Source organism: Nostoc sp. PCC 7524, from assembly GCF_000316645.1.
Classification (GTDB): domain Bacteria; phylum Cyanobacteriota; class Cyanobacteriia; order Cyanobacteriales; family Nostocaceae; genus Trichormus.
Window position 1 is genome coordinate 692,059 of the sequence record NC_019684.1, and the last position, 115,343, is coordinate 807,401.

Genomic DNA, 115,343 nt, shown 5'->3' on the forward strand with positions numbered 1-115,343 from the left:
GAAATCGCTCTGACGGTTTTATTGGCAGTCCTGACCCAAGTATTTTTAGTAGTTATGGCAACTCTACCTACAGTGTCAGTTTACGTAAACTCACCTGTAAGCATTGCTGTATTAATCGCCCTCCTAGTGGCATTGATTCCAACCACCATCGGCGGATTATTAAGTGCGATTGGGATTGCTGGCATGGATAGAGTTGCTCAGTTTAACGTCATTGCCACCTCCGGGCGTGCAGTGGAAGCCTGTGGTGATGTAAACACCTTAGTATTAGATAAAACAGGGACGATTACTTTTGGCAACCGTATGGCAGAGGAATTTATTCCCGTCAATGGTTATTCTGTGGAAGAGGTGGCAAAGGTGGCTTTAGCATCGAGTGTGTTTGATGAAACACCAGAAGGAAAATCCATCGTCAAGCTAGCAACAAAATTAGGGGCAGAATTAGATTTTGATCCCAAGCAAGCAGAAGGTATTGAATTTTCAGCCAAAACGCGCATGAGTGGTACTGATTTAGCCAACGGCGTGGAAATTCGTAAAGGCGCGGTGGATGCAATTAAAGGATTTGTGCGTTCGCGTAATGGACAATTAACACCTGAACTTGATGCTGCTTTTGAACGAGTTTCTAGATTGGGTGGTACTCCCCTAGCACTCTGTCAAAACGAAGTGATTTACGGTGTTATTTATCTCAAAGACATTATTAAACCGGGCATGAAAGAAAGGTTTGACCAAATGCGGCGCATGGGAATTAAAACCATCATGCTGACGGGAGATAACCACATCACTGCATCTGTAATTGCTGGGGAAGCAGGAGTTGATGATTTCATTGCCGAAGCCACACCAGAAGACAAAATGGAGGTGATTCAAAAAGAACAAGCTCAAGGCAAGTTGGTAGCAATGACTGGAGATGGTACTAACGATGCTCCAGCCTTGGCACAGGCCAATGTGGGGGTAGCGATGAATTCTGGTACGCAAGCGGCGAAGGAAGCGGCTAATATGGTAGACCTAGATTCTGACCCTACCAAGTTAATTGATATTGTCACTATTGGTAAACAACTGTTAATTACCCGTGGCGCGCTAACTACCTTTTCTATCGCCAATGATGTGGCCAAGTATTTTGCTATTATTCCTGCCATCTTCGCTGGTATTGGTGTTGGCAGTCTCAACATTATGGGTTTAGCCAGCGCCCAATCTGCTGTTTTATCAGCTTTAATCTATAACGCCTTGATTATTCCGGCATTGATTCCCTTAGCTTTGACTGGTGTTAAGTTTCGACCACTCACAGCAGATCAACTTTTGCAGCGCAACATCTTGATATATGGATTGGGTGGTGTGGTTGCACCTTTTATTGCTATTAAATTCATCGATGTTTTGATTGTGGCTGTCGGTTTGGCATAGTTTCATTGGACTTTAAATTATGGAATTTTTACCACAAGCTTTTTCGGAAGTGTTTGACTTTATAGCTAGCAAACACAATCGTATTCCTCTATCTCTGTTTGTGCTGCTGTGTTTTAATGTCATACTCGCGCCAGCAGTACAAGCAGCAACACCTGGAGAAATATCACGTACGGCATCTTACGCTCTTGCTCTTTTGGGATTGGTGACTGTGAGTGTGTGCATTTATTTGTTCGTTGTCATTTTTCAACCGGAGAAATTCTAATGAGTCACATACGTCAACTCAATAAAGCTGTGCGTTCTACCTTGGCACTGTGGTTATTAACAGCATTAATTTATCCTTTATTTATGTTGATTTGTGGACAGATAGCATTGCCTTTCCAGGCTAACGGCAGCTTAATTACTAATACTCAAGGGCAAGTTATAGGTTCAGTATTGATTGGTCAGCCTTTTAATAGCGATCGCTATTTCTGGAGTCGTCCCAGTACAGTTGAGTATAGTACAAGTCCAGAAGTCCCCATTACAGGAGTATCGGGAGCCAGCAACCTTGCACCCGCCAATCCCGAACTCCTTAAACGGATTCAACTAGAAATAGCACAGTTGCGACAAGCCAATATTCAACCGACTGGCGATTTAGTTTATACTTCTGGCTCCGGTTTAGATCCACACATTAGTATTGCCGCAGCCCAAGCACAAGTGCAACGTGTCGCCACTGCCCGCAAGATTAACCCGTCCCAAATTCAAAGCTTGATAGACGAAAACATTGATGGTAGATTCCTGAGTATTTTTGGCGAACCTGGAGTTAATGTTTTAAAACTAAATCTGGCATTAGAGACTTTGCAACCCAATCTTTAGCTTGTTAAGGCTGACGAATCTGATCTAAGTAAGTCGGTGCAATAAAACCAAACTATGTGAAGAAAAGTAAATAAGGCTCAAACTCTTTCTCCCCCTGCTCCCTGCCCCCTGCCCCCTGCCTTATTCCAACAATAATTATTTACGCCGACCTACTTAATTCATTTTAGGGCGATCGCAACGGTAAGGATACAGCCATTCACAGCGAAACAGTCCGCCTGTATGTTTCTCAAAAAACGTCCCAGCGTGACGACTCTTTGATATGTTGATGCCAGCTTTTGTTTTAATTTCGTATAACCAAGGAAAAGCTACTACAAAAGTAGCCATTGTGACAAAAAGATAGATAAATTTAGTTTTGAATTTCAAGAACTTTCGGGAATTGCTATAACGATTTTGCGGCATAAATTCTCAAGCTGAGAGTTAATCTCAAATATTAGACTAGCTTAAGTTTCAAAATGTTGCCGAAATCGGTAATCAGGTTTGTCAGTTTTACGTCGGTTACAGGTGAAGCAAAGAGTATGCAAGTTGCTGATATCATTTTGTCCCCCACGAGCCAAAGGGATAATATGGTCAATAGTTAGTTCAGTTTCTAAGCCTGTTTTACCACAACTTTGACATTGGTATTTGTCACGGTGAAATACATATTTTCTTACTTCTGACGGAATGCGAATCCGTGGGGTTTTGTTCATAATTTAATTAATTATTACTCGTTCATCATACGACGGAGGTCATCAAGAGGTGATTCTGGTTCAGGAATATTAGGTTGATCAGGTATAAACTCTAAGGTGACTTTAATTTTTAGTTTTCCTGTTTGCCAACCTTGACTACCAGGCTTTAGTATTTCACAATCTATTCCTTGATTAAACCATTGATTGTTACATCTATAAAACTTATTACCTACTAAATATCCCCCAGGATCTATAGATACTCCACAATTATTTAAGGCTTTGTAAAGTTCATTAGACAATTCTCCAGAAAATGATTTTTTAATTGCTTCCTTAATTTGAAGTATTTTAAATACTTTATCTTTCACAGATAAAGCATCATCATTACTACAATTACTTAAACTAAAGTTCTCTTCCATAACGACATAATTAGGTAATTTGATTAATATTTCAGTTACTTAAAGACTGAAGTTGCGTCTATACAAACAAAGTCCGCCTGCGCGGACTTTTATAAACTCAATAATCCTAAATCTGTGCTAACCCACCCAACAAACCATCTGAGATAATCACACCATTAGTAGCAGCAATACCGTCAGCCAAATCGAATTCACCTATATTAATCATAGGTAAAAGATGGTCATATAACTGCATTGCTTGTAAACAACCATTAATATGACTTACCGCCAAATTGTAAACTTCAATTTTTTGTTCTACAGCACCGAGTAAACGCCGATTATTAGCAATTTTCTCCTCAGCCTCTTGTTGCAGAGTTTTTTCTAAATAAACTCGCGCTTGGGGATACTGTTGTAAAATCTCGTCGGATTGTGTCTCAGTCATTGGCAATAATTGAGTTTTGAGAATTTGGTTAATCGTCTGACGAAAAGTTTTGCGGATGGTTTGCGAAACCTTCGGCTCAAAATCTAACTTCAACAATTGCCTAATTGCTGGTTCCGCTTCTACCATACTTTCACAGTCATAACTTTGGGAAGTTTGCAGCAAAGTTTGCCGGAATTGATATATAGAAAAAGTCCCCTCATCATAGAATAAATGACTTTCTCGAACAAAGCGATCGCACTCTACACTCGCTGCATCTACTAACGACTGAGATACCTGTTTTTCTAAAGCTTTTAACTCTTGTTCAATTCCCGCATCACTACCTAACAAACGATACAACTGACGATAATAATCTGATTTACGCACCCTTTCTATTAACCTTTGGAAAAGATTAGCAATCAGTTCACAGGAAGCTTCTACTAAAATATCTTCCAATTGATTCGCTAAATAATAAAACGCCTCGACTAAAATTGCCAGTAACGGCGCGGTAGCATTGCGTGGATGACTCATGGTTGCACGGCGATAGGCATCAGCTACAGAAAAGGTGTCTAACAACTCATCTAAACGGCGAATCATCCGCGATTGTAATTGTTTGAAATCTGCTTCAAAACCATCACAAGCATTGTTAATTACTTGGTTAACTTCGTCTGTAATATGCTGACTAAAATCTCTACCCACTTGTTGGAGTTGTTGATTAAGACGTTGCAATTCATAGGCTTTCATCGTCTCGATTTCACGGGGCTGACTATCTAAATTGCGGTGGCATAATTGATAGTGTTTTTTCAGCTTAATACAAATATCTTCTAAGTCATCTGCCAGATTTTTAAATAGTTGGGGACGCTTTTCTGCTGTCAGATAATGCGTGATAGCTGTGCGAAATTCCTCAATACCACTGTCTTGAATTAGCTGATTAATTAGTGGTGTTCCCTGTTCATGTAAAATCCGCACATAGTTAGCATTTGGTGATTCAAAACCATTAAGGGATATGCGGAAATTAGTAGAATTCAGTTTGCCAGAGTTGACACAATAGTTATTAAAAGCGTAAACAAACTGTGGTGTTTCTTCCTGACCATTGAAACCTTTCACACTATCTGCAAAGATAGAGTCTAGGCCAAATCTATCTTTTGCAGTTGTCTGTTTAATCTGACTTCCGTAAAACCCAAGTAAGCCACTGGTTTTATAAACTCGACTGTGATCGCGGAACTGTCCGTTAATTAAATTATCCAGTCGTTGCCTTAACTGGGCATTATACCAAGTTTCGTCTATGCGGTTGAACACATAAAACACGCGATCGCGTATCCCGCCATTCTGCCGCATTTTTTCTAAAAGTTCCGTTTCTTCCTTCGTCATATCCCCAGCCGACGCAGGTTTTAGCACACACACCACCGCCGATGTATCGGGATGTTGAATTTTGGCGTAAGTTAACTGTGCATCCTTCTCGACTGGCGCATCAATCCCAGGGGTGTCAATAATTACGTTACCATCTTGTAACAGGGGATGATTGCAATAATATTCAATCTGTTTTAAAACTGCGCTATTGCTGCCACGCCGTGCATATCCCGCCGCTTCTTTCAGGTTAGAAAAATTAAATTGCTCCATTGAATAGGTAGCATTATTGATGGTATGAAGATGTTGACGGTTAGCCTCAAATCCTTGCAACAATAATATTAATGCTTTAGCTTGTTTAGCGCGTTCTGATTTACTTTCTCCACCTTCTTGCTGAATGATGGCTTCACATCCTTGATATAACAAGCCCACAACTTCAGTTTGATTCAGATTAGCTGCTGTTTTAAATCCTAATTGTTGAGACAAAGCAGCTGCTTGTTCTTGAATTTCTGCCTCACTTAAAAAGGTTAAAACTACCCGTTCTTGATTTAGTTGTGCATATTCAATTTTGCATTCTGTACCTGTGGCGTGTCCTTCTGCACTGTAGAGTAACTCCCGTTCTAATAGGGCATTAATCAACATGGATTTACCTGCACTAAATGCACCTGCAAAGACAATTTCAAACCTGGGAGAAATGGCTTTACCTAAAGCAGTTTGTACAGGGGTAATATCTTGCGATCGCAATGATGGTTCTTGTTGTAAAAGTTGTAATATAGACTCAACTTGCTCTTTTAAATTATGACACTGAAAAGGTAAGTCTGGCATACAATAACCTATAACATTTTCAGCATATTTTAATAAAAACATTTATACTCTTGCTTCAGTATTATTACATAGGGGATAAATTGCCACTTTAGAAAGAGGAGAAATAATTTTTCTCGGATTACGATGATTGCAGACAATCATCATTTTTAATATCACACTTTAAGAACCATGAGACTGCTAAGTAATAGTTTTTCTGCTGATGGCATGATTCCACTCAAATTTTCTTGCGAAGGTGAAGGAATTTCCCCTTCATTAAAGTGGGAAGATGCACCCATAGAAACACAAAGTTTTGCCCTGATTGTCGATGATCCAGATGCACCAAATAGAACCTTTGTACATTGGGTTCTTTATGATTTACCTCGTCAAACCAACAACTTACCAGAGGCAATTCCTAATACACCTACGGTAGATGGAAGTGGTATTCAGGGTAAAAATGACGGCGAACAATTTGGTTATTTTCCTCCCTGTCCCCCGAAAGGAATTCATCGTTACTTTTTCAAGCTTTATGCTCTCGATGGGACTTTAGGGCTAGATTTTGGGGCTACCAAAGAAGAAGTAGAAGCTGCTATGTCAGGTCATATTTTGGCAAAAGCAGAGTTAATTGGACGTTATCAAAAACATCATTCTTAAGTAGGGCTTACTGAAAAAGTCTTATAGTTGAGGTAGGCAATAGGCAATAGGCAATAGGTAATAGGTAACAGTTTCATCCTGATTTTTTGTGTTTTTTTGTAACTCAATCAATGATAGATGCAAGATTTTGGAGCCTGATGGTTCTGATTTCAGTGAATTAGTGTGAGAGGGTCTGACTTTTCACGTTATGTGGAAAAGTCAGAGGGTGTGGGGTGTAGGGTGTAGTAAGGCTTTCAAGTTTTCCCTACACCCTACACCCTATCCCCTACCCCCTGTCTTGACGTTCGTGTAGCGTGCCGTAGGTAAGGTTTTGGGACTTACCGTGAAAAGTCAGGAAAGGGTGGGGTAGTTGATTATTCAATTTGCAAGGTAGAACTGGCTGAACGTCCAAATTCTTCGGGTGCGTATTGCAAATGAACTTCTGCACCAGGCCAGAGGAATGTACCAGGAGTTACAGAACGGACTAAGTAGTGCAGGCTATAAACTCCTGGTTCGAGGTGGTTAGCATAGGCGATAATGCGATCGCGGTAGATATTTCTATAGCCAATTTGCCAACTATCGGCCTGTGCTTGTAATGCGGCTGTCGCAGTTTGAAAACTTTGATCTACTGCTTCTAATCCTGCTGGTAATGGGTCTTTAATTACGATATGATCCACAGGATGGTCAGCAATAATTTCTAAACCGATATCAAATACCTGTCCACTTTCTACATTTAATGGTTTATCAAAAGCGTAAATACCTGTTTTTTGCAAAGGCTTACTTTCTCCAACTTTGCTAATGGCTTTTGTCACTCGTAAACCGTTAAATCTTCCTGGTTGGTTTCCTGGTAAGCGGTAACTATAAGCTACTAAATAATGTAACTTACCATTTCCAGATTTTTGCAAGGTTAAATCATGCCGACCACGAGGTAATTTATCCATCGGCACATTTAGCTGTAAACTTGGATTTTGATAGCCATTAAAGCGATTTTCTCCGAGTTTCTTGCCTGCTAATTGCACTGTGGCTAAAAAGTTTGGTGGGGTGGGTTGAAGTTGGCTATATGCTACTAATGCTGTTAATGCTTGGGCATTATTATAGTTAGTTTGCCATGTACCATTTCTGCGTTGTGCTAAGAGGCTTTGAAATAATTTATCGATAACTTCGGGTTGACTTTGGTTAGCGATAAATAATTTTAAAGCCTGTGCTTGTATTGCGGTATTTGAACTCATCCACCCCCAACTCTTGGGTAGGCTAATCACGGCTGTACGTCCAGTTTCGTAGATATTTTCTTGCAACTGGCTCAACATTTGCTGTGATTCATCTTGCCATTCAGAGAATTGAGATAAATACCTTGCTAGTTTGATTTGAGTGACAATATCAAAGTTATTACGTTGTTGATAAATTTCTCCTAAGAAACTATTGCGTTTATCTCCAAGTTCTGATAGTGCAATTAAAGCATTAAGTTGGAGTTGAGTTCTACATAATTGCTGTTTACAAAACTCATATTGTCCAGGGTTCGCCAAGACTTTCTGCAAGTAATTCTTTAAGCGCGATAGCATGGCAGTATCTACCCCATTGGGGAAGGCTTGCTGGGCTTGAATTAAAGATTCAGCAGCGTAAGCTGACACCCAAGGGTCTGATTTTTGTTGTCCTGGGAAGGCTGCAAAACCACCATCGGCTATTTGCAGTTTTTGTAGTTGAGTAATGGCTTGATTCGCCTGTTGCGGAGGATTGAATTCTGCAAAAGTTTGACTATATTTTTGTGCCAAAGTTTGTAAATTAGCCGCAATCATTAACTGACTCGCCGCCGGTTCAGCAAAGGGTAAATCATCATTTGCTAATACTTGTTTGGCTGGTGCTTTGATTTCTGGGATTAAGGTACTCGCCAGTTGAATATCTAAACCGCCAGCATTGGGGTAGACATTTTTATCAACATTGAGAGGAATTTTGACTTGCTTTTCAGTTACGCCAGTTTCTACAACTTGTTCTGTAACTTCCAAGGGCTTGACTTCTAACGGCACAGCAAAGGCATCGGCGGCTGTATTATTTAGCTGGGTAGTAAAGCGGACTTGCGCCACGCCAACATTTTCTGCCATCATCGGGAAGCGATAGGCTTGAGTTGCGGATGTGGTTTTGGTTTGTAAGTTGGTAGTGTTGGGGTTCTTCTGGGCAAACTTGACAGTTCCGTTAAGTTCACCGTTAATTGTTAAGTGTCCGGAAGTGCTTGTGTTATTGGTGACAGATAAACCGGCGAGGATGCGATCGCCTGGACGGACAAACTGTGGCAAGATGGCATTAGTTAGTAGTGGCTTGGTAGTGATAAATGTCGCCTCACCATTGCCAAAGCGGAGATTGCCATCGGTAGCGACAACCATCACCCGCCATGTCGTTAAGTCATCTGGTAATTTAAAGGTGATTTGCGCCTTACCCTCAGCATCGGTAAGGACGGAAGCATTATAGTAAGCTAAAGCTTGAAAATCTGTGCGAACACGGGTATTAGCTGCACCGGCGGAAAAACCGCCACCATAACCCCAACCTTTGGGTTTAGCTACATCTTGGGGTTGTATCACCACATCAGGACGATTATCACTAAAGCGGGTAGATATGGGTTGTTGTGCGTAAACTGTTTCTACCAAATCCGGTGGACGATAACCAGACAGTTGTAACACGGCTTCATTTACCACCATGACTGTTAATTGTCCTTGCGTGGGGTTGTTTTGGTTATCTTTTAGTTCCAGTTGTATCGTTGATTCTGCACCGGGTTCTAGTGATGCTTGCAATGGCGTAACTTGCACTTTTAAATATTTCTCTTGCAAGTTGACTTTAAAAGGTGTAAACCCAATTTTGACTAACTTATCTAAACTTCCTGGTTCTACTTGGTTAATAGGTGCGCCTTGTCTGACTAACACAGCTTCTACTGCTGCATTAGGTAACATTTCTGGCGTAACTTGAAATTGAATTTGGGGTGCGCCACCGGAAACTTTAGTTAGTTGTTCATACAGGGGTTTATCTTTAATGACAGCAAAGTATAACTCTGCGTCTGGGTAGGGAGATTGAATTAAAGCGGTGGCGATTTCACCGGGTTGATATTCTTGTTTATCTAGTTTCACTTCTAGGCGATTCTGTTCTTCTGAACCCCAATAAACTGGGTTATTTCCTGTCACCCAAATTTGGCTATCTGTGGCTGTCAATTCTTCTTGAGTATTGCTGAAATTAGCTCGAATGCGGTATGAACCAGATTCAGTTGGTTTTAAATTGACAATTTGGGGACTATCAGATGATGTAATTTCTGCTTTGGCGACTGTCTTGTATTCAACTTGATTTTTCGCTGTGCGACTCCCTTCTACTACCTGAGTCACACTACTATATTTCATCTGTTGTAACTCAACGCGCACCCGTTGATTAGTAATTGGTTTACCTGTAGGTTCAGTGACAATTACTTCTACAGGAAAATCTTTACCAGCATTGGCGATAAAATTAGTTTTTAAACCAATCAGACGGTTACTTGGTAAAGCTGTAAAAGATTGAGAACTAGCCACAGATAAATTAGAAACATCTGCAACTTGTACATCCACACGGTAATTCATGGGATAAGGTAAATCTTTCGCTACCGTTACCGTTTGACTGGTTTTACCGTTAGCATCTAACTTGGCATTAGTTTGCAAGACATCACTAGGTACTGAAGGACTTTCCTCCGGCCAAAACCATTGTCTACCAAAACTAAATGCTTCCCAACCTTTCGGGATAAAATTTTCCTGGCGACGCGTTACGAAATATTTGGCTTCTCCTCCCCCTACAGGCGCACCAAATAAATAGTTACTCGCTGCTTTCACCTCTATTTGTTCACCTAACAAAGCAAATTCTTTGTCTAAATCGAGTTCGACTTTAAAATTCGGTGGTTTAAACTCAGCAACTCGCAACTCACCGGAAATTTCTCTACCATCTTTACCCTTGGCTTGGACTGTATAGTAACCTAATTTTTGAGTTTTGTTAATTGGTAATTCTAGAGAAAACGTCCCAAATTCATTTGTAGTTTGAGTCCCTAAATCTGTTTTCTGTCCGTCTGGATTTACTAGAATTATTTGATAACTAGCATTTTTATCTTGCTGAATAGTGCCATTTTCTAAAAAGTCAGCGAACCCAGTCAACCAAGCTTTTTCTCCTGGTTGATATAACTGCCTATCTGAAAATATCACACCGCGAGAGACAGGTTTATCTTCTCTCCAACCTGCATCAATACCATAACCATAAACACCGCTATATTCTTCAGTTCTCGCAAATGCCCAATCTTGATTTTCACGGGCAATTACTAATAATTCTGGTGATTTAACAAATTTATTATTATTCCTATAACACAACTGTAAATCTTGACGCTGAAGCCTTAAATTACCATCATTATCTGTTTTACCCGTAGCACAAGGTTGCACTGGATCACGATATTTAGTATCTAATCTTAATTGATAAATTTCAACAGGCGCAGCTTTTACAGGTGAACCATCACTGAGATGATTGACGCGAATTAAACCAGAATCAGGAAACCATTGACTAAATACACCCAAATTTGTTAATTGTACTAAACCATAAGTTGTAGGTTCTCGCCACAGTTCTTTACCGTTTTCCTGATATTTATTGGTGCGTGCCTGCACCCCATAGGCTAACATTCCGGTATTAGCACCAAGCTTTTCTCGTAGTGGTACTGTGACATCTAATTGCTGATTATTTTTACCTGAAACTTTAAAGCTTTGCCATGTATTTGGTTTGGGTAATAAATCATTTTCATTACCTTGGGGATAAGCACCTCTGGCGGAAACTAAATCTGTCGGTTGAACTACCCGATAGGCGGCTTTATATTGAGATTCTGGTAAGTTAACGGTGCTAATATTGAGTTGTAAATTCTGCCCCGATGGGAAAATATGTAAATCTGAAGGTACCCAAATATCACCAGCTAAATCGCCAGTATTATATTTGAGAGTAACAGGTTTAGCTAAGGTTTGACCAAATTTATCTTTGAGATTTTTACCAATAGTAATTGTATAGTTAGTAGCTGGATTTAAAGCATAGGGGTTGATAGCTACAAATCTATCTTCATCACCGATTTGTAGCAGACGAGAAATATCTCGCGGTGCAGGCTCAATTTTAATATTCTCTCTAGCAGAATCGGCTACTAATATATTATTAAATTCTAGCTGGGGACTTCCTTGGACAAATCTGCCAAACGTGCCGCCTGCATCTGGTTGTCCGTAAAAGTTAATTTGTTTAAATGCTAGGGGTGAATAAGTTGCTAATTTACTGACAAATTCTTTCTCGGTGGGTAAGTTACCAGTTGCAGGTAAGATACCAGGAGAAAAAATCAGGCGATAATTAGTACCTTTGTCTAAACGTTGCTGGGGAAATAAATCATAAACCCAATTGTGTGCTGAAGGATCGAAGTTTTCTAAAGGATCTTCACTTTCTTTTGGTTGTTCTGATTTTGCCAATGCTACTTTAAAATTAACACCTTTATTTTTACCTTGAGGAATTAATTTGAGATGTTCCTGTACAGAAGCTAAGTTAAGTTCTGTATTGGAGGTAAATTGCAGTTTTGGCTGTAAATCAACTGGCTGAATTTCTGCTGGTTCTACAGGATTTACACCGGGTAAGTTAGTTAGTTGAATTGGTTCTGTGTTAAAAGTCCAAGCTAAATCTTTGTCTAGGCGATGGTTTTTTAAGTCTGCTAATCCGGCTTTGAGGGTAACTTGTAATCTGGTGGCTTGGGGTAAGGCTTGCTCTGGTTGAAAGCCTACCATGCGCGGTGTCAAAAAGCGAAATTGACCGGGTAAGGGTGGCCAAAGTGCAAATTTCTGTAATAGGTTTTGTTGTTCGGGACTATCTAGTTGTTCGACAGGAATTAATGCTTCTTTAAAGCGGATGCGAATTTGGTTGAGAGGTTTGGCGTTACCTATGGGGCTAATTTGTTCAATCCAATCTGGTAAGTTGGGGGGTGTTAGTGGTGTAACAGTTGGGAGTTGTTGTTTTGTCGATATGCTGATAAAGTTGCACCCTGCGATTCCTAATGTGAGTGTACAAATGAGTAGGAAGCGCATCAATATTTTAATAATCATGCTTGGTTTATTATGTGATTTTAAATAGGGATTTACCTCACGCAGAGACGCAGAGGAGGACACTTGCATGGGCGGGTTTTCCGACTTGTTCGCAAAGCGTCTGTCACACAGAGAGTGAGAGTTGGAGAGTTTATACTTTGATTATGGAACAGCTACATTATATGGATAACCAATTTTGTATGATTGTTTCCTGAAATCATTACATTTTTTAACTATTTAGTTTTGATAAATTTTTGTAAATTAAGGCAGTGAAAAAACGTTAACTTGAAAAGGGGATGTGTATTTATTTAGTTGAGATGAAATTAAAGCTAATGATGTGATGAATAGGGTAAAGGTTTGGCGGCGGAAAATTACACAACAACTTAGACACCGTAAAAGTATTAAGGTGGTTTTAGCTGTGTTGTTGATGTGCCTATGTGTGCGATTATTGCCTTATTTTGCACCGATTCGTGCTGTCGATATTGCCCAAAATCAGTTGGCGTTGGAATTTAGCGATCGCAATGGGCTACCATTAGGAACAATCCTCACCCGTGACCAAGAACATACCGCAGTCGTCCCACTCAAGCAAGTTTCACCCCAATTTACCCAGGCAATTTTAGCTGCGGAAGATGGTAGTTTCTATCATCATGGTGCGTTGGATATGAAAGCGATTATCCGCGCTATCCAACAAGCGATTCATGCCCAAAAGGTTGTTTCTGGTGCTTCGACAATTACAATGCAATTGGCGCGAATGTTAGAACCATCACCTCGTAACCTCTCAGGTAAATTGCATGAGGTTTGGTTGGCTTGGCGGTTAGCAGCAGGGATGAATAAAGATGAAATTCTCTCTGCATATATTAACCGTCTACCAATGGGAGGTAATATATATGGTGTAGAAGCCGCCGCCAGAACTTATTTTTCCATCCCCGCCAGTGATTTAAATATCGCCCAAGCTAGTCTCCTCGCTGCTATTCCTAATAATCCCACCTACTTTGACCCTTTGCAACATTGGAACAGACTTAAGCAGCGACAAAAATATGTCCTCAACCGCATGGTGCAGGATGGGTATATTACTAACCAAATAGCTGAGAAAACCCTTACTGAAAAAGTCGTCTTCCAGTCACGTCACAGAGGAATCCTCGCCGCACCTCATTTTTTATTTTGGTTAGCCAATCAGTTATCTCAGACAGAAATCACTTCCCCCATCCGCACGACTATAGATAAACCTTTACAGCAATTTGTCGAAGCGCAAGTACAGCAAGTCATTTCTACCCTCGCCGCTAATAACGTTCACGACGCGGCGGCTTTGGTAATTGATAACCACACTGGAGGAGTTTTAGCCTACGTCGGTTCACCTGATTATTTTGACGACAGCAAACTTGGACGCAATGATGGTGTACAGGCTTTGCGTCAACCAGGTTCTACTCTCAAGCCGTTTGTGTATGAGTTGGCTTTAGAAAAAGGTGTAATTCGCCCGAATACCATCTTGGCAGATGTCCCCACTCATTACGCCATTCCCGGTGCCAGACTTTATAGTCCCACAGATTACACGGAAAAGTTTCTCGGTCCTGTCAGAGTACGCATAGCTTTAGCCAATTCCCTCAATATACCAGCCGTACGCGTGTTAGAAAAAATCGGCGTACCATCTTTCTTAGCACATTTACATCAACTCGGTTTTACTCACCTCAAGCAAACCCCAGAATATTACGGTTTAGGTTTAAGTCTGGGTAGTGGCGAAGTCACCCTCTGGGAACTCGCCCAAGCCTACCGCACAATAGCCCAACAAGGAAAAGCCACACCCTTAGTTACTACCAATCCCCAATCCCCAGTCCCCAGTTCCCAGTCCCCAGTCCCCAATCCCCACTCCCCAAATCCCACCACATGGCAACTCATCACTGATATGCTCAGTGATAACCATGCCCGTGCTACAGCCTTTGGGGTAGACTCGGTGTTAAACTTGCCTTTCCCCGCAGCTGTCAAGACTGGTACTTCCTCCAATTTCCGCGATACTTGGACAGTCGGCTTTACTACTGACTACACCGTGGCGACTTGGGTAGGAAATTTCAACGGCGAACCGATGCGCCAAGTGTCGGGAGTTATGGGTGCAGCACCTTTATGGAATCGCATCATGTTACACCTGCATGAACGCCAGGAACCAGCTGCTTTTCCCTCTCCATCTGGGTTAATTCAACTTCCTATATGTGCTGTCTCTGGGTTGAAACCGACACCAGACTGTAATTCTGTGGTGCAGGAGTATTTTTATCCAGCAGATAAAATTGCTTATGAAACTCAGCAAGAGTTTAATTTACCTTCAGAGTATGATGAATGGTTGGCGAAACAGCCGTCATCAAGTTTAGTGGCTGATAGTTTGCGGATTGTCTCTCCTCAAAATGGGGATTTGTTCTTGCTTTATCCAGGTGGGGAAGGGCAACAAAAACTAGAATTTAAGCTGGCGGGAAATTCATCTACATCTGTGAAATGGTGGTTGAATGGGGAAAAGTTGGATAGCGAAGTGAATTCTCTGTTTTGGTATCTTCGTCCTGGTAATTGGACTTTGGAGGCTAGAAGCGGGGAAATGGAGGATACAGTCAGCTTTCAGGTGGAGTTGGCTAATATTCGTCCTACGCGTCGGGGATTTTCTGTGGTGAAGGGTGGTTTGTAATATTTTTTGGAACGCAAAGGGAGCGCGGAGAGGGGTTTTTGAGCGGTGAAGGGTGGGAGTGTATGAATTTATATCCACTCTGCTGAAGATTTGGGTATGTTTGGGGTTTTTTTTGTGAATATTTTTAGTACAATTGTACTAAAGAGAATTTTTCATTGGGGCGAAGCTGGTTGTCGCCTCTCACAACTACCTTAGTAAAAGATTATTACTATGATGACATCAATGCCAGGTGTAGCTCCCAACCCAGTTAAGTCACATAAGTTTGAACAATCTGATGCGAGTGAAAATTTTTCGTTTCAAACCCTTGCTGATGTAACTAAAACTATTTTGCACCATGCTTTCTGGTTGGCTGAACAAAAACAAAGGTTGTCTCTTAAGGAGTATAAAAAATTACTTATTAATCAAGGCTGGCAAGGTGAGGAAAAGAAGTACCTTAAAATTGCTGCGGCTTTTGGGAAGTTTACACCACAAGATTTTTCTCAGGTTGAGCCTAGAACTATATATCAGTTAGCAGAACGGAGTAACAAGTATCAACCTGTGATAGATAGGCTGCTGGATTTAAGTAATATCAACCAAGAAACTGTACGTTCTCTGATTAAGAAACAGCGTACTCCTAGAGGTAAAAGAGGGGAAAAACCGAGTATTTGGCGGCGGTTAAAGAATGGTGGTAGATACTGTCAAATTCCGCCAATTCATGAGGAGGCTGAGAAAACTGGTACTACTTTGCAAAAAATGATGGATGAGGAGGGATTATCTGCACAGCAAATCGTAGCAGAGGCGATCGCTCTCAGGCAAGCATATAAGTCAGGGCAATTGGTATTAGTCACAGATTAATGGTATTTGTCTCACCCAGAGAGTAAGAGTTGGAGGTATGAACCTCAAAAATTTCATACCTCTGTTGAGGAACGCTTTGCTTTTTTACCAGATGCTTAGTCTATCCTGGAAGAGTGCAGTGACATCAATTACTGTCAACCATGACTGGTATTAAGCAAACTCCGAAAAAAGGTAAGTCTCTTCCTCCCAAACTCATCATTGGGATGGGTAAGTTTGTGTGGACAAGTCTTTGGCAGATAATGATGTCAAAACTCGCTCCTCGTAATCAATCTGGCGCATATATTCGTCCTAGCAGCCAGTTTAGAAGTTTTATCAAAGCTAGGGAAGATAGCCTTTACCCACCAGCAGCCGGGCGTTATACTCTGTATGTTGGTATGGGTTGCCCTTGGGCGCATCGCACACTGATTGCCAGAGCTATCAAAGGATTAGAATCAGTTATATCAGTATCTGTAGTTTCTCCCTCTGCGGAGACGGGAGGTTGGGTATTTGACACGCCAGAGGAAGGTTGTCATACTCTGGCGCAATTGTACGAACTGTCTCAACCCGACTACAATGGACGCGCTACAGTGCCAGTTTTATGGGATAAACAAACTCAGACGATTGTAAATAATGAGAGTGCGGATATTATCGTTATGTTGAACTCGGAATTTAATGAGTTCGCCGCACATCCCACGCTGAATCTCTACCCAGAGGAATTAAAGCCTCAGATTGATGGCTGGAATGACAAGATTTACACTAATGTAAACAACGGTGTGTATCGCTGTGGTTTTGCCCAGACACAAGAAGCGTATAATCAAGCCTGCGAGGAACTGTTTACAACTTTAGATGAAATTGACGCTGTACTGGCTAAGAGTCGATACCTTTGTGGCGATAGTCTGACTTTAGCTGATGTGCGTCTGTTCACTACTTTGTTCCGCTTTGATATTGTGTACTACGGACTATTCAAGTGTAACCGCCGCCGCATCAAAGATTACGAGAATTTAGGAGCTTATTTGCGGGACTTATATCAAATCCCAGGCGTTGCTGACACTTGTGATTTAGAAACCATCAAACGAGACTACTACGGTAATCTGTTTCCTCTCAATCCTGGTGGCATTATACCATCTGGCCCTGATATGTCTTATTTATTAGCATCGAGCGATACCTTCTCTGCGAGACGCTATGCGTAGCTTGCTTTCCCGGAGGGGTACAGTAAGCTACGCTAAAGCACCACTACCAGATATTAAGTGATGAAAAACAGAACAATTTTCTATTCTTGAACCCAGACTGAGACTGAACCGCCTTGACAACGGAATTCGCCCCAACCCCATTCGTTGGTGTACACAGGTTCTTTAATATGTTCAGTTAAGTCAATAAACTTAGCATTGGGTTTACCAACTTCCATCCACTTAGAACCTTCTGCCCCATCACTCATAATTACAGCCATTGCTTGAGGATGATTGGCATCCCCTAAACGTGTCCAACCAATAGTATTCCAGTGGTCAAAATAGTCGTATTGTGGCCCATAAGCATAGTTTTGGCGTGCATAGAGGAACTTATCAATGAGCCAACGATGAGACGGCATATAAATTTTATATCCTCGATCCTCGTATTCTGCGCCGTAGTAATCAGCGTGAAAGACACAGGGATAGCCTTCGCGCCGCAATAAAATAATGGCATAAGCTAAAGGCTTAAACCAAGGTTCAACTACGGATTCCAATGCTTGCAAAGGTTGAGAATCATGATTTTCTACAAACGTCACAGCATGGGTAGGACGTTGCTGCATCATTGTGCCATCTAAAATCCGGCGCATATCATAGTTACCCCCGGCTTTGCTGGCGTAATGGAAGTTGTAATGCAGTGGTACATCAAATACTGACATTTTGCCAGCCACAGCATCAACATACCAATGCAGAGTATTAACATTGTTATACCAATACTCTCCAACGAAAAATAAATCTTTACCAGTGTAGCGTTTTAACTCATCTATCCACTGGGGAAAGAACCAAGAGGAAATATGTTTAATAGCATCCAAACGGAAACCATCTACATTTGTGGTGTCAAGATACCATTTACCCCAGTAAGTAATTTCACCACGCACCCACTCCTGTTGGAAATCCAAATCGCAACCCATCAAATAAGCAAAGTTGCCCCTTTCTAAGGCTACGTAGTCATCAAATACTTTCCCTTCTAATAAATAGACTGTATCGCGATCGCCACTGTTGTATTCGTTATAATCAACAGCATCAAAATGCCACCAATGCCACTCAAAGTTAGAATACTTGCCTTGTCTACCAGGGAAATAGAAATGGGAGTATGTCTTAATTTCTTGTAACCAGCCTTTAGGATTGAGGCGATCATTTTGTGGGAAAGGAGTTGCTTTTGGTGTTTCTACTCCATCACCACCCATCTTATGATTTAGCACCCCATCAGCATAAACTTGAATTCCTTGTGCTTTGAGAGATTTAACCGCATCTAAATACTGCTGACGTGTACCGTACTTAGTGCGAATTGAGCCTTTTTGATCAAACTCACCTAAATCAAATAGATCGTAAACACCATATCCGACATCATACGATCCGGCAAATCCTTTATAGGCTGGTGGTAGCCATAGGGCTGTGAAACCTGCATCTGCCAATTCTTTAGCTGCACTCTCTACTTTACTCCACAAGTTGCCATCATTGGGGATGTACCAGTGGAAGTATTGCATCATTGTGCCATTTAGCTCTGCCATGTCTCATCCTGCTTGTACACATTGAGAAATATTCTACATAAGTACAGTAAGTATTGAGACACTGGCTTTTGGAAAAAATACTTAAGAATTTTCGTAAATACGTGTATCTATGTGGATAGCAATCCTAGGTGATAGGTGACAGGTGACAGGTGATAGGTGATAGGGAAGAAACTCTCTATTCTGCCAATGGGCAGTAGAATTATAAACCGTGAGAAAAACTAGCATCTCTTACCAAAGATCATTAAAAATAAATCATGTCAAACGAAACCATTCAAAAGGCTGTTGCTGCTTACTTTGCCAACATTACAGCTATGAATCCAGAAGGTTGGGTAGATAATTTTGCCAAAGATGCTGTTAGTCATGATCCAGTTGGGGAACCACCTGCAAAAGTTCATGAAGGATATCGTGAATTCATCGGACAGTTGCAAGCAGTATTTGAGAAATTAGAAGCAACCATCGAGCATATATTTATTGCTAGTAATGAAGCAGCAGTCAAATGGACAATGGCAGGAGTCAGCAAGAGTGGTAAGTCAATCAAATTTGAGGGAATTACAATTTTTGAGATTAACGTTGAAGGTAAAATTCAAACAACTCGCGCCTATTGGAGTCCCGCGCAGATGATAGCGCAATTGCGTTCTTAACACTTTTTATTTTTGCTGGTAAAAAGCCTTTGATAACTTGAAACCACATCAAAGGCTTTTTGATGATTATAATTGTTGTTCTTCTTCATAGAACCAAATTTCTGCTAACAGGCTCAAACCCACTAGCCAAATAAAACCAATAATTGCCAACCAAAACATCGTCATCATTGTTATCACCTCCAAAGTTATTTTGTTAGACAAAGAAGTTTGAACAACGGAATGAAACCTAAGCTTGATAGGATTGATGGTCTAATTTAATTGTTCCTTAGCAACTTGCTAATGAATCACATTTTTAATAAAAATAAATTTTAATTAAATATCAGCAAAAATAAGAATCAGATTTGCTCTTTAAAATATACGTAGGGTGACATTGCCCATCAAAACCTCTAGAATGGGTCAAGCTACGCTACATTACTTATGTCTTCCGACCTGCACCCCAGAAAATCTGCGCTAAACTAAAAGTATTGACGATAATTACATCTGTAGCCATTATTTTGACCATTGGGATAAGAATCTCTGGCAGTAAGTTCAACAGACAAACATCTTTCACCACTAAGCGTAAAAATGTCTCAAGAGCATGACGAATCGCTTCAGATTCAACAGCTAGCTATTCTTAAACCAACGCACTTTGCTGATTTAGTCAGAGCTGCACAATTAATTTTTGATCCGGCTGGCGGTGTTTCAGGGAGATACATAGAAGTTGATTGGGAAGAATTCGGTATTCCCGATCATGTAGTGGAAAACCTGAGAACACTTGGTTACAAGTATCGCTATGCTTCACCAAGTATTCCCGGTAATATTATTTGGGAACAATTGACCCCAGAAACTCGAATCTGGTTTATCAACAATCGAGATGAATTATGGAAGTTTGAGGAAATTTTTCCAGCTTTAGACGAAGACTAATTCCTCCAGTAGTATTTTTACACAAATTACTGTGTATCTCTCAAAAAGGATGCAATCTGAAAGTGGGAGCATCAGCATCTGTTCCCACTTTTGATTTTGCCAGTAAATTAATCTCTGGTTATGGATGCACCACTCTTATCAATGAGTCTATACTATGCAGCATATAGAGGTATGTTATTCAAAAAACTATCAACCACTATTAATTGATGTTATGGTTGAATTTTCTGGAACATTTATGTGTTTTATTTAATACATAATTATACTAGAAACTGAGAATCGATGAGACTTAGGCGATCGCTTCCCCATTGCCCAAGACGGGGCGGAGCATCGTCGCCTATATTTAAGTGCATAGTTAAATTAATTTTAAGAAACGCGTATCGATGAATCAAAGTGTAAGTGTTGCTCCTGCCATAGAAGAAGCCACGAATGAAGATTTTGGAGTTGCCCAACCCCAGCTAATTATGAAGCGACTGGGAATTCTCTGTTTAGAAATGTTGCTGGCATTGCCTTTAGGTTTAGCTTTAACTCAATTAAAGATTGGCGGAATTGTCTGGATATTTGGCGGTATTGCTTCTGGTATAGCAGTTTTGCAATGCTGTCGAATTTTTTATCAGTTTTCTGTGCCACCAAACCGCATTGCGAGAAAAGTAGGCATGGTAATGGTGGGAATGGCTGTTGGTGTTGCTAATAGCAATAATGATTTAACTAGCCTTGCGGCTGGAATTCCTATATTTATGTTGCTGACATTATTCTTACTTGTATGTGGTAGTTGTATTGGTTACATTTACTCTCGTGTGAGTAAAACCAACCTCTTAACGGCGATGCTAGCTACAGTTCCCGGTGGTGTAGGAGTAATGTCATCAATTGCCGCCGATTACGATCGCAACGTTACCTTAGTAGCGTTAGTACAAGCGATTCGTGTTACTTCTGTAGTTTTACTGATTCCCTTGATTGCCAGAACAGCAGTTGGTAACTACTGGAATCTACAAACCTTGCCAGTGAGATCAGCTTGGATAAATTTTGAGCCTGCACAACTACAATTACTTGGGGTAGCGTTGCTCATCACCGGCATCATAGTTTATTTATCTCTACTCTTGAAAATTCCAGCTGGTGATTTTTTTGGTGCATTGTTGATAGGATTAGTGTTTAATTCAGTTCTAGATTGGTTGCCTTTTGTGAGTGGTGTTCACTTCAATCCGCCACCATTGATGAACATAGTCGGGCAAATGCTGCTGGGAATTACCATTGGTGAATATTGGGGAGAAAAACCCAATTTTGGCAAAAAAACCGTAGTTTACGCTTTAATGTCTGTAGCCTTGACCTTGATTGCTGGTGCGATCGCTACTATTTTAGCCATGCAATTAACCTCATGGGATTGGTTAACTTGTTTGTTAGTTACAGCCCCAGGAGGAGCAGCAGAAATGATTTTGGTATCTCTAGCATTAGATCATAATGTAGAGATTGTCACCACAGGGCATTTAGTGCGACTCATCGCCATCAACAGTTCTTTACCCCTATGGTTATTTTTATTTCGCCGTTTAGATGAACAAATCTCAAAACCTGCGTAGGTAGGTGACAGGTGACAGGTTACAGGTTACAGAAAAGAATGTAGGTGGTTTTTCTCCTCTGCTCCTCTACTCCCCTGCTTTTTATGCGCCAGCACATAAAAACTCAGTATACCCCTATCCCCCTTCTTTCCTATTGCAAGAGTGCCTATTGCCTATTGCCTACCCATGCAAATCAGTTCATTAATCAAACCGGATTCCTATAGGAGTCTTATATTTGATTTATTCCCTAATTCCCCAATCCCTTAAAATTTGAAGGATACTGTAGATGGTTGCTCAAATCCAAGAATTAGAAGCCCAACATTGGGTAAAAACGCGTTCTTCCCTTGATCCTACCCAATCGACATTCCTCACCTGGACAGGTAAAATTTACGCCTTTACTCCCGGTGAAAAACGAAAACTACTGTTTAAGATGTTAGGGGTAAGTATCAGTAGATGTATCCCTACAGAAGCAGATAGTTGGGACTTTACTTCTAGGGAACTCACCTACTACTTAAATCCAGAGAACAACGAGATTTTAAGAAAATGGGAAAATCCTTGGACTGGTGAGATAGTGCCAGTCATGCACGTAGCGAATAATCCGGTGCAAGGCCAATTTAAAGGCAAATTCCCCGCACAATTAGAGGGAGCCACCACAACCTTTGTCTTTGATATTTTCCCCACTTACCCTAATCCTTTAGCCGAAGATCCCCAACTTGCCGAATATAGCCCCTATCAAACGTATCAAGCCGCAGAATTATTTAAACTCACAGTACCAACCGCAGATTTATTTAACTTAGAACTAAATTCGGTGTCGCAACTGAGGCTCAGTTGGGATAGGATTGGTCAATGGTTGCCCTGGATGAAAATGAGCGATCGCCCTGGTCATCTAATATATAGTGCATCTGGTAGTAAAGTGAATGGTTTAACAGAATTACCCCAGTTACTCCAAGATGAAATTAATACCCGCGTACCTTTGTACAAGCAAGCCCCAAAAGCTTTTATTGATGGTGAAGATATGACATCTTGGTTGTACTTCCAAAAGCACTTTCAAGCCTACTTAGACGGCGCAACCTTCCCCCTACCCGCCGCAGAAGAAGCTTAATGAGCTTTCTTCTCTCTCCTACCTGTAACCTGTCACCTATCACCTGTCACCTGTCACCTGTAACCTGTCACCTGTCACCTGTCACCTGTCACCTAAAACTTCCGCATATTTCTACTAATAGGGTCGAACCCTCTAGAAAAGCTGGTAGTTTCATCGTAACAAGCTCCAGTTAAATCTGCTCCATACAACTTAGTAAAGTTAAGTTTGGCACCCCGCAGATTTGCTTCATTGAGCTTGACTCCACATAAATTTGCCCTAGTCAAATTGGCATTGGCTAGATTCGCTCTACTCAAGTCAGCTCCCCATAATTTAGCTTGAGCTAAGTTAGCATCACTTAAGTCTGCGCCCCAGAGATTAATACCAGGAAGATAGGCTCTAATCAGCCTGGCTTTACTTAAGTTCGCAGCTGGAAAATATCTCTCACCAGCAGCATAACGCCGTTTTATATCCTCAGCATCCATTAGTTGCATTTGCCTTGATCAGCAATAAAGAAGTTATTTGTTCCCATTCCTGGTTTAGCTCCCCGGTAAACTCTGGCTGATTACTGCGTCTGTACCAGTAATGAGCATTATTGATATCACCTTCTTTGCGGTGCAAATAGGCGTGAACCCAAGCACTATCAGCATCGCTGGCATCTTGTACAATGTCATGGGCTTGGTTCCAATCACCTCTTTTGTCATACCACAGAGCTTGTAGGGCTTTCGGTAGCGTTTGAGGACATGGGCGTTGTTTTTCCATCAATCGCAGGAATTCCTCTGTATTCATAATCGCCACTCAACAACTATCAAACCTCTATTTCCAAGATACTCCGTTGCTGGGCTGGTGTGGTGATACTTTTAAAATCTTTTTTTAACGTAGAGGGACGCAAAGAGAGGTTTAATGAGAGTGAATGGTTTGGGATATGTTTAAGTGCAACGAGAAATGAATCAGGCGATCGCTTAATTTGAACCCTTTATTCAAGATAAAGCCCAGTGATTCAGATTCAGCATCTTTGCTAAACTAGGACTAGCAAAGAGAGCCGTAAATTTAATAGTGTGATGACACCTAATAGTTTATCCCTTCCTCAACACTATACAGTTGATATTGAACCAGAAGGTCGTTTAACTTTACCCAAAGAAATACAAGAAAGGTTGAATTTAGAACCAGGCGATCGCTTAATTTTAACACTTCAAGATAATGGCAAACTTCAGTTAGTCAGCCTCAAACAACAAGTGAAAAAAATACGAGGTTTGTTAAAAGATAAATCACCTGATATAAATCTAGTTAATGAATTTATTCAGGAACGCAGGGTTGAAGCTGCCCATGAGTAAGTTTGTTGTAGATGCTTCTGCTTTTTTAGCTTATCTGAGAGATGAACAAGGTGCAGATATTGTTGAAAATGCTTTGATTAATGGGTGCTATATCAGTATTATCAATTGGGTAGAGGTACTATCAAAAATTGTTGATTTAGGAGAAAATCCTGAAGAAATTATTCAAAAATTAAAAAATGAAGGAATATTAGGAAATATCCTAATAATTATTGATTGTAATGAAGAAGATGCTATAACCATAGCTCTATTAAGAGCTTTAACGAAAAGTGTGGGCTTGTCATTAGGCGATCGCGCTTGTCTGGCTTTAGGTAAACGCTTAAACATACCTGTATTAACAGCAGATAAAATATGGAGCAGTTTATCTGTTGGAGTTGCTATTACTGTGATTCGTTGAAGAGATTAAAAGGTTATTATTCCCACAGATACGCAATTTTTTACAGCTAATTTCAGCGTGCAGCCAAGGTAACATCCGATGTCAATCTTTGCAAAACTTGCTTTAATACCATCGCTGTCCAATCGATATCGGCTTGGGTAGTATCTCGTCCTAGGGTGAGGCGGATTCCTCCGAAGGCTGCTGTTTCGGGATAGCCCATCGCTAACAGTATGGGGCTGGGACTGAGTTTACCACTGTGACAAGCTGAACCTGCGCTGATACCAATGCCAGCTAAGTTGAGTTGGCGGACTAAGGTTTTACCACTGAGTTTTTTCCCGTCGGCGTATTCTAGAGAAAAACTAACGTGGTGGGGTAAGCGATGTTCTAAATCCCCTGTGGGAATTAAACCGGGGACATCTGCTAACAAAGAAAATATGCGATCGCGTAACTTGATTAATCGTGGTGTTTCTTGTGGTAGTTCTTGGGCTGCTAGTTCGGCAGCTACACCAAAACCAGCGATCGCAGGTAATGCTTGTGTACCAGAACGCAAACCCCTCTCTTGTCCACCGCCACCTAATAAGGGTATTAACTCGACATCAGGACGGATATACAAAGCCCCTGCACCTTGAGGTCCATATAATTTATGACTAGATAAACTCAGTAAATCTACAGGTAGCTGCTGTACATCAATGGGTAAGCGTCCCACTGCTTGCACTGCATCGGTATGAAATAAAGCTCCATGTTGTTGGGCTATCTTTCCTAATTCTGTGATTGGTTGGACTGTGCCAATTTCACTTTGTCCGTAAATTATCGACACTAAAACAGTGTTATGTCGCAGTGCAGCCTTTAAAGTTTGAGGATTGACTCTACCTTTACTATCTACCGCTAAACGGGTAACTTCCCATCCCCACTTTTCTAGTAGCTTGGCTGGTTCAGCAATGGCGGAGTGTTCCACCGTAGAAATAATGATGTGTTGCGGTACGGCGTACAATCGCGCAATACCCATCATGACTAGGTTATTGGACTCTGTACCACCAGAAGTAAAAATAATTGATTCTGGAGTAGCCGCGTTAATCAAACCAGCTACTTGCAGTCTCGCTTGTTCTACAATAGTTGCTGCCCGTTGTCCCCACTCATGCAAGCTAGAAGGATTCCCCCATTGTTGGGTGAGTGCTGCTTGCATAGCTGCGATCGCCTCTGGGCGAGTGGGAGTAGTCGCGCTGTAATCTAGATATATTTGCATATCAATAAATAATTAGGTAAACACACACTAACAACGGGCTATCTATATTCTCAGCATAGATTAGGCCAATGGATGAATCAGGGAAAAAACTAAATTAATGCTGTTAATCAAGCTATTCATCTCATTAGTTTGGTATAGATGATTTTGGGAATTATAAATATATTGACTCCCAATCCACTTTTAGCAGATTACCGTGCAGATTTTTCACACACTCAAGAACTTTTGGGTATGTTCTCTAGTATTGACAATCGCCGCTTGTCAACAAGTCCAGTCCCAAACTCAGCGCCCAGAAGCTTTACCACAAGATCCATTTGTCCAGGTTTATTTTAATCATTCCGAGTCTGCCGAATATCAAGAACCGTATCGTCAGCAAACTCGACTGGGTGATAACTTAGAACAGCAAATTATTGATGCGATCGCCCAAGCTAAATCTACAGTAGATGTGGCAGTCCAAGAGTTGCGTCTACCTAAAATTGCCCAAGCCTTACAAGATAAACAAAAACAGGGTATCAAAGTTAGGGTGATTTTAGAAAATAACTATACCCGTCCTTGGAGTAGCTTTACTTCTGATGAAGTCCAGAAATTAACTCCCAGAGAAAAAGAACGGTATCAAGAATTTTTTAAGTTTATTGATCAGAACCAAGATAATCAACTCAGCCCAGAGGAAATTAATCAAAGGGATGCTTTGATAATTTTACAAAATGCCAACATTCCCTGGATAGATGATCAAGCGGATGGTTCAGCAGGTAGTAACTTGATGCACCACAAATTTGTCATTGTTGATAGTCGAATTGTTATTATTACTTCCGCTAACTTTACATTGAGTGATGTACACGGCGATTTTACTAATCCCAAAAGTTTAGGAAATGCCAATAATTTCTTAAAAATTGATAGTCCAGAACTAGCCAAATTATTCATCGACGAATTTAATCTCATGTGGGGAGATGGCCCAGGCGGTAAACCAGATAGTAGATTTGGCTTGAAAAAACCTATGCGTTCTCCCCAAACCATGACATTAGGTGACAACAAAATTACTATCCATTTCTCACCTATTTCTCCGATTCAACCTTGGAATAATACCAGTAATGGCTTAATTGGTGAAGTCTTAAATTCATCTACTAAATCAGTTGATATGGCCTTATTTGTATTTTCAGAACAACGCCTTGCCGATATTCTAGAAAAACGTCATCAAACAGACATATCAATTCGGGCTTTGATTGACACACAATTTGCTTATCGTCCCTACAGTGAAGCCTTAGATATGATGGGTGTGGCTTTGAGTGAAAAGTGTAAATATGAATTAGATAATAATCCTTGGAAAAATCCTATTACTACAGTTGGTGTGGCAACATTACCCAAAGGCGATTTATTACACCATAAATTTGCTGTTGTGGATGAGCAAACTGTGATTACAGGCTCTCATAACTGGTCAGATGCAGCTAATCATGCTAATGATGAAACACTAATTATTATTGAAAATACTACTATTGCCAAACATTATAGCCGTGAATTTGCACGTCTTTACACTCAGGCTAAAGTTGGTGTACCAGAAAATATCCAAGCAAAAATTCAACTAGAAAAAAAACAATGTCCTCAAATTATTACTCCTAGTTCTAACGTAGATAAAGTCATACAAGTAGTCAATGTCAACACCGCTAGTTTAGAAGAATTAACAACCTTACCAGGGGTTGGTAAAAAGTTAGCCGAGAAAATGATTATCGTTCGTCAGCAACAAAAATTTTCTTCATTACAAGATTTAGAACAAGTCCCAGGAGTAAGTAATAAGATGATAGCTAATTGGCAAGGTCGTATTGAGTTGTAAAAATTTTAGATTTACTTTACCAAATAAGGAAAAACTGTAGGGTGTGCTAGGCACAATAATTTAATATGATTAATGAAAAAATATGCAATAATCGCCTAACACACCGCCATATCAAATGGTGCGTCAGGCTAAAGCAGTGACACACTCTACTTCAGATTGACTTATTGAGATGTAAGATTTTTATTAATGACAAAATCATCAAAAGAATGAGATAAAAATTATTTAACTCCTCCCAAAGTATGGTTATTTTGCAACTCTACTTACAGAAAGAGGAAATTTAAACTTGAATTTTTTAGCATGATCTCACATATGAAATCATGAGAATCAGTTTATGCCTTATAACAAAGTAGATGATCTACCCCAAGATATCAGAGAACAATTACCAGAACACGCCCAACAAATGTTTATGGCGGCATTCAACTCTGCTCAAAGGGATGGTATGAGTGAAACAGGTGCTTCTGATGTGGCTTGGAACAGCGTCAGAAATGAATATGAACAAGGTGGCGATCGCCAATGGCACAGGAAACCAGATGATCCAGCAATACACAATAAAGCCATCATGTCTGGTGGTAATTAGTTTAGTCAAGTAGATCTGAAATTCAAGGCGGTTTGTAAATTCTACAAACCGCCTTATTTATTCCCCATCAATAACTTCAATTTTGTTAATCAAGACGGCTTGTTTGCTTTTACCGCAAGGTTCGGCACTTTCGCAATCACTAACAGTTTCTACTCCGTAGGATAAGTTCACTTTCTGATTCAAAAATTTATCTGGCTCAGTACAAACATCAAAAATAGCATTTAAATATTGCTCTTTGCCATTTTCATCCTTTAAAGTAATATTGCAATCAATATCACCAATAACTATACCTGTAATTGTGCCAATTTTTGGTTGATCATTTATATCTCTTTCATTAGCATTATTTGGCTCAGGAATCTGTGTTGCGTCTGGCTGAGGAGATTCAGTTTGATTGCCTGAACTCACATTATTTTGGTGATAATTACAACTCACAATTGAGAAAGAAAAAATTAACAATGCAATGGTAGTAGTCATTTTATTCATGAATAACTTATAGTTAATTATCCGTAAAATTCATAGAAATTTATGGAAATAGTTAACTATACCTCCACAAAATTAGTTTTTCGGTTTAAGTTACATCCAAAGTAACAATTTCTACAATCAACGTCAATCATTAATTAAAAATCTTAAATTAGGTGTTAATTTTTGCATATGCTGTTGCAAACCGATAAAATTAAAATTCGTCTCATGAAAGATGATCTGAATGATTATCAGCTAATGGCAAAATGGTTGTCTGATGAAAAAGTATTGGCATTTTATGAAGGCAGAGATAATCCGTTTTCATTAGACAGAATTATAGAAACATACCAACCTATGGTAATAAAAGATGAGCCTGGAAATCCTTGTCTTATCTATTATGACGATATTCCTATTGGTTATTTACAATATTATGCTCTTGATGATTTACCAAAAATCGATAGGCAAATGTACTGTCTAGAAATAACAAATAATGTTTATGGCATAGACTTGTTTATTGGCGAAACCAACTATTGGAATCAGGGACTGGGGACAAAAATACTCACACTGGTTGTAGACTATTTGTTCACACCATTATCCGCCGAAAAAATTGTCATCGACCCCCACGTTGATAACACCCGTGCTATACGTTGTTATGAAAAATGTGGTTTTGTGAAAGTCAAGTTGTTACCTGCCCATGAATTCCATGAAGGGAAACAGATAGATTGCTGGTTAATGGCCATAGAGAGAAATAAATCATTACACTGAGAGTTAGTTGCCTTACTGGGATGAAACGTCCTATAAAACCATGACTGAAACAACTATGAGAATCGTGATCCTTGGTGGAGGGTTTGGTGGACTCTACACAGCTTTGCGTTTAAGTCAATTACCTTGGGAATCTGGGCAGAAACCGGAAATTGTCCTAGTAGATCAAAGCGATCGCTTCCTATTTTCCCCCCTACTCTACGAATTACTCACCGGAGAATTACAGACTTGGGAAATTGCTCCTCCTTTTGCAGAATTGTTACAAGGTACTGGTGTCCGTTTTTATCAAGCAATTGTATCTGGTATTGACATCGATCAACAACGGGTACACCTGCAAGATGGCCCAGAACTTCCCTGCGATCGCCTAGTATTAGCCCTAGGTGGAGAAACCCCCCTAGACTTAGTTTCCGGTGCAACATCCTATGCTTATCCATTCCGCAGTATCACTGATGCCTACCGTTTGGAAGAACGTCTACGAGTGTTAGAAGAATCAGATGCAGAGAAAATCCGAGTAGCAATTGTAGGCGCTGGTTACAGTGGTGTTGAGTTAGCCTGTAAATTAGCCGACCGACTAGGAGACAGAGGACGCTTCCGCCTGATTGAAATTAGTGACCAAATCTTGCGGACTTCCCCAGAGTTTAACCGCGAAGCCGCCAAGAAAGCCTTAGAAGCGCGGGGTGTATTCCTAGATTTAGAAACGAAAGTTGAATCAATCGGGCAAGATACCATCTCTCTCGAATACAAACATCAAATAGATACTATTCCTGTAGATGTGGTCATTTGGACTGTAGGAACACGGGTGGCACCTGTAGTCAGAAGCCTTCCTTTAAAACAAAATCAGCGTGGTCAAATCACTACTACACCAACTCTACAAGTCCTTGACCATCCAGAAATCTTTGCTTTAGGAGACTTAGCCGACTGTCTTGACGCTGAAGGTCAACAAATCCCCGCCACTGCACAAGCAGCATTTCAACAAGCTGACTATGCAGCTTGGAATATATGGGCTTCTCTGACTCATCGTCCTCTGTTACCTTTCCGCTATCAGCAACTAGGGGAAATGATGGCATTAGGCAAAGACAACGCTACCTTAACAAGTTTAGGAATTAAACTAGATGGTACTTTAGCTTATCTTGCCCGTCGTCTGGCTTATCTCTATAGAATGCCTACTCTAGATCATCAACTCAAAGTTGGCTTTAATTGGTTAGTCCGTCCTATTATAGAGACAATTTCTTCTGTAGCAGATGGCAAATAGTCACTACAATGTTTACCAGCCCAAATTCTACATTTAACATTCGTGATCGTTAGTAAGTTTAATGGAAAGACCCAAAGTGATTTTTTTAGATGCTGTGGGTACACTTTTTGGTGTCAAAGGCAGCGTCGGTAAAGTTTATAGTCAGCTAGCCCTAGAGTTTGGTGTAGAAGTTTCCGCCGAAACTTTAGATCAAGCATTTATCAAAAGCTTTAAAGCAGCACCCCCACCAATATTTCCTGATGCTGACTTACAAGATATTCCCCAGAGAGAATTTGATTGGTGGCGCATCATTGCTGTAAATACCTTTGAAAATGCTGGTGTGATGCCGCAATTTTCTGACTTTCCTAGCTTTTTTGGGGAACTTTACATTCATTTCGGCACTGCTGAACCGTGGTTTATCTATCCCGATGTTGTGCAATCTCTGAGCAACTGGAAACATTTAGGTATTGAATTAGGTGTAGTATCTAACTTCGATTCCCGGATTTTCTCAGTTTTGCAAGCTTTAGGATTGAGTGAGTTTTTCAAGTCTGTAACAATTTCCACCCAAGTAGGTGCAGCTAAACCCGATCCCAAAATTTTTGCTGTGGCCTTAGAACAGCATGATTGTTCCCCTGAGTCAGCTTGGCATATTGGTGACAGCATAGTAGAGGACTATCAGGGGGCTAAAGCGGCTGGACTCAGAGGCATTTGGATTAATAGGCAATAACTAACTGTCTCCCCTATACCTTGGCTGAACTAATAATTTTTCATTGCCCGTTGAATATCGCGTTGATCTTGGCGGCGTTTGAGGTCTTCTCGCTTATCGTGGAGCTTTTTCCCTTTACCAAGGGCGATGCTGATTTTTACCCAGCCCCGCTTTAGATACATTTTTAAAGGTACTAATGTTAACCCTTGCTGTTCTACTTTACCAATTAGTTTCCGAATTTCCTGACGATGTAGCAGCAGCTTACGGGTACGGCGTGGTTCATGATTAAAATACTGTCCACTGGCATTGTATGGTGAAATATGCACGTTAATTAGCCATGCTTCACCATCACGAATCAAAGCATAACCATCTTTGAGATTGACTTTACCGGCGCGAATTGACTTAACTTCAGTCCCTGTCAACTGAATCCCGGCTTCATAGGTTTCTAGGATTTCATACAAAAAACGGGCTTGGCGGTTATCACTAATAACTTTGTAACTTTCGCTCTTATCACTCATTGAAAATTAGGTTTAGTTGGACTGACTGCAAAAATAGTTGGGATTAGCTAATAAATTAAAAATTGCATATTAAACCATGAGCAAGGCTTTAACTCAGGTACTAGGGTGATTCTAATAATTTAGCTTTTTCCAGTTATATATCAAAATTTTCCAGTACACCTGCCACTGAAATATTATTGATTAACTAAATATTAATTTATATTAGGGTAGTTAATGGTCGGGAATATTGGATGGTCTGTTAAGAATTACAAAATTATTGGTGATTTTACATGATAGGGCTTTAAAGAGATGTTGAGATTTGTTAATCTTTTTATGGATTTAAGATTTTCTTTATAAATAACTCCTAGGGCGGTCACTGACTGCTGATCCTGTCATAGTATGAAACATGAGAACACTATTGTAACTTGTGTTTGTAGATGGAGCTTGTAAAAGGAAATTTTTGAGTATAGACAATGCTAGGGGTGTACTTTCCATGCCCTTGACGATCCTTGTGGCAGATGACGATCTGGGTACTCGTCTATCTATTAGTGATTATCTTGAACTGTCTGGCTACTCCGTGATTACGGCTAATGACGGTCAGGAAGCTTTAGCAATGGTAGAAGAATACCAGCCTGATTTAATTGTGACTGATATTGTGATGCCACGGATGAATGGCTATGAACTGGTACGTCGGGTACGTCAAAAACCAGAGTTCCGTTTATTGCCTGTCATTTTATTAACAGCCCGTACTAAGACCCAAGAAAGAATTTTGGGCTATCAATCGGGGTGTGATTTATACTTACCTAAGCCTTTTGAACTAGAAGAGTTAGCCGCAGCCATTCGTAATCTGCTAGAGCGATCGCATATTATTCAATCTGAGTACCGCTTTTCGCAAAAAGAAGGTGCTGCTAGTCCTGTCTCAACCAAAGCGATAGAGACTAATAACACTGTATTTACTCATCTCGACAAATCACAGTTAATCTCGTCTTTGACTCTCAGAGAGCAGGAAGTCCTAGAACTATTAACTCACGGTATGTCTAATGCTGATATGGGACAACAGCTCCACTTGAGTCCCAGAACCGTAGAAAAGTATGTTAGTAGTTTATTGAGAAAAACCGACACCAGCAATCGGGCGGAACTGGTGCGGTTTGCAATTAAGCATGGTTTAGTAGATTGACATTCTCACCACTAAGGCGAAGCCTTTAGCGGGAGCTATAGGCTTGATGACAGATAGCTGGAGTATTTAATTTTTGAGGTTCTGGCTGGTAATGTATTGCAGCAGACCTTCACAAGCATCAACCAGTAAATCAATGACTTGATTAAATCCTTCTTGACCACCATAGTAGGGGTCTGGAACTTCTTTGAGGTTGTGCCGAGAGCAAAATTCACACATCAAATACACTTGCTTGTGATACTGCCCAGTAGGATCAAGTGCGATGATATTGTCATAGTTTTCTCGATCCATTGCCAAAATTAAATCAAATTCCTGAAAATCTGATGTTTGTAACTGTCTAGCTCGCCCCAGTAACTTAATTCCTAATTTGGCTTGTGCAGCCGCACTCATGCGCCGATCAGGAGGGCTACCGATGTGATAGCTAGATGTGCCAGCAGAGTCACAAATAATACTCTCGCTTAAGCCAGCTTGGTCGATTAAATAATTCATGATGTTTTCTGCCGAAGGCGATCGGCATATATTACCCAGGCAGACAAACAACAGCTTGTAAGGCATAATGCTCAGATTATAATTGACAACATCAAATTTTAGTCATTAGTCATTAGTTATTGGTCATTATTTCCCCCTCATCTCTCTCCAATCCCCAATCCCCAGTCCCCAGTCCCCAATCCCCTGCTTTACAATTATTAAAAGCTACTTCACATTTCTTTGTAATATGCAGGCAATACAAGCCCCATCTACAACTCCCATTCCTGGACAATATTGGCAGTGGCGAGGGCATAAAATTTACTACGTCCGTGCAGGAGAACAACAACCGCAACGTCCACCGTTGCTATTGGTGCATGGCTTTGGTGCTTCCACAGATCACTGGCGCAAGAATATCACAGGTCTGTGTGCTGATTTTGAAGTATTTGCGATCGACCTGTTGGGATTTGGACGTTCTGCCAAACCTAAATTACAGTATGGCGGCGACTTATGGCGCGATCAACTTCGTGATTTTATCAGTGAAGTAATTGGTCAAAAAGCCGTGTTAGCAGGTAACTCGCTTGGTGGTTATGCTTGCTTGTGCGTTGCAGCCCAGTGTCCTGATAGTGCGGCTGGTGTAGTCTTACTTAATAGCGCCGGGCCATTTAGCGAAACTCAGTCTACATCTGAACCAGAAGCCTTACAATCACAAATTCAGCCACCTAAACAACCCTCAGTTTTACAAAAACTTCTGGGTGATGGTGTGAAATGGATGTTTCAACAACCTTTAGCCCAGTTTTTATTATTTCAATATGTGCGGCAACGTTGGGTAATTCGCCGAACTTTAGAAAAGGTTTATCTTGATAAAACTGCTATCACAGACCAATTAGTAGAAGAAATTTATCGTCCTGCTTACGATACTGGAGCTTTAGATGTGTTTGTGTCAGTTTTTAGTTCTCCGCAAGGGGAAAAAGTTGATGTTTTATTAAAACAATTAACTTGTCCTTTGTTACTACTTTGGGGAGAGGCTGATCCTTGGATGAATGCTAGAGAACGTTCACAAAAGTTTCGCCTATATTATCCTGAATTAACAGAACATTTCCTGATGGCTGGTCATTGTCCTCATGATGAAGTTCCAAATCAGGTGAATCCGCTTTTACGAGATTGGGTACTATCGATTTCTTAGTAAGGAGTAGAAGGCAGGAGAAAACACAAGAAAAGCCTGTTTCTTGTCGATTCGGATAAATTGGTTAGGGGCGCAAGGTTGTTCGCCCCTTAAGGTTTTAGATGTGTTGCTGAATTGTTTATTTAAGAATGTGAGATTTGATTTTTTGCTCGATTTGCTCACTAATAATCTCTGTACCCATACTTGGTTGATCAAGATTGACTCTGACAAAATTTGTTTGATCTAATTCTGTAAATTTATTATCGTTATTCGAGTCTTTGTGAATTTTTATAAAAATTGCATTTTGACTAGGAACAAGAACCCAATTAATGATTTTGGTATTATTGGGAGTGACTTGTTGGAGGTTCTTGCCTGACAAATCAGACATATAACCAATCACCGCATCTTGTTGATTGAGTTTTTTATCTTTGTTGGTATCTTGGTCAATAATTTGATAAAGCCAAACTCTTGTCGGCGGTTTACCTGTTGATTTGGTTTCGATTAAATCAAAGGAACTTATGAGGGCTTTTTTATCTAGGAGAAGGTGAGTGTCACCATCTTGTTTACGATAGAATATTAAGTTATACAATAATCTATAATCTCGTTTATAAGACGCAGAAGTTTCTAAAAAACTTTCTTTCTTTGAATTCTGTTCTATAACGTTAACTGGAATCATCAGATAATCTGACTGCTCTTTAATAATTAAGTCTTCATAGCTAATTTTTGGCTCTGGTTGTTGCTGTGCTACAGCCTGTGATTGCTCGGCTTTTCTAGCTGTATTGAAGTCACACGATAAAGACAGGCTAGCTGCAAACATTGCTAATGTAATATTCTTCAAACAGCTCTTGATTTTTTTCATGTATGTTTCTAGCAGGATATGTTGCTGTCCTATTTTATTCGCTGCTAGAAAATCAGGCAGACTTAGCAATTTTTAGTAATGGTAGCAATACACCATATCCAACTGAAAAACCCGGTACAGGTTGACCGGGTTTTTCAAAGTTCACAGGTTTCAAATTTTTAAATTTAATAAAGAAAGTTTTGAGAAAGTTTACAACTAGGGTGGACATTAGAACTCACAAATCCAGCAATTTCTGTTTTTCCGCTTTGGGATTTGGCTTCGCCCTTTTTAGGGTTTTTGCCACATCACATAAAATATGCTGTAATTTGCGTGGGCTGATGATGGGAGACACCGAATCATTTGCCCTTTAGTTTTTGTTTGCCTTGTTTGGTGTCTTGATATTTAAGTTAGCACCGAGTTCAGAGATGATCAATCGGTAGTTTACTAAAGTTGATATTTTGTAGATTTTCGCAATAACATCTGAAAATTTTGATCCCCAACTATCTTTTGTCGATAGTTAGGGTCTTATTCAAGGGGTTGTTACCAATTCCACATGACGGAACTATCATCAAGATGGTCGGTGACAATGCGACCGATCGCATCAATTTCGGCAATTTCGTCCGTAGAAAGTTTCACATCAGCAGCAAGGGCGTTATCTTTGGCTTGTTCGGGATAACGCGCACCTGCGATCGCATGGGTTTGGGGTTGGGCAATTAACCATGCTAGAGCCAACTGAGCCAACGTACAATCATGCTGTGCTGCGATGGGACGCAGTTTATCTAGTGCTTGTTGGGCGCGTTCATAGTTTTCGCCTTGAAATAGTTTATTTTTGGCGCGGTTGTCTTCTGGATCAAATTTATCTCCCAGCCCAAATTTTCCGGTTAATAATCCTTGGGCTAAGGGTGAGTACGCCAAGATGGAAATATTATTTTCTATGCAATCAGGCATAGCATCTTTTTCTACTTGCCGCCAAAACAATGAGTATGGAGGTTGTAAACTATCAATGCGTCCATACTGGGCGGCTTGGGCTAATTGGGCGCGGGAAAAATTAGAAACTCCAATGGCGCGAATCTTACCTTGTGCTTTCAGATGGTTGAGGGCTTGCATGGTTTCCTCAATTGGTACAATCTCGGTATTGAAAGAACCAGTCGGCCAGTGAATTTGGTAAAGGTCGATGTAGTCAGTTTTGAGGTTTTTTAAAGAGCGATCGCAAGCCTCAATTACTTGGTCATACTTGAGATGGTTAGCAAACACTTTCGTGGCATACTCTACTTGATCACGCACATCAGAGACAGCCTCGGCGACAATCCGCTCAGAATGTCCATCACCGTAAACTTCAGCCGTGTCAATTGTGGTTATCCCTGCTTCAAAGGCGGCGCGGATGGCTTTAATTGAATCAGCATCCTCAATGCCCACCCACCATTTCTTACCTGCTTGCCAAGTTCCCATGAGGATGGGTGTAATGTGTACGTCAGATGTACCCAGTCTTCGCTTCTCCATAACCTTTCCTTAATTCATATCCCTGGATAGTTTTATACTTTAACGGTCTGAGCTACAAATTAAATCAGAGTTAAAGTAGATCCTCATGTTGATGGAATTGGATAAAACAGTGCATACGCTCAAAGAATGGGCGATTGCAATTAATGCTTTGGAAGCTGGCAAAACTATTATGTTGCTGCGTAAAGGCGGGATTCATGAAAAACAAGGCCGTTTCCAAGTCGCTCATCAGCAGGTTTTGCTTTATCCCACCTTTGAACATCAGCAAGCTTTCTTACTCAAGACTGAATACGCTCATCTGGTTCAGCCAGTCACATCAGGATGGCATCCAGAAACGTTAAGGATTGGAAGTTGGGCTGAGATCACTGATATTTTGCCAGTACGTGATGAGTCAATTGTCAGCAGATTATTACCTTTTCATATCTGGAATGAGCATTTCATACGCGATCGCCTGAAGTGGAAAGCCCAGCAGCCATTATTTATTCTCCTTCTGCGGACTTACACACTTCCCCAAGTACAAGAAATTCCCTATCGTGCGGAATATGGTGGGTGTAAGTCATGGATTGACATAGCACAGCCCATTCAGCTACAAAGTTCGGAACCTGTGTTGTCTGACTCTTATTACATAGAAATAGTCAAAGAGATTCGGGCGATTATTGGCGACAAATCCTATGTTCCATCTGTTTAATCGATATCCGATGAAAAATCTTGTAGAGACGTAGCTACATCTCTACAAAGATTTCGGGTAACGCATCATTAATTTTTGGATCTGATTAGCCAATTCCCAATCCCTCAGTCATTGCAGCCATCAAAACTCTATTTTTGCAACAAAACTTAAAATGTAAGCAAAATAGTAACTCTTGATACATACAGTAGCGATAACCGCAGATAACATTAAAAAAATCTTATTCTGATAGTTGCCTCAGAAAAAACCTTTATCACTAATTTTGAACCGTGGAGCTTATTATAAGCAATCTAAATGAATGACATTTATTTAAGTAATTGTACGATTTTAGATTGTAGATAAGTTCACATACTCTAGGAGGATTCAAAAGTATCCCACAAGGCTGACGAAGTATTGACAAAAATCTGCGAATATGCAATATAAGCTAAATGCAAAGGAGTGTGCCATGCAACGACAAATGTGCTGGATATCCAAGACTAGCGGTGATGGGGACAAAATCTTATATCTGCAAGTGTCACCTGGCCAACCTTGGCGACCTTACACGGCTTTTCCACAATTTTCAGTACCAGACTATCAAATTCCTGGTGGTTCCAAAGGCTGGGCAACTTATCAAAAACTACTCAAAGCAGGCTGGACATTAGTACCGAGCGCACGAGCTAACGAATTTGGCAGCAGTGTTTATGCAGAGTCAACGGTTAATAGTTAGTAACAATTAAAAACCTCTAGGAGAGCCTTCGCCGCGAGGATCGGCTGCACTCTCTAATGTACCATCAGTAGTAACAGCGATCGCGTTAATATTTCCCCAAGGCTGACTTTCTTTGATATTGTGTCCGCGACGGCGTAAATCTTGCAGAGTCAAAGCATCTAAACCCCAAGGTTCTATTCGCAACTCATCGGGAAGCCACTGGTGATGTATGCGTGGCACAGATACGGCTGCACCAATATCCATATTATATTCCAGCACATTGAGCATCACTTGCAATACCTGAGTGATGATAGTGCTACCGCCAGGCGCACCTACTACCATGCGGAGGCGACCATTTTCAGTAATGATTGTTGGTGTCATGCTAGAAAGGGGAGTTTTGCGAGGTGCGATCGCATTGGCTTCGTTACCTACAAGTCCAAAAACGTTGGGTACTCCTGGTGCAGCTGCAAAATCATCCATTTCATTATTGAGTAAAATACCGGTTCCCGATGCCACTACTCCAGAACCATAGCCGTAGTTAACGGTAAATGTCAGACTAACGGCGTTGCGTTCTGCATCGATAACGTTTAAATGGCTAGTTTCGGGAGATTCGTAACGATTTGCTAGTTGCAGTTTTCGAGTGAGGGGAATCTTAACTTGGGGAAAGCCTTGGAGGATTTCCGGTGCAATTGGCTTAATTTGTGTTGCAGGTGTAGCTTTGTTTAGATCAATCTCAGCACGGCGTTTTTGGGCATAGCTGAGACTAAGTAATGCTTGCAGAGGAATTTTGACAAAATCGGGATCACCTAAATATTGCGAGCGATCGCTATAAGTAATTTTCATCGCTTCCGTCATCAGATGTAAAGCTTGGGGATGATGCCAACCCCAGGATTTTAAATCTGCATCACCAATGATGTTTAACATCTGCAATAACAATACACCACCGGACGACGGTGGTGGCATAGAACAAACTTGAGCTTGGCGGAAACTTCCACACACAGGAGTCCGCCATATTGGTTTATAGGCTTTGAGGTCTGCTAGAGTGATTAAACCGCCGTTTTTCGCCATATCATTGGCAATGGCACGGGCAATATTACCATTGTAAAAACTTTGGGGATTTTGGGCGATCGCTTTTAAGGTAAGTGCTAAATCTCGCTGTACTAATCTTTCCCCTGGTTGATAAAATTCCCCGTTGCGGGTGAATATATCCCGTGCGGTTGGGTTTTTCAAGACTACTTGCAGACGATTATTATAAACTGCAAGTGAACGCCAAGTGGGTTGATGACTGATAATAAAACCATCTTGAGCTAGTGCGATCGCAGGTTTGACTACTTCTTGCCACGGCAGCTTACCATAACGGCGGTGAACTTCATACATTCCGGCGACTGTTCCCGGTGTCGCCACTGCTAAATAACCATTCACACTTGCATAGGGACGCACCTTTCCTTCTGCATCTAAATACATATTTTTTGTGGCTTTCAGGGGTGCGCGTTCCCGAAAGTCTAAAGCTTTGATTTCGCCTGTTTTCTCGTTACGCAATAACAAGAAACCACCGCCACCAATTCCGGCGGAAAATGGTTCAACCACAGAAATAGCAAAGGTTGTGGCGACGGCTGCATCAACTGCGTTACCACCTTGGCGTAAAATTGTCAGTCCCGCCTCACTCGCCAAGGGATGGGCAGATACTACCATTGCTTTTTTGCTGCGTAAAGGTAGGGTGATGGTGGCTGATGCTATTTGGCTGTAAGAGAGAATTCCGAGGGAAAAGATGGTAAATGCAATCTGTTTGGTTTGAGTGAGAATAGGCATTTTTATGCTTGGTTTTTTGGTGTTTTTTAACGCAGAGGGACGCAAACGGTTACGCAAAGGTATATGAAGGTTTAGTGAGAGTTATTGGCGGGTTATTTCTAAACATTTGGAAGTTTAATTGTATAATTTGTTTAAATTACTTGAAAATGCGTAATAATTATACAGTAAAACAATAAATAATTATTATGAATTTATTTGAAAATATACATATTAAGGGCTATCGTCGTTTGTATGACGTACCTATCAAGATGCGGCCATTGACGGTGATGATTGGTGCTAATGGTGTTGGGAAAACTTCGCTCCTAGAGATTTTTTTACTATTAGCGGCTTCTGCTAAAAGTCAGTTAGAACCTAAAATTTCCGACTTGGGCGGATTGAGTGAGATCATTACCCGCGATCGCTCCCACAGTTTAGCTATTTCCTTATCGATGAGTGTACCAGGATATGCACCTCTAAATTATTATCTCGAAGTAATTCCTAAAGGTTTAGCTTATGAAATTGCTTTAGAAACTCTGACTCAAAAAAATGATATTCATGCTTCTGAACCATTTAAGCATATAGAATCTCGCGGTTTAGATGTAAAATATTTCAGTCTAGATGAACGGGGGTTATTACGTCCCAATTGGGAACACAATCCTTTAGAAACTTCTCTGTCTCAAGTTCCTAAAATGTACCAAGAACCTGAGAATTTTCGTAAAAGATTAGCTTCTTGTACTTTTTATGGTGCATTGAATGTTGCGCCTAAAAGTCCAGTTAGGCTTCCGCAATCAATGCGTCCAGCGACTTTACCAGGTTCTAATGGCGAGGATTTAATATCTTGTCTTTATTACTTGCGAGAAACCGATTCCGAGAGATTTGAAATTATAGAAGATACCCTAGCTGCTGCTTTTCCAGATTTTGAAAGATTAGGATTTCCACCAGTAGCCGCAGGAACTTTAACAATGACTTGGAAAGATAAAAACTTTTCTAAGCCTCTTTATATGCACCAGTTATCTGAGGGAACTTTACGGTTTTTGTGGTTAGTAACGCTGCTACAAAGCCCAGATTTATCGGCGGTAACTCTGATAGATGAACCAGAAGTTAGTTTACACCCGGAATTATTACGACTATTGGCAGAATTAATGAGAGAGGCGGCTCAAAGAACTCAGTTAATTGTCGCCACTCATTCAGATAGATTAATCAGGTTTTTACACCCTCAAGAAGTTCTAGTTTGTGATGCTGAAGACGGACTGACTACCATGAATTGGGCTGATTCTTTTGATATAGAAAAGTGGTTACAAGAGTATAGTTTAGATCAGGTTTGGGCAATGAATTTAATTGGTGGTCGTCCATGAAAATAGTTATTTTGGTTGAGGGTGCAACAGAAACAGCTTTCAAACCGATTTTACTAGATTTTCTCAAATCACGCTTGCAACAGAGAATGCCCAAACTGCAATTTATTCCCTATGATGGACGTATTCCGAAAGCAGAAAAACTCAGGCGGATTGTTGAAAATTTACTGAGTGGTAGTGATCCTGCTAATGCAGTGATTGCACTAACTGACGTTTACACAGGAACAAATGATTTCCAAAACGCCGCAGATGCTAAGGATAAAATGACAGCATGGGTGGGTAATAATCCTAATTTTTATCCTCATGTAGCTCAGTATGATTTTGAAGCGTGGTTGTTACCTTATTGGGCAACAATTCAAAAGTTAGCCAAGCATAACAAATCAGCACCAGGGAGTTTACCTGAGCAAGTCAATCATAATAAGCCTCCTTCGTATCACATTAAAGAAATATTTGAAATTGGTCAATGTAAACGCAGTTATAGTAAAACTCGTGATGCGGCAAGTATTTTAAGGAAAAATAATCTGATGGATGCAGTTAACCAGTGTCCAGAGTTAAAATCTTTTTTAAATACTATTTTGTCTCTTTGTAAAGCGGATTTGATTCCGTGAACGATATTTTTCACCCATCTTGTAAACGTCCGTCTTCCATGTGAACGATACGATCGCCAATATCTAAAATCCGAGCATCGTGGGTGACAATTAACACAGAACAATGTTCTTCTTTGGCGAGACGCTGAATAATATCCACTACATCCCGCCCGGTTTTACTATCTAGTGATGAGGTGGGTTCATCGGCTAAGACTAACTTGGGTTGCGCTACTAATGCACGCGCGATCGCCACTCTTTGTTTTTGTCCTCCTGATAATTTCTCTGGGTAATAATCCACGCGATCGCCTAATCCCACCGCATTTAAAATATTGATAGCCCGTTGTCGATATTCATTTTTAGGAATTTCTGAATGTAGTTTTAAAGACATCCGCACGTTACCATAAGCAGTCAAGCATTTGAGTAAGTTGTGATGTTGAAAGATAAAGCCAATTTGATTTCTTACTCGCGTTAACTGCTTTTTATTACAACCTTTGAGTTCTTGATTAAATATTTTCAAACTTCCCTCTTGTACTGAACGCAAACCACCAATCAGTGAGAGTAAAGTTGTCTTACCGCTACCGGAAGGGCCTGTGAGAATGACAATTTCACCTGGATAAATTGCTAAATCTATATTTGTTAAAACAGGTTTTTGTAATGTTCCCTGTCCAAAACTGTGGTTGAGATTGGTGACAGTAACAGTGGGAGAAGTATTCATACAATTTTGAATTGTTAAAACACGTCGGCGGGATCGGCGGAACGAAGTTTTGTGGTAGCGATCGCACCGGAAACGCTACACATAATAATAGTTAACAGAAAAACTTGAATGGCGACACTCGTTTTCATCACTAGGGGAATGCGTGTGAGTGTGACTAATAAATCATACAGAGCGACAGAGGCGAAAAAGCCGGGGATAAATCCCAATACGCCAAGAATGACAGCTTCTTGTAAAATGACCATGAGTAGGGAGCGATCGCTATAACCCATTGCTTTTAAGGTTGCATATTCTGGTAAATGATCGCTGACATCAGAGTAGAGAACTTGATAGAGAATAATCACACCTACTACAAAACCGACAATCGTACCAAATTTGAGGATGATTCCCTCTGGTTGGGAAGCGTGAAACTGTTGTTCTCGTTCAATTAATTCCTCGTGGGTGAACACACTCATCTCTGGGGGGAGACGTTGACGTAACTGTGCTTGGACTGTTTTGATATCTGCGCCTGGTTTCAGTTTCACAACTCCTAGTCTCACTGAGTTGAGACTGTTCTGCCCATTTCGCAAAGCATAGTTCCAATCACTAATAATCACATTCCCTTTATCGTTCATCGTGCTACCCATGCTAAATAGTCCGACTACATAAGTGCGCTGATTTTCCATGAGAGTGACTACATCTTTTTGCTGAGTTAATAATTGCGGAATGTCTCCTAAAGAAGCTTGGGAAAGACGATCAAATAAAACTGCATCTGGTGTAGTTAATTTCGGAAGTTGTTGCTGAATTTCTGGTGATTTCAACACAAAAGATTGGGTAGGGTTGAACGCAATCACTCGGACTTCGTTACCAAAAAACCCGCGTCTGCGTTGTGTTCTCTGTCTGGAACTGCTGGTTTGAGATAATTGGTTGGGATTCGCCCAATTTGCTCTATTAATATAAACTGGTGCAACAACTTCCACGCCATCAACTGAGGCGGCTTGATAAAGATAAGCACGGGGGAAGGAAATTCTAAACTGTAAACTGGGGCTAAATGTGGAAACTAAGATTAAGTCGCCTCCCAAGCTTTCATGTAGTTTAGTTGTTCCCTCTGTCAGCATTGATAATAATCCCATTTGGGAAAACATCAGGATATTGGCAAAGCATACACCTGTAGTAGCGACGGCTAGACGTACCTTTTGATGGGACAATTGCGCCCAGGCGAGGGGAGTTTCTAGGTGGAGGTGTTTGAACATAGTAGGTGATAGGTGACAGGTGACAGGTGACAGAGGAAGGTAGATGAGAAATTTGAAGTTCTAAGATTTAAGGATGAGTTCGGAAGACGGAATTTGGGGGTTGGAACATGAAACTTGGAGTTCTGAGGTTGAGGTTTGGAGTTCTGAACATGAAACTTGGAGTTCTGAGGTTGAAGTTTGGAGTTCGGAACACGAAACTTGGAGTTCTGAGGTTGAAGTTTGGAGTTCGGAACATGAAACTTGGAGTTCTGAGGTTGAGGCTTGGAGTTCAGAACATGAAACTTGAGGCTTTGAACATCAACTTTGTTTCTTCTAGTTCCTTTTACCTCCTGAAAAGTGTAGGTTTTTAATTAAGGAATGCGTGATGACTGTAAAATCAACCTCAAAATCATCATTTCTTCAACCCCTACACCCCTACACCCTCAAACCTCAATCCTCACCCTCACCTGCATCCCAGTCAAAGCCGCGACTTTGGGGCTATCTTCGGGATCAATGCGGATTTTTACTTCTACTACTCGCGCATTTATATCATTAGTGGGGTTATTTTGGTCTTGATTGAGGCGTGTTTTACCGACTTGCAAGCCAATTTGAGCGACTTTTCCCTGCAATTCGCCACTAAAGCCGCCATACTCGCTAGTAATGATGGCTGGTTGTCCTAGCTTCACTTTGACGATATCAGTTTCGTAGATTTCCGCGATCGCATACATTTGTTTTGTTTGTCCTAATTCTGCGATTCCTTCTTGGGTGTTCACCTGTTCACCTACGCGGGTATTGATGCGTAAAATTTGCCCCGCTACGGGAACTCTCACTTGGGTATCTTCTAATTGGGCTATACTTTGTTCTACTTGGATTTGCGCTTGTTGCAGTTCGGCTTTGGCTATCTCGACATCAACCGGGCGCACTTCCTGTAGTCGCTTGAGGTTAGCGGTTTCTTTAGCTAATTGGGCTGTTAATGTAGATGTCGTATTTTCTAATTCCGCTTGATTTTGGGCGAGAATAGCTTTCGCTCTAGCAAATTGCTCCTCTGCATCATCTAATTCTGCACGCTGAATTGCTCCTTGGGCGGCTAAGGTGACATAACGTTGGTATTTTAACTCGGCATTCCGCACTGTGGCTTCCGCTTGGGCGATAGTTGCTTGTCTTTGTTTGGTTTCGGTGCGTAACCTGGCTGTTAGTTCTGCGATCGCAGCTTTTTGAGCTGTAATTTCACCCTGTTTAGCATCCCCTTGTTGGATTTTCTGCAATTGGGCGCGTTTAATGGCGACATTCGCCTGTGCTTCTCGTAGTTGCTGCTTGACTCTATTCTGTCCTTGCAGAATCGCAATTACTTGATTGGCTTGTACAAAGTCGCCTTCTTTCACCAGTATTTGGTTGACACGGCTATCTTGAGCATTCACCACCGAAATTTTAATTACATCCCCTTGAGGAACTAACTTACCTAAAGCCACCACTTGCGAAGATGCAGTAACTTGCGTTGGTGTGGGGGAATCACGGGGGCCATTTTGTGCTTGCATTGCACCGCAAGCAGTACAAGTAATTAAACTGAGAATTGCTGTACTAGCAACACAACGCCGCCAAACAGCAGATACACCTTGCTGGAACTGAACCATAGTGTTGGATGGAGAGTCTGAGTTTTTTTGTAAACAACAAATATGTCAGAGAACAGCACCAATTAAACCAATTCGCAATTCGCAATTCGCAATTCGCAATGTTAAATCCAGGCGATCGCGTTAATTCTCAATTGAATGTATCACATAGTTTATTCTTTTGCCCCCTGGTTTCATGATTTAGATTTACTCACAAATACAAAGCCTCGTGTTTTAGCTGAAACTGAATCAACTGTGTTCATAGCTTTCCATAACTCGGCTGTCTTTACCCAAACAGGTGGATATTTATAACGGGAAACATCCATAATTAAAAATCTATCTGTCTGCTCGTTATATGCAGCTAAAGGTGATATGTGTCCGCCTCTTTCTTGGTTGATTTCTCTGCGTAAATAATTAACAATGATAAAATTTCCTGGTTGTTTTAAATTCTTTGCAGCTAAGGTACGAAATTCTTCTAAGCTAGTATCGCCAGCATGATAAACTTTCACATCCACATCATAACTAGCAATTAATCCACCTAACTCCTCTAAAGTCATACCTTGACGAGAGACTTTTTCGGGCGTGATCACTGCTTGAGTTTTTTCATTACTAAAAAAGTTTTCTTGGGTGAATATGCGATAGGGAGAATATTCTGGTGCATCTGGTGCAGGAATTCCTAAACCATTTAATACCATGACAATACTTGCAACACCGCAGTAGGCTTGATTATTCTGAGTAACAAATTGCATACTCAAAGGAAAAAAGTCTTCTCTGGCGCGACTTGTAAGTAATAAGCTTTTCCCTGGATCAGAATTAAAGTTAATTAAGTTATTTGATAGTGGTAGAGTTTGAGATATAGCGTTACCGCTAGAAATAGACAAGCCAATAATTGTGGCTGGGAGCAAGGTTTTAATTTTGTTTTTAAAAGTAAAATTCATAGTTACGAAAACTGTATTTCATGCAGAGATGCAGAGAGAAATTTTATGAGAGATTGAGCATTGCTTTGGATTTACGGAAGTCGCGTACTACTGTTTTGATGTCTTGGAGTTCTCCTTCTACTAAATAGTTAAGTTGTCGCATTTCATCGGCGGAAATTTTCCCGGTGATTTGATTAATGGCGTTTCTGATTTGTGGATATTTTTTTAAAGTTTCTTGTCTGACAATTGGTGTGGCTTCGTAAGGGGGAAAGTATTGTCTATCATCTTTGAGAACAAATAAACCCAAGCGTGCAATTTGCCCGTCTGTAGAATTCCCTGCTACCATATCCACTTGTTTTTGAATTAAGGCTCGATATATTAAACCCAAGTCCATAATTTGGGGTGGCTTGTTAAATTCCAAATTATAGGTTTTCGCTAAACCCGGAAAACCATCTTCTCGTTCTAAAAATTCGTAACCAAAACCGCCACGCCATTGGGGTGTATATTGGGCTGCTTCTGATAAGGTTTGAATGTTGTAACGTTGAGCGTCTTCTCCTCTAATAATTATGGCAAAGGTATTTTCAAACCCCAAGCTAGGCATTACTTCCAGTTGAAATTGTTGAGCATAGGCTTGTTTAAGTTTCTCATAAACTACTTTGGGGTCATTAATCACTGCTTGCTTTAAAATTCCTGTAAATGCTGTACCTGTATATTCAATATAAGCATCAATTTTGCCCGCAGTAATTGCTTGATGACAGACAAAAGAACCACCCAAGCGAGGACGGCGAACTACTTTTAAATTAGTCGTGTCTTCAATTTGTTGGGCTAAAAGCTCACCTAAAATATCTTGTTCAGTAAAGTCTTTGGATGCTATAATAATATCGCCGCTATTGCTAATTGGGTTGGTTTTGCAACTAGCGATCGCCATCACTAACGTCAAGCTTAATAAAAAAACTATCAAAAATTTTTTCATAACCTATAGTTATTTAAAACTATTAACTTTTAACCTTTAATTTCTTCTCCAACCATCCAATTAATAAATCAGCTAGTAGTGCTATAACCGCCGCCGGTACTGCCCCAGCTAAAATTAACTGATTATTAACTACTGCAATTCCCCGAAAGATAAACACTCCCAACCCCCCAGCACCAATTGCGGCTGCAATCGTTGCAATGCCAATAGCGATGACTGTCGCCACCCTTACCCCTGCTAAAATCACACCCACTGCTAAGGGAATTTCTACTTGTAATAACAATTGTCTATCTGTCATCCCCATCCCTCGCCCAGCTTCCCGAATCGCAGGATCTACCCCTGTAATACCTGTATAAGTATTACGAATTATCGGCAACAGGGAATATAAAGTTAAAGCAACAATGGCAGGAACAACACCAATTCCACCAATGACAGGCACAGGAATTAATAAACCGAATAATGCCAAACTGGGAATTGTTTGGAGAATATTAGCAATACCCAAAATAGGCTGACGTAGTTGAGTTTTACGGGTGATTAAAATTCCTAACGGAATCCCGATAATAATGGCAACGCTAATAGCAACACCCACCAAAAATAAATGTTCTAGGGTGTGTTGTAAAATTTCTGGTGCGTACTTAATCAGGAAGAAATCTTTCATAAGTTGTCTTGCAGGGAACGCAGACATTGTAAGAAGGCTAGACTTTCAGGATGTTGCGATCGCATAAATTCATCCTTTGTCCCTAATACTATCAATTCTCCCCCATACATTAACCCAATTCTAGAAGCCAAAACAAAGGCTTCTTGAATATCATGGGTGACAAAAACGACTGTCTTGCCTAATTCTTGCTGTAATCGGTGAAATTCTTGTTGTAATTCTAAGCGGGTAATAGGATCAAGTGCGCCAAAGGGTTCATCCATTAATAATACAGGCGGATCTGCGGCTAAAGCCCTGGCTACACCTACCCTTTGTCTTTGTCCCCCCGATAATTCATGGGGATAACGCCTAGCGAACTGTGCCGGATCTAAACCTACCAAATGTAATAATTCGTATACTCGCGTTTTAATTTGTTTTGGTTGCCACCCTTCCAAACTAGGAACTAAACCCACATTACGTTCTACCGTAAAATGGGGAAACAAACCAGTTTCTTGAATCACATAACCAATCTTGCGCCGCAGTTTAATTTCATCCCACTGAGTTGTCGGTACACCATCAAATAAAACCTCGCCCTGAGTAGGTATCAACAGCCGATTAATTAACTTCATAGTCGTAGTTTTGCCGCTACCACTACGCCCCAGCAAGACTAAAGCTTCCCCCCGATGAATAGCAAAATTGAGCCGCGACACCAAAGGACGATGATTGCGGCTCAAAGTAACATCACGAAATTCAATAGCAACAGAGTTATTTGGCGGCATTAATCTTACGACAAATTATCTTGCCTCTTAACCTCAAACTTTACCACTCTGCGTTCCTCTGCGTAAACCTCCGCGCACCTCCGCGTTTAAAAATACCACTAACTACCCGCTAATAAAACTCTTGTCGCCGACTCACCCACCTGCTTTAATTGGCGCGTCATTCGGAACAACATCAAACCTAAAATACCCATGTGTCCCATTATTGCCAAAAAAGTTGTGATTGCTGATAATTCCCCTGACGGATACAAAGCAATCAGAGGCGCAGCTACAGACAATAGCCACCAGAAAGTGTAGTTTGTGGGATTGGAAAACAATATGGCTAAAGCAACTACTGGCAAAATAATTACAGCACCCAAAATCCCATTAGTCCAAAATAGCCGTTGTCCATTTTTCATCAATAAAAGTAGCTGAGTTAAGGCTGCATAGATAACAGCAAGACTACCAGCAAAAATTAAAGCTATGAACGAGTGGAATTTGTGATCTAAGCCGCTAGAAGAGATGAGAACGAATAAACTTAAACCGCTAATAGCGATTATGGCATTAAGAGCGATCGCAACTACACCTGGACTTTTTTCACCCCAAATTAAATCTTGAATTAAATTTCGCTGCTCACCCTGCTGATTACCGAAATGACGATAACGCGCCCAATCTTGTAAGGTGTGACGATGGGGAGTTAATGCAGCGATTAAATACAAGAACAAAAACAAATTCAGAAACATCAGGTAAGCCATGTTTTCTGTCAGGGCAGAATTAGAATTGTAATCACTAAAGACTAATTTTGGCCAATCTGCACAACCGATGGTGATAATTGTGAAAGCAATAGTGAGTAAATAACTCTGCTGTTTACTCAGCATGGTAGCATTGCGATCGCCAAAGCAACGTTGCAAAGATTGCCAGATAAAATAAGCCCCTAACAAATGAGTCAATACAGCAAAGCCAATGATTGTTACCCAACTATTTCCTAACGGTAGAGCAAACCAATGGAAATTCTCCAACTGCAACTCAGTAGATGAATTATACAAAGAGTTAGGAATAAAATAGTATGGGTCAATCAGTTTTAACACAGCAAATGGGTAATTATATGATATTTCATCTCTAAGTCCTTGCTGCGTTAACAGTAACAATCCTAAAACCGCACCACTGCCCAACCAAGATTGAAAGCCGCCTAACCAAGAACCAACTAAACCAAATAACAGTGCGCCACTGAAATAAAACAGGCTAGTAGTAATCACAATTATATAAAAGCTAAAAATCGAGCGCCAAGTAATTTGGGCATTTAAACCTAACCACAAATGCACAGGAATTGCTAGCAACACCCCCAAATATATCAGTATAGGAACTCCTAACATCTTACCTAAGAGAATACTTTGGGGTGATTGAGGACTCAAGCGAATAAAATTCAGAGTATCGCGCCGCTCTTCTGTAGATAAGTCGTGGATAATTAAATAACTACCTGCTACTAGAATTGCCAAGAATCCGATAATACTCAGCGAACTAAATATATCTTGAAACCATAGCTGCCAGTTAATTACTACATTACCAAAACCATCTAAAAAACATTCCTGTGCGATATCTAAATACTTACCTGTACAGTATCTATTTGAGTTGACATATACGATACTGTGACTATTGGGTAAGAGACTTTGGAAATATAGGAATACTCCCAACTGAGTTAAAAACGAGGTGGTAATTACTAACAGGACATTACGTTTCTGTAAGCGCCCTTTAATCTCCCGTAATAGTTGAGGATTTAAATCTCCAATTTGGCTAATCCAGTTGGTATACATAGTTAAAACTCGCTTGCTAATTGGTGATTGTTAGTGACTCATCACAGACTGACGCAACTAAATATATAGTTTTAAGTTCGTAGTAAGGACTTTAGTCCTATTTTTCGCGTAGCGTCTCCTAAGTAGGAAATAAATAAAGTCCTCACTACAAACAAAAATTAACGTCCGGCGAGTAATGCTTTAGTAGCAGATTCTCCTGCTAATTTTATTTGCTGATTGAGTTTAAAATTCAACAATCCTAAGACAGTTAACTCAAATAATAGTGACATAAAAACGGTCATAGTTGCAGCATCTTGTATCGCCACCCACGGAAAAGTAGACAGCAACCAAATTAGGGAGTTGCCAGAGGGGGAGACGCGTAAAAACCCTAAGATAGCAGGTGGTAGAAACATGATTATGCCTACAGTTCCAATTGCCCAAATACCGCGTTTAGGGGTTTTCATCATGAGCATCATTTGAACTATGGTGCCATAAATCATCATCATACTGATAAACAAGGCGACACCTAAAATTGCTTTCATTCTGCCAATATCATTCACCCAATCAATGGCACTATTATGTTTGATATTCAAAACAGGTGCCAGAATAATCCAAACTACTAAGGGAATAATAATGATTAAAAGATTGATAGCCATTGCTATCAAAGCTGGACTTTTTTCACCCCAAATAGAATCTTTCAACCTGGAACTATGCCAAAAATTTTTGCTGCTAGCAATTTGCTGATAGCTATATCTTGACCAATCTTGGATTTGTTGCCGATGGGGTGACAGAATTACCAATAGACTAAACAACAACACCAAGTTAAATATTACCAAGATAGGAAAATTTTGTCCTATTTGATAATTTAAATCATAATAGCAATTTCCCGATGAACCACTATGATAAGGTGGGCAGTAATTGTTGGTATTTTGTAGAGTGAATCCCCAAAATACTAATTGACAGCAAGCGACAAACCAATAACTTTGAGCTTTACTAATAATTGCTGTATTGGGATTACGAAAACGACGTTCTAATGCTTGCCAAGCCCAATAAATACCAACACCATAGTTAAATAAATGCAAACCAACTAAACCCACCAGACTTTTTCCAACTGGTAAGTATAAAAACTGCAATTGGTCAAGAGATGATTGATCATAGCGGCGGAATAAGTTACCAAATAGATAGCCCATCATATCAAAGGGGCTTAAGAGTCTCAACCATGTAGCTGCATTGTAAATGTTGGGGCTATATGATGCTAAATTCATCATTGTGAACAGAAACATGAGAACTACACCACTAGCCAACCAAGGTTGAAATCCACTAAACCAACGACTAGCTAAACCAAATAGCAGTGCATAACTGTAGAAGAAAACACAACTAGCCACAAGAACTATATCAAAACTCAGAATGTGACTAAAAGCGATTTTAGCAGATAATCCAGCCCACAAATGTAAAGGCAATGCAGTTAAAACTATCAGATAAATGACAATTGGTACACCTAACATTTTGCCAGTTAAAATACTGACTTCTGATTGGGGAGTCAGACGCAAAAAATTGAGAGTACCACGACGTTCTTCTTGAGCTAAATTATTGATGAGTAAATATGTGCCAGCAACTAACAGCGTAAAGACAAACATCACACTGAGACTTAAAAATATATACTCCCAGTGATCTCGCCACCACATCTGCATATTTATTTGCTCCGTGGGGCAGAATTTATCATATAGTAACTTATTCAGATTAACCTGCTCACTTTTGAAGTCAGCTAGTTGTGTTTTTAGTGCCTGAAGTCTGACTGGATCAAAATTGGCTTTACCACTATAGGTATTGATTTTTTGCTGGACTTGATCAATTAATTGGTAAAGTGATTGTAGACGTTGTTGATAACCTGCACTTAGATTACAATATGTCCCTGACATAGCATATTTTTCGCCAGGATAATTACCAAATTGATATAGAAAAATTCCCAGTTGAGCTATGAGTGATAAGCCAACAGCGATGACTATATTAAAAACTTTAAGGCGACCTTTGAGTTCTCTAAATAATTGAGGATTCCATTCACCTATTTTGTCTATTAAATTGAGCATCATCGGAAAAATCTCCTTAGTAAATAATTAAGATGCTTGTTTGTGACCTAGTTTCAAGAAAATACTTTCTAAATCTTCTTGTGTGCAGTGAAAATCAGTTAGAGGAATGCCAGATGTAACTAGCGATCGCAACAATTGAGCGCAGTCTTCCTGTGTACCTGAAAAATTCACTCTTAAGCTATTTTTTCCTGGTAATTTCTCCCACTCTTCCACACAAGGATGATGTTTGATTTCACTTAAAAGTGCCTCTAAATCACCCAAAGTTGATAAAACTATTTGTTGACGGGACAGCCGTTGATAAAGTTGTTGCAGTGAGGCACTTTCTACCAGAAAACCTAACTCCATAATGCCGACAAAACTACACAGTTCCGCTAAGTCGCTGAGAACGTGGGAAGAAATTAAGATTGTCATCCCTGCTTCTTGCAGTGCTTTGATAATTTCCCGGAATTGCATCCTGGCAATGGGGTCAAGTCCAGAAACAGGCTCATCCAATAGCAGTAAAATTGGCTCATGGATGATAGTACGTGCTAAACTTAAACGCTGCTTCATCCCCCGTGACAGGGTAGAAATCAGACTGTGGCGCTTATTACCCAGTTGAATGAGTTCTAAAACCTCGTGTAAGCGTTGAGTGCGGCGTGGTTCTCGCAGACGATACAAACGGGCAAAATAATCTAAGTAATCCCAAACAGTTAAATCTTCATACAGAGGATAATCATCGGGTAGGTAGCCAAGACGACGTTTGAGAGTTGGGTTACTCTTGTCACGACGCAGGCGATCGCCGTTAATATAAATCTCACCCGTAGTTGGTTCTTCTGCTGCTGCCAACATCCGGATGAGAGTTGTCTTTCCTGCGCCATTTGGCCCTATGAGTCCGTATACCTCACCTGCTTGGATTTCTAAGTCAACATCATTAACGGCTACATGACGTTCAAATTGCTTAGTCAGTCCACAGGTGCGAATTGCTAATTCTTTTACCATAGCGGCTGGGGTGCGGCTGTTGTTTAAACTTTAACCTAACCTCTCTCTACAACTTTCGTCAGCCTTGTTTCGGAAAATGAAACTGAGGTTATGTAAAGTGGTGATAAATAACGAGCATAACTTGATACCAACTTTATTAAAGTTTTAAATTATACATTAAATAAATTAGAAAAAGTAGGTAGAGTATATCCTTTACCTACTTTCGATTAATATTTCAGCTAATGAAGAAAGAGTTTTTAAACAAAATCTTGAATTTAAGAACTTCTTAAAGATGCAGAAGGAATAAAAGGCTTGCTGCCATCCTCAGAGGTATTGCTACTAAATGCGTAACGTTGTTCTGGAACTGGATAACCAGCCTGAGCAAAGGTTTCTCTTATAGCTTTATTTGTGTCAAAATAAACCTGCCAGTAATCTTCATTATTACAATAAGGACGCACCGCTAATACTGGTCCTGCTAGATTGAAATCTAAAATTTCTACATCTGGTGCAGGATTATTTAACACATTGGGAATTTGGCTGATTTTCTGTTTTAATAACCTAATTGCTTCGTTATGATCGACATTATGATGTAATTGTGCTTTAAGATCAACACGACGGTAAGGATTGGCAGAAAAATTCTCAATGTTATCTGAAAATATTTTGTTATTAGCCACAATCGTCATCACATTATCAAGTGTATTGATAGTTGTTGTAAATAGTCCAATTTCCGTTACTTTTCCTGTTACTCCGGCGGCTGATATCAAGTCACCTGTTTTAAATGGACGAAAAATCATCAAAAATGCACCAGCTGCAAAGTTGGCTAGTAATCCACTCCAAGCTGCACCAATGGCAATACCTAGTGCTGCTAATAATGCCGCAAAAGATGTAGTTTCAACACCAAAAAAGCCCAGAATTGCGACAATTAAAATAATTCTTAACGTTACTGAAACTATATTGATTAAATAGTTAATCAGTGTTGGCTCAATCTGTTGGCTACGGAAAGCACGCCGCAGCAATTTTAATCCAAAATCAATCAATCTTTGAGCAATCAGCCAAATAGCGATCGCGCCCAGTAACTTTAGTCCAAATTGCGTTAAAAGGGCAATAGTAACTGGCCAAAATTGAGTTAAATTCATAAATTTTTCTCTGTCTGCACGTTGACCAAAAAGACTAAAAATTCCACACTAAAAAATGCTGACTATCTTTTTAATTGTTGGTACTTGTCATAATGGTGTGGATAAGCATGAGAACCCACCTCTTTCTCAAGATAGGTTTTGTAATTTCTGTCCTTTGGAAGATACAGCAGATTCGATGTTTATGAGGTACAGCAAATAATTGAAAAGTAATGAGTAATAAGTAAATTTTTACTCATTACTCATTACTCATTACTCATTACTCATTACTCATTACTCATTACTCATTACTCATTACTCATTACTCATTACTCATTACTCATTACTCATTACTCATTACTCATTACTCATTACTTAATACTTAATACTCATGGTGTATCTTACTTCCTTCAAAAGTGCTGTATTTATAGGAATTTGTTATAGCCTGTGAAACTAAAAAGAGAAGATCCCCGATTACTTCAATAATCCGGGGATCTGTTTCTCTCAAAACATAACTAAGTAAACAGTAATAATACTAAACTCTAGCCTCTAAATTCTACTATGAAATAAACTCACTTAGAGAGCCGGTTGGAACAATAGCATTCGCTGCAACTTCTGAAGAACTGCTGACAGCATAGCGTTGTTCGGGAACTGGATAACCAGCTTCACCAAAGGCTTCCCGTATGACTTTATTAGTATCAAAATACACCTGCCAATAGTGGTTATTGTTGCAGTAAGGACGTACAGCTAATACTGGCCCGGCTAAATTGAATGTGATAATTTCTACATCTGGTGCAGGATTATCTAAGACATTGGGGATTTGGCTAATTTTCGCTTTTAATAGCGCGATCGCTTGATTATGATCAACAGTGTGATGGAGTTGAGCTACTAGGTCAACCCGACGGTAAGGATTGGCAGAAAAATTCTGGATATTGTCAGCAAAGATTTTGTTATTCGCAACAATTGTTAACACATTATCAGGAGTATTGATACTGGTGGTAAACAGTCCGATTTCTGTAACTGTGCCAGTCACTCCTCCGGCTGTAATAAAATCACCAACATTAAATGGACGGAAAACAATTAAAAAAGCACCAGCCGCGAAGTTTGCCAATAGTCCACCCCAAGCTGCACCGATAGCTACACCAGCAGCCGCTAGTAAGGCAGCAAAAGAAGTAGTTTCGATCCCAAAAAAGCCCAAAATTGCCACAACTAGGACAATTCTTAGGGTGACACCAATGATATTGAGCAGATAACTAATCAGCGTCGGCTCAATATTTTGACTGCGGAAAGCTCGGCGTAGCAACTTGATGGCAAAATCAATCAGTTTTTGAGCTATTAGCCAGAGTGCGATCGCACCTATAACTTTCAAGCCAAACTGTGTTAACAGTTGAAGAGCAAGTTGTCCAATCTGCGGGAAGTTCATAAATTGTACTTATGATTGATATTTATCAAAGAACATACTAGAAATTCACCCAAAAATGCGTATAAATACTTTTTTTTAATGTTTACAAATTGTCACTTTTCTCTTGTTGTTGTCGCTCCGCAATCCAGGGGACTTCCAGAAAATAAATTATCCAATGTTGATAGCAAAGAAGATGAGAAGCTTCTTTCTCCCCCTGCTTCCCCTGCTCCCTCTGCTCCCCTCCCTTCGCGTAGCGTCCCGCAGGGAAGTTCCGAGCGGAGGAAGCCTCCGCTCGGACTTCTCTCTGCTCACCAAAGCGATTGGATATTTTTTTAGTTGGAAGTCCCCAGTCCCTCTGACTTCCCTACGGGACGCTGCGCGAACTGCCTCCTGCCTTTCTTCTAATTAAAAACTCCACGGGTACATCTTGCTCGGTATGATATTTGATCTGCAAGCATTTACCTTATAAAAACTAGCTATGACTCAGAACTACCGTATTACCCTACTTCCTGGCGATGGCATTGGCCCCGAAATTATGGCCGTGGCGGTAGACGTGCTGCAAGTCGTAGGACAGCAATTTGACATTCAGTTTGATTTTCAAGAAGCTTTAATTGGTGGTGCAGCCATTGATGCCACAGGTGAACCTCTGCCATCTGCTACCCTCGAAACCTGCCGCAACAGTGATGCTGTCTTACTTGCCGCCATCGGTGGGTACAAGTGGGACACTCTACCATCTCACCAACGTCCAGAAGCGGGATTATTAGGACTCCGCGCAGGCTTAGAACTATTTGCCAACTTACGTCCAGCCCAAATTTTACCCCAGCTCATCGATGCTTCCACCTTAAAGCGGGAAGTCGTGGAAGGCGTAGATATTATGGTGGTGCGTGAACTTACTGGCGGAATTTACTTTGGCAAACCCAAAGGAATTTTTACCACCGAGACAGGTGAGAAACGCGGTGTAAATACAATGGTTTATACTGAATCAGAAATTGATCGGATTGGGCGTGTGGCATTTAAAACAGCACGCAAACGCCGGGGTAAACTTTGTTCAGTAGATAAAGCCAACGTCTTAGAAGTATCGCAGTTGTGGCGCGATCGCATGATTAAATTATCCCAAGAATACCCAGATGTAGAACTCACCCATCTATATGTAGATAACGCGGCGATGCAGCTGGTACGCGCTCCTAAGCAGTTCGATACGATCGTCACAGGTAACTTGTTTGGTGATATCCTCTCTGATGCTGCCGCCATGCTCACAGGAAGTATCGGGATGCTACCATCTGCGAGTCTTGGGGCTTCCGGGCCGGGAGTCTTTGAACCAGTCCACGGTTCTGCACCAGATATAGCAGGGCAAGATAAAGCCAACCCCCTAGCCCAAGTTTTAAGTGCTGCCATGATGTTACGCTACGGCTTAAACCAACCCCAAGCCGCCGACAGAATTGAAAAAGCCGTCTTGCAAGTTTTAGAACAAGGCGATCGCACCGGCGATATCATGTCTGAAGGCATGAATCTTAAGGGTTGTCGCGCTATGGGTGACTCGTTAATCAAGGCAATAGGCAATAGGCAATAGGCAATAGGCAATAGTTACATCCCAATCCCCAATCCCTAACCTTCCCGATAATTTTCCAGCCCAATTAGCCAAGTTGGCAACCTTTACTAAAAGTTTCAGCTAAACTAGAAGCAAATCTAGCAACTACGCAGAAGTATAGTGTACGCTTTACGACAAGAACAGGGAAAAGCTAATTTTACTGCCCCCAGAAATCAGTCTCCTTTGATTGATCCTGCTGTTATCAGAGCTGCGGGGCAAATTTACTACACTCATTGTGAAGTACACCCTGAAATTGCTGGGCAGCCGTCAGGGGTGGCAATCAATCGCGTGACTTACCGGGGTAAGGTAATTTTTACTAACCAACCAGTTCTCTTACCTCAAGAGTGTTTTGTGCCGTTGAGCCAAATTGAATCTCATATGTATTAGTTATTTAGTCATTAGTCATTAGTCATTAGTCCAGAGTAAAAGTTAACTTACTCTCGACAAAGGGCGAAAGATCAACGACAAATGACTCAGGACTTGTGACAAATAACTATATGGATACTTTGATAGTAGCCCTGGCGAGTCTGATTGTTTTCGCCTTGGGTGCATCTGTTGGCAGCTTTATTAATGTTGTAGTTTATCGATTACCTGCGGGTTTATCAATTCTTTGGCCGCCTTCCCGTTGTCCCCATTGTTTAAACCAGCTCAAAGCTTATGATAATGTGCCTGTACTGGGTTGGGTGTGGTTGAAAGGGCGCTGTCGTTATTGTAAAAGTAAGATTTCTCGGCGTTACCCAGTGGTAGAGGCGGTAACAGGGATCATCTTTCTCCTCATCTACTTTTTATTTAACGTTTCCATTCTCACAATCGGATACTGGACGTTTTGTAGTTGGTTATTAGCATTATCACTAATTGACTTAGATACCATGACTTTACCCAATCCCCTAACTAAATCGGGGTTGGTGTTGGGAATTATCTTTCAAATTGTATTTGGTTATATTACCGAAGCCAGCATTGCGGGAGTCATCAAACACCTAATGATGGGCATAGTGGGAGCTGTATTAGGCTTGTGGTTATTTGAGGCGATCGCGCTTCTAGGTATTTTCCTCCAAAAAGAAGCAATGGGTGCAGGAGATGCCAAACTAGCCGCCATGATGGGTGCGTGGCTAGGTTGGAAGCACTTACTCTTAGCCGGATTTATCGCCTGTACCCTAGGGGCTGTAGTAGGTATCGGTGCAATCATACTGTCACAACGCAAATGGGGGCAGAAAATCCCCTTCGGCCCCTTTTTAGCCGCAGGTGCATTCTTCACCCTATTTGGCGGCGAAACAATTTTATCAGCTTACCTGCGATTGTTTTTTTAGAGAGTGTTGTTAGCGGAAGCGGGGCGTGAGCAGCGTGCTGAGTTAAAATCCCAGACCCCAATCCCCAATCCCCAGTCCCCAATCCCCAATCCCCAATCCCCAGTCCCCATAATTAGCACCCGAAATTTTTCACGACTGTAGCGTTGATTACCCCATTGCCTCTTGACATTTTGGTAATATCAGCTTGTGATCAGTATCACTCTCTTAACGAAAACTACCTGTTGGCAAGCACAACTCAATGTACGTAAATGCTAACGGCTCATCAACTAGCAACAAAAATGATCATCTTGGGGGCAAGACTTCTAGCTAGGGGTTGAGGAAAAGCGTCTGGTTTTGGGGGTTGATATTTTAATGTCTTTGATTTTGCCAATACATTTCTCCAAATGAGATGAGCAAGAGACTTGTATTGGTATCGGTATTTTCGTTAAGCTGGCAACCAAAGATGCAAAATTAGGTCTGATTGCTTATAAGCGTAGTTTGGCGATGGAGTCAAGAGTTAAGGATAAATAATCAATAGCCCATAGGTATTGACTGAGGGCTAAGATATTTAACTTCCCATAACTATTTGACCTATTTTCGACCTCGTACCCACTTGAATAAGATAAAAATGGCAAACAACGAAGAATCACGCGGTTTAAAGTCTCTATTTGATTGGTTTGCAAATAGACGTAAATCGGGAGCAACCCATCCCGAACGTCAAGAACGTGAGATTGCTGATGGACTTTGGCATAAATGCCCTAAGTGTGGTGTATTGACATATACAAAGGACTTGACAGCCAATCAAATGGTGTGTGTGGAGTGTGGACATCATAATCGTGTGGATAGTGATGAACGCATTCAGCAGTTGATAGATCAGAATACTTGGCGGCCAATGGATGAAAATCTGCGGCCTACCGATCCCTTGCAGTTTCGCGATCGCAAAGCCTATAGCGATCGCCTACGGGAAATGGAAACCAAACTGGGGTTACTAGACGCAGTTAAAACTGGTTTAGGACAAATCAATGGTTTACCGATTGCCCTAGCTGTCATGGATTTTCGCTTCATGGGCGGTAGTATGGGTTCTGTTGTGGGTGAAAAAATTACCCGCCTCATTGAACAAGCCACCCAACGACGTTACCCAGTAGTCATTGTCTGCACTTCTGGGGGAGCAAGAATGCAAGAAGGTATGCTCTCTCTGATGCAAATGGCAAAAATCTCCGCCGCCCTAGAACGTCATCGCGACTCCAGATTACTCTACATCCCCGTGTTAACCAACCCCACCACAGGCGGCGTTACCGCCAGTTTTGCCATGTTGGGAGACATAATCTTAGCAGAACCAAAAGCCACCATCGGTTTTGCTGGGCGGCGCGTTATTGAGCAAACCTTAAGAGAAAAACTACCAGAAGATTTCCAAACTGCTGAAGACTTGCTCAAGCATGGCTTCGTTGATGATATCGTACCCCGTACCCAGTTAAAGGCTACCCTAGCCAAACTCATTGCTTTACACCAACCCATCCCCACCGCCCCCCCTATGGTGCTGTGGGAGACGATGAGTCTTAGTTCCACAGCTGTTGAGTGAGAGGATGAGGGAGATGGGGGAGATGAGGGAGATGAGGGAGATGAGGGATATAGGGGAGATGAGGGAGATGAGGGAGAATTTTTAAATCCCCAATCCCCAGTACCCAATCCCCAGTACCCAATCCCCAATACCCAATCCCTAACTTCCCTCTTTGACAAAGACTAACGGAATCAAAGCCACTAGGCGCAACATCCCAGACAGCGCAAACAGTCCCAATAAACCGCCGTGTTGAGCAAATTGGGCGATGAAGCTACCGATAGTTGTGCCTAAAGCACCACTAAAGCCAGCCACAGCCGAAGCGATCGCAAAATAAAGTGACTGGTTTTTTATTGGGGCAATTTCTAACTGCATATTGTTGTTACATAAGTCAATAGCTGCCCAACTACCACCAGTTAAAATATGTAACAGTGGCAACCATAACCACAAGCCAAAGTTATTAATATTTATCCCTAGCCATAAAAATGGTGTGACTGCTACCAAAACACCAATAAAGATTAAAATCAAACGATTGCCAATCTTATCTGCTAACTTGCCCCAAAACATCATCATCAGCAAATTAGCTCCCGCCTGCAAACTGGCATAAAGCGTTACCCAACTCACATCTAAATGCAGCGTATCCAGCATATAGAGGTTAAAAAAAGGGGCGCTGAGATTTACTGCTAGCATCCACAAGGCAGAATAAAACAGAAACATCAAAAAGTTAGAGTTTTTCCAAATGCTGCTGGTAACATCTGCCTCTGGAAATATGGTTTTGGGTAAGGATTCAACTGTATTGCTAGGTTCGGCTTGCTGGCGAGGATACTGAACAATGGCATTTTGTGCTTGCGGATTAATATCTACTTTAAAATACTGACACCCTAAGCTTAGAATCCCAAAGACGATACTCACCAACAGCACTACACCATAACCTTGGAGAGTACCCCCGTACCAATGGGAAATCAATAAACCCCCTAAAGGTACACACACCAAATTAGTCAGACTAGCCGCACTATTACGTATGCCAAAATATCGGCCTCGTAATCGTCGGGGAACAATCATTGCCAGCCAACTTAACCAAGATGCACTTCCCAATCCCCCTAACAGGTGGGTAAATAAGACAATTAACAAAGTCAAGATTTCTAATTCTTGGGAATTTACCCATCCCCAACTAAAACCCCCAACCCCAATTAATAAAATCAGCCACAGTAGCCGAGCAGTACCAAACGTCCACAGAGAATAGTAAAAGCGGCTGGTATTGCGTTCAGACAAGTAAGCACCCAAAGGCTGAACCAGATTTACCAGCATCGGGATTGAAGACATCATCCCAAACACTACCGGACTAGCATCTAACTCTACTAAGAAATTACTCAGCAAAATGCCACCAGTCGCCAGAGAGAAAATTGCGGCGAACACTGCATCTACAGTTGAGGCTTTTAAACTGGTGCGAATCGCATTCTTAGGAAATCGGGTGCTAGATTTGGAAGTAGGAGCGACTGTAATTTGGGGTTGAGGAATCTGGGGAAGTTCCAGAATTAGAGGAGAAGTTGTTTCAACCGGAACCGAATCCATAGACAGTATTTATTAGGTAACGCACCCTGGTATGAGTTAATTGCTTGAGTGACTCAGTTTACACTCAAAAGCTTTGGTGATAATTCTTCGATATTTTACCTTGCAGTTCGCAACAAAACTTCAGAAGAATTAAATATCAGTCCGTAGTTACAGAAGTTGTTATGAGAAGAAACTGGTTGCGCTTTTTGGGAATAGCGATCGCGATCGCTGTTATTATAATTAGTCTGCATAGTCTACAAATCCAAAGTTCTCAACCAACCTCAGTCACAGTGAAACTCAGTGGCTGGGGAGGTTCACCAGTAGAGCAAAAATTATTAAAACAAGTTCTGCAAGACTTTGAAGCCCAACATCCCCACATCAAAGTCAAATATGAGGTAATTTCTGACCAATATATGGATGTAATGAAAACTCGCTTGATTGGTGAAGCTGCGCCAGATGTGTTTTATCTGGATGCGCTGGAGGCTCCTTTCTTGATGAGTCAGAATGTCCTAGAACCCCTAGAGAATTACATCACCCCAGAATTTGACTTAGCCGACTTTGAACCTAACTTATTAAACACCTTTAAGTATCAAAATCATATCTACGGTTTGCCTAAAGATTACTCCACCTTGGCATTGTTCTATAACAAAAAAGCCTTCGCGGCGGTTGGGTTGGACACTCCGCCCACTACATGGAATGAACTACGCAGCTATTCAAAACAGTTAACAGGAAAACTCAACAGATATGGCTTTGGCGAGATGCCAGAATTAGCACGTCAGATGTATAAAATCAGAGCCTTTGGTGGACAAGTCGTTGACTCTAATGGTTATGCTACGTTTGCAAGTCAGCAAGCTGTGCAGGGATTACAGTTAGTTATCGACCAATATCGTCAAGATCGTTCCTCAGCCCAAAAATCTGATGTGGGAACAAACTCAGGTAGTGAAATGTTTGGACAGGGTAAGGTAGCAATGGTTATTGAAGGTAATTGGACAATTCCCTATCTGCAAGAAACCTTTCCTAAACTGGAGTTTGCTACAGCAGAAGTACCAAGTATTAATAATCAGCAAGGCACAATGGTTTTTACCGTTGCCTACGTGATGAGCCAGCAGTCCAAACATAAACCCGAAGCTTGGGAATTGATTTCTTATCTCACAGGTAAAGCCGGAATGCAGAAATGGACTGGTACAGGATTTGCTTTACCAACACGCAAATCAGTAGCCCAGCAGTTAGGATATGACCAGGATGTGTTGCGATCGCCTTTAGTGGCTGGTGTTAATTATGCTACACCTTTACAAGTTGGTAAGTATCCATCTGCCATTGTCAATAATTTTGATAACCAGTTTATCAGTGCTTTATTAGGGCAGCAGCCATTACAGCAGGCAATGTTACGGGCGCAGAATGAAGCTAATCAGCAGATTAAAGCTATGCAGTAGACTTGTCAGGCAGTCACTCTCACAGCCAAGCATGAGGACTTCCGCGTTACGTTAACTATTGATACTTGTATAAATTCCAGCAAATTCGCCAGATTCTAGTATAAAAATGATTATGATAACCATTTTTATCTGTGGTAAACACGGAATTTTTACCTGATATTAAACATTATTTAGAGAATTATTAACTTTGGATCTGATAGATTTTTGCAGGAATGTACAGGTATTCAGGTATTGAGAATGGTGCTGTCAGCACAAAGGCATCCAATAGAACGCTCAAAATTTGAGTTAACCTCCATTAGAGGGTTAGGTGCAAAGCCTACAACCCCTATTCAGCAGAAGTTTCAGGCTTTGTGGACTGCATTAATTCTACTGAGCATCTTTTTTTGTGTGGAACTCAGCGCAGGTATTTGGAGCCATAGCTTATCTCTTTTAGCCGATGCTGAACACATTCTTTCAGATGTAGCAGCGTTAGGTCTAGCACTGATAGCAGCTTGGTTATCTCAATCCATATCCCAGAAAACCATCCTGGGGCGCTATCGATTGGAAGTCCTGGCAGCCTTGATTAATGGCATCAGTCTAGCTGCTGTTGCTGGCTGGATTATTAAAGAAGCTTTGGTGCGCTTGCAATCTCCTACCAATGAGATACTTGGTGCGCCAATGTTAGCAACTGCCCTGATTGGTCTAGCTGTTAACGCTTTTAATGCCAAGTGTTTACATAAATGTAGTCATCATGACCTCAATATGAGAGGTGCTTTGCTGCATTTGTTAGCAGATGTAGCCAGTTCAGTAGGAGCAGTCTTAGCAGCGATCGCAGTTATCTGGCTAAATTGGACTTGGGCTGATGGTGTCATCAGTTTAATTGTGGCAGTGCTGATAGCTACATTTGCGGCTTATTTAGTGATTCAAAGTGTACAGTGTTTGCGCGGTCAGATTACGGATGTGACTTGCATTTGTGATCTGAAAGCTGAAGATTGTAGCGAGCGCCAGCAAGCAGAAAAGCTATTATTTCCGACTTTAGAGGAGCTTGTGCAATGATTTCATTACTAAAACGCCATCGGCGTTTATTAGCTGGTTTCGTCTCCGGTTTGGTAGTGGCAATTGTATTTTCCTTCGTCACACCAGATCAACAACCAACTATAGCCTCGATCCAAATTCCTACTCAGGTTGCTATTAAACCTGTAATCGTTGGTCATCCAGACTCTTACTATAGTCACCAAGAACCCAACTTCTACCAATAAATCATCAAAATACCAATTATCTTAGGGCATTGGGCATGGGATTTTTCTCCCCCTGCCTCCCCACTCCCTACTCCCCACTCCCACAAATTGGTATTGCACTCATTCAATTAAATCCAAGGCATACTGCAATGATTTCATATTTGGAAAAGTTCAGGCGAGTGCTAGCATTTGCCATGACTGGCCTTTTTTGTGCCATTTTGTTGGTATTGGGCAATCCTGGCATTGAATCTGCCCTCGCTGCTGGTAATGGCATTAACGTCATCATCATGATTGGTGATGGTATGGGTTGGGAAATGGCACGAGCCGCAGCTTTGGCTAAAGGCGCACCTTTTTACACCAGTGGTAAAGGTTCTGGACTAAGCTTTCAAAAACTTACTGGTTATGGACTGGTGACAACTTACGGCACAACTGTACAAGGCAGTACACCAGCTAATCCAACTAATCAGACACACTCCACAGGTAACTCTGCGTTAGATGGGTCTAATTCTTTCACCGGTTTGAGTAATGTTCGTCCTGGTTTTGCGTTCCAACCTACTCCTTTTAACCCAGGCGATCGCGCTGATGGCAATAGCCAAAAACCCGGTAACTTAGTAGGTTATGACCCCACTCAAGGTGGGCCTGCTCCTTGGATTCCTCTATCTCCTGCTAATCCTGGTAGCTACAACAAAGAGTACATCAAATACAGCTATCCCGACTCTGCTAACACCGCTACAACGTTGTATACAGGTGTCAAGAGCTACAACAACGCTATGGGGGTAGATGTATACGAGAAGAAATTGAAAACCGTCCTGGAAATTGCTAAAGAACAAGGCAAAGCTACAGGATTAGTCACATCCGTACCTATTAGCCACGCTACACCATCTGCGGCTTCTTCTTATGTTAATCGTCGTAGCAAATACGACAGTGTTTATGACCCGAATAAAACTAACCAAGACAGCATCCTACAGCAGACATTGCTAGAATTTCAGCCCAATGTGTTGTTAGGTGGTGGTCATCCTCTAGATATGCAAAATAGAGACAGCACAGGCCCAGCCTATAACTATACCTTCATCACTCAGGACACCTACGAACACTTAAAAGATAACCCCAATCCAGCATCCAACCGTTACGGTTACACTTTCTTAGAACGCGGCCCAAATGCTACTCAAACCTTATTAAACACAGCCGCTAACATTGACCCCAATCAGGGCGGTAAACTTTTTGGTCTATATGGCGCGCGGGGACAAAATGGTAACTTACCTACCAGTTCCTCTAAGGGGGACTACAGCACGACAGGTTTAGACAACTTCTCTGTCTATAGCACCGTAATTAGAAGCGGAACACCAGCTACCTGCCCATCCGGTAAGATCATTCCCGGTTCTATCAGTGAGTGTGTTCCCGTTCTGGATGCTAACGGCAACCCAGTGACTGGCCCTAACCCCGATACAGTCCGTCCTCTATCTCCTGGTGAAACTGAGGCTAGTTTTGTTGCCAGAGAAGTCAACGAAAACCCCACCTTGGTTGATTTAACCAAGGCTGCTCTCAATGTTTTAGGTAAAGACAAAGACGGCTTCTGGCTCATGGTGGAAGGTGGCGATATCGATTGGGCAGCCCATGACGACAACATGGATAACCTCATAGGTACAATGAATGACTTCGACAAGGCAGTTGAAGAAGTCATCAGTTGGATTAACAAAAATGGTGGCTGGAGCAAGAACTTACTCTTAGTGACTGCTGACCATGACCACTATCTCACCCTCAATAATGACTTCGTATCGAAGTTGAGTCCCAATGCTAATCCCAACTTGGCTAGAGGGTTAAAATACAACGCCAAAGAGATTACCTACAACAAACACAACCCTCAAGATGCTGGTCACTTCTGGGGTTCTGATCCTACTCAAAAGTACCTCTGGGGAAGCCACACTAACCGTCCTGTACCCGTTTATTTCCAAGGTGCTTACTCTTCCGTCCTGACTCGATACTTGGGTCAGAAAGTCCAGTTTACAGATAGCTCCGGGACTTATACCGCGCCAGGGATTCGCGGTTTGCTTGATCAAAGCCACATCTTCCAAGCCATGAAAGCTGCTCTCACAACCCCAGCATCGTAATTAAAACTCACTCGCAACTCAGCACTGATTCTTTTACTAAGAGAAACAATGATTGACTCCATCTTCAAAAAGCTAGCAATTGCCACAGCCGGAACTACCCTCATGTTCACCTTGGGGGAAGTTATGCCTGCCCAAGCAGCCAACATCTCTTATAACTTCTCGAATGCTGATCAAACTCTCACTGGCTATTTTTCCTTTGATCAAACTGCTGCTGCTGATCAATTAGTAGAGGTTGCCGAAGGTTTAAAGATTGTTGCTAATTACAACGGTCAAATATTTACCGAAGCCGATGATCCACTAGCAACAGTTTGGACTGACTTTTTAGGGCAAATTCCTACTGGACAAGGATTGGGCTTGCAATATGTAGTCCCAGATCAGTTTTTTGTATTTGGTGATACCTATCTGAATGCTGATGCAACTGAAAGTCAATCTGTAAATTACAGTCGTGTTCCCGAACCAGGCTCAATGCTGGGGTTATCGATTGTGGGATTGGGTTTATTTTTGGGTAGGAAGAAACAATAAACTAGGATTTGTGGTTTGTAGTAAGCACTTTAGGGCTGAGAATAATCAGGACTAAAGTCCTTACTACAAACTTTAATTTTTTGCTAATAACTAATGACTACCTTGGCAACATTCTTGAGGATATTCATCGGGGTTTGATGTTTGAGTAGTTCCATTTCTGATTCGTTTTTTACTAGCATTGCACCAGCGAATCCTAATGAGTTAACAGAGATAGATTGGAAATGTTCTTGCGATCGCGGTACGATTAACATCCATTCTCTGGTTGCTAGTAAGTTATAAGCACCCGCTTGTCTGTCACCATCAATTGCACCTAAACCTACAGCCCGCAGTAAGTGGTAATAAATTTCTAAAGTAGCCTTAGCGCCTGTAAATGGAGAATCTGCCCACGTAGGATCTAACTTAGCAAAAGCGTGTATAAATGGTAGTCCGGGTATAGTAGCGATCGCATCCTGAAATTTGGCTGAGGCTAAAAGCGGTTCGATGGGTATTTGTGTTCCTGAAGGTGTCAGGGGTAGGGGTACAAGTTGCAAATGTTTGTGTCGTTGACTTGCGCCTGCATTTTTACCAGCGTTGTAGAATACTAAACCATCAATCCCTGCTAAACACGCCCACATAGCGGCAAAATCTTCTAGGGTGAGTAAGCTTTCTTGCTCTTCAAAAGCACGGGTGATAATTAATAAGTGATAGTCAACAACATTGAATTTATTCAATATACATACATGAGTCTCTGAGATATCTGCTACAAATAAGTCTTGCTCGTAAGGGAGGAAGGGATTAAACTCCTTACCGGTAGCTGTGGTTTGTTTGTCTTGTTGTTTTTTCGCTGTATCTTTACGGACAAGGTTAGATAAAATTCGCACCAAAAATTTAACACCATCCTGTTCGACAAATTCAAACTTCGTCGGTATAGATAGCAGCGCACCACATTCTAAAGCATGGTTAGTCTGTTGTTTAACACTGTCCCATAATGTGCTAGGTTGCAGTAATATATTTTCTTCAGGCATGGTCAAGGATGTTTGCAGTATCGCCACTCACCAGATTTTAAGGTTAAACGTTGCAAACTTTGACAATTCTTCGACGGGAGCAGGCGATCGCTTGATTTAATGGGTGTAAAATCCCATCCATAAGGAAATGGGACGCTTGACCAAATCACTATTTTTCATGTAACACTAATTAGGTTTTTAACTCATAAAAATACTTTTATGAAACAAATAACACCAAAAAATTGGATACTACTGAATCAAAAACTGACCCCTTATTTATTTTTACTCCCGGCTTTAACTCTCCTAGGTTTAACAGTATTTTGGCCTGCACTACAAGCATTTTACCTCAGCTTCACCAGCTATGAAGACATCAGCCAAGCACCGCAATGGATCGGAATGAAAAACTTCCTGCGTTTGTGGCAAGATCAGGTTTTTTGGAAAACTTTAGAAAACACTTTTATTTATCTTGTCGGTGTAGTACCAATTTTAGTAATGGTTCCTTTAGGGTTAGCAATTTTAGTTAATCAAAAATTGCGAGGAATTACTTGGTTTCGAGCCGCATACTATACCCCGGTAGTGATTTCTATGGTAGTTGCGGGGATAGCTTGGAAGTGGCTGTATGCAGAAAACGGTTTATTGAATCAATTGCTAAAAATGCTAGGTCTTTTTCCTGAAGGTATTCCCTGGCTCACCAGTTCCGCTAAAATTTTTGGCATTGTGCCAATTTCTCTAGCCAGTGTGATGGCTGTCACCATTTGGAAAGGACTAGGTTATTATATGGTGATTTATTTAGCTGGTTTGCAATCAATTCCGGCTGATGTGTATGAAGCTGCCGCTATTGATGGTTCAGATGGGATTCGCAAACATTGGGATATTACAGTACCTTTAATGCAGCCTTACTTAGCTTTAGTAGCAGTAATTTCGGCTATTTCTGCAACTAAAGTATTTGAAGAAGTTTATATTATGACTCAAGGAGGGCCGCTTAATAGCTCCAAAACTATTGTTTATTATCTCTATGAGCAAGCATTTAGTAACTTGGAAATTACCTATGCTTGCAGCATTGGTTTAGTTTTATTTTTGATAATTTTAGGACTATCAGTTTTACGTTTGGTAATTAGCCAACCAGGGGGAGATAGTCTTGTTTAATTGCTGATACCAATTTAGCAGTAATTCACTTGAGTCTGTTCCTTCGTTTTCCATTCTTTATTATGCCAAACTTCGAGAACCAAATAGAAACCTTCCATGCCATAAATCGTCAAGTATGGCGGGAATGGTTGGAAAATAACCATCAAAATTCTGTTGGTGTATGGCTAATTTATTACAAAGTTAACAGTGGTAAACCTAGCATTAAATATAGCGAAGCAGTTCAAGAAGCCTTATGTTTCGGTTGGATTGACAGTAAAGTTAAATCTTTAGATTCAGACCGTTATATGCAAATATTTACGCCGCGCAAGCCGAAAAGCGTGTGGTCTAAATTGAATAAGCAGTATATTGCAGAACTCATCGGGCAAGGTTTGATGAGTGAGGCTGGTTTGGCAAAAATTACAGCAGCCAAAAAAGATGGTTCATGGAATAGTTTAGATGGGATAGAAGCCTTAATTATCCCAGATGACTTACAACAAGCATTGGCAGCCAACGAAGCTGCTAATAAATATTTTGCAGTATTCAGCAATTCGACTAAAAAGAATATCCTCTTTTGGATTGAAAGTGCTAAACGTCCAGAAACAAGGAACAAGCGGATTGAACAAACTATAAATTCAGCAGCACAAAATAAAAGTCCCAGGTGATAAATATCGGCAGCAAGTATTTGAAGATTAGATAGAAATCCTAAATTAAACAGGGAATTGAAGTAGATGCGGTTGGGGTGAAAGATATGATTATTCCTGGTGAAATTAAGACAATTTTAGTTAATTCAGATTAATCGGAATTCTTAAAAAATGAAAATTACCTGCAAGCCCCAATCTGGAGTTTGACGTACAATCTCAATTTGTTTAATGAATTCCCGAAAGTAAAATCTGCGTTCTGCTTCCGATAAATCTAACCAAAATTGGGGAATAGAAACCGCTTGCGCGACAGAAAGCAAATTCACAGGGGGGAGGGTAGCTAATTTGGCTTGGAGTGCGGAGATTTCTGTGCGGAGTTTATAAGCTCTTAACTGTGCTGTTTCTGGATCTAAAACTCCAGTTTCCACTAAAGCGGGTAACTGTTGGAGTATTTCTTGCTGACGAGCGATCGCATCCCCTAAACTATTTTTTACTGCATCCAATTGGGGAGAATTCAACCCGGCGACAGCTGGGGGTAAATCACGGCAAACCTTAGTAATTGTGCATTCCAAAATTTCCTGGTAGGAAATAGCCCGACATTTAGGACTTTGAGAACAACTAATGGGACGTAAATACAAATACTCTTTATCTTGATGGCGTTGAGTCACACGGGTAATTGTCATGTGTGACTGACATTGATCACAGATCACCAACCCAGCCAAAGAACGCGGCGCACTAGCAGCGCGAGATGGTAAGCGACTATTACGGCGTAAAAGCCTATCAACTTGAGCCGCTTCTTCTCTAGAAATAATTGGAATATGGGTGTCAGAGATAATTTCCCCATGCTGATAAGCCGTATCACCCCGATAAACAGGATTTGTTAACCACCGCCTACCAGTAGTGACAGAGATTTTTTTACCGTACTTCTTCGCCAGATAACGCACCGCACCCCGCAGAGAACCGTAGAGTAAAAATTGATCAAAAAAATCCTTGACTACTGGTGAAGTAGTGCGATCTATAGTGTACTTTCCCTTACCTCTACGATAGCCATAGGGAGGTTTACCTGGTGGTGGTGCAGCATCTAGACGATTACGGGCGTGTCCTTGACGGATGCGTCGGCTACGTTGTTGATATTGGATTTGATGTAATAACTTCAGCAAGTCTCGGCCAAGATGAGGAGTTTCAGAGTTGTAGCCTTGCTCAGTAGCGATTACAGCTATACCCAAACCTGTCAGTTGATTAAGGCGATCGCTTACCTGTTCTAGATTATCCCCCAATTCTTCCAAACGACGTACCAACAGACAATCTACAGATTCAGTTTGACAGTCCGTCAATAATTCATATAATCCTGAACGCTTACCCAAATCCTCATATACCCGTTCTACCTCCCGTCCCCAATCAATCGACACAGGAGAAGTTTCTAACAAAGGATTAGTGTAAACGTAGGCAATAATTTTCATTAGTCATTAGTTCTTAGTCATTAGTTACCTTGTCCCCATCTCCTCCACTCCTCACCCTTGACTCAACTCCACCACATTCCCATCTGGATCTTTAACAAAGATAGCAGCTCGACCGGAAGCACTGGCTTGAATGGGATAATTATGATCGAGTAATTCTTGCTTGGCTGCTTCTAAGTCTGCCACACAGAAAGCAAAGTGGGGGTTGCGTCCCCATTTTTCGCCCTGGTTGTCTGTGGGAACAGTTGACGCAACTATCAGGTGAATTTGATAGTTTCCGACTTGATACCATGCACCAGGATATTTTAAAGTGCGGTCGATTTTGGATAATCCCAAAACCTTACCATAGAAGTGTTCTGAGGCTTGTAAGTCAGTGACGAGAATAGCTGTATGGAGACTCTGAGTAATCTGCATTTTTGGTGAAGTGCGATCGCGTTTATTTTAATTTTGACTTAGTTTGCGTCACAAAATCGATGAGACTGACATAATAAATTACACAACGAGGGCAGGAAAATCTCTCTTTCCCATCCTCAGTCCCCGTCAAAATCCCCTCTTATGCTTCCTATTATTTCTACTATTTCACTGCGTCAAATGGCTTCAGGCGATCGCCTGTTTTTACAAGTATACAAATTCATCGGTGCTAACCCTGGTAAAAAGGTTTATATTCAATCTAATTTACACGGGGCAGAAATTTCTGGTAATGCGGTTATTCATCAATTAATTGAGTTTTTATTATCAATTAATGATACTGATTTAGTGGGAGAAATCTGGTTGATTCCCGTTTGCAATCATAATCGGGAAGAGAGCGCCAAATATTTCTTACTAGATTTTGGTATTTTGCTCGGTGAAGTACCACAGGTTCCGCTACGCTGCACCTGTGGCTTCCTGTCCTGAACCAGTATCCCGGTTCATCCCTAGTCTTGCAACTAGCTGATCAGGCGTAGATTTCCCTTCTTCCAAGGGTATTTTTGACTTCATAAACAGCATCAGATTCAGAGCAGCATTAATGTCTCTGTCCCAAAAACAGCTTTAGAAGATTGTTTTGCAGAACTAGGTAGAGAAGTTAAATTTGATATAGAAGCTTGGACATTAGAATTAGGTGCAGGAATGCAAATGAATCCTGATTCTGTAAAGAAAGGTGTAGCTGGTGTAAAAAATTATTTATTACAAAAATGTGTATTGCAAAATACTAGCCTAACTTTACAAGCAACTACATCTCATGAGATGTACTTTGCTAGGAGTAGCAATCGGACAAAATACTACGCGATCGCTGGGGGTATGATTCAATATCGAGTAGAATTAGGTACAAAAGTTAAAGCAGGTGACAGGCTCTATCAAATTCTCAGTTTTAATAAGGAGAGTCAGCTACCTACAGTCATTGATGTCTGTGCGGCTGAAGATGGATTAGTTTTTGACGTGGCTACCAATCAAGCGGTAAATCAAGGCGAGTTTGTTTTAGGAATTATTTATTAAACAGCCCCGGCTAAATCCGTTCCTAAGTGTGCCGAAAAATACTGACAATATAAGTGATAATGCGGTTCAACTTGATTCCCAGACAATTGCACCAGTCCCATACTCTTTAATTTGTGAGCATTTATCCATCAATCAGCGTTGGGCAGATGTCATCCCCTATCGAAAATATTGTACTATTAGCTACAACTTGTTATCAGGCGATCGCTAGCTTAATCGAAAATCGACAACCGCCACCAGGACAACTGATTGATGTGGGTGGATATCGCTTACATCTCTACACTGCGGGAAAGTCTACCCCTACAGTAGTTTTAGAACACAGTTTAGGCGGAATTGAAGGTTATTTACTTGTGCAAGAAATAGCCAAGCTCACACGAGTTTGTATTTATGATCGTGCTGGATATGGGTGGAGTGATCATAGTCCTCATCCGCGCACGAGTCAGCAAATTGTCACAGAGTTAGATTCCCTCCTCACACAAGCAGAAATTGAGCCGCCTTATATTTTGGTGGGTAATTCTTTTGGTAGTTATAATGTGCGTTTGTATGCTCAATATTTTCCAGAAAAAGTAGTTGGCATGGTACTTACTGATGGACTCCATGAAACGGGAATGCTGAAAATGTCCATCTATTTACAAGCTTTGAAACTGTTTTTTGTTTCTGGCTTTGTCATGTCAATTTTAGGCTCAATACTTGGCATTATCAGATTACTCAAAGTCATTGGTACGTTTGAGATTATTAAACCAGAATTAATTAAATTTTCTTCAGCAGCACTAAACCCAATTAAGCGTTCTTTTTGCCGTCCTAAACACTGGATTACCATGAGTCGGGAACTCTTAAACCTTGATAATAGCAGTCGTCAACTCCTGTTAAACAGACAATTGGGGGAATTGCCTGTAGTTAGCATCAAAGCGAAGACTTTTTTTCAGCCTTCTCTGTGGACTATGCTTTTACCTATGAAAGCAGCTAATCATTTACGAGAGCAAATGCACAAGCAAATACTCAAGTTATCTACAGATTGTGTAGAAATTGCGGCTGATAAAAGTAGTCATTTTGTTTGGATTGATCAACCAGAGTTAATCGTAAATGCTATTCAGATTATTTTAGAAAAAGTTGATTTTATAAATACTAATTCGTAATGAATCAATTTCCACAACCAAGTCTCTATTCTCTAACCCCTAGCCTCTATTTTCTAAGCCCAAATGTTGTCTCAATGCTTGACGCATAACATCTACAGGTAAAGTTTCCCGTTGCAACCAAATTTTTAAGGCGGCGACTCCTTGCTGAACTAGCATTTCTAAGCCATCAATAGCGATCGCACCTTGTTGTTGTGCATATTGCAGAAATTTTGTTGGTTGGGGAATATAAATTAAATCATAGGCGATCGCACCCGTTTGTAAATTCGCCATTTCCTCTACACTCACAGGCGATTCATCAACGTGGGGATACATCCCAATGGGGGTGGTATTTACCAATAAGTTAGCTTCGGGGATGAGTTTGGCTAAGTTATCCCAAGGATGCACTTGTAAATTATCAGCAATGGGTGAACTTTCCCAACTATGCTGGAATTCTTTTAACCGTTGCGGATTCCGCCCTATCACATGAATTTCCGCAAAACCCAACTGATAACAACCTGCGACAACAGCCCTAGCTGCACCACCATTGCCTAAAATAACGGCGGTTTTCTGACTCCAATCTTGTTGATAAGTTGTTTGCAAAGGGGAAATAAACCCTTCTATATCTGTGTTTGTCCCCACCCATTGATTATTGTGACGGGTAACAGTATTAACTGCGCCTATAGCTTGAGCGATAGGACTAATTTCAGCCAGTAGGGGAATAATTGCTTGTTTGTGGGGAATTGTCACGCTAAAGCCGACAACATCAATAGCCGCCAAACCAGCGATCGCCACTTCTAAATTCTCTGGTTTGATCGGAAAAGGAAGATATATGTAATCTAATCCTAGTTGCGCGATCGCTGCATTGTGCATCACCGGTGAGAGCGAATGTTCTACCGGATGTCCAATTACCCCTAATAGTTTAGTTGTGCCTGTAATCATTTTTTTATTTATTAGTCAATAGTAATTTCCTCTTCTCCCCTACCTCCCCCATCTCCCCCCACTTCCCCCACTTCCCCACTCCCCACTCCCCACTCCCTACTCCCCAATCCTCTCCCCTATCCTTAATTTGGCAGAACGCGATCGCGGGTTATTGACAATCTCGGCTTCTGTTGCAGTAATTGGTTTTTTTGTCAATACTTTTAATATGGGTGAATTACGTAAACTATGTTTTACTAAACGGTCTTCTAGACTGTGAAAGCTGATAATGGCAATTTTGCCACCTGGGACGAGGGCATGAGGTGCTTTCTCTAAAAAAGTTTCGAGGGACTTTAACTCATCATTGACGACTATTCGCAATGCTTGAAACACACGGGTAGCAGGATGAATTCTACCATAGCGGTATTTAGGGGGTACACAAAAGGCGATCGCCTCGGCTAATTCTGTAGTGGTAGTAAATGGGCGTTTTTCCACAATCCGTCTAGCAATGCGTCTTGATAGCCTTTCTTCGCCGTATTTAAAGAAAATATCTGCTAAATCCACCTCATCCCACTCATTAATCACATCAGCAGCTGTCACAGGCTGTCTTTGATCCATTCGCATATCTAAACTAGCAGTATGGCGAAAGCTAAAACCTCGTTCTGGTGTATCTAAGTGGTAAGAACTGACACCCAAATCTGCCAGAATTCCATCAAAACTAGCTGTAGGGAACTCATAAGCCGCAAAATTACTGCGGATAAACGTTACCCGTTCCCCAAATTCTGCTAATTCTTTTTGGGCTGCGGCTAAAGCGTCTTCATCTTGATCTAGCGCCGTTAGTCGCACATCCGGTGCAGCCTCTAAAATTAAACGACTATGGCCACCACCCCCTACCGTTGCATCGAGATAATTTCCCCCACAACGTACCGCTAAACCTGTAATTACTTCCTGCGGTAACACTGGTAAATGGGAAAATGTCGGTTCTTCGATATCTGGTAAGTTGGCAGTATGAGAATTCATCAGATTTTAGCAGCAAAAGATACAGTAATAATATTTCAATCCCAAAAAATCGCAAAATATAACTTGATGATTTTCTGTATTTAACTTGTGAATTTGTTATTTAGTTTAGTTTTCATTGTATTTGTGATAACTATTTGAAATCATATTTGTGGATTATTGAGGAATAATATAAAAATTGTAGCAATGGCATTAATCATAGCCCTTAAGTATTGAACTACTGAATATAGAACATCAAAAATACTCTATTTGCCGTTAAAGATGAAAATCAAAATGCAAATTTAAAATGTACAGCAGTATTTTTTCTGGTAAATTCAAATGTGATCACCAAATTACTTGTTTAACATCTACACCTAATCATCAAAAGTTACTTACCCCATCTCCTGAATACCCATTCCCCACTCCCCAGTCGGGAGAGATGAAAAAATCCCGTGCTTTAATTTATTGGATATCGAGCTTTCATATAATAGTTGAAGAAGTGAAACAAAATGCAACATCAAGGAAAAGCCCTCTGCTGCCACCATCCCTCCAACATACTCCCGTATGGGCAATAAATACCGGGCTTGCCCCAAAGATATTGCCTCTACGAACATGATATTGGCAGACATGAAACTCGTGTCTGGATGGCACTACGCGGTTCAACTCAAAATTTTCTGAATGGGAGAACACGGAATTTATGGCAAGAATAGAAACCCGCACTGAACCTATGGTGCTGAACATGGGGCCACACCATCCCTCTATGCACGGGGTTCTGCGCTTAATTGTCACTTTGGATGGTGAAGATGTAGTTGACTGCGAACCGGTGATTGGCTACCTGCACCGAGGCATGGAAAAAATCGCTGAGAACCGCACCACTGTGATGTATGTCCCCTACGTTAGCCGTTGGGACTACGCGGCAGGTATGTTTAATGAAGCTGTCACCGTCAATGCACCAGAAAAACTCGCAGGTGTAGCTGTCCCTAAACGCGCCAGCTACATCCGTGTCATTATGCTGGAATTGAATCGCATTGCGAACCACCTGCTGTGGTTTGGCCCCTTTCTAGCTGACGTAGGCGCGCAAACTCCCTTTTTCTACCAGTTCCGGGAACGGGAGATGATCTATGATTTATGGGAAGCAGCTACAGGCTACCGGATGGTAAACAACAACTATTTCCGTGTTGGTGGTGTAGCGGCTGATTTGCCCTACGGTTGGGTAGATAAATGCTTAGAGTTCTGCGACTACTTCCTACCCGTAGTTGATGAATACGAAAAGTTAGTTACCAATAACCCCATCTTCCGCCGTCGTGTCGAGGGTATTGGTACTATCAGCCGCGAAGAAGCCATTAACTGGGGACTTTCTGGCCCGATGCTACGCGCTTCTGGTGTGAAGTGGGATTTGCGGAAAGTTGATCACTACGAATCCTACGACGATTTTGATTGGGACGTGCAGTGGGAAACGGCTGGTGATTGCTTGGCACGTTACATGGTGCGGATGCGGGAAATGCGCGAATCCGTGAAGATTATCAAGCAAGCCATCAAAGGATTACCCGGAGGCCCCTACGAAAATCTCGAAGCCAAGCGTTTAGTAGCTGGAAAAAAATCAGAGTGGGATGCTTTTGATTATCAATACATTGGCAAGAAAGTTTCTCCTACCTTTAAAATGCCCAAAGGCGAAATTTATGCCCGTGTAGAAAGTGGTAAAGGCGAACTAGGTATTTATCTGGTTGGCGATGATAACGTCTTCCCTTGGCGTTGGAAGATTCGCCCAGCAGATTTTAACAACCTCCAGATTTTGCCTCATTTACTGCGGGGTGTCAAAGTTGCTGATATTGTGGTGATTCTCGGTAGCATTGACGTAATCATGGGTTCCGTAGACAGATAGCTATCTTTTGGGTGGGTTCTGCCCACCCAGCTATCCTCAGTAATAGTGGCAGAGTATTTAAGTATTAAATTTTAATTAATTAATATTAGATTTGTAAATATAAAGATATATTTATTTAAGTGGCAATTAAGTCAAATAGCAAAAGTTCTGTTTACTATTCTATTGGTGTAGAAATATATAACCCTATTTGAATGACCGTGATTTCCCCATAAAATCTGATCAATCACTATATAAAACTAACAAGTCTGACTGACTGATACATTATTTACAACTGTGCCAATTTATCGTCACCCAGAATTTGATCCTAATTCAAATACCACTGTGGAAGAGGGCTTAAAAAAGGTTCTTGATCGTCTTGTTCAAACAATGCAACGGGACGCATTAATTCGACAAACGACAAACCAACTTCGTGACTCGCTTCAGGTTGATCGTCTCGTTTTATATTATTTTTATTGGCAGTGGCATGGACAGGTAACTTTTGAATCCTTAAGTTCTCAGGAATTTTCCATCATAGGATCAACAGGGCCTGATGAATGTTTTAAGGACGAGTATGCTGCTTTGTATTTAGCAGGGCGTGTGAGGGCGATCGCTGATATTGAGACAGAACCGATAGAAGCTTGTCACCGTGATTTTCTGCGGAAGTTGCAAGTACGTGCCAACCTAGTTGTACCAGTTGTCATACCCAAAGGATTATGGGGATTGTTGGTGGCACATCAGTGTCAAGAGCCGCGTTATTGGACACAATCAGATGTGGAACAGATGCAAGTAGCGGCGAAAACCCTGGCAACATCAGCCTATATCTTGGCAAGTTGAACAAAATATACGCTATTAGCAGGTAGTTTGTGATTGTGGAGGCGATCGCTTGTTGTGTAGGGATGTTATCATGGCACAAGGAAACTATATCTAAGTAAGTTTCCTAAATCTACTACTTCTAATAGCTTCTGGAGAGGTGGCAGAGCGGTTGAATGCGGCGCACTCGAAATGCGTTTTGGGGCAACTCAACGGGGGTTCGAATCCCCCCCTCTCCGTTTAGTAATCTAACTGGGGTGAATGTTTAAAGTCTTATTAGTTTTGCAGAAATTCTGTAGCTATTTGCTGTAATTCTTGGCGGTTGATTTTACCTTGCGCGTTACGAGGTAATTTTTGCAGAGGAATCCAGTGTTTGGGAATTTTAAACTTGCTGATTTGATTGTAGAGTGCGTTTTTAATTGCTTCAGCAGTGATATCTGAATTTTTAGGAATATAAACGGCTGTTAATGCTTGTCCCCAATCTTGATCTTTTATTCCCATCACACATACATCATTAACCATTCCAGTACGACGAATAGCTGATTCTACTTCTACTGGATAAATATTTTCTCCACCTGAGATGATTTTATCGCTGTTACGTCCAACAATATTTAAATAACCTTGTTCATCTATAAAACCTAAATCATCAACTGCAAAATCATCTTGATGATTCCAGATTCGAGGATAGTAACCAAGGGCTAAAGATTGAGCTTTAATTTTGATGCTACCGATTTGATTGGCTGGTAAAACTTGCCCTTGGGAATTACAAATTTTTACTTCAGCGTGGGGAAGAATTTGACCACTGCTAGTTTTATCATTTAAGAAATCATCTGGTTTGAGGGTAGCAATTTGGGAAGCAGTTTCAGTCATTCCATAGGTTGGTGCTAACCGGATAGCGTGGAATTTGGCTTTTTCTAGTAATTCATCCCAAGCAGGCGCACCTCCTAACAGTACAGTTTTAAATTGTGCTAGCCATGCGGTTGATTCTGGATTTTGTAACAGACGTTGTAGCTGTGTTGGTACTAAAGATATGAAAAATTCTTTAGGGTTAATTTGGTATTTATCACCTAATTGTACCGATTTAAATGGCAGAATTGCTAGTTTAGCACCAGTTATAAAAGAACGCATAAACTGCATTAAACCACTGACATGATACAAGGGTAAAACACAAAAGGAATTTACTTGTTGTAGTTGAAAATATTCTGTAAATCCTGTCACTGATGCTGTCAGAGTTTCCCAAGTGTGCATGGCAAATTTAATTTGTCCCGATGAACCGCCAGTGGGAATCATGATTAGGGGGGAGTGGGGAGTGGGGAGTGGGGAGTAGGGGGATGAGGGGGATGAGGGGGATGAGGGGGATGAGGGGGATGTAGCGTCAGCTTCCCACAGGGTGGGAGAAAGGATAGTGTTTTTTTCCCAGTCCCCAATCCCTATTCCCCAATCCCTACTCCCTAATCCCCAAATAATATCAGGTTGAACTAAATTAAATACCTGATGCCATTCTTGTTCTCCCCAGTCGGGGTTACACAGAAACACTGAGCTATTGGCTGCACAAGCGGCGATGAAACCTGCTAGAAATTTGACTGTTTCACGTTCGGCTAGGATGATTTTTGGGGGTTTATTTTGCCTTGATAATTGGGTGAGTTGTGCATATAAATTTGTTGCTATTTGCTGCAATTGTTGGCTGTCGTAACCAATTAACCAATCATGGTGATGCAGGTGATGGAAATAATCTTTGCAGCCAGGTTTCATCTTCTTCTTGAGTAAAAAAGTGATTGATGCCAAAACCAACAGCCCGATTGCGGCGAGATAATTCTGTTGCTAATTGGAGTGCGGTTTGTCTGGCGATCGCAGTTTCAAATACAGAGGAAAATACAGCGTCAATTTCATGCTCTTGGCAAAATTGGCGCAGGCGTGAAGGATAACCAGCGATCGCCGGTTTAATCACAAAAATCCCTCGCCAACCTTGTTGATAACAAGCAGCAAGTTGCTTGAGGGTGGCGACAGATTCATCTAAAGCGATCGCAGTAGCATAACTCTCACTCAATTCCGACATCCTCGAAAATTCTGCTACGGGTAGAGGTTGTTCAATAAATTCAATTTCGCAAGCTAATTCTTGATTTTTTCGCAAATTGTCACAAGTTTGTAGCCATAACTTAGCTGCGTCATAGCTAAGTCCACCGTTGGCATCTAAGCGCAGTTTTACGGAGTTTGGTAAAGCTTGCGTCAATAAATCAAAAACTCTAAGTTCTTGGGTAATATCATCCACACCAATTTTCCATTTAAACGTGCGATATCCCTGTTGCCAAAGACTTTGCCATTGACTTAATGCTGCTTCCCCTGCTGGGAGTAAGGCACTGTATTGGGCATTGCTAGAAGACAATGTAAGGTATCCTTCCTCATCTCCCCCATCTCCCCCCACTCCCCACTCCCCACTCCCCAATCCCTCTAATGCTGACTCCAAGCCAAATTGACAGGCTGGTAAATTATCAGAAATGGCATAAATCGTTTCTGCTGTGATTTTTTGGGGGAGTTGGCGGCAAAAATCTAACGCCTGTTCTAGAGTTTCCGAACCGAACCAGCTAATAGGGGCGATTTCTCCCCAGCCGACTTTACCTGTAGCATCACACAGCCGCAAAATAATGGCTTCACGAATCTCCCAGACACCGTGACTGGTAACAAGCGATCGCGCAAATTTCCTGGCTATGGGACGAAATTCAAATTGGTAAAGCATGGGAGTAGGGACTGTCTCTCTAAATCTTCCACCCATACCCAATCTTTATATTCCGGCGATCGCAAATCCTACACCTAATAACAAGCAACTCCAAAAATGCACGGCTACGGCGATAAATTTACAGTTACTAACTTTTTCTGGTTGGTTGTGATTTTGCTGAACGTGGCGACACAATTTAAAGGCGTAGGGTAAACTCAGCCAGCTTAAGAGTGTCCACAGGGGGAAAAAGCCCAATAGGACAAACACCAAGGTAAACGGGTAAATAATGCCTGTAAACCAAATGAGAACTTTCGCACCTGTAGCTGTGCCTAAACGGACAATAGGCGATCGCTTACCGGCGGCGATGTCATCTTTAACTTGGTGAAAGTGTGAGCAAAATAAGATTAAACTGGTGACGATACCGACAATTACTGAAGCTGCTAGACTGGTTGCTGACCAAGTTTTGGTTTGACTGTAGTAGGCGGCGGTGATGCCTAAAGGGCCAAAGGCAAAAAAACACAGAACTTCACCTAAACCTTGGTATCCTAAACGGAAGGGAGGCCCTTGGTACATATAGCCCAAAAAGCAGCATAACAGAATTATGCCGATGATAGTAGGGTCTTGTTGCCAAGTAGCGATCGCGAGTATTCCCAACAAACCCGCAATCAAACACAAATTTCCTAACCAAAAAACTAAAGTCTTCTTACCAGTTAAATTTACCAGTGAATGATGTTTATTGACATCGATACCTGTTTCTGAATCAAATACATCATTACTAATATTTTCCCATGCCAGAATTAAAATTGCGGCGGCTATAAAAGTAGAAAATATCCCTACATTCACAATTTTATTTTCGGCAAATGCTACAGATGTTCCCACCCAAATCGGCATAATCGCAACACTGTACATGGGCGGTTTAATTGCCGCCATCCATAATTTACTCTGAGAACGAGAAATTTGCTTTGTAGTCATCAGTCGTGATTAATTAAATTGCCAGAGACTCATTCATAATTGAGTTTTTACGGTTTTGAGAAAACCCCAATCCTACTGAAGCAGGAAACACTTTTGTTTTTACCGTAACTACTTAACCTCCTCATGGCAACTTTGACAATTTGTGTTTGCAGCCCAAGCTCAAGTATGGCTTGTCAGGGTTTGGGAACACCAACAACAACGCAAACCATACTCTGGTGAAATGGTGACTGAATATGTTACCTGTAGAAATACGACCATGTTTAATTACACTTTAGGAAGATAACTTAAAAAAAATTTACTATTTATAGATCCATGACAGTTTCACCATGTCGTAGTAACTTCTTTGTAGAACACAAAGACCTATACCAATTTTTGTTAGCTGTTCAGGAAAACTGCCTCAAAAGTAGTTGCAGGCAAATTGTCAGCATTTCCCTGGAAATTGACTTAATTGATCCTTTGGTAGTATTAGATCAATTAGCGCAAGCAAATGCAATAAATTTTTACTTTGAGCATCGAGGCAAAGGTGAGGCGATCGCCGCCATCGATGCAGTCAAAAAAATCCAGATTAATGGTAAAGAACGGTTTACACAAGCTGAAATTTTTATCAAATCTCATCTAAAAAATATAATTAATTTTGGTATTACTAACGCAGCCTTTAGCGGCGCTCACTTTTTTTGTTACTTCAGCTTTTTTGACCAACATAACCAAGTAGATTACCCTTTTCCCTCAGCTACGGTTTTTCTACCACGTTGGCAAGTATCTATCAAAAATCAGCGATGTATATTGGTAATGAATACAGTCATTCATGCCAATGTTAATATTAAAATATTAATCCAAAATTTACGTAATAAAATAGATGATATTAATGCTTTAAGACGTGATGCCCACAATATTGATTATTTTCCAGCCATATTTACGAAAAAATCTGCTGTTAATGCCGAAAAATTTAAGCAATCTGTAGTATCAGTTTTAGATAAAATAAATTCTCATCATCTCAGAAAAATTGTCTTAGCAGATGTCTTAGATGTCAATTCCAATCAGGATTTTAACTTATTTAGTTCATTAAATAATCTCCGGAAAATTCATCCTAACTGTTATATTTTCTCTACCAGTAACGGCAAAGGACAAAACTTTATCGGTGCTAGTCCTGAAAGATTAATTAGTATCAACAATCAACAGTTAATTACTGATGCTTTGGCAGGTTCTGCACCACGGGGAAAAACCCCTGCGGAAGATGCAGCCAACGCCAATCGTCTACTTAATAGTGACAAAGAAAGACATGAACATTTATTAGTCATGGATTTCATTACCCAACGCCTCACCCAACTAGGTTTATTACCCCAAGTTTTAGCGCCACGTTTGCGACAATTATCGAACATTCAGCACCTATGGACACCAATTCATGCCTTAGTTCCGGCTAACGTCCATCCGTTAAAGATTGTCTCCCAACTGCATCCGACACCAGCTGTTGCAGGTGCAGCTAGAGATGTAGCCTGTGAGGAGATTCGCCGTTATGAAAGCTTCGAGAGGGGTTTGTATGCTGCGCCTTTAGGTTGGGTAGACTCCCAAGGAAATTGTGAGTTTATTGTGGGGATTCGTTCGGCGTTGATAGATGGCGATCGCGCTAGACTTTATGCAGGTGCTGGTATTGTCGCCGGTTCTGATCCTGAGAAGGAATTTGCAGAAATTCAACTTAAGCTTCAGGCTTTGTTAAAGGCTTTGGTTTGAACGCAGAGTATCGCAGAGGTTCACGCGGAGGTACGCAAAGAATTCTCCGCGTCACTTTGCGTTTACCTCCGCGCCCCTACCCTGCGGGAACGCTTATCAGCGAATGCGTTTATATTTTTACTAAAATTTACTCTAAATCCTGATGAGTAAAAGCTTTAGCATTTGCTCCTGTGTAGGTGGCGACAATATGTCCATTACCGATTAGTTGATACTTATATGTTACCAATCCCTCTAAACCAACAGGGCCGCGGGGTGGCATTTGTTGCGTACTAATCCCCACTTCTGCACCAAAGCCATAGCGGAAACCATCAGCAAATCTTGTAGAACAATTATGAAAAACTCCGGCAGCATTTACTAAGCCAAAGAATGTTTCTACTGTGGCTAAATCTTCGGTGACAATGCCATCTGTGTGACGAGAACCGTATGAGTTAATATGAGCGATCGCCTCTTCTAAAGAGTCTACAACTTTCACCGCTAAAATCAAATCACTGTATTCTGTTTCCCAATCTGTGGCTGTGGCAGCAGCAATATTAGGTAATACATTTAAAGTGCGTTCATCACCTCTTAATTCTACATCAATTGCCTGTAAAGCTTCAGCTACTTTGGGCAAAAATCCCGCCGCAATTGCTTGGTGAACCAACAAAGTTTCAATAGCATTACAAGCAGCAGGATATTGAATCTTGGCATCAACAGTAATATTTACAGCTTTAGCAATATCAGCAGCTTTATCTATATATAAATGACAAATTCCATCAGCATGACCTAAAACCGGAATGCGGGTATTTTCTTGGACAAACTGCACAAAAGAATTAGAACCTCTAGGAATAATTAAATCTACATATTTATCTAACTTTAAAAGTTCAATAGTTTCTTCTCTAGTTGTGAGTAACTGTACAACATCAGGACTTACCGCAGTTTTAGATAAACCCTGTTTAATCGCTTTGACTATCGCCTCACAAGAGAGAACAGCTTCCTTACCACATTTGAGAATTACACCATTCCCCGACTTAATCGCCAAAGAGACAATTTGAATTGCTGCCTCTGGGCGTGCTTCAAAAATAATCCCTAACACACCCAAAGGGCAAGTAATCCGCTTGAGAACCAAGCCAGCATCAAGTTCACGATGAATTTGGACTTGTCCCACAGGATCAGCTAGCTTACCAACATCCCGCACCCCAGCGATCGCATCTCTTAATTTATGTTCATCTAACTGCAAGCGTTTATAAAGCGGTTTGGCAATTCCCGCTACCGTCGCCGCCTCACAATCAGCAATATTCGCTTGTAATATTTCATCCTGAGCCGATTCTAAAGCTTGGGAGATCGCCGCGATCGCTTGGTTTTTCACCTCAGTAGACAGCAGCGCCAGTTTACTAGCAGCTTGGCGGGTTTGTTGGGCAATAGCAGTCAGGGAAGAAGCAACTTCAAGAGTAGTCATGATTAAACAGAAACGTTACTGATAGCACAAATCTTCAACTTTTCCCCATCCTATCAACCTTATGTGATAGATAACATTGGTAAATTCGTAATGAACACTGTTAATTCAAAACAAGAAATGGCTTTAGTGATTGCTGGGGAACGGAGTGGGGTAGGTAAGACAACAGTTACACTGACACTATTAGCATCTTTATGTCGGCGTGGTGCGGTGGTGCAGTCTTTCAAAGTCGGCCCAGACTACATTGATCCGATGTTTCATACCTATGTTACAGGTCGCCCCTGCCGCAATTTAGACCCAGTATTAACTTCAGAAGCATACGTTCAGCAGTGTTTTACTCATCATCACCAAAAAAGTGAATATGCCTTAGTAGAAGGGGTGATGGGGTTGTTTGATGGGGTAAAGGGAACTGGGGATTGGGGACTGGGGACTGGGGAAGAAAACTCAATCAGCACTGACTTTGCTAGTACGGCGCACATTGCACGTTTGTTAGATTTGCCTGTGGCGTTGGTGATTGATTGTAGCCGCTTGTCTGGTTCTGTAGCAGCGATCGCTCACGGTTATTGTTCCTTTGATCCTAGAATTAAAATTGCTGGTTTAGTGCTAAATCGTGTAGGTAGCGATCGCCATCTCTCCCTCCTCAAAGATGCCCTTAAACCTCTACAGTTACCCATTCTGGGCGTGCTACGTCGTCAAGATAACATCACAATTCCTGATCGTCATTTAGGCTTAATCCCCACGGAAGAACTCCCCGAACTAGATGCTGTCATAACTCGCCTTGCCGATTTAGGAGATACTTGCTTTGACTGGCATCATTTATTACCTCTATTAAAAACTGAACATACAGAAAACAAATTAAAATTATCTCCCCCATCTCCCCCCACCTCCCCATCTCCCCCCACTCCCCAACGCCACTTGCTACAAGTCGGCATAGCCGCCCAATGCAGTGGCTCCTCCCCACTCCCCACTCCCCCATCTCTAAAGATTGCCGTAGCACGCGATCGCGCTTTTAATTTCTACTATCAAGACAATCTGGATATACTGCAAAATTTGGGGGCGGAATTAGTCTTTTGGAGTCCTTTAGCAGATACGGAATTACCCCAAGGCGTGCAGGGGATGTATTTTGGTGGCGGTTTTCCAGAGGTATTCGCTCAACAACTAGCAACCAACAGCAACGCCCGTCATACTGTCAAACAAGCGATTCTGGCAGGAATGCCTACCATTGCTGAGTGTGGAGGATTAATGTATTTGTGTGAGCAAATCGTTGATTTTGAGGGTAAATCTTGGCCGATGGTGGGAATATTGCCCACATCTGCCACAATGGATAAAAAACTGACTTTAGGTTATCGTCGTGCTGTAGCTTTGCAAAATAGCCTATTAGTAAATGCAGGGACAAATCTTTATGGGCATGAGTTCCATCGTTCTCATGTAATCTCACATTCTGAGCAGTCTTTATTTACTACTTATCGCTATGATATGGAGGAAAATTTGGGATGTGAGGGCTGGTGTTTACCGATAAATGTTCATGCTTCTTATATTCATCTGCATTGGGGAAATAGTCTAGAGATTCCCCACAGGTTCCTGCAAAAATGTCGGAAAATTACGAGTCGTACAGCGTAAAATTGGTAAAAAAAGATCCCTGCGATTTGAGACTGGGGATCTTTAGCTGAAAATCTCATAATTTTCAACAATACAAAGCTTTAATCCATTGCCATTCCTGAATTAAACCCTCTCGCAAAGAAACTTGCGGCTGATATCCTAAAATTCGCCGCGCCTTAGCAACATCAGCAGCTGTGTGTCTAGCATCTCCCATTGCTTTTTCTATATGGTTTCTCTTGATGGGTTTGCCCACAATCTCTTCCATTGTGTTAAGAACCTCTGCCAAAACTACTCTACTACCACCACCAATATTAAAAATTTCCCCCACCGCTTCCGGTACAGTACCAGCAGCTAAATTGGCAACTACAGCATCACTCACAAACGTAAAGTCTCGCGTTTGTTGTCCATCACCATAAATGGGAATCGCTTCATCCTGCAAAACAGCTTTGAAAAACTTATGAAAAGCCATATCAGGGCGCTGTCTGGGGCCGTAAACTGTGAAATAACGTAGAGCCACAAAAGGCACACCAAAGTTTTTATAATAGAGTCCACACAAACGCTCGGCAGCTAGCTTAGTAATGCCGTATGGTGATACTGGTTGCGGTGGAATTCCTTCATGGGTAGGTAATGTTTCGGCATCACCATATACACTAGATGTAGATGCAAATACGAATCTGGTTAATTGTTTCGCATCCTTGGCGGCTTCTAACATCACTTGGGTAGCATTGATATTGCGTTCAGTGTAAGCACGAAAACCTTTACCCCAACTGGCTCTCACTCCTGCCTGTGCTGCCTGATGATAAACAACATCTACATCTTGTAAAAGTTTTGACCAATCTAAAAACTGAATATCGCCTTCAATTAAGGTAAAGTTAGGTGAAGATTGTAAATGTGCAATATTCTTGTGTTTTAACGTCGGATCGTAGTAATCGTTAAATTCATCAATACCAATTACTTCTTTGCCTTGTTGCAGGAGTGCTTCCACAAGGTTAGATCCAATAAATCCGGCTGCTCCAGTTACGATTATTTTAGTCATGTATCCTAACGTTATTAGTATTTTGTTACCTCAGTATTCATAGATTAATCCTGATAATGATTGATCGTCATTATTTCTTTGTGATTTTAAAATCAACTGAGTGCTAGGTGTATATTTTCTCTCCCCTGCTCCCCCTATTTACCTTCACCTAGCAATTCTGAGATAGTCGAGTCATCGGGGGCTTGCATAAGGGTAAAAATTGGTGAAGAATTGATCCGCGAGCAGTCCAAGATTCTCATTTCACCAGGGACGCAAGAGGAAATCAGTGAAAGTTTTAGTTGTAGGTAATGGAGGGCGCGAACACGCTCTAGCATGGAAAATGTTGCGATCGCCGCAAGTTGAAGAGGTTGTCTGTGTACCAGGTAATGGTGGGACAGCCAACATGGCACGTTGCAAAAATTTACCTTTGGCAGTGGATGATTTTGATCTTATCAGCCAATACGCCTTAGAAAATGGCATTTCTCTGGTGGTAGTAGGGCCAGAAGTCCCCCTAGCTAAAGGAATTACCGACTATCTGCAAGATAAAGGTTTGATGGTATTTGGCCCCACCAGAGCCGGGGCGCAGATTGAAGCAAGTAAGGCTTGGGCAAAAGCCCTGATGCAAGAAGCCGGAATTCCCACAGCCAAAGCTGCGGTATTTACGGAGGCAACGGCAGCTAAATCCTATGTCAAAGCTCAGGGAGCGCCGATTGTTGTGAAAGCAGACGGACTGGCTGCTGGTAAGGGTGTAACTGTTGCTACCACAGTTGCAGAGGCAGAAACAGCCATTGATGCCATATTTCAAGGACAGTTTGGCAGTGCTGGGAAATTTGTAGTTATTGAAGAATGTTTAGTAGGGCAAGAGGTTTCGGTTTTAGCCTTAACTGATGGCATCACAATTCGCCCCTTATTACCAGCACAAGACCATAAGCGGATAGGGGAAGGGGATACAGGCGAAAATACTGGAGGGATGGGAGCTTACGCCCCAGCACCCATCGCTACACCGGCAATCATGGCACGGGTACAAACGGAGGTGTTAGAAAGAGCGATCGCTGCCTTAAAATCTAAAGGCATTGACTATTGTGGTGTACTCTACGCTGGCTTGATGATTTCACCCGATGGCGACTTGAAGGTTTTAGAATTTAACTGTCGTTTTGGCGATCCTGAAACCCAAGTCATTCTCCCACTATTGGCAACACCTCTAGAAGAATTGATTTTGGCTTGTATTCAGCAGCGTTTAGGTGAGTTACCGCCCATAGCTTGGCATGAGGCAGCAGCTGCAACAGTAGTAGCAGCATCCGGTGGTTATCCAGGGGATTATGAAAAAGGCAAAGTTATTACAGGCATAGAAGAGGCAGAGGCCGCAGGCGTAACTGTATTTCATGCCGGCACAAAATTAAACCAGCAACAACAAATAGTCACAGATGGCGGACGAGTTTTAAATATCACTGCCATTGGCGACAACTTTGACCAAGCCCTAGCCACAGCCTACAAAGGCTTGCAATCAATTCAATTCTCCGGGATGTATTACCGTAGAGATATCGGGTATAGAGTTAAGAGTCACTAGAGAGGTAGGGGTGTAGGGGTGCAGAGGGAGCAGAGGAGCAGAGGAGCAGAGGAGCAGAGGAGCAGAGGGGAAAAATCCAATACCCAGTCCCCAGTCCCCAGTCCCCAATCCCCAGTACCCAGTCCCCAATCCCCAGTACCATAACTATTGACTAATAACTAAGTTCTTACCTGTTTGGCGAATAAACTGTTAATTTTTTAGTTGTTGGGGTTGATAACTGGAACGACTAACAACTGTATTTGAGATGCTGGCGCTGTTAAAAACAATTCGAGAAGCGATCGCCAACTGGTGGTCAGAATTCACTCTCCAAACTAAACTGTTGGCTGTTGCCACTTTGGTGGTTTCTTTGGTGATGAGTGGTCTAACTTTCTGGGCGGTGAATACCATTCAGCAAGATGCCCGGATGAATGATACCCGCTTTGGGCGGGATCTGGGACTTTTACTGGCTGCTAACGTTACCCCCCTAGTAGCTGATCACAATCTCACAGAGGTAGCTAAATTTTCTCAACGCTTTTATGGCAGCACCTCTAGTATTCGCTATATGCTCTACGCGGATGAAACTGGGAAAATCTATTTTGGCATTCCTTTCTGGGAACCAGAGGTGGAAAACTCCCTGACAATTGAGCGACGGATACAACTCCCTGACGATTACTCAGGAGAAGTGGAAAAACCAATGGTGCGGCAACACATGACCCCAGATGGGGCTGTGACCGATGTGTTTATTCCCTTGATTGTCGATAAAAAATACTTAGGTATCTTAGCGATCGGCATCAACCCCAACCAAACATCTGTCATCTCGACTAATTTCACCCGTGATGTCACTATTGCTGTGTTCATCACTATTTGGGTGATGGTGATTTTAGCTGGAGTGATCAACGCTTTAACTATTACCAAGCCCATTAAAGAACTACTGGTAGGTGTCAAACAAATCGCTGCCGGGAATTTCAAGCAACGCATCGACTTACCTCTAGGTGGTGAACTAGGAGAGTTAATTTTTAACTTCAATGAAATGGCAGAACGCCTAGAACGCTATGAAGAACAAAATATTGAAGAGTTAACAGCAGAAAAAGCCAAGCTAGAAACCCTAGTTTCTACGATCGCCGATGGTGCTGTTTTAATTGACAACAATATGCAGGTGATTTTAGTCAACCCCACAGCCCGGCATATTTTTGCCTGGGAAGGTAAGGATGATGTAGTTGGTGGCAATGTTTTACATTACTTACCGCCGGTGGTGCAAATGGAAATCACCAAACCTTTGTACGAAATGGCAGCCGGAGAACGAGAAAGTGCTGAGTTTCGTATTCCTCTCAATCAACCGATTAAGCGCACCATCCGCATCCTATTGACAACGGTACTCAATCTCCAACGGGAAAGTATCAAAGGTATTGCCATCACTGTCCAAGATATCACCCGCGAGGTGGAACTTAACGAAGCCAAAAGCCAATTTATTAGTAACGTTTCCCACGAACTCCGCACACCTTTATTTAACATCAAATCGTTTATTGAAACTCTGCACGACTACGGCGAAGATTTGAGTTTAGAAGAAAGACGGGAATTTCTGCAAACGGTGAACAATGAAACCGATCGCTTAACTCGTTTGGTTAATGATGTTTTAGACTTATCGAAGCTAGAATCTGGCAAGACTTATAACTTCGATGGCGTAGATTTAGCCCAAGCAATTGAACAAACACTGCGGACATACCAACTCAACGCTAGAGATAAAGGTATTGAAATAATTCAGGACGTTGCTCCTAGCTTGCCCCTAGTTGTAGGAAATTATGATTTGTTGCTGCAAGTCTTAGCTAATCTAGTTGGTAATGCCTTAAAATTCACTCCATCTGGTGGCAAAGTCGCAATTCGTGCCTATAAATTAGATATCAAACCCACTGCTCATAATAAGCCCGCTCAAGTGCGAGTAGAAGTTGCTGATACTGGTATTGGTATCGCCCCAGAAGACCAACAGGCAATTTTTGACCGCTTTTTCCGTGTAGAAAACCGAGTTCACACCCTCGAAGGCACAGGTTTAGGTTTATCAATTGTGAGAAACATCATAGAAAGGCACCACAGTCAAGTACATCTGGTGAGCGAGGTTAGCGTAGGTACTACTTTTTGGTTTGACTTAACTTTGGTTGAGTGACAGAGCGATGGGGAGATAGGAAGATAGGGTGACTCTATGATACAGGAGAATTTTTATCCAATCCCCAATCCCCAATCCCCAATCCCTACTGCATTCTATCTATCGTGCGATAATGAATTGCTTCCGCCACATGATGAGCTTGTAGTTCCTCATCACCTGCTAAATCGGCAATGGTACGGGCTACTTTGAGAATGCGATCGCTGGCTCTAGCAGATAAACCTAATTTTTTAATCGCTGTTTCTAATAAAGTGCGGCTAGCATCATCTAATTTACACCATATCTGCAAATGCCGACTTTGCATTTGGGCGTTGCAACGCAGATTTGACTCTCCTTGAAACCGGATAGTGGCGCGATCGCGTGCTTGTTGTACCCTTTCCCTAATTGAGAGTGATGCTTCTCCTAAAGGTTGTTGGGTAATTTCTTCTGGTTTCAAGCGATTTACTGCTACTTGCAAATCAATCCGATCCATTAACGGGCCAGAAAGCTTGGCCCAATATTGTTCTCGTTGCCTTGGGGAACAGCTACATTGTTGAATCGTATCGCCGTAGTAACCACAAGGACAGGGGTTGGTGCTAGCAACTAAAGTAAACTGTGCCGGAAATGTCACTGATTGTCTAGTGCGGGAAATAGTCACATAACCGTCTTCTAAAGGCTGACGCAGAAATTCCAACACATCTCGTTTAAACTCAGTTAACTCGTCCAGGAACAGTACACCGCGATGAGACAGAGAAATTTCCCCAGGACGAGGAAAACTACCACCACCCACCAAAGATGGCCCCGATGCTGAGTGATGGGGACTGCGGAAAGGGCGATCGCGTACTAAAGAACCACGGTTTTTCAGTAACCCAGCGACTGAGTGAATGCGAGTGACTTCCAGTGCCTCAGCGAAGCCCAGAGGTGGTAGTATCCCAGGTAAACGCCTTGCTAACATGGTTTTTCCGCTACCAGGAGGCCCGACAAAAATTAAGTTATGTCCACCAGCCGCCGCAATTTCTAAAGCACGACGGGCATGAGCCTGTCCTTTGACATCTTTTAAATCTGCACCAGGATAAGATGCTGGCAAAAACTCCTGTGATTCACTTAACTTCACAGGTTGGTACTTCCCTGGATTATTGAGTAAATCAACCACATCAGACACATTTTTGCAGCCATATACAGCCAACCCTTGTACTACTGCCGCCTCTTGAGCGTTATCAGCAGGCACAACTAAACCTGCAATTCCCATTTTCTCCGCAGTAGCAGCAATGGGTAAAACACCAGCCACCGGGCGCAAACTGCCATCTAGGGAGACTTCTCCTAAGAAAATATAATCTCCCAACAAATCAGGGCTAACTTGCTCAGAAGCAGCTAAAATCCCTACACTAATAGGCAAATCAAAACATGGGCCTTCCTTGCGTAAATCTGCTGGAGTCAGGTTAATCACGATTTTTCGCATGGGAAACGCGAAACCTGCATTTTTCAGCGTGGCTTTAACTCTCTCCTTGGATTCTTGCACAGCACTGTCTGGCAGCCCTAAAACCACAATTCCTGGTAAACCTCCTGACACATCTACCTCTACGCCGACTTTGACAGCATCGATGCCGACAATTGACGCACTCCAGACTCTTGCAAGCATTGGTTAAATATTTCTTCTATAAACAGTAAACCTTTAGAATCTCTAGCAGATGAGTAATTAGAAGCGCATGAGTGAAACCACAGAGACAATTTTCAGCAAAATCATCCGTCGGGAAATTCCAGCCAATATCGTTTATGAGGATGACTTAGCCCTGGCTTTCAAAGACATCCACCCCCAAGCACCTGTACATATTCTGGTGATTCCCAAACAGCCAATTCCCAAACTAGCTGATGCTACACCTGACGATGCAACTTTATTGGGTCATCTTTTGTTAACCGTCAAGCGTGTGGCTGAAGAAGCAGGACTCCAAGATGGCTATCGTGTTGTGATCAACACGGGTAATGATGGTGGTCAAACTGTTTACCACTTACATCTGCACATCTTGGGAGGACGACAGATGGCTTGGCCTCCTGGTTGATCAAACCCCACCAATCGCGTCTTTCGACGCGATTAATAAGTTAATTAAATAATTAATATAAGCAATACTTAATTTAACTGCATTTACAAAACTCAATCTTAATTTTAATGTAGTAAACAGGTAGGAAAAACTACTTACCTCAGTCATTAAAAATCGAAGCAATCATAAAAAAATGACCACAACCTTACAACAGCGCAAAAGCGCCAATGTATGGGAGCAGTTCTGCGAGTGGATCACCAGCACCGACAACCGGATTTACATCGGTTGGTTCGGCGTGTTAATGATCCCCACCCTGCTAGCTGCAACCACCTGCTTCATCATCGCCTTCATCGCTGCACCTCCAGTAGACATCGATGGTATCCGCGAACCCGTTGCAGGTTCCTTAATCTACGGAAACAACATCATCTCTGGTGCAGTTGTTCCTTCTTCTAACGCTATCGGTTTGCACTTCTACCCCATCTGGGAAGCAGCTTCCTTAGATGAGTGGTTGTACAACGGTGGTCCTTACCAATTGGTAATTTTCCACTTCTTGATCGGTTGCGCTTGCTACCTAGGTCGTCAGTGGGAATTGTCCTACCGCTTAGGTATGCGTCCTTGGATCTGCGTAGCATACTCTGCACCTTTGGCATCTGCTACAGCAGTATTCTTGATCTACCCCATCGGTCAAGGTTCCTTCTCTGACGGTATGCCCTTGGGTATCTCCGGCACCTTCAACTTCATGATCGTGTTCCAAGCAGAACACAACATCCTGATGCACCCCTTCCACATGTTAGGTGTGGCTGGTGTATTCGGCGGTAGCTTGTTCTCTGCAATGCACGGTTCCTTGGTAACTTCCTCCTTGGTGCGTGAAACCACCGAAACCGAATCTCAAAACTACGGTTACAAATTCGGTCAAGAAGAAGAAACCTACAACATCGTTGCAGCCCACGGCTACTTCGGTCGTTTGATCTTCCAATACGCATCTTTCAACAACAGCCGTTCCTTGCACTTCTTCTTGGCTGCATGGCCAGTAGTAGGCATCTGGTTCACCGCATTGGGCATCAGCACAATGGCGTTCAACTTGAACGGTTTCAACTTCAACCAATCCGTGATTGACTCCCAAGGTCGCGTTATCAACACCTGGGCTGATATCATCAACCGCGCTAACTTGGGTATGGAAGTAATGCACGAGCGTAACGCTCACAACTTCCCCTTAGACTTGGCTGCTGGTGAAGTTGCTCCTGTTGCTTTAACTGCACCTGCAATCAACGGCTAATCTTTAAGCTTTAGCTAATTAAAAAGCGTCTCTCTTCAAGAGGGGCGCTTTTTGCTTTGATCATCAAATCAGAGAATGTGTGAACCGAATCAACAAGAATATAGGTTTTGAACTATGGACTATTGACTGCCCAAATCAGAAAGTTATGATAATTGCTCATGTTTTGCTTTTATTTCATCTACCTAAAGTAATAAAGTTACTTTTATATCCCGTGATTTTACAGTTGCAATAGTATTCAATACTCCAATAGTATTTACCTCATCGTTTTTATTATTGCTACTATTGTGAAATCTATTCTAGAAACGTACCTAGACCAAGAAATCTGGATACTGATCCGAGATAAATGGTATTTCGCCAAAATTATTCGGGTTTGGGACGATTTGTTGTGGTTTAAACACAGAACTCACAACAAAGATACAGAGGAAGATACTTTGTGGGAAATGGTTGTCAAAATTAATGAAGTTGTTGCCATTGATAAAGTGATATCAGTTGTGAGTAGAAAACCTGATGTGTTTATGGCACGACTACAAGAAACTGATCAACCTACCAATAATCATCAACAAGAACATGAAAGTTGATATTCCCTAATATACCGCTCGCGGCGAGCGGTATATTAGAGGATAGTAAGAATTACTACTTGGTTTTTTTGTAGCTACAATACCTTTGCATGAATGAGGTGTTAGGTATTATAGAAACAATCTGAGTAGTTTTTTATTTAAGTCTTGCCTCTGCGTTTAAGTTTGTTACCTCCTCACCTTGATATTGCATAAACACTACGGGAACTCTCATCAGCTTTTGAGCGAGATGAGACAACCTAAATTTTTGCTGGAGCGATCGCGGCAATTCTTCAAAGGTTATTTGAACAAAGCCAAAGTGCCTGTAAAATTGTTTTAGACGTTCTCCAAGACATTCGAGATACAGAGGTTGCGTAGCTTGAGTGATCAGATGTTGTGTCAGTAAAGTAGCTAAACCTTGACCTCTCCAGATTGGTGCAACGACCAAACTACCCAGTTCTTGCGCTTCTGAGAATTGGCGTAATTGTCCGCAAGCTATAATCTTACCCGCAAATTCAATTACCCAAAATTGCTGCCAATGTAATTGAGTGGGATCAAGTATGGCTGAAAACACTAACCATCGAATTGAAGCTTTATCCCCAGATGTTGCCTTACGAAATGTACATCCAGGCGGTGATGATAAGTCTTTCTGTTTCATAGATTAATTGGAAAATGTGCAATTTATGCAGTAGTTTTTAGCTATAAAGCTTTTGTTTAGGGCATTTCTGAAAGCATATATGATTAAAACTAAACAATACTTCTGGTAGAGTAATTAATTAGCCATAACTAGATTTTAGATAGATAAAATCACAACTCCTATTTTTTACAATAGTGGCTGAATTAGATAAAGGAGTATAGTGATGTCTGAAGAGAAAAAACAAAAATCTAAAAATCAAGAGACTACACCTAGTGCTTCTGGTGGCTATCAAACTCCTATCCAAGAGGATATCCGCAAGACTGGTACTGCTGCTCAATCTGACGCAAGAGAATCTGCTACACCAGAAGCACCAGGAGAAGATGACGTAGCAGGTAGCCCTAATCAAGGTACTGAGTCACGTTAATAGTGCAAAAATATTGGCAGTCAAAAGAGTTAACCTGACTCTTTTTGTAGTTGACATGATGCAATAAATTCTGGTGGATAGGTGGAATCGATCACACTTATCCACATATTTTTTAGTTCATGTTCTAATATTTTAGATTTGTAAAAAGAGCATTCAGCAAAGGGTTAAATATTGATTCACTTATTGGCTACCCTCCTGCAAATATGCCATGAAGAAATTTACAGAAAGTGAAACACGACTTAGAGGCTACTGTGTACCTCATGTACTTAGGAACTACTGGAATTTTTATAAGTAACTTTAATTGAATTAAAGTGAGATATTTCCTATTCTCATAGAATGTATTTAATTTAACACTAATATCTAACATAGGATATATTGACAAATACAATAAATTTTCTATGAATAATTTTTTTAGCTATAACTTGCCTTGACAAGCAAAAACATGGCTGTTGAGTCATTTTCAGTAATTGTAAATAGCTAGCATTTCCAGTTAAAAGTCTTGTAATCTAAGATAAATCAGGGTTTTTGGGATGCAGCATTATAGATCAGTATTGTTTTATTTACCCGCAAATACCGCAGTGATTGCCAACAAAAAACTTATTATGGTTATCGTTTCTTTATCAAGACTTTACAAAGTTAACGTTAATTGAAAACAATAGGTAAAGATACTGCTTCTGTATAGCAGTGATTTTCATTAAGTGTTATATATTATCGAGAGGTTAATCGAGAAAAACTTCAGTAATTTCACTGGAATTTAAAATGGCAGCACAGCTAATATCATCTGATCATTCCAGGATAGTAGCCAGCAAAGAGCAAGTTTACTCCGAACTCCAAGGAGAAGCAGTGATTCTTGATACCAAGTCCGGCGTTTACTATGGGCTTAATCAGGTAGGGGCTAGCATCTGGAATATTATTCAATCTCCCAAAAGTTTGAAAGAAATTCATGAGGCATTGTTGGCGGAGTACGATGTTGAACCAGATGTGTGTGAGCGTGACCTGATGGTTCTAATTGAAGATTTAGCAGCTAAGGGGCTGATTGATATTACCAATGAAGCGTCTGCTTAAATTTTTACTCCTCAATCATAGCGATCGCCTACTGTTGATCAAAACGTTTTTCCTGTTGTGGTTTATCCATATAGGTTTGTGGTTATTGCCGTTTGGCCAGTTACAACAACTGTTGGCTCAACTGAGTCAACCCAATCCCAAAGTATCCCAAACCACTATCAGTAAAATTACCTGGGCTGTTGATGTCAGCACCAAGTTTGTACCAGGAGCCAAGTGTTTACCTCGTGCATTGACTTGTAAAGTTTTAATGACTAGGCGTGGTTACTCTGCGGAACTGCGAATTGGCGTTGCTAAGGATGAGGCAGGAAAATTACAAGCTCATGCTTGGATTGAAAATCAAGGAAAAGTTGTCATTGGTTATCTGACAAATCTCTCATCTTACACACCATTACCATCTTTACCAAGGAACGGACTATGAGTGGTATTGTCGGTATCTACCACCTAGATGGACAACCAGTAGATAGTAAACAATTGACACCCATGGTTGATGTTCTGGCGCATCGGGGGCCAGATGGATCAAATATATGGTGTTCTGAGTCTGTTGGCTTGGGACATCGAATGTTGTGGACTACTCCTGAATCTTTATTAGAAAAGCAACCCCTAGTTAATCAAATTGGTGATCTAGTTCTGATATCAGACCTACGCATAGACAATCGGGATGAATTAATCTCTGCGTTACAATTCGATGGCTGGGCATCAGAAAAAATTACAGATAGCCAATTAGTGTTGGCAGCTTACGAAAAATGGGGTGAACAATGCCCAGAAAAGTTACTAGGAGATTTTGCCTTTGCAATTTGGGATAACAGAAAGAAGGTATTATTTTGCGCCAGAGATCATTTTGGCATCAAGCCTCTATATTACTTTTACCGACCTGGTAAGCACTTTTACTTTGCTTCTGAGATTAAAGCCCTTTTGTGTTTACCACAAGTTCCCACAAGGCTCAACGAAGTAGCGATCGCCAATCACTTACACCCTTTTACCCAAGATAAATCTATTACTGCTTATCAAGAGATATTCCGATTACCACCCGGACACGCGATGACAGTTAGCTACAAAACAGGGTTAAAGACTAGCTCCTACTGGACTTTAGCAGTGGGTGATGAACTAAAGTTGAGTTCTGATGCAGAATACGCTGAAGCTTTTCGGGAAATCTTTACGGAAGCAGTACGTTGTCGTTTACGTAGCGCCTTCCCTGTAAGTTGCCATTTAAGTGGCGGACTAGATTCCTCATCAATTGCCTGTGTAGCACGGAATATATTACAGCAAGAAAAAGGTTCACAACTGCACACCTTATCTAATATTTTTGATGAAGTTCCTGAATGTGATGAGCGCCCCTATATTAATGCAGTTTTAGAACAGGGTGGTTTGATCCCTCATTATGTCAATGCAGATCAATCCGGCCCCATATCAGAGTGGCAGCAATATTTTCAATATATAGATGAACCATTAATTGGGCCTAGTCACTATTTAGTATGGGGTTTAAATCGTGCTACGCAACAAGCAAGTATACGAATTGCTTTAGATGGCTTTGATGGTGATACAACTGTGTCTCACGGTGCTGTATACTTTGCGGAGTTAGCACGTCAAGGTAAATGGGCTACCTTTTTAGTAGAAGCTCAAGCAGTCTCCCAGCATTTCAATACCTCAGTTGTGGCAATTTTGAGTGAATATGGCCTGACATATCTAGAAGAATTGGCAAAGCAGAGGAAATGGGTAAAGTTTATTCAAACTGCTAATCAAATTAGTAAATATTTTCGGGTTTCTCGTCAGAAATTATTTGTATCATACGGACTAAAAAATTTAGTACCGCGCTACATATTACAGATGTGGCGATCGCTGCGGGGTTACAATCACCATCAAAATTATCCCAATCCTTTGATCAATCCCAACTTGGCAATCAGGCTAGGTGTGAATCACTCTCACCAACCTCCAAACAATACCCAAATGCCAGCAGTGACAGTGAGAGAGGATCAATGGCAAAGCCTCACCTCACCCCTATTTACCACAGTTCTAGAACTTGTAGATCAATGCGCTTCAGCATTTTCGATGGAGTCACGTCATCCTTTTATGGATAAACGACTGATCGAATTTTGCCTATCTCTACCACCAGAGCAGAAGCTCAATCAGGGATGGTCTCGCATAGTTATGCGTAGAGCTATGGCAGATATTCTTCCTGAACAAGTGCAGTGGCGTGGTGGTAAAGCCGATATGACTGCAAATTTTCAACGTGGAGTCCGACATTTTGATCATCAACTCATGGATAAAGTGATTATGGATGATCCTAGTAGGATTCAAGAATTTGTGAATCTCAATTCACTACAGGAATTTTATAACCAGCTTATGTATAAAACAGAGGTGACAAATGAAGCCGCAATAATCCCCGTTTGGAAATCTGTCGTACTAGCTCTTTGGCTGAGTCATACCCAGATACAACCATAAGTCGGACTAGGGGCATTGCTGATTATGCCTGCTCCTACCTGGACTTAATTGGTTAATACCTAATAAATAGCTAAGTCCAACAATCAGTAAAACAAGCAACTTACAAAATAGGAAACTAAAAACATGAAAAAAGCTTATGCAGCTCCCCAACTAACAGTCCACGGTAATGTTGAAGATGTTACCAATGCTTTTGGTGCATCAGGCGCTAATGATACAATTCAGTTTAACGGTAACACTTTTCCTGGTTCTATCATTGGTGCTAGTGGTTCTCAAAACGGCACAATTAATCCTCAGTAAAAGTTATTGCAAACAACCTAGAAAAGTTAGGGTGCAGAAATATTCACCTGGCTTTTCTTTCCATATCTAACATACACAAGTTGTTCCCAAAGGAAACTAAAAACATGAAAAAAGCTTACATTGCTCCCAAATTGACAGTTCACGGTAGTGTTGAAGATGTTACCAATGCTTTTGGAACACCCGGCGCAAATGATACAGTGCAATTTGCCGGTCAAACTTTCCCTGGTGAGCTATTTGGTGCCAGTGGTTCTATAAACGGTAGTATCGACCCTGCATAATCTTTAGTTCTGATAACATAGCAAAGTTTTTGGGCGTAAAAGTAATTTTTTACTTTTACGCTTTATTAGAGATACAAAACCAATGTTTTTAAAGGCAGAGGAGCGCAGAGTCAAGCGCAAAGTGACGCAAAGGGTTGCCCAATTTTATTAGCGACGTAGCTAGTACCTCAGATGGACTATTAAAACTTGTGTAAGTCCTGATATTGCAAACTATGTTACACAAACATATTTTTTACACAAAGCCATTAATATTTAGATGTATATTTACACAGCCTATAACTTAGGAATTCATTCGGAATTACCTCTACCTGAGCTTATCCCTAGTGATCAACCAGCAGATGTTAATATCCGCTTTGGTAAGCTAACCAAACTACCGCACAAGCAAAGTAATGGTGGTGATTATATATTAGCTAAGGTAGCAGGATTAGGTATGGTGTTGGTGCAAGGGGGTAGAGAAATTATCCTTGATCCTGATCCAGATATTGATGAAGCAATGATTCGTACCTTTCTTTTGGGTGCGGTTATTTGCGTACTACTCCGCCAAAGAAGGTTATTCGTTCTTCATGCTAGTAGTGTGGTGATTAATGGTAATGCTGTGGCCTTTATGGGTGAATCCGGATGGGGTAAATCGACTCTAGCTGAATGTTTCCATGCTCATGGCTATAGCATTTTGACAGATGATGTTTTAGCAATTCAAGTAGACTCACAACAATCTTTAGTTATCCCTGGTTTTCCCCAAATTAAATTATGGCCAGATGCTGCTGCTTCTTTTGGTCATACTGGTGATAGCCTACCTCTACTGAACTCGCAGACAATCAAGCGTGTCCACAGACTGCAAGAAGGTTTCAGCCAAAAACCTGTACCTATTAGCAGAATTTATGTCTTAGCTGGTGGAACTCACCCAGAAATCGTGCCTTTAGAACCTAAGCAAAGCTTTGGGGAATTAGTGAAACATTCACGGGAAATGCAAGCACTAACTGCGCCAGAGTTCTTGAAAAACCATTTTATGCAATGTACTACCCTGGTTAAACAGGTTCCTATATTGAGTTTACGGCGGCAACGCTCGTTAGCAGCCCTGCCAGATTTAATTAAGTTAGTTGAAAATGATCTAGCTGAAAATCCCTCTCCAGTCAACATCACAGTTTGACAAGATTCTGTAGAGTCTGGAACAATAGGCTGGTCTAAGTTCTGACGAAGAAAAAAATTCGATTGCGATCGCACCTGTAACTATGCAACTAGGCAAAATATTTCAAGCCAAGCTACAAACAACATTACGCCTTTTGCCTGCATTGCGTCTAGTTTGGCAAAGTAGTCCTGGTTGGACGATCGCTCGTGTAGTCTTGTTATTGATTCAAGGCATACTACCAGTAGTATCAATTTATCTCACCAAACTGATCATCGACACAGTAGTTGCTAACCTCAGCATCACTGATAAAGCAGCTGCTTTTAGCTCCGTGATTCCTTGGATTTTACTAGCTGGTGCAGCCACTTTATTAAATAATGTTTGCAACTCTTTAACTGAATTAGTCATTACTGCCCATTCACAACGGGTAACTGACTATATGCAGGGGATCATTAACGCTAAATCCATTGCCTCTGACCTGGAATATTACGAAAACCCCCTATACTACGATACCCTACAACGAGCGCAACAAGAAGCTCCCTACCGACCACCGCAAATCCTCAACCGCTTGGCTCAGGTTGGTCAAAGTAGTGTTTCTTTAATCGCAATGGTGGGTTTATTACTGTCATTGCATTGGGGAATTCTTGGTGTATTATTCATAGCTGCGCTGCCGGCTCTGTTGGTACGGATCAAATTCAGTCGTGTGATGTATCGCTGGCAACGCCAATGGACACCATCAGAGAGAAAATCTATGTATTTGGCATGGATGCTGACATCGGATCAGTTTGCCAAAGAGATTCGTTTATTTGATATCGGTGGCTACTTCAGTCAATGGTATCAGCGTATTCGTCAGCAGCTATATAAGGAAAAATTAGCAGTTCTCACTAAACGCTCCTTAGCTAATTTTGCCGCCGAAGCGATCGCTGGTGTAATTATCTTTGCCATCTATGCTTTGATTATTTATCAAGCTATCAATGGAGTTCTCCGCCTAGGTGATTTAGTCCTCTATTACCAAGCTTTGCAGAAGGGGCAGAACGATATTAAAGCTTTATTAGGTAGTGTTTCGGCTCTCTACGAAGACAATCTTTTCCTCAGTAATCTCTATGAATTTCTGGATTTACAACCGAAATTAGTTGATCCTTTAGAGGCTCTACCCATTCCCCGACCGATGCAAAGCGGCATTGTATTTCACAACGTCAGTTTTCAATACTCTACCACTACCCGTCAAGCATTAAAGGATATTAATCTCAGGATTGGGCCAGGGGAGGTAGTAGCATTAGTAGGAGAAAATGGTTCGGGTAAAACTACCTTAATTAAACTTTTGTGTAGATTGTATGACCCCACAACCGGGAAAATTACTATTGATGGTGTTGATGTCAAACAATTTAAAATAGCAGAATTGCGGCGAGAAATTAGTGTTATTTTCCAAGACTACGCCAAGTATCACTTCACAGCCCAGGAAAATATTTGGTTAGCCAACATTGATTTACCACCACAACAGGAAAGCATTATTGCTGCTGCTCGTCGTTCTGGTGCAGATGATGTAATTACTAAGTTACCCAAAGGGTACGATACCATATTAGGTAAATTATTTGATCAAGGCGAAGAATTAAGTATCGGTCAATGGCAAAAAGTTGCTTTAGCGCGGGCATTTTTAAGAGATTCCCAATTAATTGTACTGGATGAACCGACCAGTGCAATGGACCCGAAAGCTGAGTATGAAGTGTTTGATAAATTCCGCCAACTCATCAAGGATCAATCTGCTATTTTAATCAGCCATCGCCTCTCTACAGTGAAGATGGCCGATCGCATTTATGTCATGAATAATGGCACCATTGTAGAGAGTGGAACCCATGATGAGTTGATGCAGATGAATGGGACTTATGCCTATTTGTTTGAAACTCAAGCTCAACAGTATCGGATATAGTACGAGTGCTGTTAGCGGAAGCACGGCGTTTAGGGACTTCCAGAGAAAAAAATATTCCAAATGTAGGGTGCGTCAGTATGAGTAATTTCTTGGTGTAGTTAGGTTTTCTGACACTGACGCACCCTACTAAACTGCGCCCCTGCTTCCCAATCCCCAATACCCAATCCCTCGTTTGTTGTTGCTAATCTACAACTTTGAGTAATCCTTTTTGTACACCATCAAATACTCGGCTAATTTGCTGCCTTTCCTTTTCATTTAAATCTTCTTTAGATAGCAGCGTAGACATCAGTAACTGCTGATCACGGCGCGTAATTCTGCCAATAGCAAATATGCGCTGCAATACTGTCTCTAAAGACAACGGAGTTAAGGTACTGATAGCTTGCATATTACTCACCAAAACTTTATGTATTTTTTAAAAGTAATTTTTAATAAAATAACAATTTTTTATAAAGTATGACATGAGTAGCCATACGGAATCACGTAGGCTTAATAGTTCTGGTCTTTCTGCCTCCTCTGATACTTACCTTTTAGGTAAAATAACTTGGCAGGTTAATAAGCAATAGGTCAAGGATTATGGCTCACGCTCAGATTGGCATCATTGGTGGTAGCGGACTCTACAAGATGGATGCCTTGAAAGATGTGGAAGAGGTGCAAATTCAGACACCCTTTGGTTCGCCTTCTGATGCGTTAATTTTGGGAACTTTAGAGGAAACAAGAGTAGCTTTTTTAGCACGTCATGGTCGTAATCATACGTTATTACCTTCAGAGTTACCCTTCCGTGCCAATATCTACGCCATGAAACAACTAGGTGTAGAGTATTTAATCTCAGCCAGTGCGGTAGGTTCCTTGAAAGCAGAAGCCAAACCACTGGATATGGTAGTACCAGATCAATTTATAGATAGAACCAAAAATCGGGTTTCCACATTTTTTGGTGAGGGGATTGTGGCACATATTGCTTTCGGTGATCCGATTTGTAAAAACTTGGCGGGAGTGTTAGCTGAGGCGATCGCATCTTTAAATTTACCAGATGTCACTCTACATCGTGGTGGTACTTATGTGTGCATGGAAGGACCAGCATTTTCCACCAAAGCCGAATCCAACCTTTACCGCAGTTGGGGTGCAACCATCATTGGTATGACCAATTTACCAGAAGCCAAACTAGCCAGAGAAGCCGAAATAGCTTATGCAACCTTAGCACTGGTGACAGATTACGATTGTTGGCATCCAGAACATGATAGCGTCACAGTGGACATGGTAATTGCGAATTTACAACGCAATGCTGTTAACGCCCAAAAAGTAATTCAAGAAACCGTGCGCCGCCTGAGTAAAAACCCCCCAACCAGCGATGCACATTCAGCTTTAAAGTACGCCATCTTAACTAACTTAGCCAACGCCCCAGCAGCCACAAAAGAAAAATTACAGCTATTGTTGCAAAAGTATCTCTAGAAACCTCCCCACCCCTCTGCGTAAACCTCCGCGCTCCTCCGCGTTAAAAAATCAATCCTACTTACGCCACCTGAAAACTAAAATTGAGACTAGCCCAATGACTCACATCTAGGATGTAAGAATCAGTTGCCGTACCATTCATCTCAGCTTTGATACTGCTAGCATTGTGCAAGTCTTGTAGCAAGGCTTGAGCAGTGACTAAAGGATTAACCAAAGCACTGATAGGCTGTTGATCACCTGTGGGATACTTAGCTGTAGCTAAGGCTTTCAAAGTTTCGGGAAAAGGCGCAGTGCTAAAAATTAATTGGTGTTCACATTCGTAGGTAGTTCCGGAAATCATCCAGCCTAATGTAGTTGCAGTTTGTGGTAAAGTCACAGTCTCATTGGGAGCAATGACTACTGGTTTCAGTTGAGGTTTATTGTCTGGAGTATCAGATTCTGAGACTACCTGCCAAGGATAGAAAGCGATCGCACTCCGATGGTTATTGAGTCCCACAAGCATCAAATATAGTGTTTGCTGGCTTTTATTTTGTATCCGGTACTGCACTCGACTCCCAACGGGAATTGTAGGCATGGCGGTTGGTTGGTTGCGGGCAGTAGGATGATTCTGCTCATTGCTAAGATTCCGCAGTGTTTCCCGTTGCAACACCACTCTGGGTGCAATCCCCACAATCTCCAATGTTACCTTCACAGGCAAGCGGGAAGAACCTTCATTTTCTGTGAGTCGCCATAACTTTGTCGCTAACAGAGTTGGTAATTTTGTGGCTAACCGCAGTGCAGCTACTTTCACGGCTTCGCCAAATTCCCCTGTAGTATTGGGAATTAGCTCACCACCCAAAGAAAATAAACCATAGCGGCTCGGAGTTTGCAGGAGTTTACCAAAGATATAATCGGCTGGTTGTTCTCCTTCCACTACCTGAGAAACATGGGGAAGTGTAGCAAAGGCACTTGTAGCATCTACGCGCTCAATTCTTTCCAGTTTAGGATCTAAGGCTACGGTTAAGTTAATGTTACGAGGTAAGACGCGTACTACTTCTTGTAGGAGTTGCCCAACTTTCAGAGGGGTAATATCTGCAACTTTAGCAAGTTGGGCTTTAGCTGTTAATCCATTGCGCGATCGCACTACTAAATGTTCCCCTGATTCTAGAGCTAGCTGGGAATTGATGCCGTAGTATTCTAGTACCTGGGCAGGTAATCCCCCTAACCAGACTTGGGCGGTTTTACCATCATCTTCGGTGGCGATGATTGCCCCCTCTGCCCCCATCGTTCTATCTGGGAGCAAATTGGCAATAGTAACTCCTCCCTGTTGATTTTTCTTTTTACTGATTAATCCTGGCTGCTGTTTGCTCCCTAATTGGAACATCGCACTAGCTACGCGGGAGAAGCTAACTTGAATTGTGGTAGCTGGGGTAGATTCCCACAGTTGTTGAGTTAAAGCGTAGGTGAATAAACCAGCACTAAAACCAGATAGTAAGACTTCCCTTGCGGATTCCTTGAAATCTGAGGTAGCAGATAAAACTACAACCGGACTCACATCAACATCTTGAGTCTTCAGAGCCGCTTGGGTTTGGAGTTTTTGGAGAAACTCTAGTTCAGCTGATGCTAACTGTACCTGTGCTAACTCTTGACGGGCGCGAATTCTTAGCCCAGATGTTTGGGCTGTGTTCGGGGGATAGTAGCTAGTATCTAAGACTGCCGTGACACGTTCTGTGGGCAGCGATCGCAATAATAATAGTAAGGTTTCTTCTAGTAAATAATTCGCAACCTGAGAACCTTGTAAATCTTGATTCTCATTAGCTGGTACTAAAGCATTTTTTACCGTATTTGAGTCTACTGGAATCCGCGTACCGTAGCCGCTAAAGTGGAATACCACCACATCCCCAGGCTGGGCTTGCTTAGTGAGATGATCTAAAAAAGCTGCCTCAATGAATTCCCTGCTAGCTTGTTCCTCAGTCAAGGTGAGAATATCTGAGGATTGGAAGCCAAACCGATGAATCAACAGTTCTTTTTGTAGTTCTACATCGGTGAGACAACCATTAAGAGAGGGACTTTTTTGGTATTGATTGATGCCGATTAGTAATGCCAGTTTACGGGGAGTAGGTTGTGCTAAAGCTTGAGAACAGCGTAACCACTCAGTTTCAGTCACACCCAACACCGCGAGTATTGAGCCAATCCGTTGTAAAAAAGTCCGACGCTTCATAGTTAGCTATCAACCTTCAGCCCCTCAGCATCAAGCTTTTGGGGCTGAAGTGTAGAGTGTACAGTTAAAGTCTATACTGTTTGCTCACCAACAACTTAGCTTAACTCTTGAGAAACAGAGGTGACAGGTGACAGGTGACAGAGGAAGGCAGGGGGAGCAGGGGAGGTTGAGGAGCAGGGGAGGCAAACTAGGGTGTTGACTTTGTACCTTTTCTGGGGTTAAAAATTCATGCCTAATCCTTTCCTTCTTTAAGTAATGAGTAATAAATAATGGATATTTACTCATTACTCATTACTCATTACTCAATTTAATTTTAAGCCAAGACTTGGACTCGCATTGCCCTTGCCAATTCTGCCGCCACTTCTGGACGAGAAAATTCTGGTGGGGGTAACTCACCGCGACGCAGCATTTCTCTAACTTTAGTTCCTGACAGGTGAACTCGTTCCTCTGGTTTGCTGGGACTGGTTTTGGTTGTCGCCATTTGTTTGGTGCGGGTGCAGTAGAAGGCGTGTTCAAACTTCATGGGTACAATTCCGATTTCACTCGGCTCAAATTCATCAAAGATGTATTGAGCATCATAAGTGCCGTAGTAGTCACCCACACCTGCATGATCTCGTCCCACAATAAAGTGAGTACAGCCGTAGTTTTTGCGAACTAAAGCATGGAAAATCGCCTCACGGGGGCCAGCGTAACGCATGGCGGCGGGATTAATTGCTAAAATTACTCGGTCTAAGGGGTAATAGTGTTCTAGCAAAATTTCATAGCAACGCATCCGCACATCCGCAGCGATATCATCTTCTTTGGTTGCCCCTACCAAGGGATGTAAAAATAAACCGTCAACGGTTTCCAAAGCACACTTTTGAATATACTCGTGAGCGCGGTGAATGGGGTTACGGGTTTGGAAACCAACAATTGTTTTCCAACCTTTTTCTCTAAACATCTGCCGTGAAGCAGCTGGATCGATTTGGTATTTGGGGAAATAAGGGTGATCATCCCGTTGCAGCAGCCAGATATCACCAGCCAGATTTACAGCACCTTGGTTATAAACTACTTGCACGCCAGGATGTTTAGCGTCATCAGTGCGGTAGACGTTGATTGCTTCGCGGGCTTTATCGTAATGATATTTTTGTGTGAGTTGCAAAACCCCGATATACTCACCTTGGGGATTATCTAGACGGATGTAACCACCTTCGTGTAAAGGTGCAGCTACTTCTTCTGTTACAGAAAGTGTAATCGGAATTGACCACACCAAACCGTTAGCGAGGCGCATTTCTGTCACTACGCGATCGTAGTCTTCCTGGTTCATAAAACCAGTCAGGGGACTAAAACCACCGATCGCAATCATTTCTAAATCAGAAACTGCTCGCTCGTCAAGTTGCACTCGTGGCAAAAAATCAGCCTTGGAAAGAAAATCTGCTTTTTGCTCTGGCGTAGCAATGCGGTTAATCAACTGTCCACCATGTGGTGCAATGGCATCTGGTTGCTGACTCAACTTACAATCCCCCCTTAGCGATAAGTATGTGTAATTGTTGCGAACTATGTACTAACTTATCAAAATGCAGGTACAGAGAGATAAATAGTTTGGGAATTGGGAAGACAAGGGTAAAATCAACTTCCCTGATTAAGGTAAAAATTACCCTCATATTATAGAAGAGACGTTGCATGGAACGTCTCTACAAGGTTTTAAAAAATTCTTTTGTGGTTCATTTACCTGAAAATCGCTGTCAGCTAAGAAGGGGTAATTTTGGCGTACATCAAAATCTAGACACAGTTAACTAAACTGTTCAATAATCCCGCCACCTAGGACTTTTTCCCCGTCGTACCATACCGCAGCTTGTCCCGGCGTAATACTGAACTGTGGTTCATCAAACACCAAACGGACACGGGAATTTTCTAAAGGAATCACCGTCACTGGTTCGGGTGTAGAACGATAGCGAATCTGCACCTCAGCACGAATGGGAGCAGCAGGTTCCGCCATAGATACCCAATTGACTCGCCCGACTGTACACTCTGCTTGAGTAGCTTTCGTGCGATCGCCTACAATCACTTTATTATTCACTGCATCTAAGGCAATCACATACAGTGGTTCCGGTGCAGCAATTCCCAATCCTTTCCGTTGCCCAATGGTGTAATGATGGACACCATCATGCTGCCCCAAGACTTTGCCTGTGGTATCCACAATATCACCTTGCTTGGGAGCTAGATACTTATCCAAAAATGACCGCATAGAGCCGTTACTTTCCACTAAGCACAAATCTTGACTTTCTGGCTTATCGGCAGTTTTTAGCCCATGTTCAGCCGCAACGCGACGGGTTTCAGCTTTCTCCATTTCCCCTAGTGGAAATATTGATGCTGCCAGCAAATCTTGAGACAAATCATACAGGAAATAAGATTGGTCTTTGTTGCGGTCAACAGCCCTTAATAATTGGTAACGTCCTGTGGCTGCGTCGTAGTTGATGCGGGCATAATGACCTGTGGCGATGCGATCAGAGGCCAACTGTTCACGGGCATACTGTACCATAGGGCCGAACTTGACGGTTTTATTACATTGAGAGCAAGGTAAGGGTGTAATACCGGCACTATAACCCGTGACTAAATAATCAACAATATGAGTTTGAAAGACATCCCGCATATCTACAACTTGATGGGGAATGCCCAATTGTTCACAAATATAAGCCGCGTCGATCATCCCTTCAGAGCAACATTGCCCTTTGCCTTTCATCAGCCAAAGGGTCAAACCGATCACTTCATAGCCCTGATGGTGTAAAATAGCGGCGGCGGTGGAACTGTCAACGCCACCAGAAAGACCAACGACGACTTTTTTCATATCTCTAAACGGTGCTTGGCTAACCGCCTTGCAGAATGGAAAAATTTAAGTTTTCAATAATTAACTTGGGGTTTTAGGCAATCAACGCAAATCTCTAGTTAAAAGAATTGCGATCGCTACCTAAAAGCACAATACAAAAGATTTTTGACTGCTCAATTGTAGCATATATCCTTCAAAGCCTTGCTGATTAGGGATTGGGGAAGAAGCAGGGGGGCTGGGGGGAAAAATCCAATGCCCAGTGCCTCATGCTCCAAACTGCAATTTTTGGAAATGTTTTCATTGCCACTTAGACGGACTCAATTTAAGCTAGCACTAGGTAAGTTCTACTGAATTACTTAGTTACTAATATGTCCAGTCAGATCACAGCCAAATCTCTTATATTACCAATCATGCCTGTTTTTCTGGGCAGTTGGTTTGCTCTTATTGCCTCTACTCCCGCACAAGGGCAAGTTAATCACAATGACAGAATGCTACTAGCTCAAGCAGTATTTGAAAGTTTACCACCGCCGCCAGGATTCGTGCAGGATCAGCCTGTGGAATTTAATCAATTCGGTCAAAGTTCCGAATTCTATCAACCAACACAGTCTCAATACAACCAAAACTTTCAACGTTACTCAGTGTACGTGGAAAATCGAACCTCTCAAACCCTACAACAAGTACGTCGAGTTGAACCTACAGCTTATCTTAGGCAATACAACGGACGTTCTGTAGTGCAGGCAGGAGTGTTTAATAGTTTATCTAATGCTCAACAACGAGTCTTAGAATTACAGTCTATGGGTATTTATGGTGCTAGTATTGCCGGATTTTCTAGTGGACAGCAAACACCTGATTATTCTAATTATCCTGCCAATAGCAATAATGTCAGTAACAGACCTAGGTATTATGTAACTATTCCGGCAAAATCCCAGGATTTACCCACAATTGCCGGCCAAGTTAGACAAATTACTGGTTTATACAGTTTGGTCAATCAAAGAACACAACCGCTAGGGCCACACGTAGCCGTGGGGCCTTTTAACCAACGAGCTGAAGCCACAAGGGTAAACAAGTTTCTGCGCGATCGCGGATTCGGTAATGCTAGAGTTTTCTACGGTAAATAAAGTGAGCGGTGGTGTAATGACATCATTCATGCCTGGAAGCATCGGGCATAATTGCATTGTGAAAATTTACACCACTGAGGTTAGCACCACTCAGATTAGCTCCTCTGAGGTTAGCACCGCTCAGATTAGCTCCTCTGAGGTTAGCATTTTTAAGATTTGTCCATCCCAAGTCAGCACCACTTAAGTCAGCTTCTGTTAAATCCACCCGCAATAAATATGCACCGCCCAAATGAGCCTGATTGAGACGCGCTTTATATAGATTGGCTTTGTAGAGATAAGCGCCCATTAAGTCTACTGCAAATAAGTTGGCTTCACTGATATCAGCCTCAATTAAGTTAGCTTCTATGAGGTTGGCAAAACCAAGATTAGCTCGATTTAATTGAACTGCACCTAAATCAGCTTCCCTGAAATTAGCACCGCTTAACTCAGTCCCAATCAAGTTAGCATTGGTGAGAGTTGCACCTCTGAGATTAGCCCCACTCAAATCAGAGCCGATGAGAGTAGCCTGGCTTAAATCAGCCTGAGTCAGTACAGCTTCGCGCAAATTAGCCACACTCAAATTAGCTGCTCTTAAGTTAGCTTCACTTAGTTTAGTTCGGTAAAGATTGGCACTACTGATGTTAGCATGACTGAGGTTAGCACGTACCAGTAAAGCATGACTTAAATCTACTTTGTTTAAATTTACACCTTGAAGGTTAGCGCCTCTAAGGTTGTTTTTTTGCAGGTTGGCGGCACTCAAGTCTGGTTCAATTTGGGGATATGTTTTTCTCCATTCAATCCACTGGACTGCACCCGCTTGTAATAAAGCCAGATGCTCTACATTTGCCATTTACTCTCTACTCTCCTTGATTAGTGTTCAAATCAGTCTGTTTTTCTTCCCGTACCTCCCCTGCTCCCCCTGCTCTCCTACTCCTGACGGCCAATTGGGGAACTACTCCGTCCAGCTACATTTTCAATCGCGGCTTTTGCCCCGGCTGCACCTGCGAGAATATCCCGTTCTGCTCCACCCAAATACAATCGTCCAAAGCTTCCCACAGCCTGCACTTCCAAGATATTAATTGATGCGGCTTTTTCCGCTTCATTGGCAGCTAGAGCAGCGTAAGCAGCAGGTTCAACTTCTAAGACATATAACGTTTGCCCTGCCAGTAGTAGCTGTCCTCGGCGGGTGCGATTGATTAGTTGTGCTTGATAAGCATCTATGTTGCGAATAATCTGGCTAGAAACAACACGGGGTTTGAGACATTCCTCTCTTTTAACTCCTAGTGTGGCTAAAATTGCTTGCCCTGCTGCCCGCGTTTCCCCTTGAGAGCCTGAATGCACTTCTAATAATCCATATAATCTTTCCACTACCTGCACCCCAGGACGAACGGAAGCAGCTTTGAGGGCTACATCTGTAATTCGATTAATTTCGATACCAGGGGAGATTTCAATCCATAGTGATGTATCACCTGGTAAGGGTAGGAAGCCTGGGGCTACTGTTCCTATGTATGCTGCGTGTTGTGGTTGCAGGCTGTCGAGAAATACGAAACTGCGTAGTTCTATTCCCAAGGCTATGCTCTCCAGTCATGAAGGTAAAGTTATATTTCGCAAATGTAACTTTAAACTACCACAAGCCCGGATATTGTCTGAGTTTTTTACCTCATTTGTACACTACCCGAAAACGCTCACAGACTAAGGGCATATCAGATGTTGGTTCTTTTCCAATCAGGGGTAATACACGGGAGAAATATTCCCAGTGTGCTGTTCTCCAAGCATCAAGGGAGCGATCGCCTTCACCTTCATCATAGGCAAACTGGGCATCTACTTCTCTAAAAGCTCTAATTTTCACCTCTGTAGTTTCAATGATGCAGAGTGGTTTGTTTTTGCCATCAAGCACAATTGTTTTTAATCCCACCTCTGGAAGTGGGCTGCCCTCAGCCTCCCATTCCCATAGTGCTGAACAAGTAGCAGTTTTAACTCCTACTAACACCAATTTACCCAGTTCATCTGCTAGCTGGAGATTGTCTCCAAATGGTTCTGCATCATATTGCTCATCGCTAGATGAGTTACCACCTGCAACCATCGTTAAATAACTTTGCCAATAATCTTCTATTTGTGCCTGATTCATAAATTTTTATATCTAATGCTACAGCGATCGCATCATACATAAAATTTGGAATAGGCTGGGAGTAGGGAAGACAAGGTAGAATCATTTCTCAATGCCCCAATCCCCAATCCCCAATCCCCAGTCCCCACTCCCCAGTCCCCACTCCCTGAAGGATTTCCGTAGCTTTATCAGCAGATAGGGGCTTATGGAACAGGAAACCTTGTACATTTTCACAATGGATAGATTTTAAGAACTCCAGTTCTTCTGGCTTTTCTACACCTTCGGCGGTAAGTTTTAACCCTAAGCTTCTACCTAAAGTGACGATCGCTTTGACAATATGCGCTACCCTCACATCTGTAGTCAACTCGCGAATGAAAGAACTATCAATTTTGAGATTATGCAGTGGTAAAAGTTGTAACCTTGAGAGGGATGAATGACCTGTACCAAAGTCATCAATTGACAGATGCACACCCATCTGTTCCAAATCATGCAATACCTTTTTGGTGAAATTTATATCTTCAATAGCGGTTGTTTCTGTAATTTCTAACTCTAAAAATTGCGCTGCTAACCCTGTTTCTGCAAGAATTTCGGCAACAATTACTACTAAATTTGGTTGGCGGAACTGCTTAGGGGAGAGATTCACGGCAATGATTAAAGGGGGAAATCCTGCCTCTTGCCAAGCTCGATTTTGCTTACAGGCTGTCCGCAATACCCATTCTCCAATCGGGATAATTAATCCACTTTCTTCTGCTAAGGGAATAAAAACATTAGGTGCTACGATTCCCATTTCTGGATGCTGCCAGCGTAACAAGGCTTCCATACCAGTAATTTTTCCGGTGTGAATATTAATTTGGGGCTGATAGTACACCGTGAATTCTTGCTTTTCTAGGGCATAGCGTAAATTCTTCTCTAAATTTAAAATATCAGGAGTCTTGTCACTCAAGGATGTACTATAAAATTGATAGTTATTTCTTCCTTCATCCTTGGCATGATACAAAGCTGTATCTGCGTGCTGGATCAAAGTTTCCGCATCCTGACTATGTTCATCTAGTAAGGCAATCCCTAAACTAGCACTGACATATAATTCATGTCCTTCCAAACAAAAAACTTTCTCGAAGGCCTTTAATATTCTCCAGGCGACTTGGTTAACTTCTTCCAGATAATTAATGCGGGGTAAGAGGATAGTAAATTCATCTCCCCCCCAACGTGCTACCGTGTCTCCGGCTCTCAGAGATGCTTGTAATCTCTGCGCTACGTTTTGGAGTAAGCGATCGCCCAAGGTGTGACCCAAGGTATCATTAATAATCTTAAAGCGGTCAAGATCCAGGAAGATGACGGCTAGACTTTCGTGATTACGGGCAGCATTGGCTAAAGCTTTAACCAGTAGTTGATCAAACAATAACCGATTGGGCAGTCCAGTCAGGGAATCATGAAGGGCTTGGTAACGAATCTTTTCTTCTACCTGCTGACGTTGCCAAGCGCCACTGATACTAGCTGCCATTGTTAATAGTGT

General features: G+C 41.5%; 106 protein-coding genes, 1 tRNA gene and 1 pseudogene (2 of these 108 only partly in view). 58 read left to right on the plus strand and 50 right to left on the minus strand.

Translation table 11 applies throughout. The annotated features are described in order from the left end of the window. The 3 genes in view from kdpB to kdpC are tightly spaced (at most 19 nt apart) and all read left to right on the plus strand, a layout consistent with a single transcriptional unit that may run on beyond the window. On the plus strand, positions 1 to 1,389 hold the 3' portion of the coding sequence (kdpB, locus tag NOS7524_RS02855) for a potassium-transporting ATPase subunit KdpB (RefSeq protein ID WP_015136959.1). Its footprint begins 681 nt before the window's first position; 1,389 of the gene's 2,070 nt are visible here — the last part of the coding sequence; the start codon falls outside the window, past its left edge; its stop codon occupies positions 1,387 to 1,389. Between the two features lie 19 nt (positions 1,390 to 1,408). Continuing rightward, on the plus strand, positions 1,409 to 1,651 hold the full coding sequence (locus NOS7524_RS02860; RefSeq protein WP_015136960.1) for a potassium-transporting ATPase subunit F: 243 nt from the start codon (positions 1,409 to 1,411) through the stop codon (positions 1,649 to 1,651). Beyond that, positions 1,651 to 2,241: a K(+)-transporting ATPase subunit C gene (kdpC, locus tag NOS7524_RS02865; protein ID WP_015136961.1), complete on the plus strand. Its 591-nt coding sequence runs from the start codon at positions 1,651 to 1,653 to the stop codon at positions 2,239 to 2,241. The genes NOS7524_RS02860 and kdpC overlap by 1 nt, the downstream gene beginning before the upstream one ends. Positions 2,242 to 2,394: 153 nt before the next feature. Here the strand turns inward: kdpC and NOS7524_RS28160 are convergent, their stop codons facing one another. The 4 genes from NOS7524_RS28160 to NOS7524_RS02880 all read right to left on the minus strand — a co-directional run bounded on the left by NOS7524_RS28160 (position 2,395) and on the right by NOS7524_RS02880 (position 5,888). Next, positions 2,395 to 2,565, minus strand: a complete 171-nt coding sequence (locus NOS7524_RS28160; RefSeq protein WP_327084603.1) for a hypothetical protein — start codon at positions 2,563 to 2,565, stop codon at positions 2,395 to 2,397. Positions 2,566 to 2,681: 116 nt separating this feature from the next. Then, entirely contained in the window at positions 2,682 to 2,927 is a 246-nt protein-coding gene (locus NOS7524_RS02870; protein ID WP_015136963.1) for an HNH endonuclease, read from the minus strand. Between the two features lie 14 nt (positions 2,928 to 2,941). After that, positions 2,942 to 3,322 (minus strand): KGK domain-containing protein, encoded by a 381-nt coding sequence (locus tag NOS7524_RS02875; RefSeq protein ID WP_015136964.1) that lies wholly within the window; start codon positions 3,320 to 3,322, stop codon positions 2,942 to 2,944. Between the two features lie 106 nt (positions 3,323 to 3,428). Beyond that, a complete protein-coding gene (locus NOS7524_RS02880) occupies positions 3,429 to 5,888 on the minus strand; it encodes a dynamin-like GTPase family protein (protein WP_041555514.1) in 2,460 nt (819 codons plus the stop codon). Positions 5,889 to 6,056: 168 nt separating this feature from the next. Here NOS7524_RS02880 and NOS7524_RS02885 point away from each other — a divergent pair, with 168 nt between their 5' ends. Then, positions 6,057 to 6,518 (plus strand): YbhB/YbcL family Raf kinase inhibitor-like protein, encoded by a 462-nt coding sequence (locus NOS7524_RS02885; RefSeq protein WP_015136966.1) that lies wholly within the window; start codon positions 6,057 to 6,059, stop codon positions 6,516 to 6,518. Between the two features lie 353 nt (positions 6,519 to 6,871). Here the strand turns inward: NOS7524_RS02885 and NOS7524_RS02890 are convergent, their stop codons facing one another. Beyond that, positions 6,872 to 12,598, minus strand: a complete 5,727-nt coding sequence (locus NOS7524_RS02890) for an alpha-2-macroglobulin family protein (protein ID WP_041555107.1) — start codon at positions 12,596 to 12,598, stop codon at positions 6,872 to 6,874. Positions 12,599 to 12,917: 319 nt separating this feature from the next. On the opposite strand from NOS7524_RS02890, the gene pbpC reads away from it, so the two are divergent. From pbpC to NOS7524_RS02905, 3 genes are all read left to right on the plus strand, one after another. Next, a complete protein-coding gene (gene pbpC / locus NOS7524_RS02895) occupies positions 12,918 to 15,239 on the plus strand; it encodes a penicillin-binding protein 1C (RefSeq protein WP_015136968.1) in 2,322 nt (773 codons plus the stop codon). Between the two features lie 210 nt (positions 15,240 to 15,449). Further along, complete coding sequence (locus tag NOS7524_RS02900) at positions 15,450 to 16,073, plus strand: hypothetical protein (RefSeq protein WP_041555109.1); 624 nt, start codon at positions 15,450 to 15,452, stop codon at positions 16,071 to 16,073. Positions 16,074 to 16,213: 140 nt separating this feature from the next. Next, the gene (locus tag NOS7524_RS02905; protein WP_015136970.1) at positions 16,214 to 17,242 is read left to right on the plus strand and encodes a glutathione S-transferase family protein; all 1,029 of its coding nucleotides are present in this window, start codon (positions 16,214 to 16,216) and stop codon (positions 17,240 to 17,242) included. Between the two features lie 80 nt (positions 17,243 to 17,322). On the opposite strand, the gene NOS7524_RS02910 is transcribed toward NOS7524_RS02905, so the two are convergent. After that, positions 17,323 to 18,786: an alpha-amylase gene (locus NOS7524_RS02910; RefSeq protein WP_015136971.1), complete on the minus strand. Its 1,464-nt coding sequence runs from the start codon at positions 18,784 to 18,786 to the stop codon at positions 17,323 to 17,325. Between the two features lie 254 nt (positions 18,787 to 19,040). On the opposite strand from NOS7524_RS02910, the gene NOS7524_RS02915 reads away from it, so the two are divergent. From NOS7524_RS02915 to NOS7524_RS02930, 4 genes are all read left to right on the plus strand, one after another. Then, positions 19,041 to 19,427 (plus strand): nuclear transport factor 2 family protein, encoded by a 387-nt coding sequence (locus NOS7524_RS02915; RefSeq protein WP_015136972.1) that lies wholly within the window; start codon positions 19,041 to 19,043, stop codon positions 19,425 to 19,427. Between the two features lie 564 nt (positions 19,428 to 19,991). After that, entirely contained in the window at positions 19,992 to 20,330 is a 339-nt protein-coding gene (locus NOS7524_RS02920; RefSeq protein ID WP_015136974.1) for a hypothetical protein, read from the plus strand. 380 nt (positions 20,331 to 20,710) lie between these two features. Then, complete coding sequence (locus NOS7524_RS02925) at positions 20,711 to 21,898, plus strand: AbrB family transcriptional regulator (RefSeq protein ID WP_015136975.1); 1,188 nt, start codon at positions 20,711 to 20,713, stop codon at positions 21,896 to 21,898. A 265-nt stretch (positions 21,899 to 22,163) separates the two neighbouring features. Further along, positions 22,164 to 22,979 (plus strand): DUF1838 domain-containing protein, encoded by an 816-nt coding sequence (locus tag NOS7524_RS02930; RefSeq protein WP_015136976.1) that lies wholly within the window; start codon positions 22,164 to 22,166, stop codon positions 22,977 to 22,979. 92 nt (positions 22,980 to 23,071) lie between these two features. Here the strand turns inward: NOS7524_RS02930 and NOS7524_RS02935 are convergent, their stop codons facing one another. Next, positions 23,072 to 23,440 (minus strand): pentapeptide repeat-containing protein, encoded by a 369-nt coding sequence (locus tag NOS7524_RS02935; protein ID WP_015136977.1) that lies wholly within the window; start codon positions 23,438 to 23,440, stop codon positions 23,072 to 23,074. Then, a complete protein-coding gene (locus NOS7524_RS02940) occupies positions 23,430 to 23,744 on the minus strand; it encodes a hypothetical protein (protein WP_015136978.1) in 315 nt (104 codons plus the stop codon). Before NOS7524_RS02940 ends, NOS7524_RS02935 begins: the two co-directional genes overlap by 11 nt. 272 nt (positions 23,745 to 24,016) lie before the next feature. Here NOS7524_RS02940 and NOS7524_RS02945 point away from each other — a divergent pair, with 272 nt between their 5' ends. Then, complete coding sequence (locus tag NOS7524_RS02945) at positions 24,017 to 24,289, plus strand: AbrB/MazE/SpoVT family DNA-binding domain-containing protein (protein WP_015136979.1); 273 nt, start codon at positions 24,017 to 24,019, stop codon at positions 24,287 to 24,289. Beyond that, a complete protein-coding gene (locus tag NOS7524_RS02950) occupies positions 24,282 to 24,683 on the plus strand; it encodes a PIN domain-containing protein (RefSeq protein WP_015136980.1) in 402 nt (133 codons plus the stop codon). The genes NOS7524_RS02945 and NOS7524_RS02950 overlap by 8 nt, the downstream gene beginning before the upstream one ends. A gap of 52 nt (positions 24,684 to 24,735) precedes the next feature. On the opposite strand, the gene NOS7524_RS02955 is transcribed toward NOS7524_RS02950, so the two are convergent. After that, positions 24,736 to 25,905, minus strand: a complete 1,170-nt coding sequence (locus NOS7524_RS02955; protein ID WP_015136981.1) for a cysteine desulfurase family protein — start codon at positions 25,903 to 25,905, stop codon at positions 24,736 to 24,738. Positions 25,906 to 26,098: 193 nt separating this feature from the next. Between NOS7524_RS02955 and NOS7524_RS02960 the strand changes: the two genes are divergently transcribed. Together NOS7524_RS02960 and NOS7524_RS02965 are read left to right on the plus strand one after the other, a co-directional pair. Continuing rightward, positions 26,099 to 27,727, plus strand: coding sequence for a phospholipase D-like domain-containing protein (locus NOS7524_RS02960; RefSeq protein WP_015136982.1), 1,629 nt, complete (start codon positions 26,099 to 26,101; stop codon positions 27,725 to 27,727). A gap of 331 nt (positions 27,728 to 28,058) precedes the next feature. Then, positions 28,059 to 28,304, plus strand: coding sequence for a ChaB family protein (locus tag NOS7524_RS02965; RefSeq protein WP_015136983.1), 246 nt, complete (start codon positions 28,059 to 28,061; stop codon positions 28,302 to 28,304). Positions 28,305 to 28,361: 57 nt separating this feature from the next. On the opposite strand, the gene NOS7524_RS02970 is transcribed toward NOS7524_RS02965, so the two are convergent. After that, positions 28,362 to 28,787 (minus strand): hypothetical protein, encoded by a 426-nt coding sequence (locus tag NOS7524_RS02970; protein ID WP_015136984.1) that lies wholly within the window; start codon positions 28,785 to 28,787, stop codon positions 28,362 to 28,364. Positions 28,788 to 28,955: 168 nt separating this feature from the next. On the opposite strand from NOS7524_RS02970, the gene NOS7524_RS02975 reads away from it, so the two are divergent. From NOS7524_RS02975 to NOS7524_RS02985, 3 genes are all read left to right on the plus strand, one after another. Further along, complete coding sequence (locus tag NOS7524_RS02975; RefSeq protein WP_015136985.1) at positions 28,956 to 29,528, plus strand: GNAT family N-acetyltransferase; 573 nt, start codon at positions 28,956 to 28,958, stop codon at positions 29,526 to 29,528. A 40-nt stretch (positions 29,529 to 29,568) separates the two neighbouring features. Then, a complete protein-coding gene (locus NOS7524_RS02980) occupies positions 29,569 to 30,777 on the plus strand; it encodes an NAD(P)/FAD-dependent oxidoreductase (protein ID WP_015136986.1) in 1,209 nt (402 codons plus the stop codon). 61 nt (positions 30,778 to 30,838) lie between these two features. Then, complete coding sequence (locus NOS7524_RS02985; protein WP_015136987.1) at positions 30,839 to 31,483, plus strand: HAD-IA family hydrolase; 645 nt, start codon at positions 30,839 to 30,841, stop codon at positions 31,481 to 31,483. Positions 31,484 to 31,512: 29 nt separating this feature from the next. Here NOS7524_RS02985 and smpB read toward each other — a convergent pair whose 3' ends face one another. Beyond that, on the minus strand, positions 31,513 to 31,980 hold the full coding sequence (smpB, locus tag NOS7524_RS02990) for an SsrA-binding protein SmpB (RefSeq protein ID WP_015136988.1): 468 nt from the start codon (positions 31,978 to 31,980) through the stop codon (positions 31,513 to 31,515). Positions 31,981 to 32,452: 472 nt separating this feature from the next. Here smpB and NOS7524_RS02995 point away from each other — a divergent pair, with 472 nt between their 5' ends. After that, positions 32,453 to 33,136, plus strand: a complete 684-nt coding sequence (locus NOS7524_RS02995; RefSeq protein WP_015136989.1) for a response regulator transcription factor — start codon at positions 32,453 to 32,455, stop codon at positions 33,134 to 33,136. Between the two features lie 66 nt (positions 33,137 to 33,202). Here the strand turns inward: NOS7524_RS02995 and NOS7524_RS03000 are convergent, their stop codons facing one another. Further along, positions 33,203 to 33,688: a low molecular weight protein-tyrosine-phosphatase gene (locus NOS7524_RS03000; protein ID WP_015136990.1), complete on the minus strand. Its 486-nt coding sequence runs from the start codon at positions 33,686 to 33,688 to the stop codon at positions 33,203 to 33,205. A 160-nt stretch (positions 33,689 to 33,848) separates the two neighbouring features. Here NOS7524_RS03000 and NOS7524_RS03005 point away from each other — a divergent pair, with 160 nt between their 5' ends. Then, complete coding sequence (locus tag NOS7524_RS03005; protein WP_015136991.1) at positions 33,849 to 34,784, plus strand: alpha/beta fold hydrolase; 936 nt, start codon at positions 33,849 to 33,851, stop codon at positions 34,782 to 34,784. Between the two features lie 118 nt (positions 34,785 to 34,902). Here NOS7524_RS03005 and NOS7524_RS03010 read toward each other — a convergent pair whose 3' ends face one another. The 3 genes from NOS7524_RS03010 to NOS7524_RS03015 form a co-directional block, all read right to left on the minus strand. Continuing rightward, complete coding sequence (locus tag NOS7524_RS03010; RefSeq protein WP_015136992.1) at positions 34,903 to 35,622, minus strand: hypothetical protein; 720 nt, start codon at positions 35,620 to 35,622, stop codon at positions 34,903 to 34,905. Positions 35,623 to 35,674: 52 nt separating this feature from the next. Continuing rightward, complete coding sequence (locus NOS7524_RS29810) at positions 35,675 to 35,830, minus strand: hypothetical protein (RefSeq protein ID WP_015136993.1); 156 nt, start codon at positions 35,828 to 35,830, stop codon at positions 35,675 to 35,677. Between the two features lie 311 nt (positions 35,831 to 36,141). Continuing rightward, on the minus strand, positions 36,142 to 37,101 hold the full coding sequence (locus NOS7524_RS03015) for an aldo/keto reductase (RefSeq protein WP_015136994.1): 960 nt from the start codon (positions 37,099 to 37,101) through the stop codon (positions 36,142 to 36,144). Between the two features lie 85 nt (positions 37,102 to 37,186). Here NOS7524_RS03015 and NOS7524_RS03020 point away from each other — a divergent pair, with 85 nt between their 5' ends. After that, positions 37,187 to 37,786 (plus strand): DUF1802 family protein, encoded by a 600-nt coding sequence (locus NOS7524_RS03020; protein ID WP_015136995.1) that lies wholly within the window; start codon positions 37,187 to 37,189, stop codon positions 37,784 to 37,786. A gap of 442 nt (positions 37,787 to 38,228) precedes the next feature. Next, a complete protein-coding gene (locus NOS7524_RS03025; protein WP_015136996.1) occupies positions 38,229 to 38,489 on the plus strand; it encodes a hypothetical protein in 261 nt (86 codons plus the stop codon). Between the two features lie 6 nt (positions 38,490 to 38,495). Here the strand turns inward: NOS7524_RS03025 and ggt are convergent, their stop codons facing one another. Continuing rightward, complete coding sequence (gene ggt / locus NOS7524_RS03030) at positions 38,496 to 40,277, minus strand: gamma-glutamyltransferase (protein WP_015136997.1); 1,782 nt, start codon at positions 40,275 to 40,277, stop codon at positions 38,496 to 38,498. A 185-nt stretch (positions 40,278 to 40,462) separates the two neighbouring features. Between ggt and NOS7524_RS03035 the strand changes: the two genes are divergently transcribed. Together NOS7524_RS03035 and NOS7524_RS03040 are read left to right on the plus strand one after the other, a co-directional pair. After that, entirely contained in the window at positions 40,463 to 41,611 is a 1,149-nt protein-coding gene (locus NOS7524_RS03035) for an AAA family ATPase (protein ID WP_015136998.1), read from the plus strand. Further along, positions 41,608 to 42,216 (plus strand): DUF4276 family protein, encoded by a 609-nt coding sequence (locus tag NOS7524_RS03040; protein ID WP_015136999.1) that lies wholly within the window; start codon positions 41,608 to 41,610, stop codon positions 42,214 to 42,216. Before NOS7524_RS03035 ends, NOS7524_RS03040 begins: the two co-directional genes overlap by 4 nt. A gap of 10 nt (positions 42,217 to 42,226) precedes the next feature. Here NOS7524_RS03040 and NOS7524_RS03045 read toward each other — a convergent pair whose 3' ends face one another. Both NOS7524_RS03045 and devC read right to left on the minus strand, forming a co-directional pair. After that, positions 42,227 to 42,910 carry a DevA family ABC transporter ATP-binding protein gene (locus tag NOS7524_RS03045; protein ID WP_015137000.1) on the minus strand — a complete coding sequence of 228 codons (684 nt, stop codon included), beginning with the start codon at positions 42,908 to 42,910 and terminating at the stop codon, positions 42,227 to 42,229. 14 nt (positions 42,911 to 42,924) lie between these two features. Next, a complete protein-coding gene (devC, locus tag NOS7524_RS03050) occupies positions 42,925 to 44,139 on the minus strand; it encodes an ABC transporter permease DevC (protein ID WP_015137001.1) in 1,215 nt (404 codons plus the stop codon). A gap of 73 nt (positions 44,140 to 44,212) precedes the next feature. Between devC and NOS7524_RS03055 the strand changes: the two genes are divergently transcribed. Continuing rightward, positions 44,213 to 44,425 (plus strand): hypothetical protein, encoded by a 213-nt coding sequence (locus NOS7524_RS03055; protein ID WP_041555113.1) that lies wholly within the window; start codon positions 44,213 to 44,215, stop codon positions 44,423 to 44,425. Between the two features lie 136 nt (positions 44,426 to 44,561). On the opposite strand, the gene NOS7524_RS03060 is transcribed toward NOS7524_RS03055, so the two are convergent. The 10 genes from NOS7524_RS03060 to NOS7524_RS03105 form a co-directional block, all read right to left on the minus strand. After that, positions 44,562 to 45,749: an HlyD family efflux transporter periplasmic adaptor subunit gene (locus tag NOS7524_RS03060; RefSeq protein ID WP_015137002.1), complete on the minus strand. Its 1,188-nt coding sequence runs from the start codon at positions 45,747 to 45,749 to the stop codon at positions 44,562 to 44,564. 170 nt (positions 45,750 to 45,919) lie between these two features. Beyond that, positions 45,920 to 46,663, minus strand: coding sequence for a phytochelatin synthase family protein (locus tag NOS7524_RS03065; protein WP_015137003.1), 744 nt, complete (start codon positions 46,661 to 46,663; stop codon positions 45,920 to 45,922). A gap of 43 nt (positions 46,664 to 46,706) precedes the next feature. Beyond that, a complete protein-coding gene (locus NOS7524_RS03070) occupies positions 46,707 to 47,615 on the minus strand; it encodes a glycine betaine ABC transporter substrate-binding protein (RefSeq protein WP_015137004.1) in 909 nt (302 codons plus the stop codon). Positions 47,616 to 47,637: 22 nt separating this feature from the next. Then, positions 47,638 to 48,270: an ABC transporter permease gene (locus NOS7524_RS03075; RefSeq protein WP_015137005.1), complete on the minus strand. Its 633-nt coding sequence runs from the start codon at positions 48,268 to 48,270 to the stop codon at positions 47,638 to 47,640. After that, positions 48,267 to 49,025 carry an ATP-binding cassette domain-containing protein gene (locus tag NOS7524_RS03080; protein WP_015137006.1) on the minus strand — a complete coding sequence of 253 codons (759 nt, stop codon included), beginning with the start codon at positions 49,023 to 49,025 and terminating at the stop codon, positions 48,267 to 48,269. The genes NOS7524_RS03075 and NOS7524_RS03080 overlap by 4 nt, the downstream gene beginning before the upstream one ends. Positions 49,026 to 49,123: 98 nt before the next feature. Beyond that, on the minus strand, positions 49,124 to 50,812 hold the full coding sequence (locus NOS7524_RS03085) for a hypothetical protein (protein ID WP_015137007.1): 1,689 nt from the start codon (positions 50,810 to 50,812) through the stop codon (positions 49,124 to 49,126). Positions 50,813 to 50,970: 158 nt separating this feature from the next. Further along, entirely contained in the window at positions 50,971 to 52,881 is a 1,911-nt protein-coding gene (locus NOS7524_RS03090) for an ABC transporter permease subunit (RefSeq protein WP_015137008.1), read from the minus strand. A gap of 24 nt (positions 52,882 to 52,905) precedes the next feature. After that, positions 52,906 to 53,856, minus strand: a complete 951-nt coding sequence (locus tag NOS7524_RS03095; RefSeq protein WP_015137009.1) for an ABC transporter ATP-binding protein — start codon at positions 53,854 to 53,856, stop codon at positions 52,906 to 52,908. Positions 53,857 to 54,110: 254 nt separating this feature from the next. Continuing rightward, a complete protein-coding gene (locus NOS7524_RS03100) occupies positions 54,111 to 54,971 on the minus strand; it encodes a mechanosensitive ion channel family protein (protein ID WP_015137010.1) in 861 nt (286 codons plus the stop codon). Positions 54,972 to 55,506: 535 nt separating this feature from the next. Beyond that, positions 55,507 to 56,370 (minus strand): mechanosensitive ion channel family protein, encoded by an 864-nt coding sequence (locus NOS7524_RS03105; RefSeq protein WP_015137011.1) that lies wholly within the window; start codon positions 56,368 to 56,370, stop codon positions 55,507 to 55,509. Positions 56,371 to 56,827: 457 nt separating this feature from the next. Here NOS7524_RS03105 and leuB point away from each other — a divergent pair, with 457 nt between their 5' ends. The 4 genes from leuB (at position 56,828) to accD (ending at position 60,802) form a co-directional block, all read left to right on the plus strand. Continuing rightward, the gene (leuB, locus tag NOS7524_RS03110) at positions 56,828 to 57,919 is read left to right on the plus strand and encodes a 3-isopropylmalate dehydrogenase (protein WP_015137012.1); all 1,092 of its coding nucleotides are present in this window, start codon (positions 56,828 to 56,830) and stop codon (positions 57,917 to 57,919) included. Between the two features lie 138 nt (positions 57,920 to 58,057). Beyond that, entirely contained in the window at positions 58,058 to 58,324 is a 267-nt protein-coding gene (locus NOS7524_RS03115; protein ID WP_015137013.1) for a hypothetical protein, read from the plus strand. Positions 58,325 to 58,434: 110 nt separating this feature from the next. Continuing rightward, positions 58,435 to 59,244: a prepilin peptidase gene (locus tag NOS7524_RS03120; protein WP_015137014.1), complete on the plus strand. Its 810-nt coding sequence runs from the start codon at positions 58,435 to 58,437 to the stop codon at positions 59,242 to 59,244. 607 nt (positions 59,245 to 59,851) lie between these two features. Beyond that, positions 59,852 to 60,802, plus strand: a complete 951-nt coding sequence (gene accD, locus NOS7524_RS03125) for an acetyl-CoA carboxylase, carboxyltransferase subunit beta (RefSeq protein ID WP_015137015.1) — start codon at positions 59,852 to 59,854, stop codon at positions 60,800 to 60,802. A gap of 138 nt (positions 60,803 to 60,940) precedes the next feature. Here accD and NOS7524_RS03130 read toward each other — a convergent pair whose 3' ends face one another. After that, the gene (locus NOS7524_RS03130; protein ID WP_015137016.1) at positions 60,941 to 62,350 is read right to left on the minus strand and encodes an MFS transporter; all 1,410 of its coding nucleotides are present in this window, start codon (positions 62,348 to 62,350) and stop codon (positions 60,941 to 60,943) included. A gap of 161 nt (positions 62,351 to 62,511) precedes the next feature. Between NOS7524_RS03130 and NOS7524_RS03135 the strand changes: the two genes are divergently transcribed. The 5 genes from NOS7524_RS03135 to NOS7524_RS03155 all read left to right on the plus strand — a co-directional run bounded on the left by NOS7524_RS03135 (position 62,512) and on the right by NOS7524_RS03155 (position 67,609). Continuing rightward, positions 62,512 to 63,762, plus strand: a complete 1,251-nt coding sequence (locus NOS7524_RS03135) for an ABC transporter substrate-binding protein (RefSeq protein ID WP_015137017.1) — start codon at positions 62,512 to 62,514, stop codon at positions 63,760 to 63,762. A 237-nt stretch (positions 63,763 to 63,999) separates the two neighbouring features. Then, on the plus strand, positions 64,000 to 64,797 hold the full coding sequence (locus NOS7524_RS03140) for a cation diffusion facilitator family transporter (RefSeq protein WP_015137018.1): 798 nt from the start codon (positions 64,000 to 64,002) through the stop codon (positions 64,795 to 64,797). Then, complete coding sequence (locus NOS7524_RS03145; RefSeq protein ID WP_015137019.1) at positions 64,794 to 65,000, plus strand: hypothetical protein; 207 nt, start codon at positions 64,794 to 64,796, stop codon at positions 64,998 to 65,000. The genes NOS7524_RS03140 and NOS7524_RS03145 overlap by 4 nt, the downstream gene beginning before the upstream one ends. Before the next feature lie 128 nt (positions 65,001 to 65,128). Beyond that, the gene (locus tag NOS7524_RS03150) at positions 65,129 to 67,087 is read left to right on the plus strand and encodes an alkaline phosphatase (protein ID WP_051039221.1); all 1,959 of its coding nucleotides are present in this window, start codon (positions 65,129 to 65,131) and stop codon (positions 67,085 to 67,087) included. A 48-nt stretch (positions 67,088 to 67,135) separates the two neighbouring features. Then, on the plus strand, positions 67,136 to 67,609 hold the full coding sequence (locus NOS7524_RS03155) for a PEP-CTERM sorting domain-containing protein (protein WP_015137021.1): 474 nt from the start codon (positions 67,136 to 67,138) through the stop codon (positions 67,607 to 67,609). A gap of 83 nt (positions 67,610 to 67,692) precedes the next feature. Here the strand turns inward: NOS7524_RS03155 and NOS7524_RS03160 are convergent, their stop codons facing one another. Further along, on the minus strand, positions 67,693 to 68,613 hold the full coding sequence (locus tag NOS7524_RS03160; protein WP_015137022.1) for an ATP adenylyltransferase family protein: 921 nt from the start codon (positions 68,611 to 68,613) through the stop codon (positions 67,693 to 67,695). A 198-nt stretch (positions 68,614 to 68,811) separates the two neighbouring features. On the opposite strand from NOS7524_RS03160, the gene NOS7524_RS03165 reads away from it, so the two are divergent. Both NOS7524_RS03165 and NOS7524_RS03170 read left to right on the plus strand, forming a co-directional pair. Then, positions 68,812 to 69,738 carry a carbohydrate ABC transporter permease gene (locus NOS7524_RS03165; RefSeq protein WP_015137023.1) on the plus strand — a complete coding sequence of 309 codons (927 nt, stop codon included), beginning with the start codon at positions 68,812 to 68,814 and terminating at the stop codon, positions 69,736 to 69,738. A 62-nt stretch (positions 69,739 to 69,800) separates the two neighbouring features. Then, on the plus strand, positions 69,801 to 70,379 hold the full coding sequence (locus tag NOS7524_RS03170; RefSeq protein WP_015137024.1) for a YdeI/OmpD-associated family protein: 579 nt from the start codon (positions 69,801 to 69,803) through the stop codon (positions 70,377 to 70,379). A 143-nt stretch (positions 70,380 to 70,522) separates the two neighbouring features. Here NOS7524_RS03170 and NOS7524_RS03175 read toward each other — a convergent pair whose 3' ends face one another. Both NOS7524_RS03175 and NOS7524_RS03180 read right to left on the minus strand, forming a co-directional pair. Next, positions 70,523 to 71,815 carry a recombinase family protein gene (locus NOS7524_RS03175; protein ID WP_015137025.1) on the minus strand — a complete coding sequence of 431 codons (1,293 nt, stop codon included), beginning with the start codon at positions 71,813 to 71,815 and terminating at the stop codon, positions 70,523 to 70,525. Positions 71,816 to 71,866: 51 nt separating this feature from the next. Continuing rightward, the gene (locus NOS7524_RS03180; RefSeq protein ID WP_015137026.1) at positions 71,867 to 72,226 is read right to left on the minus strand and encodes a VOC family protein; all 360 of its coding nucleotides are present in this window, start codon (positions 72,224 to 72,226) and stop codon (positions 71,867 to 71,869) included. Between the two features lie 141 nt (positions 72,227 to 72,367). Between NOS7524_RS03180 and NOS7524_RS31125 the strand changes: the two are divergent. Further along, a pseudogene (locus tag NOS7524_RS31125) lies at positions 72,368 to 73,285 on the plus strand (succinylglutamate desuccinylase/aspartoacylase family protein). On the opposite strand, the gene NOS7524_RS31130 reads toward NOS7524_RS31125, so the two are convergent. Continuing rightward, positions 73,282 to 73,386 (minus strand): hypothetical protein, encoded by a 105-nt coding sequence (locus NOS7524_RS31130; protein ID WP_144050835.1) that lies wholly within the window; start codon positions 73,384 to 73,386, stop codon positions 73,282 to 73,284. The pseudogene NOS7524_RS31125 and the gene NOS7524_RS31130 overlap by 4 nt on opposite strands. Positions 73,387 to 73,431: 45 nt before the next feature. Here NOS7524_RS31130 and NOS7524_RS03195 point away from each other — a divergent pair, with 45 nt between their 5' ends. Continuing rightward, positions 73,432 to 74,418: an alpha/beta fold hydrolase gene (locus NOS7524_RS03195; protein WP_015137028.1), complete on the plus strand. Its 987-nt coding sequence runs from the start codon at positions 73,432 to 73,434 to the stop codon at positions 74,416 to 74,418. A 39-nt stretch (positions 74,419 to 74,457) separates the two neighbouring features. On the opposite strand, the gene NOS7524_RS03200 is transcribed toward NOS7524_RS03195, so the two are convergent. Both NOS7524_RS03200 and rsmH read right to left on the minus strand, forming a co-directional pair. Continuing rightward, positions 74,458 to 75,336 carry a shikimate dehydrogenase gene (locus tag NOS7524_RS03200; protein ID WP_015137029.1) on the minus strand — a complete coding sequence of 293 codons (879 nt, stop codon included), beginning with the start codon at positions 75,334 to 75,336 and terminating at the stop codon, positions 74,458 to 74,460. A gap of 96 nt (positions 75,337 to 75,432) precedes the next feature. After that, the gene (rsmH, locus tag NOS7524_RS03205) at positions 75,433 to 76,332 is read right to left on the minus strand and encodes a 16S rRNA (cytosine(1402)-N(4))-methyltransferase RsmH (RefSeq protein ID WP_015137030.1); all 900 of its coding nucleotides are present in this window, start codon (positions 76,330 to 76,332) and stop codon (positions 75,433 to 75,435) included. 673 nt (positions 76,333 to 77,005) lie between these two features. Between rsmH and NOS7524_RS03215 the strand changes: the two genes are divergently transcribed. The 3 genes from NOS7524_RS03215 (at position 77,006) to NOS7524_RS03225 (ending at position 79,218) form a co-directional block, all read left to right on the plus strand. Next, entirely contained in the window at positions 77,006 to 78,190 is a 1,185-nt protein-coding gene (locus NOS7524_RS03215) for an NAD(P)H-quinone oxidoreductase subunit H (protein ID WP_015137031.1), read from the plus strand. Between the two features lie 273 nt (positions 78,191 to 78,463). Then, positions 78,464 to 79,003 carry a GAF domain-containing protein gene (locus NOS7524_RS03220; RefSeq protein ID WP_015137032.1) on the plus strand — a complete coding sequence of 180 codons (540 nt, stop codon included), beginning with the start codon at positions 78,464 to 78,466 and terminating at the stop codon, positions 79,001 to 79,003. 130 nt (positions 79,004 to 79,133) lie between these two features. Then, a tRNA-Ser gene (locus NOS7524_RS03225) sits at positions 79,134 to 79,218 on the plus strand. A gap of 37 nt (positions 79,219 to 79,255) precedes the next feature. Here the strand turns inward: NOS7524_RS03225 and NOS7524_RS03230 are convergent. The 3 genes from NOS7524_RS03230 to menA are packed head-to-tail and all read right to left on the minus strand — an operon-like array spanning position 79,256 to position 82,664. Next, positions 79,256 to 80,731 carry a 2-succinylbenzoate--CoA ligase gene (locus tag NOS7524_RS03230; protein ID WP_015137033.1) on the minus strand — a complete coding sequence of 492 codons (1,476 nt, stop codon included), beginning with the start codon at positions 80,729 to 80,731 and terminating at the stop codon, positions 79,256 to 79,258. Beyond that, the gene (locus tag NOS7524_RS03235; protein WP_015137034.1) at positions 80,685 to 81,749 is read right to left on the minus strand and encodes an o-succinylbenzoate synthase; all 1,065 of its coding nucleotides are present in this window, start codon (positions 81,747 to 81,749) and stop codon (positions 80,685 to 80,687) included. The genes NOS7524_RS03230 and NOS7524_RS03235 overlap by 47 nt, the downstream gene beginning before the upstream one ends. 9 nt (positions 81,750 to 81,758) lie before the next feature. Beyond that, positions 81,759 to 82,664 carry a 2-carboxy-1,4-naphthoquinone phytyltransferase gene (gene menA / locus NOS7524_RS03240; RefSeq protein ID WP_015137035.1) on the minus strand — a complete coding sequence of 302 codons (906 nt, stop codon included), beginning with the start codon at positions 82,662 to 82,664 and terminating at the stop codon, positions 81,759 to 81,761. 312 nt (positions 82,665 to 82,976) lie between these two features. On the opposite strand from menA, the gene NOS7524_RS03245 reads away from it, so the two are divergent. After that, complete coding sequence (locus NOS7524_RS03245) at positions 82,977 to 84,392, plus strand: isochorismate synthase (protein WP_015137036.1); 1,416 nt, start codon at positions 82,977 to 82,979, stop codon at positions 84,390 to 84,392. Positions 84,393 to 84,519: 127 nt separating this feature from the next. Here NOS7524_RS03245 and NOS7524_RS03250 read toward each other — a convergent pair whose 3' ends face one another. Next, complete coding sequence (locus tag NOS7524_RS03250; protein WP_015137037.1) at positions 84,520 to 85,827, minus strand: glutamate-5-semialdehyde dehydrogenase; 1,308 nt, start codon at positions 85,825 to 85,827, stop codon at positions 84,520 to 84,522. 117 nt (positions 85,828 to 85,944) lie between these two features. On the opposite strand from NOS7524_RS03250, the gene NOS7524_RS03255 reads away from it, so the two are divergent. Next, positions 85,945 to 87,444, plus strand: coding sequence for a cobyrinate a,c-diamide synthase (locus NOS7524_RS03255; protein ID WP_041555520.1), 1,500 nt, complete (start codon positions 85,945 to 85,947; stop codon positions 87,442 to 87,444). 64 nt (positions 87,445 to 87,508) lie between these two features. Here NOS7524_RS03255 and NOS7524_RS03260 read toward each other — a convergent pair whose 3' ends face one another. Beyond that, positions 87,509 to 88,459 (minus strand): NAD-dependent epimerase/dehydratase family protein, encoded by a 951-nt coding sequence (locus NOS7524_RS03260; protein ID WP_015137039.1) that lies wholly within the window; start codon positions 88,457 to 88,459, stop codon positions 87,509 to 87,511. A 265-nt stretch (positions 88,460 to 88,724) separates the two neighbouring features. Between NOS7524_RS03260 and purD the strand changes: the two genes are divergently transcribed. Together purD and nblS are read left to right on the plus strand one after the other, a co-directional pair. Next, positions 88,725 to 90,005 carry a phosphoribosylamine--glycine ligase gene (purD, locus tag NOS7524_RS03265; RefSeq protein WP_015137040.1) on the plus strand — a complete coding sequence of 427 codons (1,281 nt, stop codon included), beginning with the start codon at positions 88,725 to 88,727 and terminating at the stop codon, positions 90,003 to 90,005. Between the two features lie 244 nt (positions 90,006 to 90,249). Then, complete coding sequence (nblS, locus tag NOS7524_RS03270) at positions 90,250 to 92,142, plus strand: two-component system sensor histidine kinase NblS (RefSeq protein ID WP_015137041.1); 1,893 nt, start codon at positions 90,250 to 90,252, stop codon at positions 92,140 to 92,142. An 85-nt stretch (positions 92,143 to 92,227) separates the two neighbouring features. Here nblS and NOS7524_RS03275 read toward each other — a convergent pair whose 3' ends face one another. Continuing rightward, entirely contained in the window at positions 92,228 to 93,757 is a 1,530-nt protein-coding gene (locus NOS7524_RS03275) for a YifB family Mg chelatase-like AAA ATPase (RefSeq protein ID WP_015137042.1), read from the minus strand. Positions 93,758 to 93,824: 67 nt separating this feature from the next. On the opposite strand from NOS7524_RS03275, the gene NOS7524_RS03280 reads away from it, so the two are divergent. The 3 genes from NOS7524_RS03280 (at position 93,825) to NOS7524_RS03290 (ending at position 96,008) form a co-directional block, all read left to right on the plus strand. Beyond that, positions 93,825 to 94,175 (plus strand): histidine triad nucleotide-binding protein, encoded by a 351-nt coding sequence (locus NOS7524_RS03280; RefSeq protein ID WP_015137043.1) that lies wholly within the window; start codon positions 93,825 to 93,827, stop codon positions 94,173 to 94,175. A 172-nt stretch (positions 94,176 to 94,347) separates the two neighbouring features. Beyond that, positions 94,348 to 95,430 carry a photosystem II q(b) protein gene (psbA, locus tag NOS7524_RS03285; RefSeq protein ID WP_015137045.1) on the plus strand — a complete coding sequence of 361 codons (1,083 nt, stop codon included), beginning with the start codon at positions 94,348 to 94,350 and terminating at the stop codon, positions 95,428 to 95,430. 284 nt (positions 95,431 to 95,714) lie between these two features. Beyond that, positions 95,715 to 96,008 (plus strand): DUF6679 family protein, encoded by a 294-nt coding sequence (locus NOS7524_RS03290; protein ID WP_015137046.1) that lies wholly within the window; start codon positions 95,715 to 95,717, stop codon positions 96,006 to 96,008. 133 nt (positions 96,009 to 96,141) lie between these two features. Here NOS7524_RS03290 and NOS7524_RS03295 read toward each other — a convergent pair whose 3' ends face one another. Then, positions 96,142 to 96,642, minus strand: coding sequence for a GNAT family N-acetyltransferase (locus NOS7524_RS03295; protein ID WP_015137047.1), 501 nt, complete (start codon positions 96,640 to 96,642; stop codon positions 96,142 to 96,144). A gap of 202 nt (positions 96,643 to 96,844) precedes the next feature. Here NOS7524_RS03295 and NOS7524_RS03300 point away from each other — a divergent pair, with 202 nt between their 5' ends. The 8 genes from NOS7524_RS03300 to NOS7524_RS03335 all read left to right on the plus strand — a co-directional run bounded on the left by NOS7524_RS03300 (position 96,845) and on the right by NOS7524_RS03335 (position 104,174). After that, on the plus strand, positions 96,845 to 97,045 hold the full coding sequence (locus NOS7524_RS03300) for a hypothetical protein (protein ID WP_015137048.1): 201 nt from the start codon (positions 96,845 to 96,847) through the stop codon (positions 97,043 to 97,045). A 759-nt stretch (positions 97,046 to 97,804) separates the two neighbouring features. After that, positions 97,805 to 98,110, plus strand: coding sequence for a PqqD family peptide modification chaperone (locus tag NOS7524_RS03305; protein ID WP_015137049.1), 306 nt, complete (start codon positions 97,805 to 97,807; stop codon positions 98,108 to 98,110). Further along, positions 98,094 to 98,528 carry a lasso peptide biosynthesis B2 protein gene (locus NOS7524_RS03310; protein WP_015137050.1) on the plus strand — a complete coding sequence of 145 codons (435 nt, stop codon included), beginning with the start codon at positions 98,094 to 98,096 and terminating at the stop codon, positions 98,526 to 98,528. The genes NOS7524_RS03305 and NOS7524_RS03310 overlap by 17 nt, the downstream gene beginning before the upstream one ends. Then, on the plus strand, positions 98,525 to 100,549 hold the full coding sequence (locus tag NOS7524_RS03315) for a lasso peptide isopeptide bond-forming cyclase (RefSeq protein ID WP_015137051.1): 2,025 nt from the start codon (positions 98,525 to 98,527) through the stop codon (positions 100,547 to 100,549). Before NOS7524_RS03310 ends, NOS7524_RS03315 begins: the two co-directional genes overlap by 4 nt. Positions 100,550 to 100,672: 123 nt before the next feature. Then, positions 100,673 to 100,846 carry a lasso peptide gene (locus NOS7524_RS29195; protein WP_015137052.1) on the plus strand — a complete coding sequence of 58 codons (174 nt, stop codon included), beginning with the start codon at positions 100,673 to 100,675 and terminating at the stop codon, positions 100,844 to 100,846. 104 nt (positions 100,847 to 100,950) lie between these two features. Continuing rightward, positions 100,951 to 101,124, plus strand: coding sequence for a lasso peptide (locus NOS7524_RS29200; RefSeq protein ID WP_015137053.1), 174 nt, complete (start codon positions 100,951 to 100,953; stop codon positions 101,122 to 101,124). A gap of 256 nt (positions 101,125 to 101,380) precedes the next feature. Next, entirely contained in the window at positions 101,381 to 102,271 is an 891-nt protein-coding gene (locus NOS7524_RS03330) for a hypothetical protein (protein ID WP_015137054.1), read from the plus strand. An 82-nt stretch (positions 102,272 to 102,353) separates the two neighbouring features. Then, on the plus strand, positions 102,354 to 104,174 hold the full coding sequence (locus NOS7524_RS03335) for an ABC transporter ATP-binding protein (protein WP_015137055.1): 1,821 nt from the start codon (positions 102,354 to 102,356) through the stop codon (positions 104,172 to 104,174). A 181-nt stretch (positions 104,175 to 104,355) separates the two neighbouring features. Here the strand turns inward: NOS7524_RS03335 and NOS7524_RS03340 are convergent, their stop codons facing one another. Next, positions 104,356 to 104,559 carry a hypothetical protein gene (locus tag NOS7524_RS03340; RefSeq protein ID WP_015137056.1) on the minus strand — a complete coding sequence of 68 codons (204 nt, stop codon included), beginning with the start codon at positions 104,557 to 104,559 and terminating at the stop codon, positions 104,356 to 104,358. A gap of 188 nt (positions 104,560 to 104,747) precedes the next feature. On the opposite strand from NOS7524_RS03340, the gene NOS7524_RS03345 reads away from it, so the two are divergent. After that, positions 104,748 to 105,620: an S-methyl-5'-thioadenosine phosphorylase gene (locus NOS7524_RS03345; RefSeq protein ID WP_015137057.1), complete on the plus strand. Its 873-nt coding sequence runs from the start codon at positions 104,748 to 104,750 to the stop codon at positions 105,618 to 105,620. Between the two features lie 61 nt (positions 105,621 to 105,681). On the opposite strand, the gene NOS7524_RS03350 is transcribed toward NOS7524_RS03345, so the two are convergent. From NOS7524_RS03350 to mnmA, 3 genes are all read right to left on the minus strand, one after another. Continuing rightward, positions 105,682 to 107,820: a caspase family protein gene (locus NOS7524_RS03350; protein ID WP_015137058.1), complete on the minus strand. Its 2,139-nt coding sequence runs from the start codon at positions 107,818 to 107,820 to the stop codon at positions 105,682 to 105,684. 313 nt (positions 107,821 to 108,133) lie between these two features. Next, positions 108,134 to 109,312, minus strand: coding sequence for a sulfate adenylyltransferase (sat, locus tag NOS7524_RS03355; protein ID WP_015137059.1), 1,179 nt, complete (start codon positions 109,310 to 109,312; stop codon positions 108,134 to 108,136). Between the two features lie 279 nt (positions 109,313 to 109,591). Beyond that, positions 109,592 to 110,647 (minus strand): tRNA 2-thiouridine(34) synthase MnmA, encoded by a 1,056-nt coding sequence (mnmA, locus tag NOS7524_RS03360; protein ID WP_015137061.1) that lies wholly within the window; start codon positions 110,645 to 110,647, stop codon positions 109,592 to 109,594. A 347-nt stretch (positions 110,648 to 110,994) separates the two neighbouring features. On the opposite strand from mnmA, the gene NOS7524_RS03365 reads away from it, so the two are divergent. After that, positions 110,995 to 111,744: a hypothetical protein gene (locus NOS7524_RS03365; RefSeq protein WP_015137062.1), complete on the plus strand. Its 750-nt coding sequence runs from the start codon at positions 110,995 to 110,997 to the stop codon at positions 111,742 to 111,744. A gap of 22 nt (positions 111,745 to 111,766) precedes the next feature. On the opposite strand, the gene NOS7524_RS03370 is transcribed toward NOS7524_RS03365, so the two are convergent. The 4 genes from NOS7524_RS03370 to NOS7524_RS03385 form a co-directional block, all read right to left on the minus strand. Next, positions 111,767 to 112,573, minus strand: coding sequence for a pentapeptide repeat-containing protein (locus tag NOS7524_RS03370; protein ID WP_015137063.1), 807 nt, complete (start codon positions 112,571 to 112,573; stop codon positions 111,767 to 111,769). Positions 112,574 to 112,650: 77 nt separating this feature from the next. Beyond that, positions 112,651 to 113,292: a bacterial microcompartment protein gene (locus NOS7524_RS03375; protein WP_015137064.1), complete on the minus strand. Its 642-nt coding sequence runs from the start codon at positions 113,290 to 113,292 to the stop codon at positions 112,651 to 112,653. 91 nt (positions 113,293 to 113,383) lie between these two features. After that, on the minus strand, positions 113,384 to 113,851 hold the full coding sequence (locus tag NOS7524_RS03380; protein WP_015137065.1) for an ASCH domain-containing protein: 468 nt from the start codon (positions 113,849 to 113,851) through the stop codon (positions 113,384 to 113,386). Between the two features lie 88 nt (positions 113,852 to 113,939). Then, on the minus strand, positions 113,940 to 115,343 hold the 3' portion of the coding sequence (locus NOS7524_RS03385) for an EAL domain-containing protein (protein ID WP_015137066.1). It continues 1,269 nt past the right edge of the window; only the last 1,404 of its 2,673 coding nucleotides appear in the window; the start codon falls outside the window, past its right edge; it ends in the stop codon at positions 113,940 to 113,942.

Coding starts and splice junctions, on each gene's coding strand:
- NOS7524_RS03065 (WP_015137003.1), bottom strand. CDS start 46,663: ATGAATTTTACTTTTAAAAACAAAATTAAAACCTTGCTCCCAGCCACA.
- NOS7524_RS02900 (WP_041555109.1), top strand. CDS start 15,450: ATGATGACATCAATGCCAGGTGTAGCTCCCAACCCAGTTAAGTCACAT.
- NOS7524_RS03130 (WP_015137016.1), bottom strand. CDS start 62,350: ATGGATTCGGTTCCGGTTGAAACAACTTCTCCTCTAATTCTGGAACTT.
- psbA (WP_015137045.1), top strand. CDS start 94,348: ATGACCACAACCTTACAACAGCGCAAAAGCGCCAATGTATGGGAGCAG.
- NOS7524_RS03150 (WP_051039221.1), top strand. CDS start 65,129: ATGATTTCATATTTGGAAAAGTTCAGGCGAGTGCTAGCATTTGCCATG.
- NOS7524_RS03305 (WP_015137049.1), top strand. CDS start 97,805: ATGGCAGCACAGCTAATATCATCTGATCATTCCAGGATAGTAGCCAGC.
- rsmH (WP_015137030.1), bottom strand. CDS start 76,332: ATGAATTCTCATACTGCCAACTTACCAGATATCGAAGAACCGACATTT.
- NOS7524_RS02915 (WP_015136972.1), top strand. CDS start 19,041: ATGTCAAACGAAACCATTCAAAAGGCTGTTGCTGCTTACTTTGCCAAC.
- devC (WP_015137001.1), bottom strand. CDS start 44,139: ATGTTCAAACACCTCCACCTAGAAACTCCCCTCGCCTGGGCGCAATTG.
- nblS (WP_015137041.1), top strand. CDS start 90,250: ATGCTGGCGCTGTTAAAAACAATTCGAGAAGCGATCGCCAACTGGTGG.
- NOS7524_RS03055 (WP_041555113.1), top strand. CDS start 44,213: ATGAGTTCGGAAGACGGAATTTGGGGGTTGGAACATGAAACTTGGAGT.
- NOS7524_RS03380 (WP_015137065.1), bottom strand. CDS start 113,851: ATGAATCAGGCACAAATAGAAGATTATTGGCAAAGTTATTTAACGATG.
- NOS7524_RS28160 (WP_327084603.1), bottom strand. CDS start 2,565: ATGGCTACTTTTGTAGTAGCTTTTCCTTGGTTATACGAAATTAAAACA.
- NOS7524_RS02885 (WP_015136966.1), top strand. CDS start 6,057: ATGAGACTGCTAAGTAATAGTTTTTCTGCTGATGGCATGATTCCACTC.
- NOS7524_RS03155 (WP_015137021.1), top strand. CDS start 67,136: ATGATTGACTCCATCTTCAAAAAGCTAGCAATTGCCACAGCCGGAACT.
- NOS7524_RS02965 (WP_015136983.1), top strand. CDS start 28,059: ATGCCTTATAACAAAGTAGATGATCTACCCCAAGATATCAGAGAACAA.
- NOS7524_RS03170 (WP_015137024.1), top strand. CDS start 69,801: ATGCCAAACTTCGAGAACCAAATAGAAACCTTCCATGCCATAAATCGT.
- NOS7524_RS02860 (WP_015136960.1), top strand. CDS start 1,409: ATGGAATTTTTACCACAAGCTTTTTCGGAAGTGTTTGACTTTATAGCT.
- mnmA (WP_015137061.1), bottom strand. CDS start 110,647: ATGAAAAAAGTCGTCGTTGGTCTTTCTGGTGGCGTTGACAGTTCCACC.
- NOS7524_RS03295 (WP_015137047.1), bottom strand. CDS start 96,642: ATGAAACAGAAAGACTTATCATCACCGCCTGGATGTACATTTCGTAAG.
- NOS7524_RS03365 (WP_015137062.1), top strand. CDS start 110,995: ATGTCCAGTCAGATCACAGCCAAATCTCTTATATTACCAATCATGCCT.
- NOS7524_RS02950 (WP_015136980.1), top strand. CDS start 24,282: ATGAGTAAGTTTGTTGTAGATGCTTCTGCTTTTTTAGCTTATCTGAGA.
- NOS7524_RS03000 (WP_015136990.1), bottom strand. CDS start 33,688: ATGCCTTACAAGCTGTTGTTTGTCTGCCTGGGTAATATATGCCGATCG.
- NOS7524_RS02905 (WP_015136970.1), top strand. CDS start 16,214: ATGACTGGTATTAAGCAAACTCCGAAAAAAGGTAAGTCTCTTCCTCCC.
- NOS7524_RS03080 (WP_015137006.1), bottom strand. CDS start 49,025: ATGCCGCCAAATAACTCTGTTGCTATTGAATTTCGTGATGTTACTTTG.
- NOS7524_RS03090 (WP_015137008.1), bottom strand. CDS start 52,881: ATGATGCTCAATTTAATAGACAAAATAGGTGAATGGAATCCTCAATTA.
- NOS7524_RS03035 (WP_015136998.1), top strand. CDS start 40,463: ATGAATTTATTTGAAAATATACATATTAAGGGCTATCGTCGTTTGTAT.
- NOS7524_RS03340 (WP_015137056.1), bottom strand. CDS start 104,559: ATGCAAGCTATCAGTACCTTAACTCCGTTGTCTTTAGAGACAGTATTG.
- NOS7524_RS03095 (WP_015137009.1), bottom strand. CDS start 53,856: ATGGTAAAAGAATTAGCAATTCGCACCTGTGGACTGACTAAGCAATTT.
- NOS7524_RS02955 (WP_015136981.1), bottom strand. CDS start 25,905: ATGCAAATATATCTAGATTACAGCGCGACTACTCCCACTCGCCCAGAG.
- leuB (WP_015137012.1), top strand. CDS start 56,828: ATGACTCAGAACTACCGTATTACCCTACTTCCTGGCGATGGCATTGGC.
- ggt (WP_015136997.1), bottom strand. CDS start 40,277: ATGCCTATTCTCACTCAAACCAAACAGATTGCATTTACCATCTTTTCC.
- NOS7524_RS02930 (WP_015136976.1), top strand. CDS start 22,164: ATGGTTGCTCAAATCCAAGAATTAGAAGCCCAACATTGGGTAAAAACG.
- NOS7524_RS03180 (WP_015137026.1), bottom strand. CDS start 72,226: ATGCAGATTACTCAGAGTCTCCATACAGCTATTCTCGTCACTGACTTA.
- NOS7524_RS03100 (WP_015137010.1), bottom strand. CDS start 54,971: ATGAATTTAACTCAATTTTGGCCAGTTACTATTGCCCTTTTAACGCAA.
- NOS7524_RS03010 (WP_015136992.1), bottom strand. CDS start 35,622: ATGAAAAAAATCAAGAGCTGTTTGAAGAATATTACATTAGCAATGTTT.
- NOS7524_RS03025 (WP_015136996.1), top strand. CDS start 38,229: ATGCAACGACAAATGTGCTGGATATCCAAGACTAGCGGTGATGGGGAC.
- NOS7524_RS03045 (WP_015137000.1), bottom strand. CDS start 42,910: ATGAATACTTCTCCCACTGTTACTGTCACCAATCTCAACCACAGTTTT.
- NOS7524_RS03120 (WP_015137014.1), top strand. CDS start 58,435: ATGGATACTTTGATAGTAGCCCTGGCGAGTCTGATTGTTTTCGCCTTG.
- NOS7524_RS03310 (WP_015137050.1), top strand. CDS start 98,094: ATGAAGCGTCTGCTTAAATTTTTACTCCTCAATCATAGCGATCGCCTA.
- NOS7524_RS03160 (WP_015137022.1), bottom strand. CDS start 68,613: ATGCCTGAAGAAAATATATTACTGCAACCTAGCACATTATGGGACAGT.
- NOS7524_RS31130 (WP_144050835.1), bottom strand. CDS start 73,386: ATGGGACTGGTGCAATTGTCTGGGAATCAAGTTGAACCGCATTATCAC.
- NOS7524_RS02940 (WP_015136978.1), bottom strand. CDS start 23,744: ATGAATACAGAGGAATTCCTGCGATTGATGGAAAAACAACGCCCATGT.
- NOS7524_RS29810 (WP_015136993.1), bottom strand. CDS start 35,830: ATGTCCACCCTAGTTGTAAACTTTCTCAAAACTTTCTTTATTAAATTT.
- NOS7524_RS03145 (WP_015137019.1), top strand. CDS start 64,794: ATGATTTCATTACTAAAACGCCATCGGCGTTTATTAGCTGGTTTCGTC.
- smpB (WP_015136988.1), bottom strand. CDS start 31,980: ATGAGTGATAAGAGCGAAAGTTACAAAGTTATTAGTGATAACCGCCAA.
- NOS7524_RS03235 (WP_015137034.1), bottom strand. CDS start 81,749: ATGGGTGGAAGATTTAGAGAGACAGTCCCTACTCCCATGCTTTACCAA.
- NOS7524_RS03280 (WP_015137043.1), top strand. CDS start 93,825: ATGAGTGAAACCACAGAGACAATTTTCAGCAAAATCATCCGTCGGGAA.
- NOS7524_RS02970 (WP_015136984.1), bottom strand. CDS start 28,787: ATGAATAAAATGACTACTACCATTGCATTGTTAATTTTTTCTTTCTCA.
- NOS7524_RS03005 (WP_015136991.1), top strand. CDS start 33,849: ATGCAGGCAATACAAGCCCCATCTACAACTCCCATTCCTGGACAATAT.
- NOS7524_RS03245 (WP_015137036.1), top strand. CDS start 82,977: ATGACAGTTTCACCATGTCGTAGTAACTTCTTTGTAGAACACAAAGAC.
- NOS7524_RS03300 (WP_015137048.1), top strand. CDS start 96,845: ATGTCTGAAGAGAAAAAACAAAAATCTAAAAATCAAGAGACTACACCT.
- NOS7524_RS03330 (WP_015137054.1), top strand. CDS start 101,381: ATGTATATTTACACAGCCTATAACTTAGGAATTCATTCGGAATTACCT.
- NOS7524_RS02995 (WP_015136989.1), top strand. CDS start 32,453: ATGCCCTTGACGATCCTTGTGGCAGATGACGATCTGGGTACTCGTCTA.
- NOS7524_RS03315 (WP_015137051.1), top strand. CDS start 98,525: ATGAGTGGTATTGTCGGTATCTACCACCTAGATGGACAACCAGTAGAT.
- NOS7524_RS03195 (WP_015137028.1), top strand. CDS start 73,432: ATGTCATCCCCTATCGAAAATATTGTACTATTAGCTACAACTTGTTAT.
- NOS7524_RS29195 (WP_015137052.1), top strand. CDS start 100,673: ATGAAAAAAGCTTATGCAGCTCCCCAACTAACAGTCCACGGTAATGTT.
- NOS7524_RS02875 (WP_015136964.1), bottom strand. CDS start 3,322: ATGGAAGAGAACTTTAGTTTAAGTAATTGTAGTAATGATGATGCTTTA.
- NOS7524_RS03370 (WP_015137063.1), bottom strand. CDS start 112,573: ATGGCAAATGTAGAGCATCTGGCTTTATTACAAGCGGGTGCAGTCCAG.
- NOS7524_RS02870 (WP_015136963.1), bottom strand. CDS start 2,927: ATGAACAAAACCCCACGGATTCGCATTCCGTCAGAAGTAAGAAAATAT.
- NOS7524_RS02880 (WP_041555514.1), bottom strand. CDS start 5,888: ATGCCAGACTTACCTTTTCAGTGTCATAATTTAAAAGAGCAAGTTGAG.
- accD (WP_015137015.1), top strand. CDS start 59,852: ATGGCAAACAACGAAGAATCACGCGGTTTAAAGTCTCTATTTGATTGG.
- NOS7524_RS02890 (WP_041555107.1), bottom strand. CDS start 12,598: ATGATTATTAAAATATTGATGCGCTTCCTACTCATTTGTACACTCACA.
- NOS7524_RS03335 (WP_015137055.1), top strand. CDS start 102,354: ATGCAACTAGGCAAAATATTTCAAGCCAAGCTACAAACAACATTACGC.
- NOS7524_RS03020 (WP_015136995.1), top strand. CDS start 37,187: ATGTTGATGGAATTGGATAAAACAGTGCATACGCTCAAAGAATGGGCG.
- NOS7524_RS03165 (WP_015137023.1), top strand. CDS start 68,812: ATGAAACAAATAACACCAAAAAATTGGATACTACTGAATCAAAAACTG.
- NOS7524_RS02945 (WP_015136979.1), top strand. CDS start 24,017: ATGACACCTAATAGTTTATCCCTTCCTCAACACTATACAGTTGATATT.
- NOS7524_RS03260 (WP_015137039.1), bottom strand. CDS start 88,459: ATGACTAAAATAATCGTAACTGGAGCAGCCGGATTTATTGGATCTAAC.
- NOS7524_RS03105 (WP_015137011.1), bottom strand. CDS start 56,370: ATGAACTTCCCGCAGATTGGACAACTTGCTCTTCAACTGTTAACACAG.
- NOS7524_RS03060 (WP_015137002.1), bottom strand. CDS start 45,749: ATGGTTCAGTTCCAGCAAGGTGTATCTGCTGTTTGGCGGCGTTGTGTT.
- NOS7524_RS02980 (WP_015136986.1), top strand. CDS start 29,569: ATGACTGAAACAACTATGAGAATCGTGATCCTTGGTGGAGGGTTTGGT.
- NOS7524_RS03200 (WP_015137029.1), bottom strand. CDS start 75,336: ATGATTACAGGCACAACTAAACTATTAGGGGTAATTGGACATCCGGTA.
- pbpC (WP_015136968.1), top strand. CDS start 12,918: ATGAATAGGGTAAAGGTTTGGCGGCGGAAAATTACACAACAACTTAGA.
- NOS7524_RS03140 (WP_015137018.1), top strand. CDS start 64,000: ATGGTGCTGTCAGCACAAAGGCATCCAATAGAACGCTCAAAATTTGAG.
- NOS7524_RS03215 (WP_015137031.1), top strand. CDS start 77,006: ATGGCAAGAATAGAAACCCGCACTGAACCTATGGTGCTGAACATGGGG.
- NOS7524_RS03350 (WP_015137058.1), bottom strand. CDS start 107,820: ATGAAGCGTCGGACTTTTTTACAACGGATTGGCTCAATACTCGCGGTG.
- NOS7524_RS03255 (WP_041555520.1), top strand. CDS start 85,945: ATGGCTTTAGTGATTGCTGGGGAACGGAGTGGGGTAGGTAAGACAACA.
- NOS7524_RS03275 (WP_015137042.1), bottom strand. CDS start 93,757: ATGCTTGCAAGAGTCTGGAGTGCGTCAATTGTCGGCATCGATGCTGTC.
- NOS7524_RS02935 (WP_015136977.1), bottom strand. CDS start 23,440: ATGGATGCTGAGGATATAAAACGGCGTTATGCTGCTGGTGAGAGATAT.
- NOS7524_RS02920 (WP_015136974.1), top strand. CDS start 19,992: ATGTCTCAAGAGCATGACGAATCGCTTCAGATTCAACAGCTAGCTATT.
- NOS7524_RS03175 (WP_015137025.1), bottom strand. CDS start 71,815: ATGAAAATTATTGCCTACGTTTACACTAATCCTTTGTTAGAAACTTCT.
- NOS7524_RS03250 (WP_015137037.1), bottom strand. CDS start 85,827: ATGACTACTCTTGAAGTTGCTTCTTCCCTGACTGCTATTGCCCAACAA.
- NOS7524_RS02925 (WP_015136975.1), top strand. CDS start 20,711: ATGAATCAAAGTGTAAGTGTTGCTCCTGCCATAGAAGAAGCCACGAAT.
- NOS7524_RS29200 (WP_015137053.1), top strand. CDS start 100,951: ATGAAAAAAGCTTACATTGCTCCCAAATTGACAGTTCACGGTAGTGTT.
- NOS7524_RS03230 (WP_015137033.1), bottom strand. CDS start 80,731: ATGAAACCTGGCTGCAAAGATTATTTCCATCACCTGCATCACCATGAT.
- NOS7524_RS02910 (WP_015136971.1), bottom strand. CDS start 18,786: ATGGCAGAGCTAAATGGCACAATGATGCAATACTTCCACTGGTACATC.
- NOS7524_RS03040 (WP_015136999.1), top strand. CDS start 41,608: ATGAAAATAGTTATTTTGGTTGAGGGTGCAACAGAAACAGCTTTCAAA.
- kdpC (WP_015136961.1), top strand. CDS start 1,651: ATGAGTCACATACGTCAACTCAATAAAGCTGTGCGTTCTACCTTGGCA.
- NOS7524_RS03085 (WP_015137007.1), bottom strand. CDS start 50,812: ATGTATACCAACTGGATTAGCCAAATTGGAGATTTAAATCCTCAACTA.
- menA (WP_015137035.1), bottom strand. CDS start 82,664: ATGACTACAAAGCAAATTTCTCGTTCTCAGAGTAAATTATGGATGGCG.
- NOS7524_RS03345 (WP_015137057.1), top strand. CDS start 104,748: ATGGCTCACGCTCAGATTGGCATCATTGGTGGTAGCGGACTCTACAAG.
- NOS7524_RS02985 (WP_015136987.1), top strand. CDS start 30,839: ATGGAAAGACCCAAAGTGATTTTTTTAGATGCTGTGGGTACACTTTTT.
- NOS7524_RS02975 (WP_015136985.1), top strand. CDS start 28,956: ATGCTGTTGCAAACCGATAAAATTAAAATTCGTCTCATGAAAGATGAT.
- NOS7524_RS03075 (WP_015137005.1), bottom strand. CDS start 48,270: ATGAAAGATTTCTTCCTGATTAAGTACGCACCAGAAATTTTACAACAC.
- NOS7524_RS03070 (WP_015137004.1), bottom strand. CDS start 47,615: ATGAAAAAATTTTTGATAGTTTTTTTATTAAGCTTGACGTTAGTGATG.
- NOS7524_RS03015 (WP_015136994.1), bottom strand. CDS start 37,101: ATGGAGAAGCGAAGACTGGGTACATCTGACGTACACATTACACCCATC.
- NOS7524_RS03135 (WP_015137017.1), top strand. CDS start 62,512: ATGAGAAGAAACTGGTTGCGCTTTTTGGGAATAGCGATCGCGATCGCT.